Annotated in this window: 113 protein-coding genes, 1 pseudogene and 1 riboswitch; of the genes and pseudogenes, 52 read left to right on the top strand and 62 right to left on the bottom strand. The window is 38.0% G+C overall.

What is annotated here, in order from left to right; genetic code table 11:
- Positions 1-399: 399 nt before the first annotated feature.
- From M028_RS30080 to M028_RS0114460, 3 genes and pseudogenes are all read right to left on the bottom strand, one after another.
- Positions 400-1,083: a DUF4145 domain-containing protein gene (locus M028_RS30080; RefSeq protein ID WP_035424156.1), complete on the bottom strand. Its 684-nt coding sequence runs from the start codon at positions 1,081-1,083 to the stop codon at positions 400-402.
- Between the two features lie 80 nt (positions 1,084-1,163).
- Positions 1,164-1,667 (bottom strand): annotated as a pseudogene (locus M028_RS30075) (sigma factor-like helix-turn-helix DNA-binding protein).
- Between the two features lie 391 nt (positions 1,668-2,058).
- Complete coding sequence (locus M028_RS0114460) at positions 2,059-2,298, bottom strand: hypothetical protein (protein WP_026574493.1); 240 nt, start codon at positions 2,296-2,298, stop codon at positions 2,059-2,061.
- Positions 2,299-2,494: 196 nt separating this feature from the next.
- Here M028_RS0114460 and M028_RS0114455 point away from each other — a divergent pair, with 196 nt between their 5' ends.
- The 5 genes from M028_RS0114455 (at position 2,495) to M028_RS0114440 (ending at position 5,675) form a co-directional block, all read left to right on the top strand.
- Positions 2,495-2,707, top strand: coding sequence for a hypothetical protein (locus M028_RS0114455; RefSeq protein ID WP_026574492.1), 213 nt, complete (start codon positions 2,495-2,497; stop codon positions 2,705-2,707).
- Between the two features lie 330 nt (positions 2,708-3,037).
- On the top strand, positions 3,038-3,262 hold the full coding sequence (locus tag M028_RS33595) for an Arm DNA-binding domain-containing protein (RefSeq protein ID WP_231510859.1): 225 nt from the start codon (positions 3,038-3,040) through the stop codon (positions 3,260-3,262).
- The gene (locus M028_RS30070; protein WP_231510815.1) at positions 3,211-4,065 is read left to right on the top strand and encodes a site-specific integrase; all 855 of its coding nucleotides are present in this window, start codon (positions 3,211-3,213) and stop codon (positions 4,063-4,065) included. Before M028_RS33595 ends, M028_RS30070 begins: the two co-directional genes overlap by 52 nt.
- Before the next feature lie 149 nt (positions 4,066-4,214).
- Positions 4,215-4,706, top strand: a complete 492-nt coding sequence (locus M028_RS0114445; protein WP_026574491.1) for a YajQ family cyclic di-GMP-binding protein — start codon at positions 4,215-4,217, stop codon at positions 4,704-4,706.
- A 99-nt stretch (positions 4,707-4,805) separates the two neighbouring features.
- Positions 4,806-5,675: an SDR family oxidoreductase gene (locus M028_RS0114440; RefSeq protein ID WP_026574490.1), complete on the top strand. Its 870-nt coding sequence runs from the start codon at positions 4,806-4,808 to the stop codon at positions 5,673-5,675.
- 705 nt (positions 5,676-6,380) lie between these two features.
- On the opposite strand, the gene M028_RS0114435 is transcribed toward M028_RS0114440, so the two are convergent.
- A complete protein-coding gene (locus M028_RS0114435) occupies positions 6,381-7,913 on the bottom strand; it encodes an alpha-amylase family glycosyl hydrolase (protein WP_026574489.1) in 1,533 nt (510 codons plus the stop codon).
- 89 nt (positions 7,914-8,002) lie between these two features.
- A complete protein-coding gene (asnB, locus tag M028_RS0114430; RefSeq protein ID WP_026574488.1) occupies positions 8,003-9,850 on the bottom strand; it encodes an asparagine synthase (glutamine-hydrolyzing) in 1,848 nt (615 codons plus the stop codon).
- A gap of 168 nt (positions 9,851-10,018) precedes the next feature.
- Between asnB and M028_RS0114425 the strand changes: the two genes are divergently transcribed.
- Positions 10,019-10,582: a DUF2777 domain-containing protein gene (locus tag M028_RS0114425; protein WP_026574487.1), complete on the top strand. Its 564-nt coding sequence runs from the start codon at positions 10,019-10,021 to the stop codon at positions 10,580-10,582.
- A 27-nt stretch (positions 10,583-10,609) separates the two neighbouring features.
- Here the strand turns inward: M028_RS0114425 and M028_RS0114420 are convergent, their stop codons facing one another.
- The 3 genes from M028_RS0114420 to M028_RS0114405 all read right to left on the bottom strand — a co-directional run bounded on the left by M028_RS0114420 (position 10,610) and on the right by M028_RS0114405 (position 12,998).
- The gene (locus M028_RS0114420; protein ID WP_026574486.1) at positions 10,610-10,969 is read right to left on the bottom strand and encodes a YisL family protein; all 360 of its coding nucleotides are present in this window, start codon (positions 10,967-10,969) and stop codon (positions 10,610-10,612) included.
- 91 nt (positions 10,970-11,060) lie between these two features.
- Positions 11,061-12,152: a CpaF family protein gene (locus tag M028_RS30065; protein WP_051591049.1), complete on the bottom strand. Its 1,092-nt coding sequence runs from the start codon at positions 12,150-12,152 to the stop codon at positions 11,061-11,063.
- Between the two features lie 132 nt (positions 12,153-12,284).
- Positions 12,285-12,370, bottom strand: a riboswitch (cyclic di-GMP riboswitch).
- Between the two features lie 232 nt (positions 12,371-12,602).
- The gene (locus M028_RS0114405; RefSeq protein WP_026574485.1) at positions 12,603-12,998 is read right to left on the bottom strand and encodes a globin domain-containing protein; all 396 of its coding nucleotides are present in this window, start codon (positions 12,996-12,998) and stop codon (positions 12,603-12,605) included.
- Between the two features lie 186 nt (positions 12,999-13,184).
- On the opposite strand from M028_RS0114405, the gene M028_RS0114400 reads away from it, so the two are divergent.
- The 6 genes from M028_RS0114400 to M028_RS0114375 all read left to right on the top strand — a co-directional run bounded on the left by M028_RS0114400 (position 13,185) and on the right by M028_RS0114375 (position 15,214).
- Positions 13,185-13,406 (top strand): spore germination protein, encoded by a 222-nt coding sequence (locus M028_RS0114400; protein ID WP_026574484.1) that lies wholly within the window; start codon positions 13,185-13,187, stop codon positions 13,404-13,406.
- Positions 13,407-13,423: 17 nt separating this feature from the next.
- Positions 13,424-13,669 (top strand): spore germination protein GerPB, encoded by a 246-nt coding sequence (locus M028_RS0114395; RefSeq protein ID WP_026574483.1) that lies wholly within the window; start codon positions 13,424-13,426, stop codon positions 13,667-13,669.
- Positions 13,670-13,759: 90 nt separating this feature from the next.
- On the top strand, positions 13,760-14,377 hold the full coding sequence (gene gerPC / locus M028_RS0114390) for a spore germination protein GerPC (RefSeq protein WP_026574482.1): 618 nt from the start codon (positions 13,760-13,762) through the stop codon (positions 14,375-14,377).
- Positions 14,374-14,580 carry a hypothetical protein gene (locus tag M028_RS0114385; RefSeq protein WP_026574481.1) on the top strand — a complete coding sequence of 69 codons (207 nt, stop codon included), beginning with the start codon at positions 14,374-14,376 and terminating at the stop codon, positions 14,578-14,580. The genes gerPC and M028_RS0114385 overlap by 4 nt, the downstream gene beginning before the upstream one ends.
- Positions 14,561-14,950: a spore germination protein GerPE gene (locus M028_RS0114380; protein WP_026574480.1), complete on the top strand. Its 390-nt coding sequence runs from the start codon at positions 14,561-14,563 to the stop codon at positions 14,948-14,950. Before M028_RS0114385 ends, M028_RS0114380 begins: the two co-directional genes overlap by 20 nt.
- Before the next feature lie 45 nt (positions 14,951-14,995).
- Positions 14,996-15,214 carry a spore germination protein gene (locus tag M028_RS0114375; protein WP_026574479.1) on the top strand — a complete coding sequence of 73 codons (219 nt, stop codon included), beginning with the start codon at positions 14,996-14,998 and terminating at the stop codon, positions 15,212-15,214.
- A gap of 43 nt (positions 15,215-15,257) precedes the next feature.
- On the opposite strand, the gene addA is transcribed toward M028_RS0114375, so the two are convergent.
- The 5 genes from addA to M028_RS0114350 all read right to left on the bottom strand — a co-directional run bounded on the left by addA (position 15,258) and on the right by M028_RS0114350 (position 24,843).
- Positions 15,258-19,043 (bottom strand): helicase-exonuclease AddAB subunit AddA, encoded by a 3,786-nt coding sequence (addA, locus tag M028_RS0114370; RefSeq protein WP_026574478.1) that lies wholly within the window; start codon positions 19,041-19,043, stop codon positions 15,258-15,260.
- Positions 19,036-22,521, bottom strand: a complete 3,486-nt coding sequence (gene addB, locus M028_RS0114365; protein WP_026574477.1) for a helicase-exonuclease AddAB subunit AddB — start codon at positions 22,519-22,521, stop codon at positions 19,036-19,038. Before addB ends, addA begins: the two co-directional genes overlap by 8 nt.
- A 155-nt stretch (positions 22,522-22,676) precedes the next feature.
- Positions 22,677-23,231 carry a signal peptidase I gene (lepB, locus tag M028_RS0114360; RefSeq protein WP_026574476.1) on the bottom strand — a complete coding sequence of 185 codons (555 nt, stop codon included), beginning with the start codon at positions 23,229-23,231 and terminating at the stop codon, positions 22,677-22,679.
- On the bottom strand, positions 23,221-23,877 hold the full coding sequence (locus tag M028_RS0114355; RefSeq protein ID WP_026574475.1) for a TVP38/TMEM64 family protein: 657 nt from the start codon (positions 23,875-23,877) through the stop codon (positions 23,221-23,223). The genes lepB and M028_RS0114355 overlap by 11 nt, the downstream gene beginning before the upstream one ends.
- 33 nt (positions 23,878-23,910) lie before the next feature.
- Positions 23,911-24,843 carry an LCP family protein gene (locus M028_RS0114350; protein ID WP_026574474.1) on the bottom strand — a complete coding sequence of 311 codons (933 nt, stop codon included), beginning with the start codon at positions 24,841-24,843 and terminating at the stop codon, positions 23,911-23,913.
- A gap of 267 nt (positions 24,844-25,110) precedes the next feature.
- Between M028_RS0114350 and M028_RS0114345 the strand changes: the two genes are divergently transcribed.
- Complete coding sequence (locus M028_RS0114345; protein ID WP_026574473.1) at positions 25,111-25,476, top strand: hypothetical protein; 366 nt, start codon at positions 25,111-25,113, stop codon at positions 25,474-25,476.
- 13 nt (positions 25,477-25,489) lie between these two features.
- On the opposite strand, the gene M028_RS30060 is transcribed toward M028_RS0114345, so the two are convergent.
- Positions 25,490-26,059, bottom strand: coding sequence for a competence protein ComK (locus M028_RS30060; protein WP_035424155.1), 570 nt, complete (start codon positions 26,057-26,059; stop codon positions 25,490-25,492).
- A gap of 191 nt (positions 26,060-26,250) precedes the next feature.
- Between M028_RS30060 and M028_RS0114335 the strand changes: the two genes are divergently transcribed.
- Positions 26,251-26,484, top strand: coding sequence for an IDEAL domain-containing protein (locus M028_RS0114335; RefSeq protein WP_026574472.1), 234 nt, complete (start codon positions 26,251-26,253; stop codon positions 26,482-26,484).
- An 89-nt stretch (positions 26,485-26,573) separates the two neighbouring features.
- Here the strand turns inward: M028_RS0114335 and M028_RS0114330 are convergent, their stop codons facing one another.
- Complete coding sequence (locus M028_RS0114330) at positions 26,574-27,848, bottom strand: M48 family metallopeptidase (protein WP_026574471.1); 1,275 nt, start codon at positions 27,846-27,848, stop codon at positions 26,574-26,576.
- Positions 27,849-28,267: 419 nt separating this feature from the next.
- On the opposite strand from M028_RS0114330, the gene M028_RS33360 reads away from it, so the two are divergent.
- The 3 genes from M028_RS33360 (at position 28,268) to M028_RS0114320 (ending at position 31,663) form a co-directional block, all read left to right on the top strand.
- Positions 28,268-28,702, top strand: a complete 435-nt coding sequence (locus M028_RS33360; protein WP_051591048.1) for a hypothetical protein — start codon at positions 28,268-28,270, stop codon at positions 28,700-28,702.
- 84 nt (positions 28,703-28,786) lie between these two features.
- Positions 28,787-29,752: a transposase gene (locus M028_RS30055; RefSeq protein ID WP_051591047.1), complete on the top strand. Its 966-nt coding sequence runs from the start codon at positions 28,787-28,789 to the stop codon at positions 29,750-29,752.
- Between the two features lie 348 nt (positions 29,753-30,100).
- Positions 30,101-31,663, top strand: a complete 1,563-nt coding sequence (locus M028_RS0114320) for a fatty acid--CoA ligase family protein (RefSeq protein WP_026574470.1) — start codon at positions 30,101-30,103, stop codon at positions 31,661-31,663.
- Between the two features lie 49 nt (positions 31,664-31,712).
- Here the strand turns inward: M028_RS0114320 and M028_RS0114315 are convergent, their stop codons facing one another.
- From M028_RS0114315 to hemE, 5 genes are all read right to left on the bottom strand, one after another.
- The gene (locus M028_RS0114315; protein ID WP_026574469.1) at positions 31,713-32,702 is read right to left on the bottom strand and encodes a lipoate--protein ligase; all 990 of its coding nucleotides are present in this window, start codon (positions 32,700-32,702) and stop codon (positions 31,713-31,715) included.
- An 11-nt stretch (positions 32,703-32,713) separates the two neighbouring features.
- Positions 32,714-33,448, bottom strand: coding sequence for an MBL fold metallo-hydrolase (locus tag M028_RS0114310; protein ID WP_026574468.1), 735 nt, complete (start codon positions 33,446-33,448; stop codon positions 32,714-32,716).
- Between the two features lie 120 nt (positions 33,449-33,568).
- Complete coding sequence (gene hemY / locus M028_RS0114305; protein ID WP_026574467.1) at positions 33,569-35,008, bottom strand: protoporphyrinogen oxidase; 1,440 nt, start codon at positions 35,006-35,008, stop codon at positions 33,569-33,571.
- A gap of 31 nt (positions 35,009-35,039) precedes the next feature.
- Complete coding sequence (gene hemH, locus M028_RS0114300; protein ID WP_026574466.1) at positions 35,040-35,972, bottom strand: ferrochelatase; 933 nt, start codon at positions 35,970-35,972, stop codon at positions 35,040-35,042.
- A gap of 91 nt (positions 35,973-36,063) precedes the next feature.
- The gene (hemE, locus tag M028_RS0114295; RefSeq protein WP_026574465.1) at positions 36,064-37,110 is read right to left on the bottom strand and encodes a uroporphyrinogen decarboxylase; all 1,047 of its coding nucleotides are present in this window, start codon (positions 37,108-37,110) and stop codon (positions 36,064-36,066) included.
- Positions 37,111-37,382: 272 nt separating this feature from the next.
- Here hemE and M028_RS0114290 point away from each other — a divergent pair, with 272 nt between their 5' ends.
- The 3 genes from M028_RS0114290 to M028_RS0114280 all read left to right on the top strand — a co-directional run bounded on the left by M028_RS0114290 (position 37,383) and on the right by M028_RS0114280 (position 40,734).
- Positions 37,383-37,883: an antibiotic biosynthesis monooxygenase family protein gene (locus M028_RS0114290; protein ID WP_026574464.1), complete on the top strand. Its 501-nt coding sequence runs from the start codon at positions 37,383-37,385 to the stop codon at positions 37,881-37,883.
- Positions 37,884-38,055: 172 nt separating this feature from the next.
- Positions 38,056-39,453, top strand: coding sequence for a hypothetical protein (locus tag M028_RS0114285; protein WP_026574463.1), 1,398 nt, complete (start codon positions 38,056-38,058; stop codon positions 39,451-39,453).
- Positions 39,454-39,558: 105 nt separating this feature from the next.
- Positions 39,559-40,734 carry a M20 family metallopeptidase gene (locus tag M028_RS0114280; RefSeq protein ID WP_026574462.1) on the top strand — a complete coding sequence of 392 codons (1,176 nt, stop codon included), beginning with the start codon at positions 39,559-39,561 and terminating at the stop codon, positions 40,732-40,734.
- Between the two features lie 24 nt (positions 40,735-40,758).
- On the opposite strand, the gene M028_RS0114275 is transcribed toward M028_RS0114280, so the two are convergent.
- From M028_RS0114275 to M028_RS0114265, 3 genes are all read right to left on the bottom strand, one after another.
- Entirely contained in the window at positions 40,759-41,481 is a 723-nt protein-coding gene (locus M028_RS0114275; RefSeq protein WP_026574461.1) for an EcsC family protein, read from the bottom strand.
- Between the two features lie 261 nt (positions 41,482-41,742).
- Positions 41,743-42,954: an ABC transporter permease gene (locus M028_RS0114270; RefSeq protein ID WP_026574460.1), complete on the bottom strand. Its 1,212-nt coding sequence runs from the start codon at positions 42,952-42,954 to the stop codon at positions 41,743-41,745.
- Positions 42,947-43,687 carry an ABC transporter ATP-binding protein gene (locus M028_RS0114265; RefSeq protein ID WP_026574459.1) on the bottom strand — a complete coding sequence of 247 codons (741 nt, stop codon included), beginning with the start codon at positions 43,685-43,687 and terminating at the stop codon, positions 42,947-42,949. Before M028_RS0114265 ends, M028_RS0114270 begins: the two co-directional genes overlap by 8 nt.
- Before the next feature lie 590 nt (positions 43,688-44,277).
- Between M028_RS0114265 and M028_RS0114260 the strand changes: the two genes are divergently transcribed.
- The 3 genes from M028_RS0114260 to M028_RS0114250 all read left to right on the top strand — a co-directional run bounded on the left by M028_RS0114260 (position 44,278) and on the right by M028_RS0114250 (position 46,281).
- Positions 44,278-44,697: an HIT family protein gene (locus M028_RS0114260; RefSeq protein WP_026574458.1), complete on the top strand. Its 420-nt coding sequence runs from the start codon at positions 44,278-44,280 to the stop codon at positions 44,695-44,697.
- A 136-nt stretch (positions 44,698-44,833) separates the two neighbouring features.
- Positions 44,834-45,364 (top strand): tryptophan transporter, encoded by a 531-nt coding sequence (locus M028_RS0114255; RefSeq protein WP_026574457.1) that lies wholly within the window; start codon positions 44,834-44,836, stop codon positions 45,362-45,364.
- Positions 45,365-45,708: 344 nt separating this feature from the next.
- Positions 45,709-46,281: an HTH-type transcriptional regulator Hpr gene (locus M028_RS0114250; RefSeq protein WP_026574456.1), complete on the top strand. Its 573-nt coding sequence runs from the start codon at positions 45,709-45,711 to the stop codon at positions 46,279-46,281.
- On the opposite strand, the gene M028_RS0114245 is transcribed toward M028_RS0114250, so the two are convergent.
- Positions 46,278-46,661 (bottom strand): DUF1878 family protein, encoded by a 384-nt coding sequence (locus M028_RS0114245; RefSeq protein ID WP_051591046.1) that lies wholly within the window; start codon positions 46,659-46,661, stop codon positions 46,278-46,280. The genes M028_RS0114250 and M028_RS0114245 overlap by 4 nt on opposite strands.
- Positions 46,662-46,842: 181 nt before the next feature.
- On the opposite strand from M028_RS0114245, the gene M028_RS0114240 reads away from it, so the two are divergent.
- Positions 46,843-47,022, top strand: coding sequence for a hypothetical protein (locus tag M028_RS0114240; protein WP_026574454.1), 180 nt, complete (start codon positions 46,843-46,845; stop codon positions 47,020-47,022).
- 87 nt (positions 47,023-47,109) lie between these two features.
- On the opposite strand, the gene M028_RS32120 is transcribed toward M028_RS0114240, so the two are convergent.
- Positions 47,110-47,205 (bottom strand): YjcZ family sporulation protein, encoded by a 96-nt coding sequence (locus tag M028_RS32120; RefSeq protein WP_081810749.1) that lies wholly within the window; start codon positions 47,203-47,205, stop codon positions 47,110-47,112.
- A 194-nt stretch (positions 47,206-47,399) separates the two neighbouring features.
- Here M028_RS32120 and M028_RS0114230 point away from each other — a divergent pair, with 194 nt between their 5' ends.
- Complete coding sequence (locus tag M028_RS0114230; protein WP_026574453.1) at positions 47,400-48,275, top strand: peptidylprolyl isomerase; 876 nt, start codon at positions 47,400-47,402, stop codon at positions 48,273-48,275.
- Positions 48,276-48,330: 55 nt separating this feature from the next.
- Here the strand turns inward: M028_RS0114230 and M028_RS0114225 are convergent, their stop codons facing one another.
- From M028_RS0114225 to M028_RS0114200, 6 genes are all read right to left on the bottom strand, one after another.
- Positions 48,331-48,519 (bottom strand): sporulation YhaL family protein, encoded by a 189-nt coding sequence (locus tag M028_RS0114225; RefSeq protein ID WP_026574452.1) that lies wholly within the window; start codon positions 48,517-48,519, stop codon positions 48,331-48,333.
- Positions 48,520-48,628: 109 nt separating this feature from the next.
- Positions 48,629-49,573, bottom strand: coding sequence for a 3'-5' exoribonuclease YhaM (gene yhaM / locus M028_RS0114220; protein ID WP_026574451.1), 945 nt, complete (start codon positions 49,571-49,573; stop codon positions 48,629-48,631).
- A 54-nt stretch (positions 49,574-49,627) separates the two neighbouring features.
- On the bottom strand, positions 49,628-52,630 hold the full coding sequence (locus tag M028_RS0114215; RefSeq protein ID WP_026574450.1) for an ATP-binding protein: 3,003 nt from the start codon (positions 52,628-52,630) through the stop codon (positions 49,628-49,630).
- An 18-nt stretch (positions 52,631-52,648) separates the two neighbouring features.
- The gene (locus M028_RS0114210; RefSeq protein WP_026574449.1) at positions 52,649-53,869 is read right to left on the bottom strand and encodes a metallophosphoesterase family protein; all 1,221 of its coding nucleotides are present in this window, start codon (positions 53,867-53,869) and stop codon (positions 52,649-52,651) included.
- A gap of 124 nt (positions 53,870-53,993) precedes the next feature.
- Positions 53,994-55,247, bottom strand: coding sequence for an ABC transporter permease (locus M028_RS0114205; protein ID WP_026574448.1), 1,254 nt, complete (start codon positions 55,245-55,247; stop codon positions 53,994-53,996).
- Positions 55,240-56,139, bottom strand: a complete 900-nt coding sequence (locus tag M028_RS0114200) for an ABC transporter ATP-binding protein (RefSeq protein WP_026574447.1) — start codon at positions 56,137-56,139, stop codon at positions 55,240-55,242. Before M028_RS0114200 ends, M028_RS0114205 begins: the two co-directional genes overlap by 8 nt.
- A gap of 125 nt (positions 56,140-56,264) precedes the next feature.
- Here M028_RS0114200 and M028_RS0114195 point away from each other — a divergent pair, with 125 nt between their 5' ends.
- Complete coding sequence (locus tag M028_RS0114195; protein ID WP_026574446.1) at positions 56,265-56,450, top strand: YhzD family protein; 186 nt, start codon at positions 56,265-56,267, stop codon at positions 56,448-56,450.
- A gap of 39 nt (positions 56,451-56,489) precedes the next feature.
- Here M028_RS0114195 and M028_RS0114190 read toward each other — a convergent pair whose 3' ends face one another.
- From M028_RS0114190 to M028_RS0114165, 6 genes are all read right to left on the bottom strand, one after another.
- On the bottom strand, positions 56,490-57,281 hold the full coding sequence (locus M028_RS0114190) for an enoyl-CoA hydratase (RefSeq protein WP_026574445.1): 792 nt from the start codon (positions 57,279-57,281) through the stop codon (positions 56,490-56,492).
- 115 nt (positions 57,282-57,396) lie between these two features.
- Positions 57,397-58,878, bottom strand: coding sequence for a helix-turn-helix domain-containing protein (locus M028_RS0114185; RefSeq protein WP_026574444.1), 1,482 nt, complete (start codon positions 58,876-58,878; stop codon positions 57,397-57,399).
- Between the two features lie 186 nt (positions 58,879-59,064).
- A complete protein-coding gene (locus M028_RS0114180) occupies positions 59,065-60,444 on the bottom strand; it encodes a purine-cytosine permease family protein (protein WP_026574443.1) in 1,380 nt (459 codons plus the stop codon).
- Between the two features lie 352 nt (positions 60,445-60,796).
- Positions 60,797-62,308 carry a coproporphyrinogen III oxidase gene (locus tag M028_RS0114175; RefSeq protein WP_026574442.1) on the bottom strand — a complete coding sequence of 504 codons (1,512 nt, stop codon included), beginning with the start codon at positions 62,306-62,308 and terminating at the stop codon, positions 60,797-60,799.
- Between the two features lie 117 nt (positions 62,309-62,425).
- Entirely contained in the window at positions 62,426-63,295 is an 870-nt protein-coding gene (locus M028_RS0114170) for a Cof-type HAD-IIB family hydrolase (protein WP_026574441.1), read from the bottom strand.
- A 132-nt stretch (positions 63,296-63,427) separates the two neighbouring features.
- Positions 63,428-63,775 (bottom strand): YlbF family regulator, encoded by a 348-nt coding sequence (locus M028_RS0114165; protein WP_026574440.1) that lies wholly within the window; start codon positions 63,773-63,775, stop codon positions 63,428-63,430.
- Between the two features lie 204 nt (positions 63,776-63,979).
- On the opposite strand from M028_RS0114165, the gene M028_RS30050 reads away from it, so the two are divergent.
- The 8 genes from M028_RS30050 (at position 63,980) to M028_RS0114125 (ending at position 71,764) form a co-directional block, all read left to right on the top strand.
- On the top strand, positions 63,980-65,353 hold the full coding sequence (locus tag M028_RS30050) for a YheC/YheD family endospore coat-associated protein (protein WP_035424154.1): 1,374 nt from the start codon (positions 63,980-63,982) through the stop codon (positions 65,351-65,353).
- Between the two features lie 3 nt (positions 65,354-65,356).
- Complete coding sequence (locus tag M028_RS0114155; RefSeq protein ID WP_026574439.1) at positions 65,357-66,460, top strand: YheC/YheD family endospore coat-associated protein; 1,104 nt, start codon at positions 65,357-65,359, stop codon at positions 66,458-66,460.
- Positions 66,438-67,799 (top strand): YheC/YheD family endospore coat-associated protein, encoded by a 1,362-nt coding sequence (locus M028_RS0114150; protein ID WP_026574438.1) that lies wholly within the window; start codon positions 66,438-66,440, stop codon positions 67,797-67,799. The genes M028_RS0114155 and M028_RS0114150 overlap by 23 nt, the downstream gene beginning before the upstream one ends.
- Positions 67,796-68,980, top strand: a complete 1,185-nt coding sequence (locus tag M028_RS0114145) for a YheC/YheD family endospore coat-associated protein (protein WP_035424153.1) — start codon at positions 67,796-67,798, stop codon at positions 68,978-68,980. Before M028_RS0114150 ends, M028_RS0114145 begins: the two co-directional genes overlap by 4 nt.
- Positions 68,981-69,061: 81 nt before the next feature.
- Complete coding sequence (locus M028_RS0114140; RefSeq protein WP_026574436.1) at positions 69,062-69,274, top strand: YheE family protein; 213 nt, start codon at positions 69,062-69,064, stop codon at positions 69,272-69,274.
- 73 nt (positions 69,275-69,347) lie between these two features.
- Positions 69,348-69,539, top strand: a complete 192-nt coding sequence (locus M028_RS0114135; protein WP_026574435.1) for a hypothetical protein — start codon at positions 69,348-69,350, stop codon at positions 69,537-69,539.
- Positions 69,540-69,636: 97 nt separating this feature from the next.
- Positions 69,637-70,542, top strand: a complete 906-nt coding sequence (locus M028_RS30045) for a PucR family transcriptional regulator (RefSeq protein ID WP_051591045.1) — start codon at positions 69,637-69,639, stop codon at positions 70,540-70,542.
- Between the two features lie 109 nt (positions 70,543-70,651).
- Positions 70,652-71,764 (top strand): ABC transporter ATP-binding protein, encoded by a 1,113-nt coding sequence (locus tag M028_RS0114125; protein ID WP_026574434.1) that lies wholly within the window; start codon positions 70,652-70,654, stop codon positions 71,762-71,764.
- 34 nt (positions 71,765-71,798) lie between these two features.
- Here the strand turns inward: M028_RS0114125 and M028_RS34080 are convergent, their stop codons facing one another.
- Complete coding sequence (locus tag M028_RS34080; RefSeq protein WP_026574433.1) at positions 71,799-72,041, bottom strand: hypothetical protein; 243 nt, start codon at positions 72,039-72,041, stop codon at positions 71,799-71,801.
- Between the two features lie 261 nt (positions 72,042-72,302).
- Between M028_RS34080 and M028_RS0114115 the strand changes: the two genes are divergently transcribed.
- Positions 72,303-72,512 carry an alpha/beta-type small acid-soluble spore protein gene (locus M028_RS0114115; RefSeq protein ID WP_026574432.1) on the top strand — a complete coding sequence of 70 codons (210 nt, stop codon included), beginning with the start codon at positions 72,303-72,305 and terminating at the stop codon, positions 72,510-72,512.
- Positions 72,513-72,587: 75 nt separating this feature from the next.
- On the opposite strand, the gene fumC is transcribed toward M028_RS0114115, so the two are convergent.
- The gene (gene fumC, locus M028_RS0114110; protein ID WP_026574431.1) at positions 72,588-73,967 is read right to left on the bottom strand and encodes a class II fumarate hydratase; all 1,380 of its coding nucleotides are present in this window, start codon (positions 73,965-73,967) and stop codon (positions 72,588-72,590) included.
- Between the two features lie 315 nt (positions 73,968-74,282).
- On the opposite strand from fumC, the gene M028_RS0114100 reads away from it, so the two are divergent.
- A complete protein-coding gene (locus tag M028_RS0114100) occupies positions 74,283-74,906 on the top strand; it encodes an NAD(P)-dependent oxidoreductase (RefSeq protein ID WP_026574430.1) in 624 nt (207 codons plus the stop codon).
- 444 nt (positions 74,907-75,350) lie between these two features.
- Here the strand turns inward: M028_RS0114100 and M028_RS0114090 are convergent, their stop codons facing one another.
- From M028_RS0114090 to M028_RS0114050, 8 genes are all read right to left on the bottom strand, one after another.
- A complete protein-coding gene (locus M028_RS0114090) occupies positions 75,351-77,366 on the bottom strand; it encodes an ABC transporter ATP-binding protein (RefSeq protein ID WP_026574429.1) in 2,016 nt (671 codons plus the stop codon).
- Positions 77,363-79,120: an ABC transporter ATP-binding protein gene (locus M028_RS0114085; protein ID WP_026574428.1), complete on the bottom strand. Its 1,758-nt coding sequence runs from the start codon at positions 79,118-79,120 to the stop codon at positions 77,363-77,365. The genes M028_RS0114090 and M028_RS0114085 overlap by 4 nt, the downstream gene beginning before the upstream one ends.
- Before the next feature lie 403 nt (positions 79,121-79,523).
- Positions 79,524-79,844, bottom strand: coding sequence for a YbjQ family protein (locus tag M028_RS0114075; protein ID WP_026574427.1), 321 nt, complete (start codon positions 79,842-79,844; stop codon positions 79,524-79,526).
- Between the two features lie 104 nt (positions 79,845-79,948).
- Positions 79,949-81,973: a transglycosylase domain-containing protein gene (locus M028_RS30040; RefSeq protein WP_035424152.1), complete on the bottom strand. Its 2,025-nt coding sequence runs from the start codon at positions 81,971-81,973 to the stop codon at positions 79,949-79,951.
- Positions 81,974-82,088: 115 nt separating this feature from the next.
- A complete protein-coding gene (locus M028_RS0114065) occupies positions 82,089-82,547 on the bottom strand; it encodes a helix-turn-helix transcriptional regulator (RefSeq protein WP_026574426.1) in 459 nt (152 codons plus the stop codon).
- A 104-nt stretch (positions 82,548-82,651) separates the two neighbouring features.
- Entirely contained in the window at positions 82,652-82,807 is a 156-nt protein-coding gene (locus tag M028_RS0114060; RefSeq protein ID WP_026574425.1) for a FeoB-associated Cys-rich membrane protein, read from the bottom strand.
- A 21-nt stretch (positions 82,808-82,828) separates the two neighbouring features.
- Positions 82,829-84,832: a ferrous iron transport protein B gene (gene feoB, locus M028_RS0114055; RefSeq protein WP_026574424.1), complete on the bottom strand. Its 2,004-nt coding sequence runs from the start codon at positions 84,830-84,832 to the stop codon at positions 82,829-82,831.
- Positions 84,832-85,056 carry a FeoA family protein gene (locus tag M028_RS0114050; RefSeq protein ID WP_026574423.1) on the bottom strand — a complete coding sequence of 75 codons (225 nt, stop codon included), beginning with the start codon at positions 85,054-85,056 and terminating at the stop codon, positions 84,832-84,834. Before M028_RS0114050 ends, feoB begins: the two co-directional genes overlap by 1 nt.
- A 195-nt stretch (positions 85,057-85,251) precedes the next feature.
- Here M028_RS0114050 and M028_RS0114045 point away from each other — a divergent pair, with 195 nt between their 5' ends.
- The 6 genes from M028_RS0114045 (at position 85,252) to M028_RS0114020 (ending at position 90,815) form a co-directional block, all read left to right on the top strand.
- Complete coding sequence (locus M028_RS0114045) at positions 85,252-86,382, top strand: histidine kinase N-terminal domain-containing protein (protein ID WP_026574422.1); 1,131 nt, start codon at positions 85,252-85,254, stop codon at positions 86,380-86,382.
- 101 nt (positions 86,383-86,483) lie between these two features.
- Entirely contained in the window at positions 86,484-87,026 is a 543-nt protein-coding gene (locus M028_RS0114040) for a GNAT family N-acetyltransferase (protein WP_026574421.1), read from the top strand.
- Between the two features lie 182 nt (positions 87,027-87,208).
- Positions 87,209-88,516: a hemolysin family protein gene (locus M028_RS0114035; RefSeq protein WP_026574420.1), complete on the top strand. Its 1,308-nt coding sequence runs from the start codon at positions 87,209-87,211 to the stop codon at positions 88,514-88,516.
- A gap of 158 nt (positions 88,517-88,674) precedes the next feature.
- On the top strand, positions 88,675-89,103 hold the full coding sequence (locus M028_RS30035; RefSeq protein ID WP_051591044.1) for a MerR family transcriptional regulator: 429 nt from the start codon (positions 88,675-88,677) through the stop codon (positions 89,101-89,103).
- Positions 89,104-89,164: 61 nt separating this feature from the next.
- Positions 89,165-90,517, top strand: coding sequence for a hemolysin family protein (locus M028_RS0114025; RefSeq protein WP_026574418.1), 1,353 nt, complete (start codon positions 89,165-89,167; stop codon positions 90,515-90,517).
- Between the two features lie 112 nt (positions 90,518-90,629).
- Positions 90,630-90,815 carry a hypothetical protein gene (locus M028_RS0114020; RefSeq protein ID WP_026574417.1) on the top strand — a complete coding sequence of 62 codons (186 nt, stop codon included), beginning with the start codon at positions 90,630-90,632 and terminating at the stop codon, positions 90,813-90,815.
- A gap of 59 nt (positions 90,816-90,874) precedes the next feature.
- Here the strand turns inward: M028_RS0114020 and M028_RS0114015 are convergent, their stop codons facing one another.
- Both M028_RS0114015 and M028_RS0114010 read right to left on the bottom strand, forming a co-directional pair.
- On the bottom strand, positions 90,875-91,210 hold the full coding sequence (locus tag M028_RS0114015; RefSeq protein ID WP_026574416.1) for a hypothetical protein: 336 nt from the start codon (positions 91,208-91,210) through the stop codon (positions 90,875-90,877).
- An 87-nt stretch (positions 91,211-91,297) separates the two neighbouring features.
- The gene (locus M028_RS0114010) at positions 91,298-91,555 is read right to left on the bottom strand and encodes a CGCGG family putative rSAM-modified RiPP protein (protein ID WP_026574415.1); all 258 of its coding nucleotides are present in this window, start codon (positions 91,553-91,555) and stop codon (positions 91,298-91,300) included.
- A gap of 244 nt (positions 91,556-91,799) precedes the next feature.
- Between M028_RS0114010 and M028_RS0114005 the strand changes: the two genes are divergently transcribed.
- Positions 91,800-92,111, top strand: a complete 312-nt coding sequence (locus M028_RS0114005) for a HesB/YadR/YfhF family protein (RefSeq protein WP_026574414.1) — start codon at positions 91,800-91,802, stop codon at positions 92,109-92,111.
- 53 nt (positions 92,112-92,164) lie between these two features.
- On the opposite strand, the gene M028_RS0114000 is transcribed toward M028_RS0114005, so the two are convergent.
- Positions 92,165-92,851 carry a response regulator transcription factor gene (locus tag M028_RS0114000; protein WP_026574413.1) on the bottom strand — a complete coding sequence of 229 codons (687 nt, stop codon included), beginning with the start codon at positions 92,849-92,851 and terminating at the stop codon, positions 92,165-92,167.
- A 108-nt stretch (positions 92,852-92,959) separates the two neighbouring features.
- On the opposite strand from M028_RS0114000, the gene M028_RS30030 reads away from it, so the two are divergent.
- The 3 genes from M028_RS30030 (at position 92,960) to M028_RS0113980 (ending at position 95,407) form a co-directional block, all read left to right on the top strand.
- Entirely contained in the window at positions 92,960-93,508 is a 549-nt protein-coding gene (locus tag M028_RS30030) for a DUF3939 domain-containing protein (RefSeq protein WP_051591043.1), read from the top strand.
- Between the two features lie 112 nt (positions 93,509-93,620).
- Positions 93,621-94,877 (top strand): DUF445 domain-containing protein, encoded by a 1,257-nt coding sequence (locus M028_RS0113990; RefSeq protein ID WP_026574412.1) that lies wholly within the window; start codon positions 93,621-93,623, stop codon positions 94,875-94,877.
- Positions 94,878-95,041: 164 nt separating this feature from the next.
- Positions 95,042-95,407: a hypothetical protein gene (locus tag M028_RS0113980; protein ID WP_026574411.1), complete on the top strand. Its 366-nt coding sequence runs from the start codon at positions 95,042-95,044 to the stop codon at positions 95,405-95,407.
- A gap of 73 nt (positions 95,408-95,480) precedes the next feature.
- Here M028_RS0113980 and M028_RS30025 read toward each other — a convergent pair whose 3' ends face one another.
- Positions 95,481-95,879 carry a FixH family protein gene (locus tag M028_RS30025; RefSeq protein WP_051591042.1) on the bottom strand — a complete coding sequence of 133 codons (399 nt, stop codon included), beginning with the start codon at positions 95,877-95,879 and terminating at the stop codon, positions 95,481-95,483.
- Positions 95,880-96,024: 145 nt separating this feature from the next.
- A complete protein-coding gene (locus M028_RS0113970; RefSeq protein ID WP_026574410.1) occupies positions 96,025-96,945 on the bottom strand; it encodes a LysR family transcriptional regulator in 921 nt (306 codons plus the stop codon).
- Between the two features lie 150 nt (positions 96,946-97,095).
- On the opposite strand from M028_RS0113970, the gene M028_RS0113965 reads away from it, so the two are divergent.
- A complete protein-coding gene (locus tag M028_RS0113965) occupies positions 97,096-97,608 on the top strand; it encodes a GNAT family N-acetyltransferase (protein WP_026574409.1) in 513 nt (170 codons plus the stop codon).
- 333 nt (positions 97,609-97,941) lie between these two features.
- Here the strand turns inward: M028_RS0113965 and M028_RS0113960 are convergent, their stop codons facing one another.
- A complete protein-coding gene (locus M028_RS0113960) occupies positions 97,942-98,793 on the bottom strand; it encodes an aldo/keto reductase (protein ID WP_026574408.1) in 852 nt (283 codons plus the stop codon).
- Between the two features lie 53 nt (positions 98,794-98,846).
- Positions 98,847-99,131, bottom strand: coding sequence for an aldo/keto reductase (locus M028_RS30020; RefSeq protein WP_269320951.1), 285 nt, complete (start codon positions 99,129-99,131; stop codon positions 98,847-98,849).
- Positions 99,132-99,435: 304 nt separating this feature from the next.
- Between M028_RS30020 and M028_RS0113950 the strand changes: the two genes are divergently transcribed.
- On the top strand, positions 99,436-100,353 hold the full coding sequence (locus M028_RS0113950; RefSeq protein ID WP_026574406.1) for an AraC family transcriptional regulator: 918 nt from the start codon (positions 99,436-99,438) through the stop codon (positions 100,351-100,353).
- Between the two features lie 430 nt (positions 100,354-100,783).
- On the opposite strand, the gene M028_RS0113945 is transcribed toward M028_RS0113950, so the two are convergent.
- The 4 genes from M028_RS0113945 to M028_RS0113930 form a co-directional block, all read right to left on the bottom strand.
- A complete protein-coding gene (locus tag M028_RS0113945) occupies positions 100,784-101,680 on the bottom strand; it encodes a TIGR03943 family putative permease subunit (RefSeq protein ID WP_026574405.1) in 897 nt (298 codons plus the stop codon).
- Between the two features lie 13 nt (positions 101,681-101,693).
- Entirely contained in the window at positions 101,694-102,569 is an 876-nt protein-coding gene (locus M028_RS0113940) for a permease (RefSeq protein ID WP_026574404.1), read from the bottom strand.
- A gap of 140 nt (positions 102,570-102,709) precedes the next feature.
- A complete protein-coding gene (locus M028_RS0113935) occupies positions 102,710-103,528 on the bottom strand; it encodes a 5'-nucleotidase, lipoprotein e(P4) family (RefSeq protein WP_026574403.1) in 819 nt (272 codons plus the stop codon).
- Between the two features lie 117 nt (positions 103,529-103,645).
- Positions 103,646-105,046: an amino acid permease gene (locus tag M028_RS0113930; RefSeq protein ID WP_026574402.1), complete on the bottom strand. Its 1,401-nt coding sequence runs from the start codon at positions 105,044-105,046 to the stop codon at positions 103,646-103,648.
- A 353-nt stretch (positions 105,047-105,399) separates the two neighbouring features.
- Here M028_RS0113930 and M028_RS0113925 point away from each other — a divergent pair, with 353 nt between their 5' ends.
- The 3 genes from M028_RS0113925 (at position 105,400) to M028_RS30015 (ending at position 109,116) form a co-directional block, all read left to right on the top strand.
- Positions 105,400-106,638, top strand: coding sequence for a PucR family transcriptional regulator (locus M028_RS0113925; RefSeq protein ID WP_026574401.1), 1,239 nt, complete (start codon positions 105,400-105,402; stop codon positions 106,636-106,638).
- 116 nt (positions 106,639-106,754) lie between these two features.
- Positions 106,755-107,888, top strand: a complete 1,134-nt coding sequence (gene ald, locus M028_RS0113920; protein ID WP_026574400.1) for an alanine dehydrogenase — start codon at positions 106,755-106,757, stop codon at positions 107,886-107,888.
- Positions 107,889-108,009: 121 nt separating this feature from the next.
- Positions 108,010-109,116 carry a putative glycoside hydrolase gene (locus M028_RS30015; protein WP_035424150.1) on the top strand — a complete coding sequence of 369 codons (1,107 nt, stop codon included), beginning with the start codon at positions 108,010-108,012 and terminating at the stop codon, positions 109,114-109,116.
- Positions 109,117-109,194: 78 nt separating this feature from the next.
- Here M028_RS30015 and M028_RS0113910 read toward each other — a convergent pair whose 3' ends face one another.
- Positions 109,195-110,610 carry a SpoVR family protein gene (locus M028_RS0113910; protein ID WP_026574399.1) on the bottom strand — a complete coding sequence of 472 codons (1,416 nt, stop codon included), beginning with the start codon at positions 110,608-110,610 and terminating at the stop codon, positions 109,195-109,197.
- A gap of 93 nt (positions 110,611-110,703) precedes the next feature.
- Entirely contained in the window at positions 110,704-111,675 is a 972-nt protein-coding gene (locus M028_RS0113905) for a M14 family zinc carboxypeptidase (protein WP_026574398.1), read from the bottom strand.
- A 153-nt stretch (positions 111,676-111,828) separates the two neighbouring features.
- On the opposite strand from M028_RS0113905, the gene M028_RS0113900 reads away from it, so the two are divergent.
- Positions 111,829-112,083, top strand: a complete 255-nt coding sequence (locus tag M028_RS0113900; RefSeq protein ID WP_026574397.1) for a YhdB family protein — start codon at positions 111,829-111,831, stop codon at positions 112,081-112,083.
- A 114-nt stretch (positions 112,084-112,197) separates the two neighbouring features.
- Here M028_RS0113900 and M028_RS0113895 read toward each other — a convergent pair whose 3' ends face one another.
- On the bottom strand, positions 112,198-112,920 hold the full coding sequence (locus M028_RS0113895) for an SDR family oxidoreductase (protein ID WP_026574396.1): 723 nt from the start codon (positions 112,918-112,920) through the stop codon (positions 112,198-112,200).
- Positions 112,921-112,955: 35 nt separating this feature from the next.
- On the bottom strand, positions 112,956-114,701 hold the full coding sequence (locus M028_RS0113890; protein ID WP_026574395.1) for a phospho-sugar mutase: 1,746 nt from the start codon (positions 114,699-114,701) through the stop codon (positions 112,956-112,958).
- Positions 114,702-115,343 lie beyond the last annotated feature (642 nt).

Below are 115,343 nucleotides of genomic sequence, written 5' to 3'. Positions count from 1 at the left end.
GCCGAAGGCCTGTCAGGGTTATCAGCCCTGCCCCTTAGCACAGTTCCTCTGCAGCGGCATCAGCTGCTTTTATATATCAGCCATCTTTACTGCGGTAGATGGCAAACCGTCCCGATCCAACCCTTACACAGCTGGGATCACTGCTACCCAAAAGACTCGGTTATGAGCTATGTTCAGAAGAAAGGCAATCTAACATACCCAGGAGTGGAGTAATAAATTCATGCTGTTTATTGGGGACAGCATTACCCTTTGTAGGGCACTTACTCTAAGTAAATAGCAAAATAGCCGGTTATCGCTATGCGAAGTCCAGCGAAAATAGAAAGACGATACCGCCTAACAGCTAAGAGCCATTGCCAGTATCGCCTTCTTCACTTATAGGTGGCATACGTACGACAAATTTTATGCCTTTTGCTCCACTTTAGGCTCTTTTTCATGACTCTTGATTCTTTCCTGAGCTTTTTTTATTTTTTCAGGAAGAGTATACACAAAATCAAGAATTGTCCTAGTGAATTCAATCATTAAATTAACAGTTTCCTGGTCGAATTCAATATCATCAGCATGTGCAGCTGAGTTTCCCTCTTTCCTTAAAATATAAGAGATATCATTTATTATTTCAGGAAGGATTTTCTTCTCTTGTAAATCTTTCAGCTTGGCAAATAAATCTCTTCCAACTGCTCCCTTGTGCTTACACATTTTTTCAAGCGCTCTTCTTAAAGCTAGAACACAAATAGCCCCATCAAGGTTCCTTACTTTCAAGGCAGCATCAAACGCATCTTTTACTCCTTTAGGCATATAATGCACATTTAGTGAAGTGGCCGGATAAAGAATCTCTTCATTTACTATGGGATTCCCACCTGGTTCGGTTTCCTCACTGCACCACGAATGCTTGTCCAAGGTTACTTCCACGCAAACTGGACAAAGAAAGAGATACCATGTCTTCCCGAATTCAACAATATATTCTGGACCAAATGGATCATTAGGATAATTCCATATTTCATCTTTATCAACAATCCTATGTCTAGCAACTTCCTTCATTGAGGTTTTATTTCCACAATGAAAACAAGTTATAACCTTCTCCTCCATAATGTTTCATTCCTTTCAAAACTCTATATATGTAAATTCGATAATTAGACTGATTTTCCTTGTTAACATAAAAAAATAGCCTATCCTGATAAACAGAATAGACTATTACTAATCCTTGAAGATATTTTGATTTCCGCACGCTCGAGTGTTTTTTATATAGTACTCTTACTTACCCCTAAATATTCCGAAATCTGTTTAAAAGAAAAGCAATGGCCTCTGGACATTAAGTAAATTTCCTTTTCGTTTTCAGTCAGAACAGAAAGAGCATCCTCAATACGTTCTTTATCCATCGGGGATACAACGTCTTCTTGTAGATGATCATCCCATTCGTAAGCATCAAACTCTTTACTTCGAAAGTAACGTTGCATTATTAACGGATCAAACGGCCGCTCTCTTTGGTATGCTGCTAATCGTTCAATTCCTCTTCTATTTCCGGGGCACCTGCCGGTGCTCATCCATTCAATTGCATACTCTAAATCACTGATCATTTCACTAATAATTTTTTTGTCCTTTTCATCTGCTGAACAATGGAGGTTTCGGACAACTTTTAATGATTCTTTATATTCGAGGATTAGTTGCTCCAAAGCCAAGACCTCCTATGATAAGATTGTAGTGCGACATTGCCGGGAGTCATCCTGGCTTTTTTAATTGCCCCACCTGCTATTGGCTCCTTTTTCCCCTCTCCAATTATAATCCTTATGGCCTAATTGGGTGCTGCTTTCGATATTCCTCTAATTGCTCAGTTGTCATTTGCCAAGTAGTTACCTTGCCAATCATCGGGTTTCACTCCCTTTACAATTTCTTCGTAGTATGAGGTTAATGAAATAGTGCCGACCCTAGCACTACACCAAATAAAATCCACAATAGTTGAATGCTATAGTGTTTTATTAGACTCACTTCAGTTCCTCCAATGCTTCCAATGCACTTTTTGAATAAGGTGTTCCTGTTTCCTTTGCAATTTCCTTTAATAATTTTTCATAACGGATAACTTTTTCTTGCAAAAACATACTGGTATTCTTCCATCCCGTTATTTACAAACATTATTTTTGCATCTAATTGCAGTTGTAGTGATTCGGCTTTTTCAGATCGAACGATTAACCATCCTAAGTGTTTCTGAATCAATTCAATCGCTAAATCGGTCTGCTCAAATAAATCCTCTGAATCATAATATTTCTTGATCAATTCATTAATTTTTTCAATTCTATTCTTACTCATTTTCTTTACCTCCTTTTCTCCGGAGTGCGACGTAAATCCTCGAACTGATCTTTAATTTGTTCAGCTAAACAATGCTTTCCTTGCTATTCTTCCAGTGACCTCGTTATAATGAGCTATTACTTCAAGCTATTAAAATAATGGAACTCCCACCGAGGTTGGTTTAGACTATCTAAAAGATTTGCCCATAAATGGGAAGTTGAGAAATCCATTAGAAAAACACTTAGATTATGATATTACAAAAGAACCTTTCTTTTTAGATTTATGGAGTGGGATTGCTTTAAGAAACCATATATCTCATGGAGTTGTTGAAAAGCCAATCTCTAGAAATGAAGCCAAAGATATTTTTAATACAGTTGAAAAAGCTATTAATGCAATTAACATGCATTCCAAGGAAAAAGGAATTGAATAATTCGTTTTTATTTTTTTAAAATTATTAAATCAAAAATAAATTGATATAGCTTTTTTATCCCTTTATTAACTTATTTTTGTTTAAGAAAAAGACTCTTTCTAACCACGGAGTCTTTTTTCAATGGATTAATTTTTTATTTTCTAAGCAGAACATCTGTGCTTTAATAGAGGTGATGCATTCACTTTAATCCCCCTAATGAGCGTCTGTCCACGCAACGAAAGGGAAAAGATTAATGAAAATGCAAAAATCCAAAAAAACAATGATCTATATTATTATTTCAATGCTAAAGGCGAAAAAATGTGGTGCTAACGGTACCGTTATTATGATGCACTGGGTAAACGAAAAGAGAAATCTAAGCAAGGATTTAAGACCGAGAAAGAGGCCTACAGGGCGCTTCTTGAGGTAAAGGCCAGTGTGGTTATTGGAGAAGTCAAACAAGTAGAAAATTCTAATCTGACTGTTTCAGAATGGTTAGATATTTGGTTTGAGACTCATAAGAACGAATGGAAATTACATCGAAGCAACAAAGAGAATCAGCTATACGACTACAGATAAAACCCTTGCTTGGTAAATATAAGTTAACAGCGTTAGACAAAACCACATATAAACGAGTTTTTATTAATGAGCTTTTAAAACATTATGCTCCCGGTTCTGTTCAAATCTTTCATCGAATATATAAAACTGCTATAAACGCAGCTGTAGACGATGAAATCATTTTAAGGAACCGTTTCAAAAAGATCACGATTGAAATGGATAAAAAAGTTGATAATTTTCTCACGGCAGAAGAATTAAAAAAATTCCTCCAGGATGCAAAAAGGTTAGGTACGATAACAACCTATTCCCTAATTTTGCTGCTGGCTTATACCGGTCTCAGGAAAGGTGAAGCACTTGGATTAAAGTGGGAAAACATTGATTTTAAAAATAAAACCCTAACCGTCGAGCGAACCAGGGATAACCACGGAGTCAGAACTCCCAAAACAAAAAATAGCTACCGAACGATCTTGATCGATGACACCTTACTTACTCACTTGGAGTCCTATAAAAAATGGTGTAAGGCCACCATGCTGTTTTTTGGAAAGCATTTTAAAAATGATGATTTTGTTTTTATTTCTTACCAAACCGGAAAACCGATATCTACAATGAATTTAATCGTAAAAAAAACGGGCTGTAAACGAATAACAGTCCATGGATTGCGTCACACACACGCAACTATTTTAATTGGTCAACGCATCCCTGTGAAAGTCATCGCTAACCGATTAGGTAATACCCCACAAATGATTTTAGACATTTATGGGCATTCTTTCAAGGATTTAGAAGAAGAATCCGTTCAAGCTTTTGAACAAGCATTAACCTTGTAATTGGGGGAGGTTTTGGGGGAGGTTTTTCAAAAGATGCCCCCACCCCCTTTAAATTCAAGGGTTTGCAAAGAGGTTGTATTTTACTATAATGTACCCATAAAGGGAAACCATGCAAAAATTGGCGAAATGATAAACAGGAGGATTTTGTTATGTCTAAAGACAGTTCGTTTGATATTGTATCCAAAGTAGACTTTTCTGAAGTCACAAACGCAATCACCCAAACAATGAAAGAAATTCAGACCCGTTACGATTTTAAAGGCAGTAAGAGTGAGGTATCACTCGATAAAGAAGAGCTTGTCCTTATTTCTGATGACGAATATAAGTTAGACCAATTGAAGGATGTCCTCTTAAGCAAACTGATTAAGCGAGGGATCCCGATCAGAAATCTTGATTACGGTAAGATTGAAAAAGCTTCTGGAGGAACCGTAAGGCAAAGGGCGAAACTTGTTCAAGGAATTGATAAAGAAAATGCAAAAAAAATAAACACAATCATTAAAAATAGCGGTGTTAAAGTCAAAAGCCAGGTGCAGGACGACCAGGTACGTGTCAGCGGCAAGAACCGGGATGATCTCCAAAAAATCATTTCATTAGTCCGAGAAGCAGACCTTACTGTAGATGTTCAGTTTATTAATTATCGATAGAAAAAATGGGAAACGGTTTGAAAAACCTTTTCCCTTTTTTCATATTCTTTGGTTTTTATCGAAGACTAACAGGTGTAATTAACACTTGGAGGTAACAATATGAGCAGCCAAAAGCAACCAAAAGCAGTTTTTCCGCCACAACACCAAAATCATCAGCCTGGCGTAGAAAGTGAAATGAACCCTCTACCCATTTCGATTGATCCAAATTATAAATCCAGCGGAAAATTATCCGGAAAAACGGCGATTATTACTGGTGGTGACAGTGGGATTGGTAAATCGGTGGCCATTTATTTTGCCAAGGAAGGCGCGGATGTAGCCATTGTTTATTTAGAAGAACATCAGGATGCGGAAGAAACAAAACAGTTAATAGAAGAAGAAGGAATGCGCTGCCTGCTCTTTTCCGGTGATATAGGCAGTGAAGACTATTGTAAGGATGTCGTGAACAAAACCATCGAAGAATTCGGTAAGATTGATATACTTGTAAACAATGCGGCGGAACAGCATCCGCAAAAAAGCTTATTGAATATTACAGCTGCCCAGCTTGAAAAGACATTTCGCACCAATATTTTTTCCTATTTTCATATGTCAAAAATGGTCCTGCCACATCTAAAAAAAGGAGCATCGATTATTAATACAGCATCCATTACTGCCTACAAGGGAAATGAACAGCTGCTGGATTACTCTGCCACAAAAGGGGCAATTGTTTCTTTCACTCGCTCGCTTGCCCTATCGCTTGCATCGCAGGGAATAAGAGTGAACGGGGTTGCACCCGGCCCAATATGGACCCCGCTCATACCATCTACCTTTCCAGAGGATCAAGTAGCTGTATTCGGATCGACCACTCCATTAGGAAGAGCAGGGCAGCCGCATGAGCTTGCTCCAAGCTATGTTTTTTTAGCATCCGATGATTCCTCCTATATTAGCGGCCAAATGTTCCATGTAAACGGCGGGGAAGTCATAAATGGATAAAAAAATGCACCGAGGATCTTTTTAAAGGGTTCCGTTAAGGGGAGCATTCTTATTATAAGGCACAAGAATTGACGTATGAATTGGCATACGTCTTTTTTTTATTTATCAGGGTTCTACGAAATTTCATTACCTTTGACATAGCAATTGACATCATTATTATGATGGACAATAAGTATTGTACCATTAAAAAATAAGGTCAAAACTTCTTTCATTTGTAGCACCGTTTATAGGTTGGGGGATTAGGTTAAGCACCCGATCAGATAAATAGACGGAAAAATTTCGCTTAATTAGAAATTTTCATACAAAAAGCTTTGAATAAACGAAGATTTTTCGCCTATTGACTCGAAAAACGTGAAAATGGGAGATTTTCCTTTGCATAATCGGAAAATCCTCCCTTATTTCCCCCGAAATGAGCTACATTCTACATTTAACCGAAAAATCTTCGCTTACTTTTGCTGGTTACTAGATTAGGACGAGACATCTTTTTTAAAAGGAGTGAGTTTTACCCAAAAATCCAAAAGAACCTCAATCTAATGCATTACGGTAAGATTTTTTTGTATTCCTAATAAAGAAACTCGCCAACTAGGGCAAGTTTTACTTTTTTATATACCAATAACGTTACCAATACGACTGTCATTTCGGCACGTAATTTAAGAAAAGCACCTCAAAACGGAACCCTTTAAGGACCTTTTCCGGTGCGTTTTCTTAATTCATTTCTCTCCTGCTTCTCTTAATAACCAAAAACAAAAATAAACAAGCTAAAATAATGACGATCATAATCGCTGAAACAAACGGTATGTTTATCCCCGTCTTCTCTGCCAAAACATAAATTTCGGATTTGTCCCGGTCGAGAATAATCGTATATTTATCCCCTTCACTCTTTACCGTATCACCGTTAAGTAAACCGCGAAGCTCTTTTCCCGCATCTAATTGCTTCTCCTTTAACGTGATACTTTGTGATTTTCTCGTATTATTAATTGCAATGACCGAGGTTTCACCTTTATATTCACGCTTATAAATGACCATTCCGTTTTTTTCATATAACACTTCGAGATTTCCTCTAGTCAAAGATGGAAGCTGATTTCTAAGCTCTCCGATTTTTGTGATAAAATCAATTAAATCTTTTTCTGCTCTGAAGCTCATCTGCCGGCGATTATCCGGAATATCACCGCCATTCAAAGCAATTTCCGTTCCATAATAAATTACGGGTATTCCTGGAATCGTATATAAATAGGTCAACGCCGTCTCCCAACGGGAACCGGGGAACTGTCTATTTTTTACAATATCTTGGGTGAATCTTGTTGTATATTCATTATCGAAATAATTTGCCATGTTGGCTGACGCGACAAATGGTTTGTTTCCCTTGTCCAATTCAGAAAAAACAGGTTGAATGGATTGGTTAGTAGTGGCAAAGGCATCCCTTAAATCCGCACTAACGGGCCCATTAAAAAGACTATCAATCCCTGCTTTTTCATACTCTAGTTCATTGGATGGTGATTTTACTGCCGGAATTCCCATTAGAAAAAAGTTTTGCTTCACACCTTTAACTGACATTGAAAAATCATGCCAAAAGCTAACAGGCACCATGTTTACTTCGGGTAAACTATATCCGTCAATATCTGTTTTCTGAATCCACCATTTAGCAGCCTTTATTAAATAGTTTTTTACCTCAGGGTTATCCTGATTCAGGTCCGGCAACCCATCTGCCCAGCCATTTTCAACCTCTTGGGCGTTGTTCCAGTCCTGGATATCCTGTTTTTTATGAAACCAATCCTGCTTATTTGGGTCTGTCACCCACATATGATCTGCTGCCACATTATTTACAGGAAAATCAATTAATACTTTCATTTTGCGTTTATGAGCTTCGTTAACCAGCTTTTGAAAGGTCTTAATTGAGCCAAAATGCTCGTCCGTTTTATAAAAATCTTTCACCCAAAAGCCATGATATCCTTTGTCGGCATTATCAAAAATCGGATTAAGCCGAATAGCGGTAAAACCCATATCATGTATGTAGTCAAGTTTATCGATGATTCCTTGAAAATCGCCGCCGTTATAGACATTAGGATCTTTTGTATTTACATTGTAATTGATACTTGTGTCTCCATCATTAAAGCGGTCCACCATAATTGAATAGATGGACTCATCCTGCCATAACCGCTTATCTTTTTTTACTGCAGCATTTGCAGGAACGGAAGACATCAGAAAAACTGAAATTAAAATGAGTATGATTCTTTTCATATATTGTTCCTCCCTTAAAAAGGGAAGAGGTTCTCCCTCTTCCCTAAACCAATTTTAATCGAATTATGGTTTGAAATCCAAATTTTAACTCAATTTACTATGTTAATATTATAGTCTTTAAACCATGTGTGTAATTGAACAAAATAAGCTAACAGCTGCGGCCCTGTCATCAGCTGACCAAACCATGGTTCTTTAAAGGATTCTCCCCCGGAATCAACAATACTTTGTAATAAGGTCTTATCAAAAAATTCATGAAGAGCTGATGATTTATCCTTTAAAATCTCTACCATTCGTTTTTGGATCATAGCAGTATATTCCGGATTATGTGTTTTGGGATAAGGACTTTTCTTTCGATAAAGAACTTCTTCGGGTAATATCCCTTCAAATGCCTTACGGAGAATCCCTTTTTCCCTTCCTCGGTACATCTTCACATCCCATGGAATATTCCAGACATATTCAACAAGACGATGATCGGCAAAAGGAACTCTGACCTCAAGGCTGGCCCCCATACTCATTCGGTCCTTGCGGTCAAGCAAGGTGGTCATGAACCAAGTCATATTAATATAAAATAGCTCCCGTCGTTTTGCCTCTTCCACGCTTTCTCCCGGTAAGCTCGGTGTTTCCTTTACCGCTTGCTGATACTTTTCCATTACATATTCAGATAGTTTTAATTTTCCCCGCCAGTTTTGGTTCAATAAATTTTCCCTTTCAAAAACGGAACGCATCCATGGAAACCCCGCACGTTCAAGGTCTTGTTTCCGATGAAACCATGGGTAGCCGCCAAAAATTTCATCTGCACATTCTCCTGAAAGACTAACAACGAAATCCTTTTTGATTTCCTTGCAGAACCAGAGCAAGGAGGAGTCTACATCCGCCATTCCAGGGCAATCCCTGACATGAACCGCTTCGATCAAATCGTCTGCTAGTTTTTGCTGTGAAATCATTTTGTTATGATGTGAGGTATTAAATTTGTCGATAATCATTTGGATGTACTTTCCATCTGCATCCGGCTGGAATTCATTTGCGGCAAAATGGAGATCATTGCCCTCATAGTCAATTGAGTACGTATGGAGCTGCCCTTTCCCTTGGTCTTGAAAGCCTTTCGCTGCAATCGCCGTTATAATGCTCGAGTCAAGCCCGCCTGATAAAAATGTGGATAATGGAACATCTGAAACAAGCTGTCTCGTCACTGCATCTGTTACTAGATAACGTACCTTTTCTGCTGTTTCCTCCACCGAATCTTTATGTTCTTCACTTTTCACGTTCCAATAACGCCAAGTTTTTAGGCCATCTTTTGAAAAGGTCAATGCATGTGCCGGCCGCAGCTCTTTCATTCCCTTAAAAATCCCTGAACCTGGTGACCTTGATGGTCCCGTACCAAGAATCTCGGCCAGCCCTTCACGGTCGAGTTCTGTTTTGATTTCGGGGTGCGTAAGGATTGCTTTTAATTCTGATGCAAAAAGTAACCCTTTTTTGTGTTCCATGAAAAAGAGTGGTTTTACCCCTAATCTGTCCCGTCCAATAAATAGCTGTTCCTTTTTACTGTCCCAAACAGCAAACGCATAAATTCCGTTTAAATAATTTACGCACTCTTCCGCCCATTCTATATAGGCAGTTAACAGAACTTCTGTATCAGAATGACCCCTAAAAGAATATCCTTTAGTAAGGAGAATTTTACGTAAATCTTCTGTGTTGTATAATTCTCCGTTGTAGCAAATGGTATACACAATGCCTTCTTTTTGTTTTGACATTGGCTGTCTTCCCCCTTCTGGGTCGACAACAATGAGTCTCTTATGTCCAAAACCAACATGTGTATTTGTCCAGATGTTCGTTTCATCAGGGCCTCTTTTTGCAAGTGTATTGGCCATTTTTGCTATTGTTTCTGTTTCATTTTTTAATAATTTTTCAAAATCTACCCATCCAGATATCCCGCACACGGTAGTTGGCTCCTTTCTACTACTGTAACTCCATTTTCAATTACATGTTTTAGTGTATTCAGCCCAAAGCAATTGGTTAATTGTCCAAATAAAATGGTATACCAAGTTATAAATTTGCAAGAAGATGTCAACAAAGAAGATGAAAGCATTTGGCACGGAGGTTTAAACATGAATCGACAGCAGCGAAATAAACTTTATGATAATCAACAGAGAGCCTTTAACGAGGGAACTGTTGAGCAAATAAATGATCAATGGATTTTCTTTGATGAAGAAACGGAAGAAGCAAACATGCTTGAAGATTTTCATCAGCAAGAAATGGAAATCTTCCGGATGAATCGCTGGAGAAGAGGGATTTTATTTGAGTCAGGAAAAATCCGTTTGGGAAACGAAGTCATTATGCTTCGTGACCATGATCAGGTAAGAATCAGGAAGCATTTGGTGTATTCACTGGAGAGATTGCTTGAAGGGATTAATGATGATGCCTTTTTTCAATTTGTCACTACCCTCAACTCATTAGGTTTTTCTATTTATGATTGTATCTACTGCTATAACCATTTATCTTTCTTATCAGAGGAACAGCGTAAGGATGGGGTAAATTTTATTGTTTTTGATAATCAGGAACAAATTTGCAATGTACAGCACCATTTTTTCTATTTTGAAAAGGTCAATGATCGATTTGAATTTACATTGAATACAGGGAAAAGGTTAATCATTGAGAAAATGATTTCATAAAAAAACTGCCAATAAAGGCAGTTTTTTTTATGGATGTAGGAAAGACATTGGCAGTACGGCAAATCCTAAATATAAAGCAAGGGCGAAAGCTACAACAAACTGAATCCAAAAAACGGAAGTCCTACGATCATTTTTTACCCGTGATAAAATCATTTCAAAGGTTCCGATTACCCATAGTCCAGCTACTGCTTTTAAAATATATTTCCAGTCAATAATAGATACCTGCGACAGCAGACCAACACCAGTTGCAATAATCAATAGGTAAAATAATCTTAAAATCATTTGGACAATTTTCACACCTTTTGTTTTGCCACTTTTATGTAAAGAAAGCGCAACAAAAAATAAAATAAGTGCTACAATCCATGTCGTAATATGTGCGTGAATCATGTAAATTTGCCTCCTTATGTATAGTCCAAACTATCATATCACAGGCAAATTAAAATTACTAAAAATTAGGGCTTAAATCCTGACAATATTGTTAATGAAATAAAGAAGTCGGCATGGATATACCTGTTGCTTCAAGCTGCTTATAAAATTTTGGCCTTACGCCAGTCGGTACCAAACGACCGATAATTTTCCCTTCGCGATTGATTCCTTCTTGTTTAAAGGTAAAAATCTCCTGTAATAAGATTCTATCACCTTCCACACCTAAAACCTCTGCAATACTGATTATTTTTCTAGATCCATCCGTTAAACGGGTCTGATGAATAATCACATCAAGTGCTTTTGCGATTAGGTTTCGAGTAGCCCTTACCTCTAAATCCACCCTTGCTATATGCACCATCGTTTCCAAACGAGTAATCATATCCCTTGGGCAATTGGAATGTCCTGCGGCCAGAGCCCCAGTGTTACATGTATTCAGAGCCTGAAGTAAATCAAAGGCTTCCTCACCGCGAATCTCATCAACCATAATATGGTCAGTCGCTGCCTTTTCTTTTTCCTCAATCGCTATCAAGCGTTCACCCTTCGGAATAAAACTCTTTAGAGCATTGAGAGTAGTCGTTTTACCTGAACCTGTCCCACCGCTGAGAAACAGATTAAGCCTGGCTTTTACGCATGCGTTCAAGAAAACTGCAATATCCTCTGTTACTGTACCAAAATTAATTAAATCATTCATTTTATAAGATTCCTTTGAAATCTTTCGAATCGTAATAGCCGGTCCATTAATTGCTAATGGAGGAATAATTGCATTCACATGCGACCCATCTGGAAGCGTTGCATCCACCATTGGTGAACTCTCGTCAATTCTTCGCCCAAGCGGGGCAATCATTTTTTCTATTAATCTAATAACATGTTTATTATCGTGAAATTGGATGGATGTTAAAATCAGTTTCCCTTTCCGTTCACAGTATACCTGATTAGGACCATTCACCATTACTTCCGAAACGTCATTATCTAATAGAAGTTGTTTAAGCTGGCAGAAATCTGCCAAATCGAATAGTAATTCTTGATTACAACTTGCTTTGTGATTCGCAAAATTGGGAGAGGATGAATTGAGTTTAACAAAAGATGCCTTTTTAGCTGCCTCACCGCCACTTTGGTTTCTTTTATTTTGATTTATTAAACCCATGAATACACCCTGCCTTTCCCCAAAAAAAATAACCCCGCCTTTACCTAAAGGGGGGGTTGTAGACACAATACTCTTCAGAACATAGAATGCCTATGCTTTCTAAAAAATACTTGTGATAAAACACCCTGATCTTTCGGTAACTGGCTGGCATCGTGCGTAGCACCTTAGCCCCTGTAGCTTTGCGTCACTGATTTTCATCAGCTTTGCCTTTATCGAGTTCAGTGTCTTTCTTATACCGACTGATCTCTTAATCCCATCATAGAACGTTTTCCTCTTGGAGAATACCCGACCTTTTTCTTATTTACTACCAAAAATGATAGTCCCTTTGAACTATTTATTCTTTTTAACGCATAACTATTGATTATTTTTGCAGGAAATTGGACTTTCATCCTATATCACTAAAATGAAAAATCCCCCTGCCTGAATCAGCAAGAGGAATTAAACCTATAATTATTCATCCGAATCTGGACTGTTAACCATGATTCCGGCAACTTGTGTTAAACGGTCATAAAAAGCTAATCCGGCCGGATTTTGATCCAGGCCAATTTCCTGAAATGCCTCCCACATACAACGGAGCCAAGCCCTTGCCCTTTTAGGTGTCACTTCAAAAGGCAGATGCCGATCGCGCATCGCCGGTGGTCCAAATTCCTGGCTGTATAGCGCTGGCCCCCCTAAGAACTGTGGCAAAAACATGCGCTGTTTTCTCATAATTTCACTCATATCGCCCTCAAATAATGGCCTTAAATCTTTATCATCATATACACGTGGATAAAAGGCATTAACAAGCTGATCAATTGTTTCTTGTCCGCCAATTTCATTATAAAGTGTCTTAAATTGATAATTCATTTTCTTCACCCACTTTAATATTTACTATTTTTATAATTATAAACTTAAATTAAGAATAGTTTTGTGATCCATATCACACAAAATGGCCTGTAATTTTTAGAGCCCAAATTTTTTGGGCGAATGAATCACATTATATCCGCCTATACATATGATAAGTTAAGAAACCTATAAAAAAGGGTGTTGATTATGCCGGCCATTGTTGGAGTTGCCCAGGTTATTACACTGGGAAACAGTTCAGTTTTTCACATTGGAGATGTTTATAAAATTATGCCCTTTGCCGCAGCAAAAACATTCTCTGGAGCAGGTTCCTTTAATACGGGGGAACGTTTAAACGTCCATAACAATTTAAGTTCCACTAATACAACGGATCCAGACATGATTGATCAAGCAAATGCCTTTAATATGTAATGAATGGGTGATCTAGAATGAATTTTTACATCCAGCAGTCCATTCAAATTAATTTTATCAAAATTGGCGGGATTACCAATTCCTCTGTATTGCAAATTGGCAGTGCTGGTATCATTAAACCGGCCGCTTATTTGTATAACACTGGCGGGTTTACGGGACCGGCACCGCAAGCCATCAAGCCCGGTGAAGTCCCTATAGCACAGTCCTCACAAATCTTGGCACCGGCTGTTCCATTGCAGGCACCGGTAAGAACGGATGAGTAAAATCCTGTTATCAAAATAATTGGCATGTCTTGGGTCGTTCCGCATATACATTTATTTAGGGTAGGGAGACGACTAGACGGGGTGATTTAAATGTATCAGGATTTTTACCAATACATCCAGTGGCTGCTATCATGCATTCAAACACAAGAAAAAAGGATTGCAGCATTAGAACAGGCATTGCAAAAAATGCAGAACGACCTAAAGCAAATAGGGGAAAAACCAACGATTCATGTAGATACAATTGAATATAAATTTGATCAGTTGAAGGTTGAAACCCTTGAAGGCACGCTTTCGATTGGCCTTAATCCTAATGACTTATCCGGAATTGAAGATTTTGCCATCCAAGGTCAATCTTTGAATACCCCAATATCTCCAAAGGCTCAAATGCAGCGGTCCATGAAAATTGAAGAGGCGATTTATCGATATTTGGAAACAGATCTACCTCTAATAATTGAGGATACCGAAAAACAATTAAGGCTCCAGCCAAATGAGTCCTATTTATCTTTCATAAAACAGGATATAATAAAGCAGCTTCCCAATCGAATTGAGTATCACTTAAAATCGATTCCTGTTAATGAGCAATCAGACGAAAATAAAGCATTAGTGGAAAATCGGATTATTGAATTACTAAAACAGGAAATTCAGAATGGTGTTTATACCTTTTTCAATAATTTACCGGATAATGTGAAAGGAATGAATATCGAATGAACCTTGAAGTTTATAACCGCGAGCTCGTTGTTGGAAACATACAAATTACTGGTGTTGCCAGTTCCTCCTTAGTCCTTGTGGGTGATACCCAAACGATTCAATTAGCATCCGCATTTGATACTCCTGCTGAATCCTTGATTATCGGACCATTTGTTCCGCTTGAACCGGATGTGACCCCTGGTTATGCTACAACGAACGTCTAATGTTGACCAATTAAATGTAATGGTCCTATCCTACTCCTCAATTATTCAGCTTGGGGATTCCTGTATCGTTAATGGATTCTCCCGCGCTATTGCGGTTCAAAGGGAAGCTGAAAGATTTTATGGAAATGAGGGAAATTTCTCAACCTATACCGTTTTTAAAAAAACTATTCCATTACCGCCTATCAACGAAGCCATTTCATTCATACCTCACAATCCAAAACCAATGATTAAAGTAAAAAATATTGATATTATTGGTATTTCATCATCATCGATTTTACATGTAGGTAACAGTAGAAATATTTCAATGGAGGCTAGAGTAAAACATATCCGGCAAGAACTCCCCTTTGGGCATGAACAAGATATGCAATAGCCGCATATGTAACCTTAGACATTTTTATGGTAAAGGATGTTTTTGATGCCAGCAATTATTGGTCCTGTACAAATCGTTACGGTGAGTGGAGGAATTGTTCAATTTGGTGATACGGTTTATATTTCACCAAAGAGCACTGCAAAGACTTACGGTGGCTCCGGAGGATTTAATACAGGAGGAATCATCGTTGCGAACAATGGTATTAGCGGTACAAATGTGCTTGATACCGATCTTATTGATCAGCCTACAGTCGGAAACAATTAAAAAACGACATAAACCTCTGAACTGGTTTATGTCGTTTTTTAGTTTATTGCTTATTGTCCAGATTTAGAATATGGGCACCATCAAAGAAAAACAAATAGCGTTCATTCACTTTTCTTTTCCAAATTTGCTCAATTGCCTTAGTATATAAATTTATTTGCACTTTATAACGTTCATGTAGGATCGGTTTTGCCTGCTCAAATCCGCCTTTATATCGGTCCGTTATTCCATCTGATTTATAATCAATCAGTACCAGCCCTTGGTCATCTTCAAATATACAATCAATAATCCCTTGAACAAAGATTGATTCCGTTTCGTCTTTCCAATTCATATATACCTCTTCTGCAGGGAGTGATATGGTAAAAGGAACTTCACGGTTAATCTCTTTCGCAGCGCACAGCCTTTCCCCCAATTCCGATGTAAAGAATGGAACAATTAACTGGGGATCGATTACCTGTGCTTGTTCAGCGGTTAATAATTCATTAACGACCATATTATTTATTTGTGCTTGGATCGACTCAACACTGACTGGTTTTGTTAAATCAACATGCTGCATCACCATATGAAGAGCTGTACCACGCTCCGCAGGAGTCAATTGTTTTTCTTGCATAAACTTCGGCCGCTTTAAAATCGGCTTGTGAAATCTTCGAATAAGGTCGGAACCACTCTGTTCATCCGAAATTTCCCTTTGCCGTTTCATTTCTGAAACGGATTGTTTCGAACGATTGGCCACAGCATCCCGGTGGATATATTCCCATGTCAATCGATCCTGTATTTCTCCAGCATAGGGTGAATCAACTAATACGGATTTAGACAATCTTACTAAATCTAAATTATCATCTTGCTCACTCTCATCGCCTATTTCTTGATTTTTAAGATTTTCACTCGTCAAAATAGAAATCTCCCATGCCGAAGGATGGCACATAATTTCATTGGAAGTTTGCAAATCCTTATTTTCTGAGACTCTTAAATCTGCACAATCCTGATGCCGAACCAGCGCTGGCCCAATCCAATCCATATAACAGGAGGCAGATGCCCTTTCATAGTCCCTTAAGAGCCATTCCTGATTTCCCGCCCCATCATTCCATTGGTCTATTTTTTTACCGGCATCATTTACTGTTCCAAGTAAATATAGTTTTTCCTTTGCCCGCGTTAAAGCAACATACAAGACACGCATTTCCTCCGCAAGCATTTCCATTTTCTTTTTTCTCTTAAAAGCCATTTGCGGCAAGGACGGGAAGGTAATTCTTTTTTCTACATTTACATATTTGGCAGCAAATCCATACTCCTTATCAAGCATATACGAATTTCGAATATCCGACATATTAAAATTGCGGGACATGCCTGCAACAAATACAACCGGAAATTCAAGACCTTTACTGCTATGGATGGTCATAACCCGAACAACATCTTCCTGCTCTCCAAGTGCTCTTGCCGCCCCCAGGTCATCTCCCCGTTCAATCATCCTTTCGATAAAGCGCAAAAACCTGAATAATCCTCTGAAGGAGGTTTGTTCGTACTGCCGGGCCCGATCATATAAGGCGTTCAAGTTCGCCTGACGCTGTTTGCCGCCTGGTAATCCTCCTACAAAGTCATAAAAATGGGTATCCCGGTAAAGCTGCCAGATCAGTTCTGAAAGTGCTCCTTTTCTGGCTATCGCCCGCCATTCATTCAAAAACTCAGAAAAACGACGGACTTTTTCAAAAAACACTTCGGTATTTTCGGCCTCCGTACTCCTTGAGAACGCATGAACTGCATCCCAAAAAGACCCTCTTTTTTTATGAATTCGAATTTTGGCAAGTTCTTCTTCATTTAGCCCGACAATGGGAGAACGAAGAACAGACGCCAAAGGGATATCCTGATAGGGATTGTCGATTACACGAAGCAATGACAGCATGATCCTGATTTCGGTTGCTTCAAAGTAACCTGTTGATAAATTTGCATAAATGGGTATTCCCTGCTGCTTGAACTCTTCAAGAATTTGCGGCGCCCATGTCATCGACCTGAGCAAGATGACAATATCACGATACATAAGAGGACGGCTGGCTTTTGTTTTTGTTTGATATACCTGTCTTCCACTAGAGACTAATTCCTTAATTTTTGATGCCATCACTCTTGCTTCAAGCTGTGATTTTTCTAAATCAACCGCATCAAACTCAGCCTCCGAGGTATCGCCTTCATCCTCTATACCCTGGGTTTCTTTACGCTCTTTATTTAAATCTACGAGCAATAGCTCTACCGGATAAGGCTCCTCCTCAGGATAAGGAGCACCATTACGGAGTTCAGCCGCTTCATCATATTCAATTTCCCCAACCTTAACTCCCATGATTTGTTTGAATAAAAAATTCGTTCCATCTAAAACTTCTTTTCGGCTTCTGAAATTTCGGGCTAGGTCAATTTTCAGACCCGATAATTCTCCATCATGGCGAAATCGATTATATTTTCCTAAGAATAAATTAGGTTCCGCAAGTCGAAACCGATAAATGGACTGTTTGACATCCCCAACCATGAACAAATTGCCGTTTAGTTCATTTTCGTTTGCCACCAGCTTTAAGATCGTTTCCTGAACCATATTCGTATCCTGGTATTCATCGACAAATATTTCTTTAAAATGCTTTTTGTAGGCTAAAGCAGCACTTGACGGGAGAAATTCTCCTTCATTAGTAATTTCCCCAGTGAGAATCTGCAGACAATTATGCTCTAAATCCGCATAATCTACGAGCCCTTTTTCCTTTTTCTCTTTCTCGAAGCGTTCTGAAAAGTCACTTACCAAACGAACAAGTGTCTCAATCAGCGGATACATTTCCTCCATATCACGCAAGAAGCTTTCAGGCTTTCTGAAAAAAAGTTCGTCCTTTAAATCAGTCAACTTTTTCTTCGCTTTGTCCCGCAGTTTTTGGGCTTTCTCGGTTAAATCTTTATTATATTCGTCCCCTTTGACTGGCTTCGCTCTGGAAAAAGACCAGGCCTGCATGGCGTTGTAAAGCGTTTGCCATGAATCTCGCTTCGCAGATATAAGCGTATCAATAACATTTAAATCATCTAAAAAGTTTTCAGACCTAGGGTGTGGACCGCCTGGCTGTTTTGCGATTTCCAAACAGCTCATAATCATTTCCTTAGCCGCCTCCAGCTGCAATTCAATATCATAAAGGAGTGCCCCAATAAATGGTAAATTCTCAATCTTCGTTATCGATGTGACATCGTACATTTTAAGAATCGATTCCAAATACTTCTCCGGTTCTGGGTTTGATCGGGCAAAATCATAAATGGAGCGGACAATATCCATTAAGGCCGCGTCGTTCCGATCGTTCGTAAACGAATCAACCAGGGTAAAAAATGCCTCATTTTCCGGCCTTCCATATTGTTCTTCAAACAATTCATCCATGACTTCATCTCTAATTAATTGAGCTTCAGTCTCATCCGCAATCCGGAACCCTGGGTCAACATCGATTAAATAATAATACTTGCGGATTACTTCCATACAAAAGGAGTGGAGCGTAGAAATAGACGCTTTATTTAATAAACTAAGCTGTTTTCTTAAATGTCTTGATTCCGGATCTTGGTCAATAGCCTTTTCTAATGCTTCACCAATACGATGGCGCATTTCTGCCGCTGAAGCATTTGTGAAAGTAACCACCAGCAATTCATCCACATCGATTGGGTCATCTGTCGAAAGGATCTTTTGAATGATTCGCTCAACAAGGACTGCCGTTTTCCCCGAGCCAGCTGCTGCCGCAACAAGTATATCCTTATTTTTCGCCATGATAGCCTTCCATTGGTCTTCTGTCCAGGTTGCCCCTTCCGGCATAGGCGGGATCATCAATTTACTCATTCTGGTTACTCTCCTTTCCAACCAACTCAAGAACATCCTCTTTCGAGTGCGGAGCTAGAATCCGGTACCTGTTATCTTCGATTGCTTCGTCAAATTGGCAAACTGATTTAAAGGCACAAAATGTACAGGGGGTTTTATCTTTTAGCTTATATGGTGCAATCTGAACCGCCCCATCAATAATCGAATTTCCCGTTTTTTGATAGAGATTTCGAACGTAATGCCGTAAATTTTCAAATTCATTTATGCTGGCTACTTTGGACTTTTTAGATAAATTCCCGTCCTTTTTGATTCCTGCAGAAATAATTTGTGAATCACCGGATTCAAGTGTTTGATCCATCAAACGAATGACATTTTGATCACTCAGCATTAACCCGTTCATTTTAAACTTTTTCATAATTTCCTTTTCGATCTCATCGATGGTTAACATTTTTTTCGTATTAATAAACGGGTTGTGAACATGGAAATAAAGAACACCTGCAGGAGTCGCTTCCATTTCTACCAGCTCTTTTGAATGGGTAATAACGATATCGAGATAGGTCAGCATTTGCAATGCAAGCCCATAATAAACTTCGCCTAAATTAACATCTTTTTCACTGGATTTGTAGTCAATTACCCGCAAAAAGACACTTCCGTTTTCATCTTTTGCTTGATCCACACGGTCAATCCGGCCCGCAAGCTCCATTTTCTTTCCATTTTTTAAAGAAAAGCTTAATGGAGGAAGTTCTCCTTTTGAGCCAAACCCTAACTCTAAGCCAATCGGTGAAAAACCGCTAACCTTGGCATGTTCACTTAAAACTAGAGAGGCACGGGTAATAATTTGCTCCAATTTTCTTTTAATATAATGATGGCGTTCAGAGCTCAGTAAAATTTCATTTTGCAGCTTAGGAGCTAAAGTATTAACCGCTTCTTTTGATAAAACTTCACATTGCTGCCTCGTTAAATTACTCCAAGAAATCCTTTGTTCATTTACGGTATCTGATATATGCTTTAGTGCTGCATGGAATAATTCCCCAATATCAGGTGCTTCTAACCGGAAGATTTGTCGTTCCCTTAGTTTGAGACCATGCTGGGCAAAATGAGAAAAAGCGCATCCATTGAATAATTCCATTCTCGAAACACTTGCCTGAATGGTCTCTCCGTACAATTCATCTGCTACATCCTTTGAAAGGTTCACCGTTTGATTTGTGTAAAAAAGGCTGGATAAAACTTTTTCAGCCTGGGCTTTACCTACGCCTTCTATATAAAAGTTATATACATTCCACCAAAGAGGAGAAATCGAATAATTCCTCTTCTTTAATTGAAGTTGAGCTGTTAAATAAGATAGTGTGGAAGTTGGATTTGAAACAAAGCTAAGCTGATCTTCCTCCACCAGCTCCACTGGGTCGTTTACAAAAACATGTTCAACTAATTCTGGGAACATATCTTTTACTCTTTTAATATAAGAGGAAGGAATAAGTGCTTTTCCCTCATTATTAGCAAGCGGATAGGTAACATAAAGCAAATCTGATGGGATTGTCAGTGCTTTATAGGCTAAAAAGTTTTCATCAAGAAGGCGTGTCCTGCTGCTTGGTGCAACCTTGATACCGGCAATCATCAACATTTCCCGGTCATCATCTGCCAATATCCCTTCATCCGTTAGTTTTGCAGGCAATACCCCTTCATTAACACCGACCACGAATGCGACCTTGATTTCTGTTAATCTTGATTTCTCCAAGTCTCCAATTAAAACTTGGTCGATTGCCGGAGGAATAAGAGAAAAACGCAGGGATTCAAATCCTGCTTCTAAAATAGCCGTATACGCTTTTAATGAAATCGGTTCGTCCCCTAGGATTTCTACGTATTGATCTAAAAGTTCTATCACTGCATTCCAGACCTGTTCATGTTCCCGCATTTTAACAAGATTGCCTTGTTCCTCTTCAGCCAATTTCCACTTTTCAAGCTTTGCAGGTACCTCTAATTCTTCTAAATATAAGTAAAGGGCTTCACAAAGCTTTCGTCCGGTACCTGCTTTTTTCAAACGTCTAGATAATCGTAAGATAGGGGCAGATACCATAAGTTTCAATTCATTTAATTCCTGTTCAATTTCCTTTTCAGCATCCGTTTGAACTGTCTCTAACTCCAAACCGTAGGAACGGCGGTAACTCCACCGCTCTTTTTTCGTCCACTTACTCCCTTTTATACCGTAAGCTAGGCAATAGTTTTCGAGTCGGTCCATTTTTTCACGCATTTTACCGGGATTCTCCTGAAGCGGGTAAAGCAATTCCGTTTTAATTACCCTAAATATTGGCTCATAGCGCCAATACGTTTGAATAACCTCCAGGCTTGAACGAAGGAATTCAATAAGAGGATGATTTAACATCGTTCTTTTTTGGTCGATAAAATAAGGAATTTGATGGTCATCAAAGACTGGGACCAAAAGATCATGATAGTCCCCTCCGTTACGAATTAGTAAGGCCATATCGCGGTAGCGGTACCCTTTCGTCCGGACTAATTCACGTATTTCTCTCGCAATTCCTTCTATTTCGGCCCGCCTGCTGACTGCTTGACCAATATGAATTGCAGTTGGCCCTCCATATGGGACAACAGGCCTCTCATCGAACATTTCCTCAAGATGGCGTAAGGAAGGATGATTCCACTTTTGTTGGTTTTTTAGCAGAATCGGCTCTTCCACCTCTATACCTTCCGCACTCGCTATTTCAAAAATAGAATGGCAAGCATCAGAAGACAACCTGAATAAATCAAGTTCATCAGGTGCTGCATGAACAGATACCTGATCTGTCGTCATCGCAATGGTAACGCTTCGACAATTCTTCATGAGTTCCTTTATGACAAGATATTCCTGTGGTGTAAAGTTGTAAAATCCATCAATATAGATTTCTGCTTCCCTTAGATATCGGGAAGATGCCACTTTTTCTGAAAGGAGGTGAAAATAGTCTTCAGAGTCAATGTATTTTCCAAAAACCTCATCTTCAAAATGTTTATAGATAATTTCTAAATCATGCAATTTATCTTGAAGTGCCTTAGCGGATTCATTGCCGAGTTTTACTGACCCTTCGATCAGTTCTTCAGGTCGAACACAATACCGCTTAAATTCAATAATCATCTGCTCTAATTGTTGAATAAAGCCTTGTTTATCTGCAGCACGCTCGAACAAATTTAATTGTTCCTTTTGTTCTTCGATGATTTTACGAATCAGCATACTCATACCGACATTGCTTAAATGGTATCGGCTGATTCCGCCCGTTTCTTGTAAAATTCTCCATGCCAGCCGCGGAAAACTATAAACCTGGGCTCGAATCGTGCCGCCAATTTGCGGATCTCTTGCTAAATGATACTCCGATAAAAACGTCATTTGCTCGGGAACAATGTAAATAATTGGTTTACCCATTGGATTTTCCATTAAGCGATCTCGTATTTCGTTTAAACACAGCGTTGTTTTTCCGCTTCCAGACCGCCCGATGATCATTCTTACTGACATGTATGGACCCCCATTCCCTAATCTCTCTGTTTTTCATTTTATCACGAAATGGGCACAAACGTTTGGAATTACGTCCGTTTTATGCAACCAAAAATGGTAAAAAATTCGCAGCAAAAAAAGAGCATGCTAACATGCTCCCTGCTTAAAGTTTTATTTTAAAAATGGACATCCATTTCGTTTAATGGCCAGTAGCGTAGATCCACTTTGCCAACCACTTGATTGACTGAGATAAAGCCAAAATGGCGGCTGTCCCAGCTGCCTAATCGATTATCGCCAAGAACGAATAGCTTACCGGCAGGCACTGTATTTTCCCCGGTAATTTCTTTTAATGTAAAATCACCTGTTAATTTTACTCCTGGTTTTTTTTGTTTATAAATATCTAAAAATGACTCCTTATACATTTTTCCATTTACATATAAATGATCATCACGATAAACAATTTTATCCCCTGGCAATCCAATGATACGTTTGACGAAATCTTCCTTTTGATTGGCATGAAAGACAATCACGTCAAATCGGTTTAGATCTCCAATCTGGTAACCAAGCTTATTCACGACAAGTTTGTTCCCGTTCTGAAGAGTTGGCATCATTGATTCCCCTTCAACTATGTAGTTTGAAAAGAAAAATGTCCGAATAAAAGCAAAAATAATGATTCCAATTGCAAAAGCCTTAATCCATTCCACGCCTTCCTTTTTCCATTCAATCTTCATTGAAACTCCTCCATCTATCCAATCCCTGTTTTTCCCCATTATGGTCATTTTCAATCCTTCTATTCAATCTTACTTCAATTCTTTTTCCAACATACCAAAGAATGAAAATTACGCCCACTACAATAATCGTTCGGTAAGGCTTCGTAATGAGTGAATGGAGATCATAGCCAACAAAACTAATGGTAAAAATCATCACCATTTTCCCAATAAAAACGGCTAGCATATATTGATACATACTAATTTTAGAAAGACCGGCAACAATATTTACCACGGCCGATGGTGTAAAGGGGAAACAAAGAAGTATAAATAGCGGGCCAAATCCATGACGGTCTACCCAATCCATTAATTTGCGAACTTTTGGATGTTTTGGTAGAAAAGATAATAAACGCCTTTGCCCAAATCTCCTGATAATGAAAAAAAGCAGTAATGCACCAACACAAGCACCAAGCCAAGAAAATAAAAATCCCCACCATAATCCAAAAGCACTTGCATTGGCCATCACAAATAAAAAAAGCGGCAAGAATGGCAAAAAGGCTTCAAGCATTGGAAGCAATATCCCCGGCAACGGGCCAAGTGAACGATATTGCTTTATTAAATCCATGATATTATCGAGTGAAAACCACTCCTTTATCATCTCAAAATCCATCATACCTCTCCTCTTTGCCGAACCTTGCTAATTCTATTTTGTAATAAATTGGTGAAGGGCCTCCCGATTTTTAGCAACATCAATGGCTAATACCGCTCCTTCTCCATAAATCCGCTGATTGGTATAACTATTGTCCACGGGAATCCTTAAGGTCTCAACAGGACCTTCCCTTTTGGAGAAATAATTGGTTGACATAAATATTATATCGGATGTTTTCATGTTTGTATTGATATATGGTGTAATTACACCAATTAATTTTGGTATTTTCGGAATTGTGTTTATGCTTGTCAGCTGATCTCCAATTGCTTTCACTGCCTGCTGTTGCCGTTTTACGCGTCCAAAATCTCCAATCGCATCATGGCGAAAACGAACATAGCCAAGCATTTCCTTTCCGTTTAGTCTCTGAACCCCCGGTTTAAGCGATACTCCAATATTTTTTGACATAGCCTTTTCAACATCAATCTTTACACCATCTGGAAACGCCTCATCAATTAATTGAACAAAGCCTTGAAAATGGACGATTGCATAGTATTGTAGATCAATATCGAAATTTTCTTTAATCGTTTTCCTCATCAAATCAGGGCCGCCACGAGCAAATGCAGAGTTAATTTTATGCTTACCATGGCCCGGAATATCTACATAACTATCCCTCATAATGGAAGTAAGTTTATATGTTCCTTTATTTTCATTATAATGGGCAATCATGATGGTATCAGCTCTTGATACTTCATTCCCTCTTGCATCACTGCCCAGCATGAGAATGTTTGTATCCCCGTATTGGTCCTTTTTTCCATCAAAAGTATAAACTACTTTATCTGTTTTGCTTACTTTTTTTAATGATTGGTTCACTCCTTGTTTATATTGGTAATAAGAATAGCCTGTACCGGCTATCAGCAATACAAGGATTACCATCAGAACAGAACGCCATTTTCCTTTTTTCCTTTTCTGATTTTGTTCATATCTCATTCATCCATCACCCATCCAAGTTAAATTTTCCCACCTATATAGACGCTTGCACCAAAACACAAGTTTCTTCTATCTTCATTTTCCCCTACTCGATACCCTTCTATAAAAAACTTTCTTAAAGATTTCCTAACGGCATAAAACCGCATATGAAAACGAAGCGGTTGTAAGTACATGCATCCTTAGAGAGCCTATTGCCTTTTCATATCTTTTTTTATAAAATATAAGAACAAATGTTCGAACAAAATAACAGGAAGGAGCTTAAATCAAATGACAAGAATTCCTGAAGAAGATCGTAATATTATGGAGAAAGCCATTTACTTACCAATGGTTTTAATTATCCTAAACCGGGATTTAAGCGTAGTAGAAAAGAGTCCTTTTAAATTAAAAAAACCTTATTTGGGATTGATTGAGGAAACGATGAAAGAGGTCCAAAGAGAATTGGCAGAGGCTAAACATTATATGAAAAAGAATAAACTCCAAGTAACCGAAACAAAACGGGACGATGCCTTTACGATGTATCTGTTCTTATATAAGGGCTATGAAGAAAGCCATAGTTACTTTAATCCAAGAATCCGAAATAAAGTTCAAGAGTTAATCGAGCTCTATTTTTTAAAAAAGCACTCGGCCCGTTAGATTTGCGCTATGTTTAATTTTTTGTAAAAAGATCTTCACCATATTTTCGGGTGTTTTCTGAGGCCTCCATCGAAACTGGTTTTTGCATTAAATAAAATGATTTTCTATCATTAAATTCAATTCTTTGCATTAACTTTGTTCTTAAAAAAGATGTTCTTAATAATTGATTGTCAATTGTGCTATAAGGAACTGGAAATAAGTGTGTCTGTTTATTGCGAAAGGTAATGAGTGTTTGCTGATTGGAAATACGGCGATGTTCCTTTACATGATCATGTGAAATCCAAATGCATTCAGAACGGGTCGGTGATGTAGTTGGGAAAAAATAGAGGCGGTTGGACGGTTCAATCGCGATTGGAATTTTATGCGTAATCCCAATGAGTTGTCTTGTCCCTTTCTTCCGGCTTTCGTAATCACAGCCAAAATAATCACAGCTTTTTTTGATTATATCCAAAGGCTTAAATGGAGAAAGAAACTCATCCTCTTCCTCAAAAATTTGTGAATATATTTTACTGCCATACTCTACAGGCCGAATAAACATGGTACCAGAATTAATTTCATATTCTTCAATCTGATTTTGCTTCAATACCGCCAACTCCCCATTATTCTATTTTTTCCATCATATCATGTTCATTTGCCAATATCTTGATTTTTCCGAATCGTTACCAAATTGGTCACAAATAATGTCAAGAAGATTATTTCCGAAAATTATAAATATTTGTTTGATTTTATCTAAAAAAATCCATATAATAAAAAAAAGCATCAGGGGTGATTTTCATGAATGAAAAATCCTACACGGAATTAATGAAAATTGGTGCCATGAAACGTCAAAAGAAAGAAAATTACGTTCAGGATTTGTACATTGAGATGCTCCTAGCAGAAGTCCAATTAAACATTGAAAAGGAAAAGCTGTTAAAAAAAATTGACTGTGCCATTGATCATCGGGACAAAAAGGCATTTTTCTTATTATCCGGCCAACTTAGAGAGCTTAATAAGCGATTTGGAACTTAAATTTTTTAAGAGCCGTCCAAAAATGGACGGCTCTTTTTTGTTCCAAGAATGAAAAGGACTGAAGAAACACATCAGTCCTTAACCAATTTTTATTTTATCTGCTTCCGATGTTTGATTTCATATTCTTCGAGCATTGAAATCCGATCTAGCATGGACGGATGATCATAGCGGAATATTTTTACCAAGAGTGGTGGATTTACCTGGCTTAAGCCTGACTTGGTTAATTCTTGGAAGGAGGTAATGGCGGCCTCCGGATCTTTGGTCATATGAATCGCATAATTGTCCGCACGTGACTCTTCATAACGGGAAATAAGGTTTGTAAATGGGCTTGCTGCAAACATTAGGAATGAAATAATCATTAAAAACAACGGCAATGAGCGTATATCTCTCTTTTCCGGTATCTTCAGTTCAGTTCCCCAACGTTTAATCGCCCAATCCATTATTCGATTGGCTAAATACAATCCCAGCAGTGAAAGCAGCAAATAACCTGCTATTCCAAAATAAATATGTTTCTCCACATAGTGGCACATTTCATGTGCCATGATAAATAAAATTTGTCGATCCGATAGTTGATTTAAGGTTGTATCCCAAAGGACAATCCGTGCATTGGAACCAATCCCCGTTACATATGCATTCATTGAATTTGTTTTTTCCGCCATATTCACTTCAAAAACATGTTTTGCCGGTATGTGAGCTTTATCAGCCATCGTTAATATTTTTGTTTCAAGTTCCTTATTTTTTAAGGGATAGAAGTCATTATACAATGGGTCAATCACAACTGGCTGCAAGAACATCATAAATAATGTAAAAGGAATGGATAACAGCCAAGCGTAGAACCACCAGCGCTTGCTTTTTTTCATCAGCCAATAAATGACTGGAACAATAATCAGCCATGTCCCATAATTAATCCAAAAGTCAATTAATTCATCCTTCATCCACGATGGGAAGGTTTGCGTCGAAATGTGATAAGTTTTTGATAAGGAATAGCTTATATAGCTTAACGGGAAGGTTGCCACATAAGCAAAGAATGATAACCAAATCAGATAAATCGCCGTTTGAAGCAGTTGATACTTAGAAGTGCTTTCCGCCCAGCGTTTGAAGGCCCTTGAAAAGCCAAATAATAAAATGACAAAGTAGAAAAGCCATTCGAATGGGGTGGATAAGAAAAATAAAAGATTTCTTATCTTCGAATACTCTTCACTCAGCATTAGTTCCCTTCCATTTAGGAAAGTGGCAGGGTCGGCTTTTGACCCTTGATATTCAAAGGGCAGTTTTGTATCGGCAAAATAGAATAAGTACCAATAAAAAAACAACCCATATATCACATAGGCCAGAACCGCATATATCCCCATTTTCCGTACCATGAATTGTCCTCCTTTTTGTACAACCTCTCTATACTTAGTTTAGTTAAAAAGCGCTTTTTTAGAACTGAACATAAAAAAAAGCCTGTTTTTGCCGACTTACATGTGGTAGGAGTATACTGCCAGAACGGCAATCGACTCTAGATCAACAATTATGACGGACGAGAAAGCCCATGCAGGGCGTTAGCCCGTCTTTGACATGGGATGATAGTGAGGTCAAATGCGGAGTACTACTTTAACCGAAAGGTTTGTGGAACTTCAAGCATTTGAAAGTATCACTGTCTTTTTATTGAAAGAAGGGGAACGTATGTGCTATAATAGACTTATAAGTTGTTTTAAAAATTAAAGATATGGTGTTCTAGTAGGCATAAAGCAATACGTTGAAAATCAGAAAAAGCGGAACTAGAAAGGAGCTGAAACCTATGGCAAGAAAGTGTACACCAACCTATTCAATCGAATTTTCGTTAAACATCCTAGCCTGGCAAAAACATAGAATAGAGAAGAAATTCAAGATTGCTCGCACAGTCTACAATTCTTGTCTAGGCGAAGCTCTCAAACGTCATAAATCTGTGAAAGCTACTAAGGAATATCATACGTTGCTGAAAGGGCCGAAGTCCAAAGAACGCGATCATCGACTTTCCGAGATCCGTTTAGCTAACGGCTTTTCTGAATATGGTCTCCACGATTTTGTGAAACTAGTTCAACACAAATTTAAGGGGAATATCGGAAGCTTAGAAGCACAAAAACTGGCGACAAGAGCGTTCCAAACAGTAGAGAAACTACATTTTGGCAAGGCTCGAAAAGTACACTTCAAAAAGTTTGATGATGATATTTCTGTTGAAAACAAATCAAACTAAACTGGATTGCGATACGAAGACGGCAATATTCTTTGGGGAGATAGGCCAACAAAGAAACATCCAAACCCTAAAAATTGGTTGTGTTTGCCAATTGCACCGAAAGCCAATGATGAATACGCACACCTAGCCTTAATGGATAAGACAAAGTATGTGCGTATGTTGAAACGTGAAATACGTGGAAAAGCTCGCTATTTTGTGCAACTTATTCAAGAAGGTTATCCACCAAAAAAACGGAATAGAAAAGTTGCGAATGATGAAACCAAACGTGTAGGAATCGATATTGGTTCATCTACAATTGCTTTTTGTAGTGAAAATACCGTTGAACTTCGTGAGCTTGCGCCAGAATGCAATGCTGATTTTCCTAAATTAAGACGTATTCAGCGTGCCATGGATCGGTCTAAACGGTCAACGAATACCCACAACTTCAATAAAGATGGCACTTTTAAGAAAGGTCGCTTGGAATGGAACTACTCCAATACATACAAAAAGCTTCGAAAGAAAAGAAAGGAATTGTATCGGAAAATAGCTGTACAGCGGAAAATATCACATGAAAAGTTAGCGAACGATATTCTTGCTCTTGGTTCTGATATTCGGGTAGAAACCATGAGGTTTCAGTCGCTTCAAAAGCGGACAAAGAAAACAACTCGCAATAGGAACAATGGCAAGATTAACTCCAAGAAACGGTTTGGCAAATCAATTGCAAACCATGCCCCTGCAATGCTTCTAACAATTATCGACCGTAAACTTAGCTATCAAGGGCGATCCCTTAAGAAAATTGATACCTACGCTACAAAAGCAAGTCAATTCAACCATAAAACTGGAAAATACACCAAGAAACAGATCACGGAACGTTGGAATGATTTTGAAAAACATCTTATCCAACGTGATTTATATAGTGCTTTTTTGATTGGAAATACGAATGAAACTCTTAACTCCGTTGATGTTGATTTATGTAATGCAAAATGGTATAACTTCGTTCAATTGCATAATCGTGAGATTGCACGATTAAAACAATCACCAAGCAAAATATTGCGTTGGTTTGTCGCATAAACTCAACCTGATTGGTCGTGATAACGCCCAAGAGAAGTCGGAACGAAAAACACACAAGGAGTCCTAAGGGGCTTGCTTGGCGAAGTGTCTTGCTATACGCAATACGTCCGTTAATGTTCTAGGAGAACGTACACCAGTACTTCGATAGAAACTCCTTCCGCAAGGAAAGATAAGGGTATCGTTGAGAAGTGTACTAGGCAGTTAGCCACTATATCTTAGAACCCCACTGCTTTAGCTGTGGGAGTTGTCAGATTCTACTTGAATACTTAAATTTCTTGCAATATAATATATTTAGAAAATTAAAAGAATTAAATGAATGAGTATTCATTCATAAAAGGAGGGAACTAAATGAATTTATCGTCACAGCTTCATGAAACTGCAAAAGCTTCGGCCAATAAACCTGCCTATTATTTTTTAGACAAGGTCACTACATATGCCGAACTGGATGGAGCGATTACAAGGTTTGCATCAGGTCTTGAAAAATTAGGGGTTAAAAAAGGTGATCATATTGCCCTATTGCTTGGGAACTCACCGCATTTTGTCATCAGCTTATACGGTGCATTACGACTAGGCGCAACGGTCATCCCCATTAATCCAGTTTATACAGCAGACGAAATTGGCTATATTCTAACCAATGGTGATGTGAAAACAGTGATCGCGCTAGACTTGGCAATTCCTTTAGCAGAAGAAATGCACAAGCATCTTCCAAAGGTTGAGCATTATGTATTTTGTGAAACAGGATTAAGTGACTTTGAACAAACAAATTTAGAAAACCTCTCAGTATTTTCAAAATTGAAATCGTTTACAAATGTAGTAGCCTCCGGTGATCTAAGCTTTCAAGATCCCAAACTTGATGATGATGAGGTTGCCTTGATTCTCTACACCTCGGGGACAACCGGAAAACCAAAAGGGGCGATGTTGACCCATAAGAATTTGTACAGCAATGCAATGGATGTCGGTGATTATTTAAAGATGAGTAATAATGACCGCGTCATTACAGCATTGCCAATGTTTCATGTATTCTGTTTAACAGTGGCTTTAAATGCTCCATTATTAAGCGGAGCAACCATGCTGATTGTTCCAAAATTCAGCCCAAAGGAAGTCTTCCGTCTTACCAAAGAATATAAAGCGACTGTTTTTGCCGGAGTTCCAACCATGTATAATTTTCTATTTCAATATCATGAAGGAAATCCTGACGATCTCCAAACCTTGCGATTATGTATTTCCGGGGGAGCTTCCATGCCAGTAGCGCTTCTTAAAAATTTCGAAAAGAAATTTAATGTGATAGTCTCAGAAGGATATGGTTTATCGGAGGCGTCACCGGTCACCTGTTTCAACCCGCTCGACCGTCCGAGAAAGCCCGGATCGATTGGAACATCCATCCTGAATGTACAAAATAAAATAGTCAATGAGCTTGGTGAAAAGCTTTCTGCCGGTGAAGTAGGAGAACTGATTGTCCAAGGTCCAAATGTAATGAAGGGCTATTATAAAATGCCAGAAGAAACTCAAGCATCGATTCGAAATGGATGGCTTTATACGGGTGATTTAGCGCGTACAGATGAAGAAGGCTATTTTTATATCGTAGACCGAAAAAAGGATTTAATTATTGTCGGGGGATATAACGTTTACCCTCGTGAAGTTGAGGAGGTTTTTTACAACCATCCGGATATTGTGGAAGTCGCGGTGCTTGGTGTTCCGGATCCAAATCAGGGCGAGGCTGTTAAAAGCTATGTGGTTAGTAAAAACCCAAATCTAACAGAAAATCAACTTCTTGAATACTGTAAGGAGCATCTCGCAAAATATAAAATTCCATCGTCGATTGAGTTTTTGGACGAACTTCCGAAGAATACTACCGGTAAAATATTAAGAAGGACGCTAAAATCCCAAATAAATCAAAAGGTCAATCAATAAACTTGATCTAAAAAGGCAGGTTTTCAGCCTGCCTTTTTAGTGAAATGAATCAATAGACTAGCTGAATAAATTCCTCTTTCGTTACATTTCCAAAATAATGGGCGACATCTACATCAGCTAGCACCTTTTCAATTTCTGATTTTTCATAACGAATATTCTTGAGTTTGTCTTCAATCTCACTTACATCTCCGACACCGAAAAAATCCCCATAGATTTTACAATTCTCAATCATCCCTTTATTTACCTCTAAACGAACATCAATTGAGCCCACAGGGAAGCGGTGAGAATTTTGCAAATTGAATTTCGGAGATTTTCCGTAATTCCACTCCCAGTTTTGATAGCGATCCTTGGACAACTGGTGAATCTTTTCCCAATCCGCATCGGTAAGGACGTATTCGTTAATCTTCTCTTCCCCACCAAAAATATAATTTAGAAGCAGCGAACGAAACTCCTCAATACTAATCTTTTCAGTAAGAAAATCAGAGATATTCGCTACCCGGCTGCGGATGGACTTAATACCCTTCGACTCAATTTTTTCCTTCTTAACCTTTAAAGCTGAAACGACATTATCCATTTCTGAATTAAATAATAGCGTTCCGTGGCTAAACATTCTCCCTCGTGTTGAAAATTGAGCATTACCGGAAATTTTTCTGCCTTCTGCAAGGAGGTCATTTCGACCGCTAAGTTCCGCATTTACTCCAAGCTTTTTAAGCGCCTCGACTACCGGTTCGGTGAATTTTCGGAAGTTATGAAAACTTTCGCCATCGTCCTTTGTAATAAAGCTAAAATTTAAATTACCGAGATCATGATAGACGGCACCCCCGCCGGACAATCTCCGAACGACAATGATCCCATTCTTTTCTACATACTCTGTATTAATTTCCTCAATCGTGTTTTGGTTTTTTCCAATAATGATGGATGGCTGATTTATGTAAAATAATAAATAGGTTTCATTGATATCAAGATTTTTAAGGGCATACTCTTCGATTGCAAGATTCATTTGCGGGTCTGTTATCCCTTTATTATCAATAAATAACATATGCCTTCCTCCTAGAGTAAAATCGTTTGAAATTCTTCAGCAAGCCTTATTATACCAGTAAATTCCGCAGAAGCCTCGTGAACTAAATCACTTAAATTTCCGTAATGCGGAAGGTGAGTAAGAATTAATTGTTTCACGGCAGCCTCTTTGGCAAATTTCCCCGCCTCTATACTTGTCATATGACCTGCAGACTTGCCGTTTTGATTTCCATATAAATTGCATTCACATAACAATAGGTCAGCCTCTTTACTAAACGCAATAAACTCTTCCTTAAAAGAACTATCCGCAGTATAGACCAAAACCTTACCGTCTGCTTCAATCCGCATGGCATAGCACGGAACAGGATGACTGGTCTTTAAAAAGGACACCTGAAAAGGTCCCACTGTAAGAACCCCATTGGGATCATAGGCAATTCCCTTGGTAATTTCCTTATAGGTTAATTTGAAAAATTCATGTTGATCGAAATGATGTCCATAAATAGGGAGGGTGGGGATTTCTTTTCCCAAAAACCCCTGGATTAATCTTGCATGCTGAAGTACACCAATGTCGGCAATATGATCCGGGTGGTAGTGGGAAATCAACACCGCATCCAATTCTTCCGGCTCAAGTTTATTTTGCAGCTTGGCTAAAACCCCGCTGCCACAGTCAATTAAAAGATGATAGCCTTCATGCTCAAGTAAGTAACCAGAGCTTGCCGCATTCTTTTTCGGATATCCGCCCCAATGTCCAATAACTGTAAGTTCCATGGATTTACCCCCTCTTATTTTAGCTAATTGTTGATTTCCGCTCCAGTTGCTCCGCTCCAATCAACATTGTCAAAAATCAACATTTTCCTTTTACACAGCCAATTGTTAAAAAAGAAGCTGTTATGGCTGAACAGCTTCTTTTTGTATCTTTTCTTGTAAATATTCAAAAACAGCCTTAACAGCGGCTTCCCCTTGGTCAATACAATCGGGGACACCTACACCTTCATAGGAAGCTCCAGCCAAGAATACTCCAGGTAATTCTTCTTTTATATGTTTCTTAATGGTTTCAAGCCTTTGTTTATGACCTACCGTATACTGCGGCATAGCATTTTTCCAGCGAGAAACAACGGCAAAATCAGGTTCCATTGAAATATCCATTGTTTTGTTCAAATCATCTAGAACAAACTTAATGATTTGATCATCTGAGAGTTCAACAATGGTCTCATCTCCCGCTCTTCCCACATAACACCGGAGCAAAACTTTTCCTTTAGGAGTGGAATGCTCCCATTTTTTATGTGTCCATGTACAGGCAGTAATCGAATAATCACTATTTCGAGAAACGACAAACCCTGTCCCGTCAATATCCCTTTTAATTGCCTCTTTCGGAAAAGCTAAGGCAACCGTTGCGACTGATGTTGATGGAACCGATTTAAACGGGTCAAAAAATTTATAGTGCGAGAACATGGACTGTGTCACCTTATGAGGTGTTGCTGCTATGATACCATCAGCTTCCAATGTTTCTCCATTGTTCAAAAAGATTTCATATCCTTTGTTTACCTTCGTGATTTTATCCACACGATGCCCTTTTAAAATCGAATGAGGGTCTAATTTCGCTTCGATGGCTTCTCCGAACGACTGAAGTCCTGATTTAAAGGTCAAAAAGCCGCCCTTTCCCTTTTGAGTGTTGACCGGTTTTTTCGGCTGGGCTGGGGCAGATTTTTTCATCCCAATAATCAAGCTGCGATACTTCTGCTCGACCTCATAAAATTGCGGGAAGGTTGACATCAAACTTAAATGATCAATATCACCCGCATAGATTCCTGATAAGAGTGGCTCAATTAAATTCTCCACTACTTCATTACCCAATCTTCTTCGAAAAAAGTCGCCCAAGGATTGGTCCTGTCCACTTTGAGATTTCGGCAAAATAAAATCGGCAGCAGCTCTAATTTTACCAGGAAGAGAAAATAACTTCGTCGTAATAAACGGACCAATCTCAGTTGGAATTCCCATGATGGATCCGCCTGGCATCGAATGCAGTTCCTCATTGACCATGACATATGATTTACCGGTTGAATTTGGAACCAATTGATGATCCATGCCTACTTCCTTGGCCAGGCGAATAATGCTCGTTTTCCGTGCCAAAAAGGAATCCGGGCCCCTTTCAATCGTGAAGCCGTCCCTCACAACGGTTTGCATTTTTCCTCCGAGACGGTGGGAAGCTTCAATTAACATGACCTCGATTGGCAATTGATTTTCTCTTATTGTTTTTTGAAGATAGAAGGCTGCCGCGAGTCCGGCAATTCCACCCCCAATGATGGCAACCTTTTGTTTTTCCGCCACGGATGTCACCTTCTTCCTACTTGAATTCCCTTCAATCCGTTAACGTTTTTAAAATTACGCCAGCTAAGCAATCAATAAATTCTTCTTTGGCATTCGGCATTTCTGGGCGATAGTATGTTGCCCCCACCTCATCCGTAACTCTTTTACATTCAATATCATTATCATAAAGAACTTCAAGATGATCACAAACAAACCCGACAGGTGCATAAACAAATGCCTTATAGTGATGTTCATCGAATAAATCTCTTGTTAGATCTTGAACATCGGGGCCTAACCATGGTTCTGGAGTGTTCCCCGCACTCTGCCAGCCAATTTCATATTTGTTAATGCCTGCTTCGGAAGCAATTAAATCTGCTGTTTCTTGAAGCTGTTTAGGATATGGGTCTCCAAATTGGAGGATTTTTTCCGGCAGGCTATGGGCTGACACAATTAAAACAGCCTTTTCCTTTTCATCCTCCGGCATTTGTTGATAAATCCCCTTAAGCTTCTCTGCCCAATAATCAATGAATTTAGGTTCTTGATACCAGCTTTCAATCGACGTAATCTTCGGTCCTCCTAATTTTTCCGCTTCTTCAACCGCTCTCCCATTATAGGATTTAACACTAAAAGTTGAAAAATGAGGAGCAAGTACAATACTAATAGCTTCTTCTATTCCATCTTCATGCATTTGTTTAACAGCATCTTCAATAAATGGTTCAATATGCTTTAATCCAAGATACATTTTAAATTCCACTTGATCCTGGATTTTATTTAAATGCTCTTCAAGTTTTTCTGCCTGTTCGAGAGTAATTTTGGCAAGCGGGGAAATACCGCCAATTGCTTCATAACGATTACGAAGGTCTTCGAGCATTTCATCTGTCGGCCTCCGTCCATGACGAATATGTGTATAATACCGTTCAAGATCTTCTATTTGATATGGGGTACCGTATGCCATTACAAGCAGACCCATTTTTCTTTTTGTCATGTTTTGCACCTCTTTTTAAGTCTCTATTGACAACTCACTATATTGTGCCAAAAAAATAATCATCTTACCAATTTTAACACTTCATTGGTAATTATCGGCTTAATTTCGATGCAGAATAATCATGGATGAAAGCAGTTAGTCTTTTCAATGTATCTGGGTTAACAGAAGGGAAGACTCCATGTCCAAGATTAAAAATATATCCATCCTGTGCCATACCTTGGTCTAAAATGTCTTTTGCTCTTTCTTCAATAACCTCCCAAGGAGCGAGCAAAATGGCAGGGTCTAAATTCCCTTGAACCGTTTTACGAATCCCCATTTCTCTCGCCTGCCGAATCGGCATACGCCAATCCAATCCAACTACATCGAGCGGAAGGTCATTCCATTCCAATGCTAGATGGCTTGCGCCCACACCAAACATAATAAGCGGCACATTTTCTTCCTTAAGGGAGGCGAAAATTCGGTTCATGATTGGCTTTATAAAGGTTCGGTAATCTTCAACATTGAGGGCTCCAACCCATGAGTCAAAAATTTGAATCGCTCTTGCCCCTGCATTAATTTGAGCTTTTACGTATGTAACAATCATATCGCCAAGCTTTTCCATTAAGGCAAACCATGCCTTTGGTTCTGCATACATGAAGGCTTTGGTTTTGTTATAATTTTTTGAAGGACCCCCTTCAATCATATAACTGGCGAGTGTAAATGGTGCACCAGAAAAGCCAATTAACGGAACACTTAACTGTTCCTGTGTTAATAGTTTAATGGTTTCTAATACATAGGGAACATCGTCCTCCGGACAGATTTCCCCTAGTTTTTCGACATCCGCTAAGGATTGAATGGGATTTGAGATGACCGGACCAATTCCGCCTTTGATCTCAACCTCCACTCCTAATGCTGGCAGCGGCGTCATAATGTCTTTATAAAGAATCGCGGCATCCACATTATAATTCTCAACAGGAAGGCGAGTCACATAAGCACATAGCTCCGGTTGATGGGTAATCTCAAATAAGGAGTATTTCTCTTTAATTTCTCTATACTCAGGCTGTGAGCGTCCGGCTTGTCTCATATACCAAACTGGAACATAATCCGTCTTCTCTCCTCTTGCAGCTTTTAAAAATGTCTCATTGATCACTTTTGACATTTACGAAAATCCCCTTTCAAAACATGTCTGTTTTCCATTGTAATATATAAAGCAGTAAAATAAAACTTCACTGCAGTGCAGTCTTGTAATGATCACACTCTTCACTATATCCATTATTCCTATTGGTGTATAGATAACTAGTATAAGTGTCAAAAAATAGTCGTTTTTACGTTTCGCAAGTGGGTTCATGGGGTAGTAGAAATATGTAAGCATGCAAAAAATGATTTTAGTATAAACTAATCCGTAATGAAACTTAAGCTGGAGTGATGTAAATGAACATTTATATGACAGTTGGCACATATGATTTTTTAAAAAGTATTGAAAAAAAGTATCCCAGTGAATCCATGATTACGATGACAGGTGGAAATGGTGCCTTATTACTCCATGAAACAAATGGAAAAACTGTTTTTCAGGAACCAAGAATTTATGAGGTGTTTGAATCAGCCGGGGATATTCAAAATGGGAGCATGGTCATCCTAAGCAATTATCCGGTAACGGATGAAGGGCGCCCATTATTTGAGCATTATTTTAAGAAGAAAGCGCAATCGATTGAAAACGAACAAGGATTTATCGCGATTCGTGCCCTTCGACCGAAAGGCTCCAATACATATGCAATTTTAACTGTTTGGGAAAACGAAATGTCCTTTCATAGCATGCAGAATACCTTATCCATTTCCACGCAGGAAGGAGAAGCGGTGGAAAATGGAATCGATACCCTTCCGCATATATTTGATAGTGAACCATATATTAGTCAATATTCAATCCCAAAATAGGAACATTTGGAATGGAGCACGTCTCCATTCCATTTCTTTTGTTAAAAAGCTTAATCCCTAAAATTTTTCTTTCACCCTCCTCTCACCACTTTGGTGTTTTTTCATATTCTGTAATACATCTAAGGGCGAATGACCCTATTCGCCTTTGGGTGAATGAAAGGAGGTTAGTACTATGCTAGTTGAGCTCACGGCTCTCCATTGGATATATGTTGTCTTTATTGCTTTGATCATTGGTTTTATGGTGATGAGAAGAGATACCACACTTGTCTGTATCGCCGGGATTTTCTTAATTGCGATTACGGCCACCGGATCATTAAGTGCTTCTGTCAGCAGTATTTTTAACAGTTTTGCTTATGCCATAACAGAGCTTTTATCTACTATTTTAGTTATTTCGATAATAGTTGGAATGAGTAAGACCTTAACAGACACCGGAATTAACGATGTTATGATTTCCCCTTTTACAAAATTAATCCGAAACCCTACTCTTGCTTATTGGACTATTGGTATTTTGATGATGATTATTTCATGGTTTTTCTGGCCTTCTCCGGCTGTCGCTTTGTTAGGAGCTGTCCTCCTTCCTGTTGCGATTCGGGCCGGACTTCCAGCGCTTGCCGTTGCGATGGCAATGAACCTGTTTGGTCATGGGATTGCTCTATCAGGAGACTTTGTTATTCAAGCTGCACCGAAATTAACCTCTGATGCCGCCGGACTACCCATTCAAGATGTAATTGATGCAAGTATCCCATTAGTATTTGTCATGGGGCTTGTAACAACCTTAACGGCTTTCTACTTTATTAAAAGAGATATGAAACGAGGCACACTTACACTCAACTCTTCCGTTGTAGATGAATCCGAAACGGAAACCTCTGAAAAACCAACGCTTTTATCCACTGCCCAAAAACGCTTTTTTGCCATCTTAGTTCCCCTTCTTTTTGCAGCTGACGTGGCAGCTATGTCACTCCTTAAATTGCAGGGCGGTGATGCAACCGCTTTAATTGGCGGTACCTCCATCCTTATCTTGCTATTAATCACAATGACAGGTCATAAAGGCAAGGGTTTGGAACAAACAACACAATATTTAATAGAAGGATTTCAGTTTGGCTTTAAGGTGTTTGGACCGGTAATCCCAATCGCAGCTTTCTTCTATTTGGGCGACGCTGGATTTACCAAAATCATCGGGGACTTTTTACCAAAAGGCTCGCAGGGTATTGTCAATGATCTTGGTGTAGCATTAGCCAATATCGTGCCGTTAAGTAAAGCTGTTGGCGCTGTTACCTTGACAACCGTGGGTGCAATCACAGGATTGGATGGTTCTGGATTCTCAGGAATTTCCCTTGCCGGCTCTGTTGCCCATCTGTTTGCAATCGCAATTGGCAAAGGTGCAGCGACGCTTACTGCTCTTGGGCAAATTGCGGCCATTTGGGTAGGGGGCGGAACCCTTGTCCCGTGGGCGCTAATCCCTGCTGCTGCCATTTGTAATGTTGACCCTTTCGAACTCGCAAGACGAAACCTTGTCCCTGTGTTAGTAGGTTTAGTTGTCACAACAATAGTAGCTATGTTTTTGATTTAAGAATGAAAGAGGCCGGCTGAACCGGCCTCTTTTTCAATTATTCTACATATTTATGAAAGAGTGGTAAAATAGTATAAAAATAGGTATTAATCTTGGAGGGATTTCATGCTTAATAAACTTTTCGCTAAATTGGAAGGTTCCTATGATGATATGGTTTCAGTTCGCCGCTATTTGCATCAACATCCTGAATTATCCTTTAAAGAGTATCAAACAGCAAAATTCATTCAAGATTTTTATGAAAAATTGGGTATTGAGGTAAAAGGAAAGATCGGTGGCAATGGAGTGGTCGCCAAGGTTTATGGAAAAAATCCAGGAAAGACCGTTGCATTAAGGGCAGATTTTGATGCCTTGCCAATCCAAGATGAAAAGGATGTTCCCTATAAATCAACCGTTCCTGGAGTTATGCATGCATGCGGACATGATGGTCATACAGCAACACTGTTATTTCTCGCAAAAGCTTTAAATGAACTTCGGGATGAATTAGCCGGTAATTATGTTTTCATTCATCAGCATGCAGAAGAATACGCACCGGGCGGGGCTATTTCGATGATTGAAGATGGCTGCTTAGAGGGTGTAGATGTTATTTTTGGCACTCATTTATGGGCTAGTGAGCCTACTGGTAAAATTCAATATCGAACAGGCCCATTCATGGCTGCCGCCGATCGGTTTGAAATTGATATCCAAGGTCAGGGCGGCCATGGTGCCCAGCCGCACAAAACAAAGGATGCAATTGTTACCGCATCCCAGCTCGTCATAAATCTTCAGCAAATTGTCAGCAGAAAAGTAAATCCGGTAGATTCTGCCGTGGTGACGGTTGGTTCTTTTACTGCCCAAAACGCCTTTAATGTCATAGCGGATAAAGCAAAGCTTGTCGGTACGGTGAGGACATTTAACGAAGATGTTCGATCGTTTATTGAAAAAGAGATGGATCGAATCATTCATGGAACGTGTTACCTGGCTGATAGCAGTTACGAATTCTTGTATGAAAGAGGCTATCCGGCTGTTGTGAACCATGCAAAGGAAACAGATTTTCTTATTACCTGTGCTGAAGAGGTTCCGGAGGTCCAAATGATTGAGGAAACGGAACCGCAAATGGGTGGTGAAGATTTTTCCTATTATTTGGAAATGGTACCGGGTACGTTCTTTTTCACCGGGGCAAAACCGGAAGGAGTCGAAAAACCGGCTCCGCACCATCATCCTAAATTTGATATTGATGAAAAAGCAATGCTCATTGCTGCTAAAACACTAGGTACAGTGGCTATTCGAATTCATAGCCAATAGTAATAGTTAACCCCTGAACATTTTTTATAGTTCAGGGGCTTTTTTTAATATTCGCAACCTATAGGCATTCATTGCTGTTTCACCTAAATGCTTGAGGAGATTATTATTGGCATAGGCACCGACAAAAGCACCAATCCCCGGTACGAGCTGCAGCATTTTGGCAAAATCGATGTAATCGCGATATTCCTGCTGAAACTTGCGCCAATCCATTTCGATGAGAACCTGCTTTCGCTCCTCCCAATTTTCGATATTCTTAAGGGTTTCCCTTCGGACCTCATCACTTGAAAATGCCAGCTGAAAAACATGAAGAATAAACAGCCTTTCTTCATACTCATTTGTGTTAAAGCCATAAATTGAAGCAGCCTCAAATAGAAATTTCATTTTGATTGTAAGCAGCAATGGAAAGTCAGCAAGTCCTAGTAAGATTCCGCCCGCACCAGTTCCCGCCCCCTCAATCAGTGCTGTTTTTTGAAAGGCTGCTGTTTTTTTACGCATTAATTCATCTCGTTCCTCCAGATTTAATCCGACTGCTTGATTTTTATTGGTGGTCATTTGGGAACCAAACAATGTGGTTTTCACCATTGCTTTAATGCTTTCTGTCATGACTTGATGAACCTTTTCCGGAATCAATCCGTTAACTTTCTCTTGTGCCTTTTTTGAAAATCTGCTTACCATACCCGAGCGTTTCGTGATTTTATATTTCCAATCCGTTACCTCATCATAAATCTTTAATTCGTAATCATTCATGAAAACACAACCTTTAATAAGCCTTTAAAGTATTTTACGAAATTCTCATTAAAAAGGTTTCAATTCTTGGGTTGACGGTTGACGGTAGACACGATCCTTAAATTTTCCTGTAAAGGACAATTTCGAGTTAAAACGCCAGGCATTTGCCTGGCGCAGGTAATTTTCAATTCATTTTTATGGAATTTCCTTGATTTAAGATATCCCTTTCCGACTCTACTTTCCACTTTGCTCCAGATACTTTCCACTACATCCCATCACCTATCAAGCCTTTACCCGCTTCCTACTATAAAGGTAAACAAACAAGTATGAAAACACTAGTCCTGCTGCGAGTTCAAGCATTGCGATTACAATTTCCCCTTTTAGTAAAATAAATAAAGCAAATAGGAAGGCCTGTAGCACCAGAATAACCATCAATAACGACTGAAAAGCATTTGTCTTGTCTTGCGCTGCAACCGGATAAAGATCCACCCAGAGTTTGTTTTGATGATGATTCCAAAGCGGCAGAAGCTGAAACCCGGTTAAATATAAGAATAAAACGGCCAATCCAATTTGACCAAAACCAAACGAAATAAAATACAACGCAAGAGCTCCAATGACTGTTAAGCGAATAAACAGACCTAGGTAATCTGAGGAACGCAAAAACGTCCGTGAAAATAGAAATAAATAAGTATTTTTTTGAATAAAACTGATTCTCTTCAAGAAAAGATCGAGCCATTTCCTTCTTTTTACCGTATCCTTTAACTTCGGAACATCTGTGAACAGATTTGCAAGCCGGTAAAAAGCAGCCATTCTCTTCTCTTCCTGTTCAATCAGCAAGTCCCATTTCAACCCGAGCTTTCTTGTCCGTGCCTGAAACGACCAATAGTAGAATCCCATCACCAACACCATAACTAATAGGATCACAAAATTAGCTTGTTTAAATAGCAGGAAGGTAAAAACAGCATTGATAAAATAGCGCACAACCATGTCCCAACGGTAAATCGAGGGCTGAACAAAATAGTGAATTTTCCAGCTTACCACTAAGTTCCATGCTTTAATAATCAATAGCACTGCATAAAACAGTAAAAAAGAATGAAAACCATTAGGACTTACATGGGCATACATGGGCATCAGAACAGCTTGAACCATTAGGAGAATATATCCTTGAAAAACAAGGCTGACAATCCCCGACCGCAAAAAATAATCCCGAAGACGCGTTTCAAGAGGCAGCAGGAAAACCCGGTCTGCTTCCAGCAAAAAATTATAAACAGGACTATAGGTTAAAAAAAGCCCAATTATTACAGCGATAATCAGCTCGGCGGGGAAACCGGCCGACAGCTTCTCAATCCATTTCTGATAATAAAAAGCGGCCCCCCCTGCTAAAAATACCAAGACAATTACAAGATGACCATTAAAAATATAGCGCAGATAACTTCCTAAATCCTTAAGCCTGTGTCCAAAACGCTGATTCCAAAGACTTTTTTCATCAAACATATTTTTCTTCCTTTGTTAATTGAATATACAAATCATCTAAAGACGCATCCGGCATTGAAAATTCCTTACGTAAATCAGCCAAGGTCCCCTTTGCCCTGATTTTCCCCTCATGGAGGATGACAAACCGGTCGCAATATTTCTCAGCGGTGGCAAGGATATGGGTCGACATGAGAATTCCTGCCCCGTTTTCTTTCATTTTTTTCATCATATCCAATAGTGATTGGATACCAAGCGGATCCAAGCCCACAAATGGTTCATCGACAATATAAAGTGCGGGCTGAACTAAAAAGGCACACATAATCATAACTTTCTGCTTCATTCCTTTTGAAAAATGGGCTGGAAACCAATTTAGACGTTTTTCCATTCGATATTCAGAAAGCAATGGTGCCACCCTCGACTTATACTCTGTTTCATTAAGACCATAAGCCATAGCGGTTAACCGCAAATGTTCATCCAATGTAAGTTCTTCATATAATATGGGGGTTTCCGGAACAAAGGTGAACAATTTTCGATATGCTTCTTTATTGTCCGTAAAAATTTGACCCTTAATTTTTATTTCACCGCTTCTCGGTTCCATTAATCCAATAATATGTTTAATCGTGGTACTTTTTCCGGCACCGTTTAAGCCAATAAGTCCAACGATTTCTTTTTCCTTTACTTCAAATGAAACATCTTTTAGAACGGGGTTTTTTGTATATCCCCCGACAAGGTGTTCAATCGTTAATAAAGACATGTACAACGCCCTTCCATTGCATGATATTTCCTTTCATTTTAACAAATTGGCCACGATAAAAATAGAAATTCAATTTTTTTATCTTTTTTTGTATAGAAGTCATCAAACTGGTTATCATAATATTCGAAGGGGAAACAACTTACTTCGATGAAGAAATTCATCAAAACTTGAAATGAGGTGTCTGTTAAAGACAATTTCCTTTCAAACAAGTGAGCTTCTATTCGTTTCAAATAAGGGGATGGTTGTTTTGTACAATGTGCATGTAACCATTTTGAGTTCATAACACCAAGGTTTATTCACAAATAAACTAACAAATGAGGTGTTTACCGCAGATCGCTTCCTGTTTTTATAAGTTGGGAAAACATATAAAAACAACATAGGGGATGGTCAGCTTGAACAATGATGATTCTTTATAAAAACACTCTAAGGACAAATGAGGTGTTTATCAAAGAACACTCCTAAATGAACGTTCCAATTGAAGCAATTCCCCTTCGAGAGGGCGGAATCCTATACGGATTCTGCTCTTTTCTTTTGTATTGCCCCCCACCATGGTAAAATAAGACAAACATATTGGAAAGGTTGTGCGAAAAATGAGCGATTGTATTTTTTGCAAAATTGTTAATGGTGAAATCCCGTCCGCGAAAGTATTTGAGAATGAACATGTATTGGCTTTTTTAGATATTAGCCAAGTCACAAAGGGTCATACTCTCATAATACCGAAAATACATAAAGAAAATGTATTCGAGTTAACACCTGAAATTGCCCGAAACCTCTTTGAAGTTGTCCCGGAAATTGCTAGGGCCTTAAAGCAGGAATTTGAACCTGTTGGGTTAAATACGGTGAATAATAATGGCGAACAAGCAGGACAAACAGTATTCCACTATCATATGCATTTAATTCCGCGTTATGGCAAAGGTGATGGTTTTGGTGCGGTATGGAAAAATAACCAGAGTGATTACACACCTGCGATCCTGCAGGAAATGGCGTCTGGAATCAAAAATCACCTTTGATTTTTTAATTCTCTGAAAATTATTTCTTTATCATTTTAATGATAATGTGGTATAATGATTTCAAGTTTTTCGCTGCAGGCAATGAGTGCACTGCAGGAGAAACCAATAGCAGAGATTAGAAGAGGAGAGTTGAGAAATGAATACAAAGAATCTGGTTGCTTTAGCTTTACTAGTAGGGATAGGGGCTGTTTTACACGCGGTGATTCCGCCAATATTTTTAGGCATGAAGCCGGACATGATGTTATTAATGATGTTTTTAGGAATTATTTTATTTCCTGAGTTCAAGAATGTATTACTTTTAGCCATTGTTACTGGAATTATTTCTGCATTAACAACTGGGTTCCCTGGAGGTCAAATTCCAAATATCATTGACAAACTTGTCACTGCTTCTGTGTTCTTTGGCTTATTTACAGCTTTAAAGCAATTCCGAAATTCCGTTATTAGTGCTGCTGTTTTAACAGCTCTTGGTACATTAGTATCTGGAACTGTCTTTTTATCGTCTGCTTTAGTAATTGTTGGATTACCTGGACCTTTTGTTGGACTTTTTGCTGCAGTTGTTTTACCCGCAACTGTTGTAAATACTGTTGCTATGGTGATCTTATTCCCAGTTGCTCAATCAGTAGTAAAAAGAACAAAATTGGCATCACCGTCTGTTATTCAAAAATAATTTTTTGATTACGAAATAGAAAAGAACCCTAAGGGTTCTTTTCTTTATATAATATTTATGGTTCACGCTATGATCTGTCAATTGTATTGTCCTTTCTAGCTACATAGTAATCAACCTACTGGAAAAATTTTTTAAGAAATAGAATATTCAAAAGGTTGGAATTAATCCACAAAACACGTAAAATAGGAATAAGAATTATTTCGTACACTTTTTTTAAAGAAAGTTATCAAAAAATTAGAAACATTGTTGTAATTTCTAAAGATTTTGTAAATTTATATCTTTATTAATTTTTATTTTATTGGCATAATGATAATAGAGAAATATAAAAGTAGGTGAAATTGGGGATGTCAGAGAAACAATATTCTATGAAAGAAGCGATGCTTTTTAGCCAGCGGATTGCTCAATTAAGTAAAGCTTTGTGGAAGTCAATTGAGAAGGATTGGCAACAGTGGATAAAACCTTTTGATTTAAATATTAATGAACATCATATTCTTTGGATTGCCTATCATCTAAACGGTGCCTCCATTTCCGATGTGGCAAAATTCGGAGTTATGCATGTCTCCACAGCGTTTAATTTTTCAAAGAAGTTAGAAGAAAGAGGATTACTCAAATTCTCAAAAAAGGAAAACGACAAACGGAATACCTATATTCAGCTAACGGCTGAAGGGGAAAAGATCTTGCTTCAATTGATGGAGACATATGAACCGAACAGCAATGCCGTATATACAGGTGCCTTACCGCTTCGTGATTTGTATGGGAAATTTCCCGATATTATTGAAATGATGGCAATTGTTCGAAATATTTACGGGGATGATTTCATGGAAATTTTCGAACGCTCTTTCCATAATATTGAAAGTGAATTTACGGAGCAAGATGGCAAACTAAGAAAAGCAAAATCAGAACAAGAACTTGTCTAATCAGAGTATATGTATTTATTCAATTCCTTCATAAGCGGTAAATAAAGTCCCTGGGAAGAGCAAGCCCGAATTACATCTTTACTATCTAATTTTTCAGGTAATAAATATAAAAACTCAGTAAAAAGCGGTTGAAAATAAATAAATCCTTCCGCTTTTTGTTTTTCCATTTTTATGCTCAATTCGTCACAAATTTGCATGAATTCCCTTACTTCTTGCTCTGAAAGGCCATTTTCAATGATCATCCTGTAAAAATCCTGTTTAGGATTGTTGATTAATGTTAGAAGAATTCTTTGATGATATTCAAGCAACTGAATTTTATTTAGTAATTCGTGATTCTCCACTGGATTTACCTCATTCCAAATCAATACTTTTATGTTCATTATTTACCTTTTCTGCAAGAAGGTAAACAATTTTTTATTTTATGGCTTTACAGCATTTTAGCTTATTTATGTTTCAAATATCAAAGGCTTTTTTTCTTTCACTCTTTTAGACTATCTTTTTCTAACTTTTTTTGATATTGTAGTAAGAGTATACTGATGAACAACAAGGAGGGAATCGTTGATGATCTCCATTTTTATTGTCTTTGCTATCTTTATCCTGTTTTATGTAAATAAAATGACTAATTCCCTTTGTATTCAAAAGGAAATTCCAGAAGATCGGCAGCATAAGGTATTTCGGACCATAAATGTCCTCATTACCATTTTACTTGTATCGTCATACGTGGAGATTTTGTATACATAATACTCTTTTATCTCCTGCATGACGAGTAAGTAAATTCGTCATAAACAATAAAGCGATGAGATCCCTCATCGCTTTTAATTTTGGCTTTTAATAAACCCAAGCCGCTCCAATGATAATTAATAAGATGAAAAGGACAACAATTAACGCAAATCCTCCACCGTATCCTCCAGCTGCACCTGTCATACGTTTCCCTCCTTCATGCCGATTACGATATCCTATTCAAGCAATGCTCAATTCGCCTAGGCTCGATGAAAATTTCTGATAAAAGCCCAACTTCCATGGCTTAAATTTTTGCTGTTATTCCCTTTTATGTTATAGTATAGGTTGTGGTCAAGTTATGAGTGCCACAAGAATTTACTGTTTAGGAGAGGTTCATCGTGAAAAAATGGTTATTAGCCCTTACGTTAGCCGGCGGGGTTATTGCATTAAGTGCATGTAATCAATCGGGTTCATCTGATACCGTAGCAAAAAGCAAGGTCGGAGACGTAACAAAAGAAGAGCTTTATCAAGCCATGAAAGACAAGATTGGGAATCAAGCTCTGCAGCAGTTAGTTTATGAAAAAGTTCTTGCAAAGAAATACAACGTGACAAACAAAGAATTGGACGCCAAAGTTGCACAATTAAAAGAACAGCTTGGGTCTAATTTTGAGGCTGCACTTGCACAATATGGATATAAAAGTGAAGCTGACTTAAAGAAAACCATGAAGGTTGGCATGATGCAGGAAAAGGCGGCCATGAAAGACGTCAAAGTCACTGACAAAGAATTAAAAGATGCCTACGCCAAATATCAGCCTGAAATTAAAGCACGTCATATCCTTGTGAACGATGAAAAAACCGCAAAAGAGGTTAAGAAAAAATTAGATGCCGGCGAAAAATTCGAAGACCTGGCTAAGAAATACTCACAAGACCCAGGTTCCGCTCAAAACGGCGGCGATTTAGGCTGGTTTGGCACCGGAAAAATGGATCCTGCCTTTGAAAAAGCAGCATATGCCCTAAAGATTAATGAAATTAGTGACCCGGTTAAATCACAGTTTGGCTATCATATTATCCAAGTTACAGACAAGAAAAAGAAAAAATCATTTGATCAAATGAAGAAAGAACTTGAATATCAAGTAAAATCCTCAAAATTAACAAATGATGACATTAATAAAGCAATGCAGAATGAATTAAAAGCTGCAGATGTAACTGTTAGTGACAAAGACCTTAAAGACGCTCTTAAACCGCAAACAACAACTGCTGCACCACAACAATAATATTAAATGATATTAAAGAAGAGTGACTCCGTTTGTGAGTCACTCTTCCCTTTTCTTATACTCCTGCAGCTTTTTCTCCTTCACGCCGTTCCCTTTCCTTTTCTAGGCGGTCTAGATAGATTTCCCCTTCCTTTTCAATACTCTCCATTTCCAGCTGGCGTTCCTCCCTGCCGGTCTTAATAGCCATTAAAGCGCTAATTACGATTCCTGCTACCACTGCAAATACCCAAATAGGAATAGACATATTTAATACTCCCTCCACGATTGGTTGTCCATGATTTTAATACAATGTATTCGGATTTCCAGAATTTATTCTTATCCAAATAAAAAAGATAACCCAATTGGGCTATCTTTTATTTATGAAACACTGGCTTATAAAAAGAGCGGTTATCCAAGGCAAAAATTCGCTCTGTAAATTCCCCGGGCTTCACTCTTTCAAGCGCACGGTCAAGCATGTTCATTTTTGCATCCAAATTATCGATATAATGAAGAATCTCTGCTTCTTTAATGAGCGGAGGTTTCGGGCTGCCCCATTCAGCTTTTCCATGATGACTAAGAACAAGATGCTGAAGGATTAATACTTCCTCCCCGGAAATTCCTAATTCTTCGGCAGCCTTGCCAATTTCATTCACCATGATGGTAATATGGCCGAGGAGATTTCCTTCAATCGTATACATCGTTGAGATTGGTCCAGAAAGTTCTAAAACTTTCCCCATATCGTGTAAAATAACCCCTGCATAAAGAAGGTCCCGATCAAGACTAGGATACAAGGAGGAAATAGCCTTGGCCAAATCGAGCATACTGACAACATGGTAGGCCAGACCGGAAACAAACTCGTGATGATTTTTTGTTGCCGCCGGATAGACTAAAAAAGCTTCCTGGTGCTTTTTAATTAAATGTCTTGTTATTCTTTGGATATTAGGATTTTTCATATCAAAAATATATTGAGTCAGTTTGCTAGACATTTCATCTTGACTTAGTGGTGCAGCCTCAAGAAAGTCATCAAGCTTAACACGATCATTTGGTCCTGATTTGCGAATTTGTCTAATTTTTAACTGACTTTTACCACGATAATTTTGAAGTTCCCCAATTATTTTTACGATATTTTGAGGTGCATAGTTTTTCTCATCTTCTTCACCAGCATCCCAAAGTTTAGCCTCAATTTCCCCGCTTTGGTCTTGCAATATAAGCGTCAAAAAAGGCTTGCCATTACTAGCCGTCCCTTTCGTGGCGCTTTTAATCAGTAAAAACAATTCAACCTGGTCACCGACATTATAATATAGAATTCCTTTACCCATTGTATTCCAACGCCCCTTTCTATGAAACCTAGTATAACATATTGGTCTATCACCCTATGAAGGAATCTCTACAATCCCTTTATTTAGCAAAAGAATATTTTCATGTGAGAAATTCTGAAGCAAATGTGTATGGCAGGTAAAAAATAAAATTTGATTTTGTTTTAAACTCTTTAATAGTTCGATGATTTTTTGTGTTCTTCTGGCATCAAAATTTACAAAGCTATCATCAATGATGATCGGAAAACGATATTTTTCATATAGTGTGGTGGCCAAGGCAAGCCTTATCGAAACATAGACTTGTTCGGTAGTCGCTTGGCTAAGTTCATTTGCCTCAAAAATCGTGTAATCCTTCCTTTCAATTAAAAAGCCAGTCCCCGACTTTTGAAGATGAATTCGATGGTATCTCCCCTCTGTTAAAAAAAACAAATACTCCTCCGCTTTAGACAGCATTCTTGGCAGGTATGTATTTTTATACTTTTCAACCGTCTTTGCCAGAATATCTTGAGCAAGGCAATAAACAGACCATTCCTTTGCCATTTCTTCCAGCTCATATTTTTTCTGCTTAAATTGGTGAAGAAGCTCAGAATAAATACCACCCTCTTCGAGGACCTGAATTTCATATTTTATAGACGCATCTTCCTCTTGCAGTGCTGTCAGTCTATCTTTTAAACGGATTGCTTCTTTTTGCTGTTCCACTACCTTTTCTTCAATATTATGAAGGTGTAAAAAGCTCTTCCGCTCGGGTTCAGTAATGATTGAAAACTGAAGCTGCTTTTGAATATCCTTTAATCGATCTTTAAACTTCGCTTGTTTTTCAGCTTTTACCCCCAGTTCGTAGTATTGCTGGTCATTGCTGGCCTCAGCTTCATTATAAAGCTTTTTAATTTCTTCTTTTAAGTGCGACTGTTCCCGTTTCTTTTGTGTTAATTCATTCTCTAAATCCAGGAGTTTTGCTAGTCTCTCTTGACTCATTATCTTTTTCTCGTGCTCAACCTTTAATTTCTCCCTGAGCGCATAGCCTTTTTTATGCAGGTCCATATGAACTTCCGATAAATAACGATTTGCAAATAATTCAAGACTATTTTCTATGGATAGCTGTTTTTCCTTGATTTGTGTAATACGCTCTTGCAGATAGCTCTTTTCTCTCCATAGCGTTTTATATTGTTCAATAAGCCCGAAAGCCTCACGTAAATGGGTCATGGCGATATATTCAGGAAGTTGCAGTTGGCTAGCAAGGGTAAAAAGACTTTCCTTATATTTTGCCGATTCAATTTCCCAGGCTTCAAATTTGGAGATTACCTTATCATATTGGTCATTCTGCTGTTCAAGTCGCATTTGCAACCCTTGTAACTGTTCCTTCCGTCGATTATCCAGAAGTAATTGCTCCTGAAGTTTCATAAAGTTTGCATATTCTGCTGACCCTAGCTTTTGGATTACTTGTTTCTCTTTTTCCTTCAAAGAATCTAAAGTTGGATTGGAATCTTGTCCTTTTGGTCGATTGAAGCTTTTTACCATTAAAACTCCTGTCAATAAAGCGGCAAGAACACCGATAAATACTAATCCCGATTGCTTCGTAAAAATTCCGTAGAATACTAGTCCAAGTAAAATGATTTCAAACAGAAGAAATTGAAGCTTCTTTTGCTTCTGAAGTCTTTTCCATTCATTTTGTTCACGTTCATTGGCAAGACGATAGAATTCAATTTGGTCTTTAATTGAATTTAGTTCATTTTCTAAACTTTTTTTGTCCTCTCTATTTAGTTTTTCCTCAAGCAGGACTCTTTCTTTATGGGGAAGTACCTGGCTTTCCGCTGAATTCACCTCTATCTCAAGCTTTTCAAGAGCAGCTTTTTCTTCCTGAAACCTCTCCTCCAATTCCAGTTTCATTTCATTAAGCCTTTTGCCACGGCTTGATACTACTTCCACTTCATTCTTTACGTAGATATTTGTATTAATGGCTAGAAGTTCCTCTTCCTTTACCGGCAAATGAAGGCGGTCAAGTGTTTCAGAAAGTCTACCTTGATAATCTTGAAGCTTTAAAAGATACTGCTGTTGCTCCAGTTCTAACTGGTCAAATAGAGGGATTTGATCCAATATTGTCATTAAAGTGGATTCTTGTTCAAGGAATAAATCGTCTGGCCGAATAGCTGCCAATTCCTTTTTCAAGACTTCAATTCTCTCAAGCAGGCTTTTGATTTGAGCATTATATGGGTAAAGCAACTGATTTAATCTCTCAAACCTTTCGATCCCTTGGGCAGGGAATTGAATTTCTCCTAGATCAGCGAGCTCATTTTTCGTCCATAATTCTTCTTTGACAAGTGAATGTATTTTCTTCCACTCATTCAATTTTTCATTGCTTTCTTGCATTTCTGACAACTGGTAGTGAATGCCTGCCATTTCCTCTTGAATGGATTCCTGTTTTTTAATGAAAGAATCATATTCATCATTTTTAGCTAAAGCCTTTTTCAACTCTCCATTTAGTGCATGGAGCTCTTGTAATTTTTCATTTAACAATGGCTTTTTCCCGCTTGGCTTAAAGCGTGTTTCCAGTTCTTTTTGCAGGACTGTTTCCGCTTCTGAAAGGCGTTCTGTTCCTAATGTACCAGCGGAAAATAAAAACTTTCCAATCTCTTCACCTTTCATTTGATGAATGTTCTGTAACCCATTTAGGTTAAATGAAAAAATCGCTTGAAATAAGCCTTTATCAAAATTCCCCAATAATTCCTTAAGAAGCTCTTCTCCACCTAATCTGCCGTCTTCCAATGATACCTTTACATCTCCAGTGGATTTCCCTTTGACCCGTTCAATGACAGCAAAACCAAAATCATCATGAAAGATTCTAATTTTCCCGCCATATTTATCATTATGTTTGGGCTCATAGCGCAGTTCAGAAGATTGCTGTTTAGTCGGAAAACCAAATAAAATTCCATGAACAAAGGCCATGATGGTAGATTTACCCGCTTCATTTTCCCCAAAGAATACTTGAAAATCAGCTAAGTCTTTGATTTGCATATTCTCCAATTGACCATACCCATATATATGAATCTCAATAATTTTCAAATCAACTCACTCCTTTCTCTATGCTTGATAAAGTAAGCTAATTAAAAGCTTTTCTGCTTGTTCAACTATTTCTTTCTGGTTGAGATTCGTCAAATTCTCGAGATATTTTCTCCCTAAACGATGGTCATACAAGGGTGCTAATGTTTCCTCAATGTCTGTATGGTCATCCAAGGTTTTAAACATTTCCGCATAAAAATTCGCTTCGGCCATTAAATGCTCCCGGTCCACTTGGGCACTTTCAGCTATGCCCAATTCTACGATCCATACAAACTCCTTCTCCTCTCTTTCGTCCTCGAGAAGGAGTTCTAGCAGTTCGTTGTTTAAACTCTTTTTTTCCTTTGCATTTTCTAAATGGACATTTTCTAAATATAAAGTTAAAAGAGTTCCTAATTTTTTTTTTCTTAGATTATTTATAGCCATTTGGCATAAGTGTAAAATTTGATGAAAGTTCTCTGCTGAAGAGGCATCAACGACTGCTTCCTGCCAAACAATATCGGAGGTCTCTACAAATTCAAGATTAGCCTCTGAATCCTTTAGGGTTACATGGTAAAAGCCTTTGGGCCCCTTTTCTTTTTTATTTCGCCCCTGCAGATTCCCAGGATAAAGAATTGGCGGATTTTCAGAAAGAAAAGCCCGTTTATGGATATGCCCCAACGCCCAGTAATCAAAGTTTTTCTCGAATAGATCCTTAATGGAAAAGGGTGCGTAGTTACCATGCTCCTCACGGCCGCTTTCATTTCCATGAAGAATGCCGATATGAAAATCAGCCCCGTCAATTTTTTGATAATCATCAATTTTCTTTTCAAATACATGGCGTTCGGGGTAACTAAAGCCGTATAGATGAATTCGGGTTCCGCTCTTGGTTTCGAGGGGCTTCATTTCAACCTCATGGCTAAAGATATGTACATTTTCAGGCATGTCTAGATGTACCCAAGTTCCGTTTAAATGATCGTGATTGCCATGAACCACATAAACAGGAATATCATGTTCAGCAAGCTTCAGCATTTCTGTTCGAAACCGGGATTGCGCTCGCAAGCTGCGGTCTTCTCCATCAAATAGATCTCCGGCAAAAATGACAAAATCGACTTTACGAAGAATTGCTTCGGCAGTTAGTCTTTTTAGAGCTGTGAACGTACTTTCCTTAACTCTAGTTAAAATGTCAGCGGGCAAATATTTCAAGCCGACCATCGGACTATCTAAGTGAAGATCAGCAGCATGAATAAAGGATAGTTGTTTCATAAAATTTTCCTTTCACGTTCTTTTCTTTATTTTAACATCTCCAAAAACCGAATGCACGTTCTGCATTAATTTTTTTAAAAAAGAGTACCCTCCAATAATAAATGGCCGATACTCTTTTTTGGGATTATTTATTTTTTGTTAATTGCAGTGCTTTTTTAATATCTTTATAGGAATTGGATTTCCCATACATTAAAACGCCGCCTTTATAAACACGTGCTCCAAATATCGCTAATGCGATGATGGTTGCGACAAGGATGCCGATTCCAATGAACGACTCAATGAAGGAAATATTTAGCATTCCAACCCGTAAAAACATAATCATCGGGGTAAAGAATGGAATATAAGATGTAACCGTGATAAAGGTTGAATCCGGCTTCCCGAGCCCAAACATCGCAATCATAAAGCCTCCGACCACAAGCAGGGTCATCGGCGTAATCATCTGCTGCACATCCTCAATCCGGCTAACAAGCGACCCTAAAAAGGCTGCAAGTGTTGCATAAAGAAAATAGCCAAGTATGAAGAAAATAACCGCATAAGTAATCGTTTCAACAGGGATATCTCCAAAACCATAAACACCGAAAAATCCTTCCTTCAAGGATTCCATATTTTGTTTTAATGAGACATAACCGACTGACAGAAAAATAGCAAGCTGGGTAAGGCTTAAAAGACCAATCCCAATAATTTTTGCAAACATCTGCTTGATTGGCGAAACACTTGAAATTAAAATTTCCATGACCCTTGATGATTTTTCGACGGCCACTTCCATGGCAATCATATTCGCATACATAATGACTGAAAAATAAATGATGAAAAGCAGTACATACACTAGTCCTCTTGCTTGATTTAATTCCTCTTCTGTTTTCGCATTTTTCTCGAGGGCGACCTTTTTAAACGATACAGGTTCATAAAGCTTTTGCAGCTGAGCAGGTGTTAACTGAATCTTCGAAGCAGCGAGCATGGTTTTAACCTGCTGAAGACTTGTTTGCAGATCGGTAAAAAGGGCGGAGTCAGCAATACTCATTGCCTTAAAGGAAGCCTCCGGCAATTTTTCCTCATTATAACGCAGCTGAATAATGGCGCTGTAATCCCCTTTTTCAACTGCTTTTTCTGCTTTTTCTAGACTGCCTTTATAAAGGGTAAGCGTAATGTCTTTATTAATTATGCCAACTTGCTTCTTTAAAGGATCATATAGCTGTCCGGTTTCATCTAATACAGCAACCTTCTCTTTTCCATCGTTTTTATCAAATGCATGAATGATATTTTGAATGTTTGTTAAGGCGAGAACTATTACAACCGTTAACAATGTGGTGAAAAAAAAGGATTTTGTTTTTAATTTATTTACATAGGTATGGAATAATATAATCCAAAAACTATTCATAGGAATCCCCTACCTTCTCTATAAAAATATCATTTAAGGAAGGCTCCTCAAGTTCAAATTTACGTATAAATCCTTTGCCGACAATTTCCTTCAAAATCTGTTCAGCTACCATTTCCCCTTCAATCTGAAGATGAATTCCTTGGGCAGTCGCTTTTGCCTTTAACACCCCAGAATGATTTTTTAAAAAGTCCAGTGAAAAATCGGCATGAATGACCAGATTCTTTTTGCCAAACGTGCGTTTAATTTCCTTCAATGAACCATGAACAACAGGGCTGCCCTTGTGCAAAATACATAGATGTTCACACATTTCCTCAACATGCTCCATTCGATGGCTGGAAAACACAATGGTTGCACCGTTTTCCTTTAAGGAGACAACTGCCTCCTTTAAAAGTTCTACATTTACGGGATCAAGGCCACTGAAGGGCTCATCGAGAATTAACAGCTTTGGTTTATGTATAACCGCAGCAATAAATTGAATTTTTTGCTGATTACCTTTTGAAAGCTCTTCAATTTTTTTATTCTCATATTCCGGGATTTTAAAGCGTTCTAGCCAAGTATGTAATTCCTTTACGGCTTCTGCCTTTTGCATCCCTCTAAGACGAGCTAAATAAACTATTTGCTCTCGAACCTTTAGTTTTGGATACAAGCCTCTTTCTTCCGGAAGGTAGCCGACCAAGTGGCTTGTTGAATAATCAATCGCTTTACCATCCCAGGTTATCTTCCCATCAGTTGGTTCAAGCAATCCTAATATCATTCGGAAAGTGGTTGTTTTGCCTGCACCATTAGCCCCTAAAAAACCAAACATCTCTTTTTCCGGTATCATTAGCGATAAATCATTTACTGCAGTAAACCGCCCAAACCGCTTTGACACATTTTTAAGCTGAAGTACCAATTTTCCATCACTCCTTTATCATTAGTACGAAAAAAACGGTGGAATAGTTTCTTTTTTTATTTTGCTAAATTTCAAGAATTATGCAAAAATAATAGTAGCAATCTATTAAATAGGGGGATTTCAGGATGAAAACGTATAAACTAACTGCATTTGAACCAAATGGGGAAAAGATTTTAGATGAAGCCTTCCAAGCGGACCATGATGATGCAGCAAAAGAATTAGGTGCTAAACTATTATCAGAAAAAAACTTACTGGAAAAAACCCATCGTGTCATCTCTCCAAGCGGTAAACTCTTACTATTTCATTCTTAAATCATAACAAAAAAGAAGCCCAAAGGCTTCTTTTTTACATTATTTTCCGATAAAGTTTGGTTGTCTTTTTTCGATAAATGCTTGAATACCTTCTTGATGGTCGTGTGTTTGCCGCATTTTTATTTGCCCATATTTCTCTAATTCTAAAATTTTAAGCAACTGTGGGCGGTTTTTTTCAGCTAAAATCTTTTTCGTTTTAATCATCGCCTGTACAGGGCGGCTTAACCAATCTGAAATTCTCGCTTCCAATGTATTGTCGATATTACCTTCTGCTACCTCTTGAATTAAGCCGAGTGCTAAGGCCTCGTCCGGTTTCATAATTTTACCATCCCAAATAATCTGCTTAGCCTTTACTTCTCCTACCCTTTTCTCTAAAAAGAAATGAGCTCCACCATCAGGGATTAAGCCAATTCCGATGAAATTCATCGCTAATTTGCTAGACTGGTCTGCAATAATATGGTCTGTGGCTAATGCCAAACTAAATCCTAAGCCTGCTGCTGCTCCGGAGACCGCACTAATGGTTAGTTTTGGCATACTGTACAAGGTTACAATTAGTTCGCTAATTGAATCCATGAAAGAGAAAAATTCATTCTCATAGATATTCGATTGCATCATTTTAATATCCCCGCCTGCCGAAAAGGCTCTGCCTTTCCCAGTTAACACGACAATATCAATGTCATCAGAGTCACTGATTTCTTTTAATTTAAAGACTAAGCACTTAATTAAATCGATATCCATTGCATTTAATGTTTCCGGTCTATTTAACTCGACAGTTGCTACCCGGCCATTGACAATTACATTTACTTTTTCAGTTACAAAATGATTCGACAACCTAAAAGCGCCCCCCATTGTTTTCTCAATACGATTATATCGGAAAATGAACAGAATAAAAATAAATTTTCATAATATATGGAATTTTCCTCTTACCTGATTATCTTTATTCTTTTTATTTTTTCGTTTTCCATAATCTCGGGGAACAACCCGTATTCTCTTTAAATAACCGACTAAAATAGTTCGGATCATCGTACCCAATTGCAAAGGCAATTTCACGAACAGTCAACGATGTAGTTGATAATAAATTTTTCGCCTTTTTAATACGAACTTCCGCCAAATATTGGCGAAAAGTTTGTTGTCTTCTCTCGGATAAAATATGGCTAAAATAACTTGGGCTCCTTTGGACAAAGTTGGCTACTTCCTCCAGGCTCAAATCAGAACGACAATAATTTTCATCAATAAAGCGTAGACCTCTTTCTATAAAATCACCTGATGCATTCCCTCTTTGGTTCTGTACTTGCTGAAAAATATCATAAGTAAAAAGAAGCAATTCCTGGACAATTCTAAATAAAACCGGTTCATGTAATATAGTTTGAAAAATCTGCTGATAGTGAATTTCCATCTGATGTTTCTTTTCCAGCTGATATGTTTTCATGAAGCGCCGTAATTGTGCAAGTATACTGGTCAATCGAATACGCAGCAATTCCGGATCAGGATATCCATCTGGAAATTCGGTAAACTTTCCGTACAACCAACGTTTAATCCCTAGCTTGTCTCCTTTTTCAAGCATTTCCATCCATTCCCGTTGCTCGTTTGATGTTAAAAAAGGATCGATATCAAGATACACAGGAGTATTTTTAACTTTTACAATTTGTTGATACCCTACAAAGAATATTGTTTTTAAAGACTGCAATGCTTTTTCATAACTGGCGTGTATCGTTATTGAAGAAAAATTAATCGAAGAAACGACTATAAATAATTTACTACTGTTTCTTCTAATGGCTTCCCTAAATATTCGTTTTCCTTCATCGTAGACCATTTCACCAGTATAATCGGGGAGAAGACAAACAATATGATCTCGTAAAGGCAAAACGTACCTATGGTGAGAGGAGATAGAATCCTGCAGCCATTCTGAAAGCTCTCTTATTTCACTTTTGTCTTCCGGTTGCAAAACCAAAATACCAATAAGATTAGCTCTAAAATCACCTACCTCGAAAAATAAGGAATTATAATATCTTGGCAAAATTTCTTTATCTGTCCATATATCTAGTTCTGATATTTTTTTATTTTTCTTATTGTTTATGACCTTAGAAATCACTAGTCTAACTCGTTCAGGTGATAATGGCTTTAAAAGCAAACCCGATGATTGAATTTGTATTGCTTGCCATGCCCTTTCAAAAACTGCTTCTGTAGTTATGGCGATGATCGCCCCATCAAATTTTTCAATTTTATGCAAAAAGATTTCCCAACCTGTAGAAGGGATCATCTCCAGTTCTACAAGGAGTAAATCCGGTTTAAACTCCTCCAACTCTTTTAATAATGACACCATATCCGAACTTTGATGGATATCCGAAATTCTCATTGAATAGGATTTGACTAGCCATTCAATACCATTCCGTTCCGTTGAATCTCTATCAGCTATTAACAAACGCATTTAATCAACCTTCCACATCAAAGTTTATAATCGATATGTTCATACATATACCATCTATAAAAGAAATTATACTCTGCAAAGTGAATTTCACAAGGAGCTTTGTATGTATCCACTTTTTGGAACAAAACTAGAAAAAGGCCCCCCCCAAAGGTCAGCCTTCCAATTAATGTAGTTTGGTACTACGTCTTACATTTCTTTTTGATTGTTAGTTATGATAGGATTGCTTAAATTAATTTTTTTTCTCATTGGATAATAATAAAGAACCAACGGAACGGCTAGACCCACAATCCAGGCAATATCAGTTCCATCCAATGCTTTGGAAACTGGACCAACATACATGGATGTATTAACGAATGGAACTTCTAGAATGAATGAAATCAAATATGCGATAATGGCAATCCAATTAAATTTCCCATACTGCCCATTTACATCAAAAACATCCCAAACATTGTATTCACCGCGTCGTAAAAGGTAATAATCGATTAAGTTAATGGCCGTCCATGGAACCATAAAATAAGAAAGTAAAAGGATAAAATTCTCAAAATTCGATAAAAAGTTTCCATTTCCCCATATAGCTAATACTGTTCCAATAATGGCTGTAGCAAAAACTAGCCAAAAACGGACATTAGTAGTTGCTTTTAATTTTGTAAATGCCTCCAATGTTGTCGTAATTGACATGAATGCTCCGTAAAGGTTAAGCACATTGACTGCTAAAACCCCCAGCACAATCACCACGTACATAATAACAGCTAATTGCGGTCCGACAAGTTTTGCAAGCCCTAAGCTAGAATTGTCTAGAAATTTTGGAATAAGTGCTGTAAGAATAACTCCTAACGACATCATCCACACTGTTCCGATTACAGTACCGGCATAGGTATAACCAAATGTTTTGGATGAAGGGGTATTACTTGGTAGATATCTTGAATAATCAGCTACATACGGTGCATAGGTTAATTGCCATGTTGCTGCAATACTAACCATTAATAAGAATGTACCTCCTGAAAAATGACCTGGTGCCCATATATGTGCCGGCATTTCAAGTCGAAAAGCCTCAACAGTAACAAAAATAAAAACAATAGCAAAAATGATTGCAAAATATTTCTCCAACTTATGGATTAAATCATAACCAATAAGAGTAATAACAAGTGAGATTATGCTCACTAACACAATGCCCCAGTTAACAGGGATGGAAAATGCACTGCTGATTGCTTGGGCACCGAGCACACCGCTGCTGGCAAAAAAGCCAATATACATCAGAATAACTACAAAAAGTGGAATAACAGCACCAACTACCCCGAATTGGGCACGACTTTGAATCATTTGAGGAATTCCAAGTTTTGGCCCTTGTACAGAATGGGAAGCCATAAAAATCGCCCCAAGCAGGTTTCCCAAAATAACTGCAATAAGTCCCCAAAAAATGCTTAATCCGAATTCAATCGCAAGGGCTCCGGTAACTAGAGTTGTTACCTGCATATTCGCACTGAACCAAATGGTAAATAAATTACGGACACTGCCATGTCTTTCTGATTCAGGAATAAATTCTATCGTACGTTTTTCAATATTCATTTGCTACCCCTCCTAATCACGTTATGGTTATTGAAAAAAAGAAACCAGAATTTTAAGCCTACCCCCTTACTAAGATTCAGTTTAAATGGGAGCGTTTTCAACTCCGTTTTTGGAAATGATTTAAAGCTTTAACCTAATCACAATTTCTTTATATTTATTTTATCTACGATTAGTAAGGTTATATAGAGGATTGTTTTTCAAAAACAATAAAAATTCCGAATACTGCCTTCCATATTATTCTATCCTTTTGATTATTTTCTGGATTTATCTTCGATTTTGTGGATTATTTTTTGATTTTAAAAATAAAGTATAAAATATTGCATCTTTTAAAAGAAAAAGGCCCTTGCAAGTTTTATGCAGGGGACCCTTTTTCCGTGAATATCTCATTTAAGATTTTAATCTTATCTTCTGTATAGGCTTCAAAACTGTCATTATAGGTCTTCGGATCTTTTGGATTAGCAAAGTGAGTGATTTTCCCTGTAACAGGATCCACAAATTTACTAGCAGCACCGCAGCCAAGCCCGATAATCGTCTGCTGCTCCTCCATGATCATAATATTGTAGATGCTTTCCTGATTAGGGAATGAATATCCTACGTTTTCGAGATTGCCGAGAATATTCTTCTGACGGTATAAATAATACGGGACATAGCCATGATCCTCTGTCCAAACTTGCGCAAGCTCCATCATTTTCTCGACTTCAGCGCGTTCGGCAACCTTGTATTTTTCCCGATTCTGAGTCATTTCAGAAGCACGTTTAAAAGATAGAGTATGAACCGTTAAAGATTCCGGCATCAATTTTTCTGTTTCAGCGAGTGAATGGGTAAATTCCGGGAGCCCCTCTCCAGGTAGTCCAATAATCAAATCCATGTTAATATTATTCATCCCCATTTCACGCGCTAAATGAAATTTATCAATGGTTTCTGTTACAGTGTGGTGCCGGCCAATTGCTTTTAAGGTTTCCTGCGTGTATGACTGAGGATTAATGCTAATTCTGTCAATCTTCCACTTTTTCAATACCTCTAACTTCTCCAACGTTATCGTATCAGGGCGTCCCGCTTCGACCGTGATCTCACGAATTTTTTCAATATCAGGGAATGAATCATGCATTTCTTCATAAAGCATGTCCATTTCTTCTGCTGTAATACTCGTAGGCGTCCCTCCGCCATAATATACGGTTGTAATTCGAATTCCTTTATCCTTTAGCCATTGGCCGATTTTTTTCATTTCATAATGAAGCCCACCCAGGAAGGAATCTACTGAACCCTGGCGACCATTGATGGCATAGGCTGGGAAGGTACAGTAAGCACATTTTGTCGGACAAAACGGTATCCCAATATAAATACTGACTTCCTTTTGCAGAGTATATAAATCTGGTACGACTGACAGCTGCCTATCAACAATCTGCTGCATTAAGTTTATCTTTTCATCGGTAATCAGATAATCATCCTTTAACTGCTGATGGGCAAGCTCCTTTGGGATCCCCTCTTGAACTTTACGATGGAGCAGTTTTGTTGGCCTGACACCGGTCAAGATTCCCCATTTTTGAATCATTCCGGTAAAATCCTGCAGCACTGTTAAATATACATGGGCAACAGCATTTTTTATTTGTTTAAAGGTTTCTTTATCTGAAACACCCAGTAGCAGTTCTTTTGCGTATTCTGCCGTCACTTTTTTTCCGGAAAGGCTGATTAATTCAGCCGAGACTGTCACAAATTCGTTTATTTGCATCGAAAACTTTATGCTTATATCTGCTTGTTCATCATATTGTTTTAGAATTAATGATTCTTCAAAAAACAAATTGGCAATCAACTGAAGCGGCCGATCAAATCTTGTATCCTCTAACCCAATAATAGATATTTTCAAAAACAATCACCTCAAATTAAACTTCCTTAAGTGTACAAAATCACTAATTCAAGGTCAATATAATGGAAATCATTGCACAGAAAGATACCAAAGTTATAACCTTGGTACCTTCAAAAATTATTTTTTGATAATATTCATTTTCCTTAAAAATTCAATTGGCTGCTGCTTTCTGAAATGCTCTTTGACCATGTAGGCTACCCCATTCTCATTTTGAGAACGTGTTACCCAGTCCGCAGCTCTCTTTACTTCGTAGCTTGCATTCCACATTGCTACTCCGAGACCCACTTCTTCAATGAGTGGAATATCATCCATTCCTTCGCCGATCACAACCATTTCTTTTTTACTAATCCCTAGTTGTTGACCAAGATAAGTCAATCCACTTAATTTCGAAACTCCTGCAGGAACGATATCTAAACGAAGGGAATCCAGTTCAATCATATCAATTTCTGTGTACATTTTCTCCAGTGCTATTTTTGCATCTTTCAAGTCAGTTTCGGTTTCAAAATAAACTTCAATTTTTGGCGGTGTTACTGGTTGATCATGCAAATATTCGCTTAATGACGGCACAAATTGCTGAGAATAGAAAACAGGATCACCAGAAGTAAAAACTGTTTTTGCTAATAAATTATTGTGCAGCTTTAATTTATTGGCTAATGAAAATTGTTCATGGACAAGCCGAATCTGACATGGGACCGTTTCTAGCAAACGTACAGTGTCATAGGTAATGTCTTCGGTGATTCTTTTCACGTAAATAGGCTTATCTAGTACACTAGATATAAAGGCGCCTTGATGGGTAATTAATGGTGTTTTTATTTTTAAAGCCCTAGCAACTTTACGTGCCGAGGGAAAGCTTCTTGAGGTCACAAGTGTTACATAGATCCCTTTTTGCCCGACATATTCAATGGCTTCCTTTGTTGATTTTTGAATCTTCCCATTTGATTGAAGAAGTGTGCCATCAATATTTAATGCAAGCAAGCGATAAATCATTATGTTGCCCCCTGTTCTTTGGTGAAATTACCCTTATATCACATTTATGTTTTTTTACCAATTTATAGAACAAGGCAGATATTCAAAATAAAAAAGCTTTTGGATTTCTCATCCAAAAGCTCTTTTCTTCCACTACATTTTGCCGTAGAGTTCTTCTAACGGTTTCATAATTAATTGGTTTAATTCCCCGATAATCATACTCATTCTTTGTTCAGCCTGCATGAGACGTGCGATTTTTTCATTTTGCTGTACATGAGCTACCGTTGCTTGGGCCTGTTGTACCTCAGCTTCAGAAATATTTTGTCCCATCATTTGCTTTTGCTGAAGATTCATTTGAATCTCCCGAAATTGATTAAACATTTGTTTCGCTGCCGGGTCAGCATTTACTTCTTTATACATTTGTTTTAATTGTACAAATTCATCACTTTGACGAATGGATGTTTCTAATGCATATGCTGCATCATATAAATTAACAGCCACTTTTTTCCACTCCTTTACCATTCAACAATTACATTCAACTATACCAAATTATGACGGGTAAAGCGAGAATGTCACTAACTCCTATGTCCTTTCTTAGTAAAATCACAATTTGGATTGTATTTACATAGGATACTATATCAGCTAATGCCTATTTCCCCCGTGAAGTTTTACTTTAACCGATTCTTCAGTAAATGAGGAGTGATCATGTCCCTAATCCTAACCAAAATCACCATTACCCCCAGGAAACCCGCCTGCGAGGACGACAATCATATCTATTTGTCGAATCAATTATTTAAAAAATTACATTTACAAAGAGAGCGGGAATTAAATTTATCATTAGGGAAACAAACCATTAAGACAAAAATTCAAACGACCGAAATGGCGGTAAATGAAATATCTCTTTCGGAAGTTTTCATAGAAGATTTTTGCCTACCAGTAAAACATTATAACTTCCAAGCAAAATTTGATGTAGATACTCACACTTTGTTTCTTGGACCGATTATTGGGCTTTTAACCGATTTTAATTTTAAAAACCAGGAAGAACCTAATTTTCGTTCAATCCATACATTTTGTGAGGAGCTTCATCATGGTATTTCGGAAGTGGGCGGATTTTTTTATGTTTTTTCCGATGATGAATTCTCGAATCAAGGTTATTACCTAGAAGAAGGAAAATGGGTTCGAAACAAGCTTCCCTTACCAGATGTGGTCTACAATCGAATTCACTCACGCAAGCGAGAAAAATCAAGCCAATTTGGACGTTTTCGTGAAAAACTTGACCAATTAAAGATCCCCATCTTTAACGACCGATTTCTTTCCAAATGGGATGTATATGAGCAATTAATCCAGAAAAATTCCCTGCATTCCTATATCCCGGAGACACAAATCTTCACGAAGGAAAATCTTGAAGAATTCGTACAAAAATATGATATGGTCTTTATCAAGCCCATCCATGGGAGTCAAGGAAAAAATATTTTCAGATTAACACACGATGAAAACGGATATAGTTTGAAAACTTCTATAAAGGCAGTGTCCAATAAAATTTTAGCTAATGACTCCATCGAAAATATTTATAAACAAATAAAAATGATTCAAGATAATAGAATTTATATTATCCAACAAGGAATTCATCTTATGATGAGAGAATCCTGTCCCATGGACTTTAGAGCCTTATGCCATAAAAATATCGAGAATAATTGGTCTGTTACGTCCCTTGTAGCACGAATTTCTCATGAAGAAGAGTTTGTATCCAATATTGCCAAAGGCGGAAGAATTATGAAGCCACTTCAGGCCTTAAGTAACGGAAATGAAAAGGAAAAGGCCGCTAAGATTATTTTGCAGATGAAAAAACTTTCGATTGATACAGCCACAACCATCAGCCAGTATTCCCCTGGAATTACAGGTGAACTAGGAATCGATATAGGAGTGGACAATGATGGAAAGCTTTGGCTTATTGAAGTGAATTCCAAGCCGTCGAAAAACTTTGAGGATGGGAACAAGAAAATTCGCCCTTCTGCAAAAGCAATTATCCGTTTTTGCACAAAACTTACCTTTGAGCCCCCGCTTAAAAAGGAGGAATAATCTTTGATTGCATTAGGTATTATGACATTGAATATAGATAGTGAGACTTCCTATCTTGATGGAATTGCAGCACAAGCACACTCTTGCGGTATAGAATGTTTCCGCTTTATCCCTTCCCACATCCATCCCCATAGCCTTCAAGTAAAAGGAAAAAAATTCGATTCAGAGATAAACCGTTGGGTAGAATGTGAATTCCCAATCCCAGCCATATTATATGATCGCTGCTTTTACGGGGAGGATGAGCATTCGAGGCAATGTTTGCCTATTGTATCCTGGTTAAAGAGCAGGGATGATATTACCTTCTTAGGATATGGTCTGCCTAATAAATTAGACCTTTACGAAGCATTACGCAGTTCAATTTTATCCGCATATCTACCAAAATCATACCCGTTAGATGATATTACAGGATTGTTAAAAGAACTGAATAAAACAAAGAAAATCATTTTAAAGCCAATTAATGGCTCACAAGGCTATGGCATTTATTATCTTAAAAAGAATGATAAAACCTTCCATGTTAAAACAGAAAAAAATAAAAAAATTATTTCACGTATTTTTCCAAATGATGCCAAATTAATGGCCTGGTTAAAGACCCTCTTGAAGCAGCACAAATACCTATATCAACCATATTTAGAGCTATATAATGATGATTTTCAGCCCTTTGATATCCGCATTTTTATCCAAAAAGACGAAAATGGGATATGGGTTGAACGCGGGAAAGGAGTTCGAGTCGGAACAACCGGCGGAATCCTATCAAACTTAAGTGCCGGCGGTTCAGCCATTGACTTTACTACATGGCTCTCTACCTTACCTGGCCACAATAAAGACTTTATTTGCAGTGAGTTGGAATATATTATTACACATCTTCCCCCCTTACTTGAAAAAGAGTTTTTACCTTTATTTGAAATTGGTGTCGATATTGGACTTGCGAAAAACGGTTCACTATGGATTCTTGATATGAATTCAAAACCCGGAAGAAAGGTCCTCTTACAGACCCGGAAAGACTTAAAAGAAACTCTCGACCTTGCGCCGCTTCTCTATGGAAAATACCTTTCTCAGTCTGATTTACAAGAAAGGAAGAACTTATATGAGAAAACACTATCGAATTGAAATTGCTCCAAACAACCAACAGATTGTTTTCTGTCCCCCTTCCATCTTGAAGGGAGAAGCAATTAATAAAATCGCATTCGGTTCCAAATCAAACGAGGTTCATTTTTTCCCGCATCCTGATAAGAGTGATCGGATTGTTCTTAGTAAGGCCATACAGGAAGCTCTCTCTTTACCTGACCTGGCTGTTCCAATGCATGTCTTTTTAGATAAGCAAACTCTCCATATCGGTCCACTGATTGGGATTTTCACCGCTGGCTTCACCTCTTTTCCTGCACAGCCAATGGGAGAGAGAACACAGCTATTTACAAAGCTTCTATCGGTTAAAAATTCAGGGGCCCTGCCTTTTGTGTTTGGTGAACAACATATAGATTGGGAGCAGGGACTCATTAAGGGGTATTTTTACCATAAAAATGCATGGCAGAACTTTGATGTTCCATTCCCTAATGTCATTTATGACCGTCTTCCCAATCGTAAGAGCGAAAGAAACCCTAAATTAATTAAAGTGAAAGAAAAGCTTCAAAAGGATTATCTAATTCCCTGGTATAATCCGGGTTTTTTCAATAAACTTGATGTGTATGAAAGACTCCAGCAGGATGGTTTAGCAACAAACTTTTTACCCGAAACCATCCCGTTTACATCCTTTTCCTTAATTGAAACGATGCTGGCCAAATATGGCCACGTTTATATCAAGCCAAAAAATGGGAGTCTTGGGTTGGGTGTCCATCAAATTATTTACGATAAACATACGGGCGAGTATTATTGCCGCTATCAGGATGAGGACTTCGTAAATCGACTACGGAAATTCTCAAGTCTTGAAAAATTATTTCCTAATGTTTTTGCCACTCAACGTTTAGATAAAATGCTGGTACAACAGGGAATTCATTTGCTTCGTCACGAGAAACGGCCGGTTGATTTTCGCGTCCACACCAATAAGGATGAAGAAGGAAAATGGCAGGTAACAGCAATTGCTGCAAAAATTGCTGGCCTCGGCAGTGTAACAACCCATAAGAGGAGCGGTGGGGATATTAAAACACTCGAGGAAATTTTCCTTGGGGAAGAAAGTGCACTCTATACCGAAAAACTCTCCCATGCAGCCCTAATGTTAAGTGAAGCCCTGGAACAAAATATCGAAGGTATTATTGGGGAAATTGGCTTCGATTTAGGAATTGACCGGAATGGGGACGTTTGGCTTTTTGAAGCCAATTCAAAACCAGGAAGATCAATCTTCAATCATCCCGATTTAGAGGAATTTGACTTATTAACCCGGAAACTCACCCTTGCATTTGCGATCTTTATTACCGAACAATCCATTTTACATCCTGAGGAATTATTCAAATGAAAATTTACTTTGACCCAGTTACGACACAATGGTATCAAAGTGAGATAGACGGGACCGTCACACTTGGCGGAGAGAAACAGCCGATTTGCTTCAAACAAGCCGCTTCAGATCATTTGAGCTTTGAGTTGGGGATAAAAAATAATCATCTAGGGCCGCTTATTGGGATCATGACAGCTAAAAAAAGAAATGGGTCAATTACCGGAAATGGGCCCCTCTTTATAGAACTCCAAAAAAAGCTTATTTCACACGCTGGAATAAGCTTTATCTTTACATCCGAAGGAGTTCACGATGATTCTATTGAAGGATTTACATTCCTTCCCGCACAGGAGAATTGGATTAAAATTAATGTCCCCTTTCCTGACCTTGTCTATAATCGAATACCTTTTCGAAAAGCTGAACAGGCTGATCAGAGTCAACATGTTTTCCAAATCCTGAAGGAAAAAAACATCCCATTCTTCAACCCATGCTTTATCGACAAATCTGAACTTTATTTCCTCTTTAAAAATCATCCGATTCTCCAAAATTTTTTGCCTGAAACGATTTTAGCATTTCCAAAAAAAGACCTGTTTTTATTTCTTCAAAAACATCGAAATATTTATTTAAAACCTGCTCAATCAGCAAAAGGAAAAGGAATTTACCGATTAAAACTAATTGAAAATAATGAAATCTTCCTTCAGGGCCTAAAAAAAAATGAAAACTTCCCCACTTTTCAAGCCTTTTGGGAGCACTGGGAGCAGGATTTAACCTCAAAGCATTATTTGGCACAAGAAGAGATTGACTCCGCACAATTTGAAGGGAATCGCTTTGATTTTCGAATTCTCGTCCATGCAGTGCAAAATGATTATCAAATTACAGGGATTGGAATTCGCCAATCGTATCATCAAGATCTCACTACCCATGTTCCGCTAGGCGGGAAACTTCTCCCTTATCAGCTCCTCCAAACGAATGAACACGATGAATTTATTCAGACAATCGTCAAGCATGCTGGAAAAGTTCTATCGGATGAGCTTGGGTTTTTTGGCGAATTTTCCATTGATGCGTGCGTCAGCCATTCCGGGAATTATTATCTTTATGAAATCAATTCAAAACCAATGAGTTTTGACGAAACAGAAATAGAAACTAGGAAAATTGAAAAGCTTTGCAGCTTGTTTTACCAAATCACTAATTTTCAACTTTTTTAATATTTCCATAAATTCAGTATTTCCTTCCTCACATGAACAAGGTAAGCTAAAAGGGACAACTTACCTGAGGGGATGATTACCTTGCTCATGCATTTTCAGTTTAAGCCGCTCTTTAAAAATCAAAATATTCCCGGCTGGAGTTTTTCCTTTTACTATAAGAAACAAAGATATACGGGCATTTATAATCAAACAGGAAAAATCGAATGGACTGTTGTACCCCCATTACAAGAAGAGGTTGAATGGTTAACTAGTCAGGTTCACGAGCTTATGCTTTATCATGTTTATGATCACTAATCTTTTCTTTTACGTATGAAAATGAGACCTTTCCACAAACTAATTAGGAGAAAATGGAAAGGGAGCGATAGTCTTGAAAAAGGAAAAAGATAATGCAGCTCAGCAAGATTTGGAATACGAAGGACGTGACCAGGTTTTTCTTGATATCGACCGAATGATGAATGAGGGAATGTCCGGCGGATCTGTTCATGCTCGTTATGATTCCACCAATATTGAAGAAGCCCGTGACCTAAAAGAAGAAGAACCCCCATATGAGGTTGAATAATCTTGGCTGAGCCGTTTTTCGGTTCAGCCTTTTTTTAGCTTTAAACTGTTATAATGAAATAAGGAACTGACAAAAATTTGATACGGGGAAAATAACAATGTTAAATAAATTATTAGCTTTGTATGATGGAGCAGTTTTATTTTCTAAAAAACCTGACCGTCCATCAGAATTATTTCATGTCTTCTATAACCAGCTTGAAAAGGAATGGATTGGTATTCCAAAAGGATGCATAACGGATCAAGAATTCATGCTGCTAAAAACTCTTTATGAATGGATTGAATTCCCTATTATCCCGTCAAGTGATCTTTCAAAACGATGGTATGAATTTTTATTTACAAATGGACAACCTCCATCTTCTAATCATGATATCCAAATCCGATTTATCCATTTCCACTTTAAAGGAAATGACTTGGACCAAACCGAGATTGAATCTGCATTAAAGGGATTTTTTTCGGATGATGTAATCATCATTTGGGAAACTGGTAACAGTGGCATTTTGGTAGAAGAAAAGAACCAAATGTCCCTTCCGGAGAAAGATTTATTTACGATGTCCGAAACCCTTGAAAGTGACTTTTACGCAAAATCATTCTTTTATATTGGGAAATTCACCCCATATACGAAAGACCTTTCATCGCAATTTTTGCGGGAAAAGGAATACTTTACATTCGGGCAAAATCATCTGACAGAAAGCAGCTTTTTTACCTTTCAACGTATTTTTCCAGCCTTTCTAACCGTTCAGCTGCCAAATACACTCCGGGAGATGATTCATCAAGAATTGTCAGGAGTGTTTAATGAAGATCCTGAAATGTATATAACGATTAAAACCTTTCTAGAAAATAACTTAAATGCCAGCTTGACCGCAAAAAAATTATATATTCATCGAAACACGCTTCAATATCGAATCGATAAATTTATCGAAAAAACAGGGATTCAATTAAAGGATTTTTTCGGTGCCTTTACTGTCTTTCTAGCCTGTTTACTCTTCGAACATCAGCCAAAGTAACATACTGCCCAATAAAGCGTTTTCATTTTTTGTGCAACCTGTCTATATCGAATTTTTCCCTTTCTCTGTAAACTGAGATTAGAATAAATCGATTAGGGGAGGCAGTTAAATGGCTGAGTTAAAATTAGACCATATTTATAAAATTTATGATAATAAGGTTACTGCAGTTGAAGACTTTAACCTTCATATTGATGATAAAGAGTTTATCGTTTTCGTAGGTCCTTCCGGCTGTGGGAAATCAACAACGCTTCGTATGATTGCTGGTTTAGAAGAAATTTCAAAGGGAGATTTTTTCATTGATGGCAAGCGAGTGAATGATGTCGCTCCAAAAGATCGTGATATTGCCATGGTATTCCAAAACTATGCATTATATCCGCATATGACCGTTTATGATAATATGGCGTTTGGTTTGAAACTTCGTAAGTTTCCAAAGGATGAGATTGACCGCCGTGTAAAAGAAGCAGCCAAAATCCTAGGTTTGGAGCCTTATTTAACTCGTAAACCAAAAGCACTCTCCGGTGGTCAGCGTCAACGGGTTGCATTAGGTCGTGCAATTGTTCGTGATGCAAAGGTATTCTTAATGGACGAGCCATTATCAAACCTTGATGCTAAGCTTCGTGTTCAAATGCGTGCAGAGATTGCAAAGCTTCATCGTCGACTTAACACCACAACGATTTACGTAACCCATGACCAAACCGAGGCTATGACAATGGCGACTCGCCTTGTCGTCATGAAAGACGGTATTATCCAACAAGTTGGTTCACCAAAGGAAGTTTATGAAAAACCGGAAAATGTTTTTGTTGGCGGTTTTATCGGTTCTCCAGCCATGAACTTCTTAAGTGGGAAGCTTGAGGATGGAAAATTTGTCATTGGCAAAAACTCCATTGCCGTTCCGGAAGGTAAAATGAAATACCTTCGCGAGCAAGGCTATGTCGGAAAATCCATCATTCTAGGGGTCCGTCCGGAAGATATTCATGATGAGCCAGTATTTATTGAAGCTTCTATCGGTACAAAAATTTCTGCAAAAGTGGATGTAGCTGAATTAACTGGTGCGGAATTAATGGTTTATTCATCCATTGGCGAACAGGATTTTGTTGCCAGACTGGATTCACGCGCTGATGTTAAACCAGGAGATACCATTGAACTTGCATTTGATTTAAATAAAGCACATTTCTTTGATGTCGACAACGAATTCCGAATTCGCCCAAACAATGAAAAATAGGTTCTTCTTTGGAATAAGCCCGTTTTATACGGGCTTATTCTTTTATAAATACAACTGTATCAGCTAAACAGGATGGGCATCGATATAGATGAGGGCATTTATTCTCTGAATATGTTTCCGGATACCCATCTTCCATTTTCATTAAATCAATCTCCATATAAGGACTGTAGTCATCATAAAAATCCATCAGTCTTCCACTTTCCAACATAGGAACTCCGCAATTCGTGCATAGTAAGTATACTTCCCGTAATCCATTACATACTGGGCACACCGACATAGCTCTCACCCTTTAAGTTATAAGATGAAATTAGTTTGCTCGTTTTGGAAAACAAAAATGGTGGAATAAACTACCAATCAATCAGTCGCATAAGCTTCTCTTTTTTAAACATAATAGAGAATACAAAGCAACACAGAAACACAAACACACAGAAACACAGAAACATTTCAACGATGGGTTAGGCCGAGGAGGCAATGGTTCAACCATTATGGTTCAATTCCATACTGACCCCAAATTTATTAAGAGGAGTGTTATTCAACTATGGCAAGTAACAACAACTCTAATCAACTTTTAGTACCAGGCGTTCAACAGGCACTTGATCAAATGAAGTATGAAATTGCATCAGAGTTTGGCGTAAATCTTGGAGCAGATACTACTTCTCGTGCAAATGGATCTGTTGGAGGAGAAATCACAAAGCGTCTTGTTGCAATGGCTGAATCTCAACTTGGCGGCGGCGCATTCAACCGTTAATCAAAAGGTAATTTGGTAAATAAAAAAAATAAATAATATGGCTAAGCCCCCTCTTTCGAAGAGGGGGCTTTCATTTTAGACCATTTTTTCTGGTTTAATCCATTCATCAAATTGATCTGGCGAAACATAACCTGTTTTTTCAGCAGCTTCTTTGAGCGTAGTGTTTTCTTTAAATGCCAGTTTAGCTATTTCTGCAGCTTTTTCATAACCGATATGCGGATTTAATGCTGTGACCAGCATTAACGAATTTTCTACATGCTGCCTGATTATCTCCACATTTGCCTCTATTCCTTTTGCACAGTTTTCGTTAAAGGAGCGCATACCGTCAGAAAGTAATGTGATCGACTGAATTAAATCAAAGATAATCATTGGTTTGAACACATTTAATTCAAAGTTCCCCTGACTTGCAGCAAAGCCGATAGCAGCATCATTCCCAAAAATCTGGCAAGCAACCATTGTTAAGGCTTCACTTTGAGTAGGATTTACCTTCCCTGGCATAATCGAACTTCCCGGCTCATTAGCAGGAATAGTGATTTCACCGATACCGCTTCTTGGACCGCTGGCAAGCCATCTTACATCATTGGCTATTTTCATTAAATCGGCTGCAAGAGCTTTTAAAGAGCCGTGAACAAAAACAATTTCATCATGACTGGTTAAAGCCTGAAATTTATTTTGCGAGGAGCGAAAGGGATGCCCCGTCAGCTCTGAAAGTTTTTCAGCCATTTCAGCTCCAAACTCGGGATGTGCGTTGATACCGGTTCCTACTGCTGTACCGCCAATCGCCAGGTCAAGTAAATAATGGCAGGCATCCATGATCATTTTCTCATTTTTTTCAAGCATAGCTCTCCAGCCGCTGATTTCCTGGCCTAATGTTAATGGAGTTGCATCCTGAAGATGAGTCCTCCCAATTTTAACCAATCGCTTAAAGGCATTCTCTTTTTCCTCTAGTGTGTTTTTTAGATCTTGAAGCGAAGGGATTAAGTGCTCAATTAATTTCTTATAAGCGGCAATATGCATCGCGGTTGGGAAGGTATCATTCGAACTTTGTGACATGTTTACATCATCATTAGGATGTATTTTCTCGGCTTTACCCTCCCCATTGAGCTCTTCATTTGCACGATTCGCAATCACTTCATTTACATTCATATTCGTTTGAGTCCCACTTCCTGTCTGCCAGACTGCCAGAGGAAAATGCTCATCATACTTCCCGTTAAGGATGTCATCACATACGCTCTTGATGGCCTCCATTTTTGTTTCATTCAACTTTCCAAGTTGCCCATTTACCATTGAGGCTGCTTTTTTTATGTAGGTTAAAGCATAAACCATTTCTAATGGAATTTTTTCTATTCCAATTTTAAAATTTTCCTTACTGCGCTGTGTTTGTGCCCCCCAGAACTTATCCGCAGGCACATGAACCTCTCCTAGTGTATCCTTTTCAATTCTAAAATTCTCCAAAAAACCCACCTCACTTATTTTTTCCTCTACATATATATTCCCATTCTTATCCATTTTATTTATAAAAGTGTTGGAGGGGGCTAGTGTTAAATTAAAAAACTGCAGACAATTTGTCTGCAGCCTTATGCTTTCACGATGGTATATATAATATAATAGGATAGGATTAAAAAACTTCCGATTGTCAGCACTACAGAATACTCAGACATACACATGTCCCTCCTTATAAATATACTTAAACAATTTTAAGTTATCATAGGAAGCAGCGTAATCCTGTGATAAATATCAACAACTTTATCGTTAGGAAGTGAACTTTTTGTGAACATTTGCCTTTTTGGAGCAACAGGGAGAGTGGGTTCGATTATTTTAGCTAACGCCCTTTCCGACCAACATGATGTACAAGCACTTGTAAGAAATCCAGAAAAACTATCCTTAAAGAAGGATTCCCGGCTATCGATGATCGAGGGGAATGCTTTAGAAGAGAGTAAAATTGCTCAGGTGATCAAAGGGGCGGATGTAGTAGTTAGTGCCTTGAATACGGATGGCATGACTACACTTACTGATTCCATGCCACTGATTATAAAAAATATGAAGAGCGAAGGGATTAAAAGAATCGTAACGATTGGTACTGCCGGAATTCTACAAGTCCGTTCATCACCTCAGCTTTATCGTTTTCAATCAACGGAATCAAAACGAAAAACGACCCGCGATGCTGAGGAACATTTACGTGCTTATTTAATTTTGGAAGAATCAGGCCTTGATTGGACGATTGTCTGCCCAACGTATTTACCGCTTGGTGAAAGAATCGGGCAATACCGCTATGAAAAAGATGTTCTTCCGGAAAATTCGTCGTCAATTTCTGTTTATGATACAGGTGATTTTGCCTATCAGCAATTGTTTCGTGATGAATTTGTTGGCTTTCGAGTTGGGTTAACTTATTAGTTTTTCGTTTGAAGACAAGATCTGGTAAGATTATATGAAAAGTGTCGCCTAAAGGCACTATTGGCGACACTTCCTACTGTTTTTTTAACCAAACTGTCGCTAATATTCCCTATAGGAGACAAAATCTATTGACTTCCCATCTAAACTGTCGCTTAAAACCACAATAGGCGACAAAATTAATCGATTTTCCATACAAACTGTCGCCTATCCCTTATAGCCGACAATATCTTTCGACTTCCATACAAACTGTCGCCTATACCCCTTATAGCCGACAATATCTTTCGACTTTCCATACAAACTGTCGCCTATACCCCTTAAAGCCGACAATATCTTTCGACTTCCATCCATACTGTCACCTACAACCTCCATTGGCGACAAATTTCATTGAAATCCTAACTAAATTGACACCATAAAAAAGGGAACCAACTTGGTCCCCTTTAAATCCTATCCAGCAAGCCCCTCTCCACCCTGCTGGAGCTGGTACATTTGATAGTATTTTCCTTTTAAAGCCATTAAATCATCATGAGAGCCCTGCTCGACAATTTCTCCCCGATCTAAAACAAGAATCTGATTCGCATTTCGGATCGTTGAGAGTCGGTGGGCAATGATAAAAGTGGTCCTCCCCTTTTTCAGAACGTCCATCGCTTCTTGAATCACTGCTTCCGTCTCCGTGTCAATACTGGATGTTGCCTCATCTAAGATCAAAATTGCAGGATTAAAGACAAGTGCCCGGGCAAAGGAAATTAACTGACGCTGGCCACTTGATAACGTACTGCCCTTCTCAATGACGGGTTCATCATAGCCTTTTTCTAAATTCTTAAACACCATTTCAGCGCCTACATCCTTTAAGGCTTTCTCCACTTTTTCCCGCGAAATCCCCGGGTCATCCAGACTTACATTTGAGGCAATCGTTCCCGTAAATAAATACGGATCCTGCAGAACAATCCCCATATGATTTCGAATCGTTTGCCGTGGAATACTTTCAATATCCTTTCCATCTATGGTGATTTTCCCCTTTTGGCAATCGTAAAAACGAAACAGCAAATTCATAATCGAACTCTTTCCTGACCCCGTATGGCCAACGAGCGCTACCGTTTCTCCGTGATTCGCTTCAAAAGTAATATTCTTAAGGACGTATTCCCCTTCTTTATAACCGAAGGAAATGTGATCAAACTTAACGTTTCCTTTGAACCTTGGGATTCGTTCTGCGCTGACATTTTCCCCCGGCTCATCCATGAGCTTGAATACGCGTTCACCTGCAACCAATGCTTGCTCTAAATTCGCCAATTGGTTCACGATTCCTTGAACAGGCTGGAACAGCCGATTCACATAGTCAACAAACGCATATAGCATACCAAGGGAGATGACCGTAGAAGGTGTCAGTGACTGGCCGCCAAAGTACCAAATAAAAGCGACAAACACAAGATTTCGTAAAATCCCCACAAGATTATGGGAAGTGAGTGAATTTAAACTTAACAATTTGTTTTGAAATTTAAAATGCTCCTGATTTAATTTTTCAAAATCAGCTTGCGTATCGTTTTCCCGGTTAAACGCTTGAATAATATTCATTCCCTGAATCGATTCATTAACCATTGCATTAATATCACTATTTCTTGAGCGAATAACCCGATTATATTTCGAGGCATATTTCCGATACACCAACATCCAGGCATATAGAATCGGTAATAATAACAGACAAATTGCAGCAAGCTTTACATTTAAGATAAACAGGGCAATATAGATGCCTGTAATATAAATAGCACTTGTAAAAAAGGTTGCCAATACCGTTACATATAGCTCACGGATGGCTTCTGTATCATTGGTAATTCGGGCCACCACTTTTCCCGCTGGAAGGTTATCAAAATATTGAATGGGCAGCCGCTGAATATGACCATACACATCCTCACGCATTTTTTGGATAATGCGGTTGGCTGACTTTTGCAAGAAAAGTTTTTCACCATATTGAAAAAGGGCCGATACCACCAATAATCCGAAATAAATAAGGATTAATTGAAAAATCCCCGGAATTTCGGGCTGATAAAAGGCAAGTAATTCACGGCCTTTAATCGTTTCTGCCTTGTATTCTGCTTTTTCATTCCCTTTTTTAATGGTTAAGAGTTCATTCTTAAAACTTCTTTTTCCATCAAAATCAATCTTTTGTTCGGTAAATACAAATTTTGAACCGATTTGAAGTATACGGACGTGTTTCCCTTTTTGTTCACCAGCCGAAAAATACTTCTCCCGTTTATAATATTTTTCGTGATAATTTACTGCCATTTTCCCTTTAGTGGTTTCATACCAATTTGATTCGATCCCCAATATATGCTGATCAATAATCGTCTTTGCAATAAACGGACCTGCCAAATCTGCCGCGACAGAAATCGTCAGCATCAACAGGGCAGCAATAATGATTTTTTTATACGCAAGCGCATATTGGATTAATCTTCTACCTGTAGTCATGCTGACACCTCCTCTTCGGCTTTGTTTTCAACTTGCTGGCGAATGAATTGTTCCTTATACCAGCCGTTTTGCTGCATGAGTTGTTCGTGTGTCCCTTCTTCTACGATGCTGCCTTCAGCAAGGACAATGATATGATCCGCATGCTGGACAGCTGACATTCGGTGGGTTGTAATAATCGTGGTTTTATCCTGCCTAACTTTGCGGATATTCTCAATAATTTTTTTCTCCGTCTTGGCATCCACAGCTGATAAGGAATCGTCCAGAATAAGGATTTCCGGTTTTTTAATCAGGGCTCTGGCAATCGAAATTCTTTGCTTCTGCCCTCCTGAAAGAGCAACCCCTTTTTCGCCAACAAGTGTATTTAACCCATCTGGCAGCATTTGCAAATCCTTTCGGAAAGCCGCAAGCTCAATCGCTTCCTCTAAATCCAAATCATTTGCCTCTTTATTTCCGAATAGAATATTCTCTTTTACACTTCTAGAAAATAGAATATGATCCTGTGGCACATACCCAATCCAATTACGAACCTGAGCTAAGCTCAATTCTTCTATAGATGTCCCGGAAATGAATAAATCACCTGTCCCGAGCGGGTATTGCCTTAAAAGCTGTTTAATAAAGGTCGTTTTGCCACTGCCGGTCTTTCCGACAATTCCAAGGGTTTGACCTTGGAGCAATTGAAGAGTGATATTTTGCAGGTTATTAAATTTCGAAGAAGGATAACGAAAGTTTACCTCCTTATATTGAAGTGAGTCGGTTGAAAGAATCTCCTTTGGCTGTAGAGGATTTCCTACCTCTTCACGATAAGAAAGTGTTTCATTTACACGGTCAAGTGAAGCATTTCCCCTTTGCATCACATTAATTAACTCTCCGATGGCGAACATCGGCCAAATCAGCATTCCAAGATATACATTAAAAGATACAAGGTCCCCCAATGTAATGGCCTGATGGAACACTAAATAGGTGCCATACCCAATTCCTATTAAATAACTGATCCCAACTAAAACCTTGATGGTTGGGTCGAATAAGGAATCAATCTTTGCTACTTTAATATTTTTATAAAAAACATCTTCGGTTAATTGATGGAATCTTGCTGCATCAGCTTTTTCCTGTACATATGCACGAATAACCCGGACTCCGGCAACAGATTCAAGGACGCGGTCGTTTAACTCTCCAAAGGCATCCTGAGCTTCCATAAAACGGGTGTGTATCCTTTTTCCATAAATCTGCATCAGCACTGCCATAACTGGTAGAGGAATAATTGCAGCCAAGGTTAATTCCCAGCTGATGAAAAAGCCCATCGTCAGGAGGAGGGTCAGCATCCAGGCACTGGAATCCACCAAAGTAAGAATCCCGAAACCCGCTGTTATGGAAATGGCCTTTAGGTCATTCGTTGCCCGGGCCATCAGGTCTCCTGTGCGATTTTTCTCATAAAATGCCGGAGTCATTTTTAAAAGATGCCTCATAAACTTGGATCGTAGTTTTCTTTCTACCAGGAAGGCACCGCCGAATAATTGATACTGCCAAACATAGGTAATTCCATAGGATGAAACCATAATCACTAATAGAATTCCTAGGTATTGTAAAATTTTATTTTTACTCATTTCACCAAAATGAATATCATCTATCGCCATTCCAATTAATTTGGGTGGGAGTACATCCAATATACCGACGAAAATTAATAGAAAGATTGCTATAGTATACCTTTTCCTGTTTTCTTTAAAAAACCAGCTTAATTTTTTTAACACCGAAAACATTGATGTATTCCTCCTTTTATTGTTTAACTAACCACCATCTAGCTCACCTTTGTCATCTGCAAGTCTAACTCCTCCAAATATAATCATTCCAATTTCCTCCTATCTTTTTAATAAAAATAAAAAGAGGCATACCGCTGTTGTGCAGTATGCCTCTGATTAAAAAAAGAGACAAAAAAACACACATTACGCATCGGAAAAGAAACGTAACCTGTGTTGTTCGTAAAAAATTCAATCAAAGGAAAGGATTATTTAGTGATCCTACTTGGACAGGTTACATTAAAATATTCAATTTTTACTGACATTTGATTTAATCCAATCATGTTCATTTTGTAACCCTCCTTTTCCTTTTTTTTCTTCCTCTGTTAGATTATCACCAGTTTATTCCAAAGTCAATTCCCATTTTTTAGAATGTTTCAGCCCAGACAGCGGTTCCATAGGCAATAATTTCAGAGGCCCCCTGCATAACAGAACAGGTTTCCAGTCTCATCGCAATAATCGCATTTGCGCCCATTTCTTCTGCTTCTATAATCATTCTTTCAATCGCTTTTTGCCTTGCCTCATTTAACATGTCTGTATACTCTTTGATTTCGCCACCAACAATTGTTTTTAATCCTGCCATTAAATCCTTTCCAATATGCTTGGACTGTACGGTACTTCCCTTTACCAACCCTAATAATTCCTTTATTTCCCAACCAGGTAAGGTATCCGATGTTACAACCATCATCCTAATCACCCCTATCATACTTCTATTTTTATTCACCTTCATAACAGGATATTTTCATCATACATCCAGAAAAATAAAAGGTACGGATTGTACCGTACCTTTTATTAATAGCCCCAGCCATTACCATGGTGGTTATTCCATTTCTTTTTCCACTTTTCCCTTTGTTGATTCCATTTTTCTTCCCACTTATTTACCTCATTATTAAACTGATGGAAAAAGTTATTTTCTTCCCGTTTTCTCTCTTCAATATAAGTAGAGATATGCGGAACATGAAAACTTTCTGCAGGTGAATTTTTTAGGGCGTCTTTCATGACTTCACGGAAAACAATCGCCGCACCCGTACCGCTTGTTGTAGTTAAATAGTGGCTTTTATCTGTTCTATCATAGCCCACCCAAATGGCCCCCACGAGTTGCGGAGTATAGCCAACAAACCATTGGTCCTTGACCCCCGAGATTCCTTCAAGCGGAACTTGAGTAGAACCTGTCTTACCAGCAACTTCCCTTCCCAGTATTTGCGCACCGCGGCCCGAACCTTGTTCCACAACACCAAGAAGCATCGTTGTCATCTGGTCTGTGACCGATTTGGTTGTCACCCTTATCTTTTTTTCTTTCCATCGGCCAACAACTTTTCCATCCGCATTGACGATTTTTTTAATGACATGTGTTTTTTCCCGGTATCCATAATTGGCAAAGGTCGTATAGGCTTCCGCCATATTCATTGGGGAAACCCCTCTTTCCAATCCCCCGAGAGCGATGGCAAGACTGCGGTCATTTTTTTCTAGTGGAAGCCCAAACCTTTTAATCGAATCAATCCCCTTATCAATCCCGATCTCATTTAATAACCAAACGGCCGGGACATTTTTAGAGTCTTTAACCGCATCATACATCGGAACCTCACCGGCATATTGGAAATCATAATTATTTGGCTCATATTCACCGAACTTCATTGGCTCATCTTTCAACATATCCGTAACCTTCCAGCCTTCTTCAAGTGCCGGGGTATAAACCACAATTGGCTTAATTGAAGAACCGGGCTGTGCCTTTAATTGGGTTGCACGGTTATAGCCCCGAAGTGTATGCTCCCGTCTTCCGCCAACGAGAGCCCTGACACCACCCGTCTTAGGATCGACAAGGACTCCTCCGCTTTGCAAGAGTGGATCATGACCATTCGGAAATAAAGCATCATTTTGATAGGCTTTTTCCATTGCCATTTGCATAGAGGGGTCAAGTTCTGTATAAATTCGATATCCTTCTGTTAATAATTCATCCTGCGAAAGGCCATAAAGGTTAATTGCTTCATCTAAAACCTGATCCACATAGTAAGGATATTTTCCTCGGAAAGGATCGCTGCCCTTATCATTCAAAACAACCTTTTCTGTTTTCGCTTGCACAAATTGTCGATTTGAAAGATATCCCTGTTTTTTCATTTCATATAAAACAAGATTTCGTCTTTTTATTGCTTTTTCCATATGTTCATAGGGGTTTAATGCGGAAGGGGCTCGAATTAATCCCGCAAGTAAGGCAGATTCGCTAATGGTAAGATCCTTTACATCCTTAGCAAAATATTTAGCCGCCGCCTGTTTAATTCCCCACGCTCCATCTCCAAAATAAATTTTGTTTAAGTACATTTGAAGGATTTCCTGTTTAGAGTATTCTCTCTCAATCTTAAGCGCTAAGAAAACTTCCTCTATTTTTCGCTTTAATGTTTTTTGTGAGGTGAGCAACGTATTTTTTGTTAATTGCTGGGTGATGGTACTGCCGCCTTCTACTAGCCCGCCCGCTTTTACATCACGGACCAATGCTCTTGAAGTACCGATAAAATCAACGCCATGATGCTGATAGAATCGATGGTCCTCTATGGCCACTACTGCGTTTTTCATCGATTCGGGAATTTGCTTAATTGAAATCCCTTCATTTTTATTGGCCGATATTTTACTTGCTACCTGGTTACTTTGATCATAAAAAACAGTTGGTTGAGGAAGTTCATCCTTCAGTGCCGATATATCAACATCCTTTGCATAAAAATGTAAGAATCCAAAAAAACCTAGGACAATCGTAGAAACCGATAAAACTGTCACCTGGCTCATATGCCATCTCTTCCAATTATTCCAAATATCTCGAATTTTCATTATGGGCTCCTTGATATAAAAAATACCAAAATAGGCATCAGTTTCTTTTACCCAGATAGTAAGAAAATTACTCATTGAATTAAAAAAGACGGGGGATCCCGTCTTTAAATTTGTCTTATTTATCGTTTTTTGTTAGTTCCTTAAAACGTTTTCTTGAGAGCTTTTCATCAAAACTGCTAAAGATTCGATAATTCTTTGAATCCAATATTCGAAAGTGCTTACTAAGAATATTTTGCTGCAGAATAAATTCATTTTTCTTTGTAACGACCCGCCACCAAATACGGCCGCCTAAAGTTTTCATTTTTCGGTAATCAATTCCTTCTCGCGCAACCGTCTCAAGAACCTCAAGCGGTTCGTTCCCGAATAAAAATTGAACTGTTTCAGTTTCCCTAAATAGTGCGCAGATGGCTACTACTGTTGACCAGTTGGCTAGAACTCTCCCTTTTTCAATTTGTACCAGTGTTTTCTTGGACACACCAATTATTTCAGCCATTTTGTCCTGAGTATAACCCGCTTCCGTACGGATCAAACGGAGTTTTTCAGAAACTAATTTTATAATATCTTCCCTGGTCACTTGAAACCCTTCCTTCGGTGGATTCTAGTGTAATTTTACACAAGATTTCTTACTTTTAAAAGTAAAAAACTGCTATCATTTTTGATAACAGTTTTTAAATAGGATTATTTTGTTTCTGGCGGGATTCCGCATCCACTCGTGCAGGATTTACGAAGTTCACATGCAGCGCATTTTCCCTTTTTAGACTTGTTAATGAATTTAACTACTGTAAAAGATGCATATCCAAATATTGCTGCACCAATGACAATACTCGCAATCATATTTTTCATCCCCTATAAAGTTTATCCAAGCCCGATTAATTTTCCACCTTGATAAACGATTAAAGCTAAGACATAAGCAATCGTTAATGCATAAACCATTGAAAAAGCGGTCCATTTCTTTGAACCTGTTTCTTTAAAAATTGTAGCTACAGTTGCTAAACATGGGATATACAACAAGATGAACACCATAAAACTGTAAGCGGAAAGCGGTGTGAAATAATTGGCCAACAGCCCTTGTAAAGTGGCATTCTCAGGAACAAAATAGATAATATTCATCGTTGAGATAATCGCTTCTTTTGCCAGGAATCCTGTGATTAATGAGGCTGCTGCCTGCCATGTTCCAAATCCAATTGGATGTAAAATAGGAGCAATCACATTCCCGATGGCTGCTAAAAAGCTATGGTCCATATCAACTTTTAAACCGCTTGGCCCTGCATACGATAAAAGCCAGATAAATACAGATCCTCCAAAAATAAAGGTCCCTGCTTTCCGAACAAATCCCTTCCCTTTATCCCATGTACTCCTCCATAAGGATTGAAATTGTGGAAGTCGATAAGGCGGAAGCTCAATCACAAACAACGATGTTTCAGATTTTAATATGGTAGTAGAAAACAATTTCGCTAAAATTAATGCCACGACAATTCCAAGTACATAGAGGCTAAGAACAATCAATGCCTTATTCCCAACAAAAAAGCCGCCGACAAATAAAGCATAAACAGGTAAACGAGCCGAGCAGGACATTAACGGTGTCAGCAAAATGGTTAAAAGTCTTTCCCGTGGTGTTTCAATCGTCCTTGCTGCCATGATTCCCGGTACATTGCAGCCAAATCCAATCATCATCGGGATAAACGCTTTACCGTTTAATCCAACAGACTCCATAATCCTGTCCATAACTAGAGCAACACGCGCCATATACCCGGAGTCTTCTAACAAGGATATAAAGAAAAATAGAATAAAAATTTGCGGAACAAACACAAGAACTCCGCCAACACCGGCCACTAACCCTTGCAAAATCAAATCCTGAATAAAAGTGGATGCATGAATAAGGTTTAATACCTTTTCAATTCCGACCGTAACCGGTCCTGTTATCAAGGCATCCAGCCCATCCGATAAAGGTGTACCGAGCCAATCAAACGTCAACATAAACATGCAGTACATAAGCAGTAAAAAGATTGGCATTCCAAAAAAACGATTAGTGACAATCAGGTCGATTTTTTCTGATAATGGAACATGCGCCTCATTTTTATTTACTGAAGTTAAAATAATATTATCAATTACTTCTTTTCTTTTAATATAAATATAGTTTGGAAGTGATTTTACATCTTGATCTTTTAGGAGCTGTGATTCCACATTGGTTAAAATCTCCTGCAGTCTCTCAGTACTTACCAGCTGTGATATATAAGCTTTTACATATTCATTTCCTTCCAACCATTGCAAAGCAACCCATCGTGGTGAATGTTCTGTTTTACCTGTAATTTCAGCAGTCAGCTCATGTATAGCTTTTTCGATTACATTCCCGTAAAAGACCAGATCTTTTTGCTTCGATTGAAACGATTCTGTACCAATTACTTCAATCAGCCGGTCGCAGCCTTTCCCAGTTCTTGCTACAACAGGTATAACAGGTACGCCAAGAATTTCTGAAAGCTTGTGTACATCAATTTGAATTCCGCGATTCCTTGCGACATCAATCATGTTTAAACCAATTAATGCAGGTTTTTCATATTCAAGCAGTTGCAGCGTTAAATGTAAATTTCTTTCTAACTGAGAGGCATCTAAAATATTAAGCAAACGATCAACATTTTCATTTAAAAAGAAAGAAGTAACAACCCCTTCATCCTTTGAAAGAGGGTTTAAAGTATAAACACCAGGTAAATCTATTAATCTGCCAATATTATTTTTAAAAACCCCAACTTTTTTTTCAACCGTTACACCGCTCCAGTTCCCTACATACTCATAGGATCCTGTTAGATTATTAAACAATGAGGTCTTCCCAGTATTGGGGTTACCGATAAGAGCGATTTCCATTATAATTTTTCCACCTCAATCTGATTGGCTTCCTTGCGGCGAATCCCAATACACTGTCCGCAAGATTCAATCATTATAGGTCCACCGAACGGCATTACACATTTGACACAAACTTCAGAACCTTCTGTAATGCCTAAGTCAAGCAAGCGTCTTTGAACAAGGTGACCAACATGTGATACATCAACAATTTTTCCTCTATCCCCTGCTTTTAACAATCCAAACATGTTTATTCACCCTTATATATGTTAATTGAGAATGATTATCTTTATATATAAGATTATTTTATCACTAAAATTAGCCCATCTGCATTAAAAAAATGTGACAAAAGTTCGAAAAAAATTTTCAGTCTTTTTCAAAAAGGAATTTCTCCCTTTATCAGCGAATTAAATGGTATTAAGACCTTAGGGGGAAAATTCAGCATGTTATCTGAAGTAAAGTCAGATTTACTCGCTTTTTTTGTAAAAAATAAAGATTGTTTGATAGAAGAATGGGAAAAGTTAATTATTATTTCAAATGGGGACCCCTATAAAATGAAAATTCGTGCCAATGGGGAAGCACTGTTTAATGTAATTATTAATATAAACGAATTGACTGAAGATGAGCTTATCGAAAAAATCCATAAGCTGGCCATTGAAGTTTCTGAGGAAAGAGTAAATGCAGATGTCAACATTGGAGATTTTGTCTATAATGTAAATCTTGGCCGATCTGTTTTATATAGTTATTTAGGAAAAACAGGCTTGGAATGGCCGGATTTACAGGAATCCATCAATAAGATCAATTTTTGCTTCGATAAGTTTATATTTTTTGCCGCGTCCCATTATTCAGAGGCAAAAAATCAAATTATCGAAGAAAAGACAAGGTTTATTGATTCCACCCACCAAGACCGTTTGACCCTCCTTGGACAAATGACATCCAGCTTTATTCACGAATTTCGAAACCCGCTTACATCCATTCAAGGGTTTATTCAATTATTAAAGGCTGATTTTCCAAATATGCGTTATTTAGATATTATCTCCAGCGAGTTAGATCAGCTTAATTTCCGAATTTCCCAATTCCTACTTTTATCGAAAAAGGAGATTATCGGGAAAGATAAGGAATATTTCAAGCTAAATAAATTAATTGAGGATGTTTTAAATTTTCTTTATCCAAGTATTCTCGACAGTAAAGTCAAAATTAAAAATGGATTACGAGAGGATTTAACCCTTATTGGATATTCGGACGAAATTAGGCAGGTTTTCATCAATATTATCTTTAATGCGATTGATGTCCTCAATCATCATCGTCATTCTCAGCCAACGATTTCCATCAGTAGTTCAGTAGAAGATCAACAGTTTGTTAAAGTGACCATCTCCAATAACGGACCCATGATACCGGCTGAACTGCAAAAGACCATATTTGAACCTTTCTTTACCACTAAAACGCTTGGAACAGGACTTGGTCTATTTGTTTGTAAAGAAATCATTGAGAAACATAAAGGAAGCCTGGCTTGTTATTCCTCACCTGACATAACGACCTTTTCCATTACCTTGCCTATTAATGTAGAAAATTAAACGAACAAGCGTGTTAAATCCCAGTTTGTGCACTGGGATTTTTTTATATCCCAATTTTTCTTCCCTGCATATGATGTACTAAAAAATCAGGAGAAGAAGACATGTTTACATTAAAAGTAGATCATGAAATTGAGCTTCAATTATTTCAGCCTCATCATTCATTAAAGCTGTATCAGTTAGTGGAAGAAAACCGAGAACATTTAAGGGAATGGCTGCCGTGGGTGGACAGCATGACATCTCCCATTCAATTCGAACAGATCATCCCCATCTGGCTCCAGCAATTTGCTGAAAATAATGGCCTATATGCCGGAATTCTCTATAAAGGTGAACTGGTTGGCTCTATTGGTCTACAGCAAATCGATTGGCATAATCGTTTTACAAGCATTGGATATTATTTATCTAAAAACGCAGAAGGATATGGCATCATGACTCGCACAGTCCGTGCAATCTTAAATTATGCTTTTTTTCAATTAGGTTTAAATCGGGTTGAAATCCGCTGCGGCATAAAAAACACTAAAAGCCGCGCGATTCCTGAAAAGCTTGGATTTGTAAAAGAAGGAATTATCAGAGATGGAGAGCAATTATATGGACGTTTCCATGATCTCTTTGTTTATAGTAAGCTTGCCCGTGAATGGGCGGGATAAATTTTGAAAAACAGCTGTCTAAATAGGCAGTTGTTCTTTTATTTGCCCTTAAAACCCTTTTTTGAAATAATATAGTTAAGGTTTCTTGACCATTGTCAAGTAGAAAATGTAATTAGAGGATATAATGTATACACAGAGTAAATTGTAAGTGAGGTGGCTGCCTTACCAATGTAAGGTGTTCAATGGTTTGGATAAATGTATTGGTTATAGCAATGCTCATTGCATTCACAGCATTTTTTGTTTCTTCGGAATTTGCCATGATTAATGTTCGGACTACAAGAATCGACCAACTGATATCTGAGGGAAAAAAAGAAGCAGAACTTGCTAAAAAGGTGATTACAAATTTGGATGGTTATTTATCTGCAACCCAAGTTGGAATCACCATCACATCACTAATCTTAGGCTGGCTGGGGGAGCCAACCATTCGAAAAATTTTAGATCCCATTTTTGATCGGATTGAATTACCTTTTTCCTTTAAACAGGTCATATCTTTTATTATCGCCTTTCTCATCATTACTTTTTTTAATGTAGTGATTGGTGAATTGGCACCAAAAACAATTGCCATTCAAAAATCTGAAGATATTATATTACTTTTTGCTCCCCTTCTCATTTGGTTTTACCGACTGATGTATCCTTTTATTTGGATACTAAATCGTTCCGCACGTTTGGTAAGCGGACTCTTTGGGATAAAACCTGTATCTGAGAATGACATGGTACTTTCAGAAGAGGAACTACGGATGATTCTTTCACAGAGCTATGAAAGCGGTGAAATTAATCAGTCGGAATATCGGTATGTAAATAAAATTTTTGAATTTGACAATCGAATTGCGAAAGAAATCATGGTTCCGCGAACAGAGATTATCGCACTGTCAAAGGATGCATCGATGAAAGAGATTATTGAGACGGTAAGGGAAGAAAAATATACCCGTTATCCCGTAATTGACGGAGATAAGGACAATATCTACGGGATTGTGAATATTAAAGAGGTTTTGGTGGATTGCATCCAACAAAAATGCAATGAACAGGAACCCTTAAAGACCTTTTTAAAACCTGTTATTCATGTGATTGAAACCATTCCCATCCAAGAGTTATTAGTGAAACTGCAAAAAAGTCAATCCCACATGGCGATTTTATCGGATGAATATGGAGGAACAGCAGGTATTGTGACGGTTGAAGATATCCTTGAAGAAATTGTTGGAGAGATTCGCGATGAATTCGATATCGATGAACTTCCTTTGGTCCAGAAAAAAGCCGAAGATCATTATATTTTAGATGGAAAGGTACTTATTAGTGAAGTAAATGATTTATTTGGGACAACGCTTGAAGAAGAGGATGTTGATACCATCGGCGGCTGGTTTTTAACCCAAAAGTTTGATGTACATAAAGGAGATTCCATTGAAAAGGATGGATACATTTTCAAAATAGATGAAATCGAGGGTCATCATATCCTTTATATTGATGTAACGAAGACAAAAGCGCCTTCTGAGTAGGAAGGCGTAATCGCGCCAAAAATTATTTGAATATTTTGATTAAACTATTCATATATTCGACACTTTACCATAAAATGAGTATATCAACCCGTTTCGCAACCGAAACGTTTGACTGTATGGTTTAATTTATTTATAATTATTGTTAATTTTAAAAATAATTGAGGTGGTATGATGGGGCTGTCTATCGTATCGGGGAACTAGCTGAAAGAGCGAATGTATCTAAAAGAACAATTGACTATTATACGTCGATTGGCCTTTTAAGTGCTCAACGTTCTAAGTCCAATTACCGTATATATACCGAAGATTCCTTACAGGATTTACAGTTTATCGAGGAATGTAAGAGTTTGTATTATCCATTAGACGAGATTAGAAGAAAGCTAGATATTAAGAAAGAGAAAATCATTGATTCAGAAGTTGAGAAATACGTAAAGTCTGTCACACAGCAAATGAAACAACTTCACAATGATTTATTTGACCTTCTTCCGCTCTTGGAAAAATTGGATGACGGACAAAGAGAAAAATTAACCAATCATCTTAGTTTATTAAGAACAACATTATTAAAATCTCTTTTGAATGTAACAAATTAATTTTTGTATAAAATTGGGAGGTGACTCCTTACTCGTCTAAAAACGAGCTAAGGGAACTTATTTGGACATATTTAACTTGGTTATTATAGCCATTTTAATTGCTTTGACAGCTTTTTTTGTAGCTTCGGAGTTTGCGATTGTTAAAATTCGAAGTACAAGAATCGATCAGTTGATAGAAGAAGGTAATTCAAGGGCAATTTCAGCCAAAAAGGTAATATCAAATCTTGATGAATATTTATCTGCATGCCAATTGGGTATTACCATTACTGCCCTCGGTTTAGGATGGCTTGGGGAATCAACGATTGAAAGAATACTGCGCCCATTATTCCTGGGATTGCATGTTCCTGAAAGCGTCACCCATGTACTGTCAATCGGTATTGCATTTGCAGCTATTACCTTTTTACATGTTGTAATTGGAGAGCTTGCACCGAAAACATTAGCGATCCAAAAAGCTGAAATGATTACGCTGGTTACATCACGACCGCTTATCTTATTTTATAAGGTGATGTTTCCTGTCATTTGGGCCTTAAATGGATCGGCTCGAGTTACAGCTCGACTTTTCGGTTTAAAGCCTGTCTCTGAAACTGAGATTGCCCACACGGAGGAAGAGCTCCGAATTATCTTATCTGAAAGCTACAAAAGTGGTGAAATTAACCAATCTGAGTTTAAGTATGTAAATAAAATTTTTGAATTTGATAATCGGATTGCAAAGGAAATTATGGTTCCGAGGACTGAAATTGTTTCTTTGTCCAAGGATGATACATTAGAAACGTTTCTACAGGTCTTACGGGAAGAAAAATTCACCAGATATCCAATTATTGATGGGGATAAAGACCATATTATTGGACTTGTGAATATTAAAGAAATGACAACAGATTTGATTGGAAATGAAACACCTGCCTCTCAAACATTGGAACACTTTATTCGCCCGATCATTCGAGTAATCGAGACCATTCCTATTCATGATTTACTTGTAAAAATGCAAAAAGACCGGATGCATATGGCCATTCTAATGGATGAATACGGTGGAACCTCCGGACTTGTGACCGTTGAAGATATCCTCGAAGAAATTGTTGGCGAAATTCGCGATGAAACAGATATGGACGAAATTCCGATGATCCGTAAAATTAATGAGAATCATTATATTATAGATTCAAAGGTGTTGGTCAGCGAGGTAAATGACTTGCTAGGTGTCGAAATCGTGGATGAAGATGTAGATACCATTGGCGGCTGGATTCTCACTGAAAACTACGACGCAAAAGAGGGCGACATCATCCTTCATGAATCCTATACCTTTAAAATCCTTGATATGGAAGAACATCATATTAAATATGTTGAAGTAACGAAAAATGCGAGTGAAGGCGCACAGACTGCTCAAAAAATCGCATTATCCAAATCTGAAGTACTATCTTAGAAAACCTGCCAAACAGACCATAGTTCAAATGGTCTGTTTTTTTGTTTATGTGTATTCAACTAGTCCCCCTTTTTGAACTCAAGCATATTCTATTCATAAGGAGGGGATGAAAATGAAGGATTTAGCAATTTTATTTTTAGTTTCTATTTTAGCTGGTTATGCGTTGGTTCATTTACCAGCCGTATCATTCTTAGCTGGCCTTACACCGTTCTTTGATATCGTTGGGGCTCTTGCTATGCTGGTATTTGCTCTCGCAATCCTATATTTAGGTGTAAAAGCATTATTTAAAAAAATGTAACCGAATACACCAAACAGAAAGGAAAAAGATCAGATTAACTTCAATCTGATCTTTTTTCTTTATTTATCTTTTAACATAATAATTTCTTCCTCAGCTTTCGCAATTTTAATCAGATGCGAATCCAGCCGGCGGTTAATGTAATGAATTTCTTCCGTGTTTTCGTGTTTTTTCTCCACTTTTTCTATTACTGTACCTTGTAACTCTTCAATGCGCTGAAGAGAGTCCTTTATATCTGAAAGGTCAATTTGGTTTACCGCTACCCGATGTTCTATGCTGTCTACCTTTTCTAATCTTGATAGTCTCTGTTCAATATTTTCTAATGTTGTATTAAATGTATGGATTAATGTTTTAATATCGTTCATGTTTTCCGTTAATTTCTCAAGCTTTTGTTCCATTGTCAAAAACCCCTTTTATTAAAGTAACCCCATTTTATCATCATTTTTACTATTAATATGTTACAATAACAGCAACAATCAACAAGTTTAAATTTTCCATACCCTAAGTACATATCCCCCGCATCCACATTGGTCAATAAATTTTATTTTCACTTTATTGGTGTACATCTTTTCTAAGAGAGGCTGCAAATAATCAACAGGGTTCCCAAACGCTTCAGACGTAACAAGATTAACAAAACAGCCATCCTTTGTATCCTCCACTGCCTGTAAGGCATCTTTGAGAATCAGATCAATATCCTGCTCATATTCATCATGCTCAAGGTCCTTCGTCCAATCTTTATCCATATTCAAAACCTCCATTAAAAAAATTGATATCTTATTTTAATTAAAACAGTTAATTAAAACAGAGTTGTTGCTCTATTTCACATATTTGAACTTTTTAAAACAAAAATTTGAACATTTTTTTAAAAATATCCAGTAAAACAATGTACGTGCCTAATATCACAGGCAATATTTTAAAAAAATTATATTCTTTCAATAGAGGTTAAAAAAAAAGATCTATAAACTAAGAAAAGGTTGGTGCATAAATATGTTCATAACAATTGATGAAAAAGCTGCCGCTTGGTTTACAAAGGAATTTAAGATGAACATACCATTCAGTATTCGGATGTTTCCTCAATATGCCGGCTTTGGTCAGAAGCATAAAGGCTATAGCCTTGCCTTTTCAGCTGAAATACCGGCAAATGCGGGATATTCAAAAGAGGTTAATGGAATTACATTTTTTGTCGAAGGAAATGACGTTTGGTTTTTTGAGGATACCAAGACCCTTTTATCTGTAGATGACCGTCTAGAAGAGCTGCAGGTAAGCTACAGCGAACAGGAAAATTTGATTGTGAATTAATCTTTCTTATCGAAAAGGTATCCATGAATTCTCACGGATACCTTTTGTGTAAACTAATTAGTGTTTTCATCAAACTTATAGCCAACACCCCAAATGGTGTGAATAAACGGCTGTTCCTCTGTGCCAATTTTCTTTCTTAATCGTTTCACATGAACATCTACCGTACGTTCATCCCCATAATATTGGTAGCCCCAGACTTTATCTAATAATTGTTCACGCGAAAAAACCTGGCGGGGATTTTGAATAAAGAAAAATAATAAATCAAATTCTTTCGGTGTTAGACTTGTAATTTTTTCGCCATTTAAGAATGCTTCTCTTGTTTCCTTACTTATTTTGAAATGCTCAGTTTCTAGGTACAAGCTTTCATGGATGCTAATATCCTGTTTGAACCTTCTAGAGACTGCTTTTATTCTTGCCATTAATGTAAGCGGACTAAAAGGTTTAGTAACATAATCATCTGCCCCCATTTCCAATCCCAATACCTGATCAGATTCCGTATCCTTTGCCGTTAAAAGGATGATTGGGACATTGCTTACCTCTCTAATTTTCTTGCAAAGACTTACCCCATCCATTCCCGGGAGCATCCAATCAAGAATGAGTAAATCCCAATCGCCCGCGCGGAAACGGTCGTACCCTTCCAGACCATTATTCACAAATTCCCCTTGATAGCCTTCCTTCATAAAAAACATCTCAATCATAGTGCATACACTCTCGTTATCTTCTACCACTAGTATCTTCATTTGAAATCACCTGCCTTAAAAAAAATCGCTTATCTCCAATTTACTGAAAAATTCATTTGAAGGCTATAACAATTTTTAAACTATAATATACTATAGAGGGGTGATAAGATGAAATTTTTAATATTTATTGTCGGAATCCTTATATTGATCGGGCTTATTCGATTTATTAGGAGTTTAACCGGCAAAAAACAGGCGAAAACTCTAAGTGATGATGATATTACCCAATTCCCATCTATTGATGTAACGCTTGAGGAAATCCGTCATGCTGTGAGAACGTTCTCTGATCAATTACCGAAAGGTGTTTACCGGACCATACTTGTGCGGGATGACCACAGTATCGATCATAAACACATCGCCCCTATTTTGGGAGGTACTCCTTCAAGAAATGTTTATATGTCAAAGGAAACCTATGATTTATTCGAAGAAAGCGAAAAACATATCCCACCAGTAATGGACCTTGTTCAAAAAGCTGTTGATCAATTTGTAAAGGAACATAAAGAATATCCAATGCTAAAGTTTGACGCTGAGCGACGGGTTAATTATTATCAATTACTTGAGCACCACTATCTGAAAGAAATTCCGGACATACAATTCTACATCACGAAACTGGACGGCTTAATTACACATGTAAAACCGGAATCAGGCAGCTCCTCTTAATGGGAAGAGGAGTTTTTTTCGGCCTGTTCAGGTTTGAAAATTGCATTTTACAGCTTTCTTGAGATAATAGCTTTAGAAGAATATATAAGGTTAAAGATGAAGGAGTTAGAAAATGTTCACACGTAAGAAAAAATCACAGCGGCTAGCAACCATTTCACTTATTATAATGGCAGTTGGTTTTGTGGCGACCATTCCATTACAATCTTCGATTTGGGGCATGTTGCTCCAAGGCGGCTTCGAAGCGGGATTAGTGGGCGGGCTTGCCGACTGGTTTGCTGTTACCGCCCTGTTTCGGCACCCATTAGGGATTCCGATTCCACATACAGCCTTACTGCCGAAAAATAGGAAAAGAATTATTGCCGCAATTATCTCCATGCTTGAAAATGACTGGCTGACAAAAGAAAGCATTCGTAAAAAAGTTGCAGTCATCCCTTTCATGGAAAAACTAGTAGGCATTGCTGAAAGGGAACTAGAAACAGCTTCAGCTCGAAAGAATATTATTAATGGGATTCACTACTTAATTGAAAAAGTTAAGGTCGAAAAAATAGCCCCTCTGGTAGAAAGAGAAGTTAAACTGCTGATTAATCGTTTGGATATGGGAGTCTATCTTCCCGTTATCATCGATGAATTAACAAAACGAAATTATGATGAAAAAGCTCTTGATTATCTTTTAAATGAAGTAGATGAATGGGCCGGAAAAGATACCACTAAGGACCGCTTGGGGAGAATGGCAGTTGAGGCAATCGAAAATATTAAAGCCGATGGTTTTATGCAATTTGCATTAAAGTCATTTAGTAATCTAGTTAATGAAGAAAAGTTGGGTAATATCATTCAAAACCTCATTCAAAAAGGTGTAGATAGTTTTCGGGATCCTTATAATCAAAATCGAGTCACGCTCCTAATGTCATTAAACGATAAACTACAAAATATCAAGAGTGATGAAAATTTGATCGTTGAACTAAACAGCTTGAGGGAAAAACTAGTCACGGATTGGGAACCGGAAGAAAAGATTGTTTCTTTTCTTCAACAATTTAAGCAAAAGGCAATCGATTTTATTCAGGTTCCTGCCTTCTTGAATACGTACCTTTTACCGTTCTTAACCCATTTATTAAACGATTTTAAATCAAATGAAGCAAAAATCGCACAGGCTGAAAACTGGATTAAGAAACAGATTTCCATCTTTGTTGATAAAAATCATTCAAAAGTTGGAAAATTGGTCGAAGAAAACCTCGAAAAATTAGATGATAAAACGCTGATTAACATGATTGAAACGAATGTAGGAAAAGACCTGCAATGGATTCGTGTAAATGGAGCGGTTTGCGGATTTTTAATTGGGCTTATTTTAGTTAGCTTGAGAATGCTTTTTTAATTTGAAATGCTGCCTTGAACCAAAAGGCAGCTTTTTTTATTTTGGGATATATTCTACCTATAAAAAAATCAGTTTTGTCCATGACATTTGTCAGTTCTTTTTCGAATTTCCAAGTCATATTTACTACTGTAGTCATTATTTTCAAGTAAAAAGGGGGATGAAGAATGGGGATTAAGTTTATCAAAATCTCTGTAGTGTATTTTGTCATTGGGGTTTGCATTGGAATGTATATGTCCATGACGGAAAAGTTTGACTTCACACCTGTTCACGTCCACATTAATTTACTCGGATGGATGTCAATGGCATTGGCGGGTCTTATTTATGTTGCCTTTCCAGCTGCAGCAGAAACGACATTGGCAAAGGTCCACTTTTGGCTTCATAATATCAGCCTGCCGATTATGATGATTGGTCTTGCCTTCTTGGTTTCTGGCACAGCAGCAGCGGCTCCTGCAGTAGCAACCGGGGGTACGCTAATGGTATTAGGGATTATCCTCTTCGCCATCAATATTTTAAAAAATCTTAGAAAGTAATAGTGAACTAATTTAATTTTCTTGATTATAAAAAAGGGCTCCGGTTTCAATTTACCGGCAGCCCTTTTGAAATTTATTTTTTAACTGTGAATTTTTGATTTGGCATGGTATGCATATCTCTTGCCGTAACATGAGCAGTAACATAGTATTGGCCCTCGTCTTTGAAGGTTTTCGTTATCGAGTAGATCCCTTTCCCTTCATTCTTCGCCTTCAGCATGTCGTGCTTGTCCTGACCTGACTTCCAAATCTCAAATTTTACTTCATCCGCATCTGATACTTTATCTTTTCCTTGTGTGACAACCGCCTCTATTTTTGCTTTTTCATGTGTAGTTATATTTTCCGGAACAAACTTGATAGCAACCTCTACCACTTGCGGTGGCTCGCTACTGTTATTGGTATTAGACCCACTTTGATTCGAACAGCCCGCGAGCAGCCCTAACAATACCGCTAATCCAATGATCATTTTTTTCATGTTAATCTCCCTTTTTAAAACATTTTCCTAACCCCTAAAAGCTTACCATTATTTCGGCATGAAACAAAACGATTTATCTCTCTTTAATTGAACCTATCCTATAAGAAAGTATTAACAACCTCAGAGTGCCAAACCTACGCTTACTTTACATTTCCTTCGGCATAGATTTTTCCAAAGTTAATTTTAAAAAATCAATATACACTAGAACTTCTTCTGGCAAAAACACATCGTTTCGTTTCACCAAGCCCACTTGAATCAGATTGCCTCCTTCTAATGGAATAGAGATAATATTGGAGTTCATGTAATTATTCACGATACAGCCTGTTCCCAAATTGTAGCTATCTGTATTTGATAAGAGATTATTCATTGCCCCTCTATCCTTGAGATAGACTAGTTTCCCGATATTGTCTACATTCAGGGCTTCTTCCGCAAAATGTTGCAACATATCGTCCTGCTGATAGGTCAGAAAAGGATAGTCCCTTAACTGTTCCAAGGTAATGCTTTTGAGATGTGCCAGAGAGTGCTCTTTTCGTAGAAAGACATGCTGTGTCAATGAAGCAAGGGGAGTAAACGTTAGTAACTTTGAAGTGAAATAACGCTCAAAAAAATGCTTGTTTAAATCGTTCAGAGATAGGATTCCAAGAATACTCCTGCTTGCATAAACATCATCAATCACATCAGTCGTCTTACCCTCTCGAATCGCCAGCTCATAATTCCGCTCGGCAAAATAATCCATTAAATTTGCAACAGCCTCTACAGCGAAACCATAATGTTGAGATGAAATAGAAAACTTAGTTAAGTTTATTATTTTCTCTTTGTTAAAATGATGGACAACAGTCTCCATTTGTTCTAGAAGCTTTTTTGCGTAAAATAATAACTCTGTGCCCTCTTTTGTGAAGACAACGCCTTTATTCGTTCTATCGAGAATAGTAATCCCTAACTCTGTTTCGAGTTCACGCACTGCTTTGCTAATACTTGGCTGTGTTACGAAAAGTGCAGAAGCAGCTTGACTAATAGAATTATGCTTGGCAATCTCCACTATGTATCGAAGTTGTTGGGGTGACATATACTCACCTTACCTTAACTGATTTTTTTGGATCGTTTGCTATAACTTTATCCTATAGCAAACGGTTAAAAAGTTCAATTTTACGTTTTGTATGGAACAATCTACAATCAGATATAGGAAGAAAAATTTATTTTTGAAAGGAAGAAAAAAATGATAAGGGAAGCAACTCAAAAAGATTTGGTGGACATTTTAAATATCTATAATGATGCCATTCTTTATACTACTGCTGTTTACTCATATAAACCCCAAACGCTTGAAAGCAGACAAATTTGGTTTGAACAAAAGATGGATGAAAGTTTTCCAATATTAGTATGTGAACAAGATAATAAAGTGGTTGGATTTGCGACATTCGGTCCTTTTAGAGCATGGCCCGCTTATAAATATTCAATTGAACATTCTGTTTATGTTGATAAGGAATACAGAAAAAAGGGCATTGGGACTTCTTTAATGAAAGAATTAATCGCTGTTGCCAGGGAAAGAGAGTATATGACTATAATTGCTGGAATTGATGCTGCGAATGAAAAAAGCATTACCATGCATAAAAACTTTGGCTTTGTTCATTCAGGTACAATAAGTAAGGCGGGTTTTAAATTCAATAGATGGCTCGACTTAGCTTTTTATCAATTAGAACTTAACGGACCTAAAGAACCTGTGGAAGAATAAGAAAATATGCTTTACGAAGCTTAAAATTTGGGGTAATACTGAAAACAAAAAAATGAGGAAAGATATGATTATGTTTTCCAGCAAGTAAAATAAGGATAAAAGCTATCTTTTCATTAAGGGAAAGATAGCTTTTATAATGTGCTGAGTATATAAAATACGCTTACTGCCCGTTGCTTCAACAAGGAAGACATTAATCCATCCTCGAATAAAGCTCATGGTCACTTTAAGTTCAAAATTTCGCAAACTTCACTTAATTTTTTGTAAGTAATATTAGAAACGGTTTATTAAATAGAAAATGACAATCAAAGATATTGATTAGCACTCTATTAAGCATTAAATATCAAGCTTACGCGTCCCGATCCATTTCACCATTTCAGGATCTTGATGTGAAAAGAACAAGCTTTGTTTCGTATCTAAGGTAGCAATTTTCTCCATATCATCTTGGCTTAATTCAAAGTCAAAGATATTGAAGTTTTCGATGATTCTTTCTTTACGAACAGACTTTGGAATCACAACCACGCCTCGTTGTGTTAACCAACGTAAAACCACCTGGGCAACGGATTTATTAAGCTTTTCGGCTATTGATACTAGAATTTCGTTTTGGAACATGTTATTTTTTCCTTCAGCAAACGGTCCCCAAGACTCGATTTGAACTTTGTTCTCTTTCATCAATTTAGCACTTTCTATTTGTTGGTTGAAAGGATGCGTTTCAACCTGGTTTACCGCAGGAACAACTTCATTATGAATAATGAAATCAGTCAGACGATCCGGATAGAAGTTGCTAACTCCAATTGCTCTAATCTTACCTTCGCGGTACAATTCCTCCATCGCATGCCATGAACCGTAAACATCGCCAAATGGCTGATGAATTAAATACAAATCTAAATAATCCAATTGCAGTCTTTCCAGCGATTTTTCAAATGCTTTCTTTGTCTTCTCATAACCAGTATCCTGAACCCAAAGTTTGGTTGTTATAAACAATTCCTCTCTCGGTACACCACTGCGCTTGATGGCTCTGCCGACTGCTTTTTCATTAAGATAAGAAGCAGCTGTGTCAATCAAACGATAGCCTGCCATAATCGCGTCATAAACCGCTTGTTCACATTCTTTATCATCTTGAATTTGAAAAACACCAAAACCGATTATCGGCATTTCAACACCATTGTTTAAAATAACTTTTTGCATAAATAATTCCTCCTGTTTATTTTGAGTGTCTTTTATTTACCCACTCTATTTGCCTATTCTGCCGGGTACCGTTCTCCCCAAATTTCAATCTTTGATAGTGTGTCGTTCAAATCATGTAGTTCTTCTGCTGTCAGCTCAACTTCTGCAGCGCCAAGATTTTCTTCCAGACGATCCAGTTTCCTTGTACCGGGAATCGGAACAATCCATGCCTTCTGAGCAAGTACCCATGCTAATGCGATTTGAGCTGGCGTTGCATTTTTACCCACTGCAATCTTCTTTATCAGTTCAACCAATATCTGATTAGCTTCGATATTTTCCGGTTTGAAGCGAGAAACAATACTGCGAAAATCGGAGCTAACGAATGTTACATTTTTATCAATTTTTCCGGTAAGGTATAGCAGAAACTTCTAAGCCGCTATTTCCTAACATACGTTTTTGCATATTTTATCTTCCTTTCTTTTTTATTAAAGGTTGAAAATAAAGATGTGCATTAACTTGCATCCTCATTATGCAACAAATGAAAATACGACTGGTATCACAATCCTGTCAAATGATTGCATAATCCTCTCACAACCATTTACTCAAAAAGTAAATTAGCCTTATAATGGGACCAATGAATGAAGAAAAACAAAGGAGGATTTTATGTTTGAACAATTATATAGACAAAGAGTTGAACTCGCCAAAATCATAGAGATTCATACGGGACAGGATGGTACTCAAATGACTGTTATTCCGTTTTTATTTTTCTCCCGTTACTCTAATGAAACTGGACCAAATTACGGAGTTCACAAGCCTTCCCTATGCATTGTCGTTCAAGGGATGAAGGAGGTAGTGCTTTCACAGGAGCGCTTCAGGTACGGTCCTGCCGATTACCTTGTTGCATCAGTTAATCTGCCAATTACCGGACAAGTTGCGGAAGCCTCTTCTGAAGTTCCTTATCTGGCTCTCAAACTTGAATTCACACCGAGTGAAATATTGGAGGTGTTACGTGAATTTCAAATGGGAGTTGAAAAGAAAGAAAATGCTAAACGAGGTATGTATGTAAGCAAAATAGAACCATCTTTGCTAGACGCAGTAACAAGATTAGCTCGTTTGTTAGATACTCCGAAAGATATCAAGGTACTTGCTCCTCTAATTAGGAAAGAAATCATCTATAGAGTTCTACAAGGAGAACATGGAGGAATGTTAAAACAAATTGCAATAGAAGGAAGTTCCACAAATCAAATCAGTGACGTGATTCAACATATCATGAATAACTATGAAAAGTCTTTTAAGATTGAGGAATTAGCGGAAATAGCAAATATGAGTGTTTCTTCACTACATCGGCACTTTAAAGAGGTAACAGCAATGAGCCCCATTCAATTCCAAAAACAACTGAGACTACAAGAAGCTCGGAGCCTGTTATTATCCGAATCAGCGGATGCAGCAGATGTTGCATTCCAGGTTGGCTATGAAAGTCCCTCACAATTTAGCCGTGAATACTCGCGCATGTTTGGCTTACCACCTAAAGAAGATATAAAGCAGTTGAGAGAGAACCAAGACAAAACGATAAACCTATGAATCCCCTTCCTGATGGTTGGGGTCTTTTGTGTAAAGGAAAGAAGCACCCGAGCGGATAAATAGACGAAATAATTTCGCTTATTTGGTAATTATTATTAAAAAAGGCTTATATAGACGAAGAAATTCCGCCTATTGACTCGAAAAATTCAAAAATGGGAGATTTTGCTTTGCATAATCGGAAAATCCTCCCTTATTTACCCCGAAACGAGCTCCATTCTGCATTTAACCGAAAAATCTTCGCTTATTTTACTTTTGCTGGTTACTCGATTATGGACAAGACATCTTATTTAATAGGGAGTGAGTTTTATCTTAAAATCCTAGAGAACCTCATTTTGATGGATACGGTGAACCGTATCTGTGAGGTTTTACATAAATAAGGCCTTTTTCATCATACAAAAAAAGACCCCAAAAGGGCCTAGAACTATTCTTCCTAATTCAAACTGTTTCTGTAAACGTAAGGATCATTTGGTTTTGGAATGATTTTATAGCTCGTCACTTTTAATACAGGAATTTTCATTTTCATCGGTTGATAAAAAACGGTATCCATGGTTCCTGTTACCTGATACCATTGGTCATTTGGAATGTGCATGTTTTTAGGGAATTGAATCATCATTCCGAAGGCTCCGGAATCTGCCACACAGTGAATGATCCCAAACCGCAGTAAGAAAAGTTGATTCAATTGTAATCCAGGGCCATTATAGGAAAATCCTTTCATTGTGATCGTTTTTCCAGCAAAAGTCCCAGGAAAATTATAAATAACTTCTAATCCGACTAAAAAGTCTTTATCTGTTAAAGCAATATTATTTTTTCCAACATAGGATTTAGACTCCTTGTGAACTAAATCTTGAAAGTCGCCTTGATTCATGAATTTACTCATATCAGGATTCAGAACTTGGTGGGTCCCGTATTTATCATTTCCGTCCTCTAATGCAGGGAATGAAAATCCCTTTGCGTCCACTAGCTGGGAGTCAAGAGTTGCAACGGGCAAAACAACCCCTGATATAGCAGGTATTAATACAAAAGTGTACCCCAAGATTTTCTTGAATTTTTTCTTAGTGGACTTTTTCTCGGTGCCCTCTCCGTGTCCATGATGGTGATGATGGTCATGTTCATGATGACAATCACAATTATGTTGATGTTCTGTCTCATTTTTCTTACTTGCAAAATACCAACGAATACCTTCCACAATGGTCAAGAAAAATAAAACGTAGATCATACTATATGAAAGAAAAGAATATTTTTGGTTTATATATTTTGAGATGTTTCCCGTTGAGTGCAACATAAAAAAAAGGTTTGTGAAAAGCAGTAAAATGACAACCCGAAACATTATTAACCCTCCTTTACAAAAGAAGTGAACCAACGAATACAAATACTGTAATTAATGAAACTAAAATAACAATTAGGCGTTTTTGAAAATATCCAGTCATCATCAAGACATTCTTAATATCTAACATTGCCCCAAATACTAGAAAAGCCACTATAGAGCTTTGAGCCTGTGCAAAACTGTTCCTAAATGATGAAGCAACAAAGGCATCTGCTTCTGAACAAATCGATAAGATAAACGCCAGAGCCATCATTACAAGAGTTGCTGTCACCCTTGTACCACCTAAAGTAAGCAAAATCTTTGTAGGCACATAAACCTGCATAGACGCTGCAATCAATGCACCCATGACAAGAAATTTACCAACACTCAAAAATTCATCGATAGTATGGGTCAATACACTTATCAACTTTTGTTTGACGTTTTGGTTAGAATGATCGTGTATATGCACTTCAATATTCTCTTTTAATGGATTTCCTTTTATTGCAAACGATAGAACTATACCAACCAAAATGGAAACACCTAAAGCTAATCCTGAACGATACCAAACCATTGTCCAACTGTCACCAAAGGCAATATATGTGGCAAATAAAACAATTGGGTTAATAATAGGTGCAGCGAGCATAAAGGATATAGCGGCATGAGGGGCTACCCCTTTCTTTATCAAACGTGCTGCAATTGGGACAATTCCACATTCACATCCAGGGAATAATACACCTATTAAACTAGCAGTTATAACAGATAAAAATCGATTTTTAGGCATTATTCGAATAATTGTATTCTCAGAAACAAAAACCTCAATCAGTGCAGAAACCAAAGCCCCAACTACTATAAATGGGATAGCTTCAATAACAATACTGATAAAAATCGTATTTAATTGCAATAATCGATCCATGAAAGGCCTCCTTGAACATTTAACAAGTAGGTTATTTAAAACTCATGGAAACTACTATACTCTCATTAATAAATTACGTCCAACGAAAAAAACTGGAATCACAAAATAATACAGCCAACTAATCGTTGGCTGCGGTTTATTTATGGCTGGTATGGGACAAGTCCTTCTTTTCTTAGCTTCGCTTTCTCCACATCTGATTTACTGAAATCATAGTTGTAAATCGCTCCTTCCCAGTCTCCGTACATTGGATTAGGGAAAACAATCAACTTCTTACCAAATTCGTTACGACGGTTGTCTACTGCCTTGAGTCTTTCAGGAACCGATAAATCATCGAAACCGCTAAAGTCCCCCAAGTTATCACCAAATAATAAAACAATATCATGTGTTTTCGCTACTTGCTTGCGGCGCGTCTCTTTCCCTTTTTCCCCAGGCTGCTTTAACAATACATGTGCTGCATCAGCTTGAGGCGCACCAACCTTTTGTAAATTTTTAATTGTTGCAGCCTTTTGGGCTTCGGTCCGGTTTGATATGTAGTATATTTCTACACCCTTTGAATTTGCATACTTCAGGAAATTGATCGCCCCTGGAAGTGGTTTAGCCTGTGCACTATTGATCCACTCATTCCAATTTAATGGATAGGCTTTTCCCGAAACAACGTTCCATGCCTGGTAAGGGCTGTTATCTAAAATGGTTTCATCAATATCTAGTACAACAGCTCGCTTTGAAGCCTTTTTCTTTGGCTTTTTCTTCAGGATTTCAGCTAACCTCATTTTTCCAACATTATACCCTTGATAATACAATGCTTTTGCTTCACCGGCTTTTTGAAACCACAGGACGGACATCGTATTTTGGGCTTGCAGGGCAACGGTAGGGTCCGCAACATTTTGTGCTTTAGCATTGGTACTAAATACCGAAATGGAAAGGGCTGCCGTTGCAACGAATGCAGTAAATTTTTTCACGCTATTCCCTCCTTTATATAATCAAAATTAGTATGTGACAAATCTGTGGAAGGATTCATTCCTTTTTGAAGAAGAAAAAATGGAGTCCGATTGCCGGACTCCATTTTCATAATTTATTTAACTTGCTTGATTTTTTGATTTTGACGAAGAAGAATTTCTTTTATGAAAACCTTTAAAATAATAATATCCAGTAAGAGCTAATATAAAGATTGGTCCAACGATTACTGCTATTCTTTGATCAGGATTAATCGCCATAATCACCACAACAAAAACAAGAAATGCGAGTGAAAGATAGGAAGATAGCGGATATAAAGGCAGTTTATACTTTAACTGCTGAACCTCGTTAGATTTCATATCTTTACGATGGCGTAGCTGGGATAAAAGGATAACCCCCCAAGTCCAAATTGCAGAGAATGTTGCAATACTTGTAACCATCGTAAATACTTTTGCTGGTACAACATAGTTTAAAACTACTCCAATTAATAATACTGCTGCTGAGGCAATAATTGCAAGACCCGGAACACCAGTCCTCGTAACCTTACCAAATTTCTCCGGAGCCTCACCATGCTTCGCTAGGTCAAACAACATTCTTGCCGTACTAAAGATTCCACTATTACAAGAAGAAAGGGCTGCCGTTAGTACAACAAAGTTAATAATTCCAGCTGCACCCTTAATGCCAATTTGTTCGAAAGTTAATACGAACGGGCTGCCCTTTGTTCCGATTTCCTGCCAAGGATAAATGGACATAATAACAAACAGTGCACCTACATAGAAAATCAAGATACGCCAGAAAACAGAATCAATCGCTCTTGCAATCGTCTTTTCCGGGTTCTTAACCTCTCCTGCTGTAACCCCGATCATTTCAATTCCTAAGTAAGCAAACATGACCATTTGTAATGACATTAGGATTCCTTTGAAACCATGTGGGAAAAATCCACCATGATTCCATAAATTGTTTATTCCTGTGGCAATCCCACCATTACCTATACCAAAGAAAATCATTCCTAATCCAACAACAATCATTAAGCAAATGGTGACAATTTTAATCAGTGCAAACCAGAATTCCAGTTCGCCATAGGCTTTTACCGCAAGGAAATTGACAGTTGCCATGATAACTAGTGCAGCTAATGCCCAAATCCAACCCGGAGTCCCCGGAAACCAATATTTCATATAAACTCCGACAGCTGTAATTTCTGCCATACAGGTTACAACCCATAAGAACCAATAATTCCAGCCGGTTATGTATCCTGCCAGCGGTCCCAAGTAATCTCGTGCATACTTACTAAATGATCCTGCTACAGGTTTTTGTATGGCCATTTCCCCTAAAGCACGCATGATAAAAAACATGATTAATCCACTAAAACCATATCCAAGAATAATTCCAGGCCCCGCCATTTTTATAGCTGTTGCTGAACCGAGGAATAATCCTACTCCGATTGCAGCTCCTAGGGACATTAAATTAATATGCCTTTCTTCCAATCCACGATGAAGATCTTTTCCTTGAGGGTTTTTACTCATAAATTCATCTCCTCTTTTTAATCATTTCCAAAAGCATGTAATTCTTTTGATAGATTTTAAACAATCTTTACTAGAGGTTATCTTTATTAATATAGTAATAATATTATATAATTTCTATGCTTCAAAAGAAAAAATTCGTTCTCAGTAAATGTAGTCACCCCCATCCCTAGTAGTGTTAACGCTTACATTTTACAATTATACAAATATTTTTTATTTTTGCAAATACCTAAAATTATTTTAACATTATTACTATTTATTTCTTTTGTGTAAAAACTAGAATTTTTGGTTGTCATTTTGTATATTTAAACAAAATACATCTATTAAATTGTTTCTACCATATGGGGGGAAATCTCTTGAATTCTTTATTAAATGATCCTTTTAGGGCTGAATTTGATAGTTTAGATGAGTTTGCCGATCTAATCAGTCAGGTGCTTCAATGCCCAATTACAATTGAAGATTCCAACCATCGGCTGCTTGCCTATAGCACTCATGATGAAAGAACGGATCCGGCAAGAATTTCTACAATTATTGGAAGAAGAGTTCCCGAAAAAGTAATTAATCAATTATGGAAAGAAGGAACCATCCCCGCTCTGTTAAAAACCGATCAACCAATACGTGTGAAAAGTATGGACGATATTGGACTCAGTGACAGGGTAGCCATTTCAATCTGGAAACAAGAAGAAGTACTTGGCTTTATTTGGGCGATTGAAATTGATAAGACCTTGACCGACAAGGATTTTGGCTTGCTCAAAAAGGCTGCTGATGCTGTAAAAAATAAATTACTGCAATTACAGACGAGAAAAAATAAAAAGGGCGAGCATTTTCAAGAATTCTTCTGGAGATTATTAACGGGTCATTTAACGGTTAAAGAAGAAATCATTCAGAATTTCCAAACCTTAAAAATTACTCCTTCCCCTTCCTACGCTGTCCTTGTTTTTCAATTTCAGAACAATATTACCCGAAAAGAGGAGCAATCCATTTCTTATCTGCTGAAAACAAGCCAGCGCTTAACCATTATGCTATATACAATTGATTGTAACCAGCTCATACTGCTTGTATCCGCATCAAAAAACGAACGGCCGCTGGAGGAAATAAACCATTTTGCGCAATCATTTGTGTGGAAAATGAATGAACGTTATAACATTCAGAATATTACTCCTGCTTTCAGCAGTATCAATGATGACTATGGCAAGATAGGGAAAACCTATCAAGAAACATTAAAGGTTTTATCGATCAAAAAAAAATTTCCATTTGAAACCAAAAATATCTTTCATTATCAACAACTGGGGGTTTACCAATTTTTCGATGTCCTTTTAGAGAAGAGAAAAAAAGAGGAATATGAAAACCACTCGTTAAAATCCCTTCATAAGTATGACCAAAAGCACAACAGCAATCTAGTGGAAACCCTAGAGGTTTTTCTAAATAACGACACGAATATTGCGGATGCTGCAAAGGAATTAAATGTTCACGCAAATACATTAAATTATCGATTGAAGCGGATTGCCGAAATTGGAGAGGTTAATTTTAAAGATCCCAATCAGAAAATGCTCATATTTATAGATTTAAAATTAGAAAAATATCACCGTTTGTGAAAATCAACAAAAAGGAGAAAAATATTTCTCCTTTCTTCACAAAGAAAAAATCCATCAAACATTCTATACTATAACCAGAGCAAAAATAACCTAAGTTTTTAAGGGGGATTTATAGAATGTTTATTGGAGTACCTAAGGAAATTAAAAACAATGAAAACAGGGTTGCGCTTACACCAGCTGGGGTTGTTTCCTTTTTAAATGCAGGTCATACTGTATTGGTTGAAAAAGACGCTGGAATTGGAAGCGGTTTCTCCAATGAAGATTATGCAAAAGCCGGTGCTGAAATTATTGATAGCGCTGACCAAGTTTGGGAAAAAGCACAAATGATCATGAAGGTTAAAGAGCCTTTATCAAGTGAATATAAATACTTCCGTCAAGGTTTAATTCTTTTCACCTATTTACACTTAGCTGCTGAGCCGCCATTGGCAAAAGCACTTAAAGATAGCGGCGTCATTGCAATCGCCTATGAAACAGTAGAAGTTAACAGAACTCTTCCACTTCTTACACCAATGAGTGAAGTTGCAGGACGTATGGCTGCACAAATCGGTGCACAATTCTTACAAAAATTCTACGGTGGCCAAGGTATCCTTCTTGCAGGTGTGCCTGGGGTTAACCGCGGCAAGGTTACCATCATTGGCGGAGGAGTTGTTGGAATCAATGCAGCTAAAATGGCTGTTGGTTTAGGGGCAGATGTAACCATCATTGATTTAAGTGCAGACCGCTTACGTCAATTAGATGATATCTTTGGAAACCAAGTAAAAACTTTAATGTCTAATCCATTTAATATTGCTGAAGCAGTAGCCGAAGCAGACCTTCTAATTGGAGCAGTATTAATCCCTGGTGCGAAGGCTCCTAAGCTTGTTACTGAGGAAATGGTAAAAGCCATGAAGCCTGGTTCTGTCATCGTTGATGTTGCGATTGACCAAGGTGGTATTGTTGAAACTAGCGACCATGTAACAACACATGACAATCCTACTTTTGTTAAGCACGGTGTGGTTCATTATTCTGTAGCAAATATGCCTGGTGCAGTTCCTAGAACTTCAACTATTGCTTTAACAAATGTTACAGTCCCATATGCCCTTCAAATTGCCAACAAAGGTGTATTCAAAGCTATTGTTGAAAATCATGCCTTAAAGCTTGGCGTAAACGTTGCAAACGGTGAAATTACGTACGAAGCAGTTGCAAAAGATCTTGGGTATGACTTCGTAACAGTAGAAGATGCATTAGAAAAAGAACTAGCATCTATTTAATAAAATGATCTCAGGTCCCTACAAGTTTCTTGCTTGTGGGGATTTTTAATAGTTCCACTTAGAATGAATATGGTTACAACGGAGAACGATAAAAGCAAGATGATTGAGGAGGAGTGATCCGATGCAAAGAATTTTGCTTACTATTATCGTTTTATTTACCCTTTCGCTATATCCCGTCCCAAACCAAATTTCCGCCAAGGAATCTGCTGTAAATCCACTAGGCTCACAGCAGCCGATTCGCGGGATTTATGTAAAGGCTGAAAATACAGGCGGCCAAAGGTTTCATAAACTACTTTCATTCGTTAACCAAACAGAGTTAAATGCCATGGTCATTGATGTAAAAGATGATTACGGTAATATGACCTTTCTCCCATCAAAAAACTCACCCTATTTTTCTATTAGCAAGCCTTATATTAAAAACCCTAAAGAATTAATGGATACATTAAAAACAAACGGAATTTATCCAATTGCGCGGATTGTTGTCTTTAAAGACACTATATTAGCAAAAAAATCACCGAGCCTCACCTATAGAACGTCAAATGGGATTTGGAAAAACACGCGGGGAGATTCCTTCACCAATCCATTTTTGAAAGAGGTTTGGGACTATAATATTGGGGTTGCCATCCTAGCCGCCAACATGGGGTTTAAAGAAATTCAATTTGACTATGTCCGTTTTCCAGAGAAGTTTGAAACCTTTGAAAAACAGCTTAGCTTCGAACAGGGTAGCTTTCCTTCCAAGAATGGACAAAATCGAATTGCGGCGGTATCAAGTTTTGTTAAGTATGCTTCAGAAAAGTTAAAACCTTATCATGTTAAAGTATCTGTAGATGTTTTCGGAAACGCTACTGTTATTCCGGAAGCACCAGGTATTGGGCAAAATTTCTCTAAAATTGCCGAAAATGTGGATGTTATTTCCGCCATGATCTATCCAAGTCATTGGACAGGGATTTTTGGAATAAAGAAACCTGATTTGCATCCCTATCATCTTGTCAAAGAATACGCGAAGGTAGAAAAGGGGCGGTTAGAAGAATTAAGTAACCCTCCTATTTCCAGGCCATGGCTACAAGATTTTACTGCAGCTTGGCTTGGTAGTGGCAATTTTAAAGTATATGGTAAGAAAGAAATTGAAGACCAAATTCGTGGGCTGCACTCCCAAGGAATTCATGAATTCCTGCTCTGGAATGCCAGCAACAAATACACGCCAAACGTTGATTATACACCGTACTAAAAGGAATCCGAATTCGCAGAACGAGAAAAACCAAGGCACCGAGCACATGCCTTGGTTTTTGTTTGCTTTAATCATCCACTAGATATATTTCCTGTGAACTCCCTTCCCATCGTAGGTGAATAACATTTTTCTGTCTTCAACATTTGTTTCCATATGGACTGGTCTTCCCCAAAGCTGTTGAATATAAGGTAAAACTTTTTCGAGGTATTTTACGTCCAGTTCTACCCCCTCATACCAATGCTTCAAATACAGTTCTCCATTTTTCAAATAATCTCCATCATTTACAGTAATGTATGGGAATCCACCATTTACACGCATATTTACAAGCTGGTCGCGAATATGCTCCCACTGCTTGTCGACAACTTTGTAGTCCCTGCCTTGTTTTTGGAAAAGATACATATCCTCACGCATCACAAGGTCCTTATTTAAGTAATTTCGCAGGAAGGAAATATCAGATTCTACCTCACGGACCTCAAACATTTTTTCCCTCCCGGAGCCTGGTTGAACGCCTCTGCGTTTCATTTCTTCTGTTGGATTATTATAACGTTCTTCAATATCCTCAAAAATCTTGATACCAAGATAGTATGGGTTAATACCTGTTTTTGATGGCTGGACGACGCCGGCATTTAATTTAGCAAATTCAATCGCCTCATCACTGGTTAGGTCCATCTCTCTTAAGATTCGCTGATGCCAATAGGATGCCCAGCCTTCATTCATGATTTTCGTTTCAAGTTGCGGCCAGAAATACAGCATTTCTTCACGCATCATTGTTAAAATATCCCTCTGCCAGTCCTCTAGCTCTCTGCTGTATGTTTCAATAAATAACAATAAATCCTTTTCAGGCTTTGGTGGAAACTTCTTTTTTGTCGGCTTTTTTTCAACCTTTTTATCTTTATCATCCAATGACCAAAGATCATCATATGGAGAAGGGCTGCGGTGTTCACCGCTCTCTTCTTCCTCCAAATCATCCATTGACCATGCTAATTTTGGTCTCATCAAGGATGGATCAATATGTTCGTCAATGGCTAATACAGCATCTAAAAATGTCTCTACTTCCTTTTTCCCGTATTGTATTTCGTATTTTCGAATTCTTTCTGCCGTTGCAGCCATACTTTCCACCATGTCCCGCTTCGTATTTTGGAAACGAACATTATTCTTAAAGAAATCACAGTGGGCAAGTACGTGAGCTACAATTAGTTTATTTTGAATTAATGCGTTAGAGTCCAACAAGAAGGCATAACATGGGTTTGAATTGATAACAAGCTCGTATATTTTACTTAATCCCAAGTCATAGTGAAGCTTCATCTTATGAAATTGTTTGCCAAAGCTCCAGTGTGAAAACCGGGTTGGCATGCCATATGCACCAAATGTATAAATGATTTCCGCTGGACAAATTTCATAACGCATCGGATAAAAATCTAGGCCAAAGCCGCTTGCGATTTCTGTAATCTCGCTAATGGCATATTCCAGTGCTTTGCGCTCTTCCGCATTCATGAGCCATTCCCCCTTTTCCTCTTACCACAATGTATGAAGAAAAGGCAGGAATGATGAAACAAGATAGAAAAAACATAGACAAAAGACTAGATATTACTTTATTTTTTTTGCTTCTTTTGCAAGCATCAAGCCCACCTTCTTGTTCCGTTTCCATTCCTTTTTAAATACGGATAATGGGGGGTTGGTTTCTCCAACAAGATAGCTGATCTCAATCGTGAGAGCCGGTCGGTGATAAGTAGTAATAAACCAATCCGTAAAACCTCCACCCACTGCCTCTCGATCGGGTCTACCTAATTTGTAGCCAGTTAGTTTGGAGATTTTTTTCGCAATTTTTCGGTCACGTTTAAGATGTTTGCCGTTTTTATACTTCCAAAAGATTTCTCTGCCGGCGGTATGATAGGCAACAGCCGCTATTGGCTGCATATGATGAATAAACTTTGTTAAGGCGATTACCTCTTCTGCCTCTAAAGGGGCTTTCCCCTTATAAGACTTATACGATGGTCCCTTCGGTTCATTCTTTAATGCTTCCCATCCTGCAGGATATTGGCGGTTCAAATCGATTCCAATACCATTTGCTTTCCATCTGTCAAATTGCTCTAAACCTTCGTTCATTTTCACTAAACTAATTTTTTGGCTGCGGGATAGCTTGGCAAAATGATTTTGTTGAATCATGACACCATCTGGATTCAACATCGGAATAAACCAAATCGAAACTTCGTTTAAAATATTAGTTGACCTTTTTCCCTTTTCATATGCATCAGCATACGTTTCGAGCATTTTCATCAGCACCATGCTAGTCAACCATTCCCGTCCATGATGACTGCCAATCAGAACAATATTTTTTTTACCTGACCCAAGTCTGACGGCCCAAATATTCTTTTCAAAATAAGTGGTTCCAATAGATTTAATCTCAACTACTGATTTATATTTTTTTTGAATCTTTGAAAGGTCCTGTTTTAAAATTTCGTACGTATACGGTTTTTTAACTTCAACTAATTTTTCTCCAAAGGCATCGTCAGGCTGAAGTGTAAATAAAATCATGAAGCACAAGAAGTACTTGAACATTTCCTCCCCCTAAAGTAGTGGCTTACCACTTAAAATTTTATACAGGTAAAAGTTGAAAAACGCGTCAATTAAGGGTGTCCAACATTTTCTGTGAAAGTTTTCGGCAAAAAATCATAAAATAAACTCAACTCCTAACAAGGAGGAGACAACTACATGAATAAAGTGGATTATGACCGTGCGTTGTATTATACGCATCGGTCCGAGTGGGATAACTTATTAATTTTAATGGTTCGAACAAAAGACCAATTTTTATCAAAGAAAATAGAACAATTCCTGCATGCCTACCATTTCGAACATGATTACTCAGTATTAGAAAAAAAATTGTATGCCTTGCTTCGATACATCGACCATGCAAACGAAGCGGCAGAAACCGACCCAAATGAGATTCCGATGTATAGTCTTTCCTGAAACAGCAAGTGAATACAGTTTTGTGTGAGAAAAATATTTACAACCGGGCTAAAGAATTCCACCACAAAAAAACGGCACCTCATTAAGGGGCCGTTTTTCAAGTTTATTTCATTTCTATGCGATTGGGTATTGTTGAATTAACGGATGAAGGACAATTTCATCAATTAGCATATATTTCGGTGCGGACGCCATATAGACAACAGCATTCGCAATATCTTCGACCTTCAGCCAATCTTTTTTCTCTGGCAGGCCTTGGGTTGACTCGGCAAAATAGGTATCCACCATCCCCGGATTGATCGTTCCAACCCGGATTCCATATTCACGTACTTCCTGAGCAACAGAACCGGAAAAGCCTTGGACGGCATATTTCGTGGCAGTGTAAGCTGCTCCATTCGGAATCGTGTATCTTCCAACATCGGAAGAAATGGTAATGATTGTGCCTGATTTTCGTTCTTTCATATGCGGCAAAACCGCTTTAATTCCAAGAAATACCCCTTGCACATTTACTTCAAATACTTTTTTCCATTCTTCGACAGTCACTTCTTCGGTTAATTTAAAAAAGCCAACTCCTGCATTATTAACGAGGAGGTCAATGTGACCATATTCTTCAATGGTTTTTCTTACAACCTCTTGCATATCACTCTCATTTGAAACGTCAGCCTGAATCGGAAGGACATAAGAAAAACCTTTATTCTTCAGCTCTTCTGCCGTTTGGTTAACCTGCTCGGAGCTGCCGACTAATGCTAATTTCACACCTGTTTCAGCCAATTTTAGAGCAATTTCCTTTCCAATTCCTCTGGATGCACCTGTCACAATGGCAATTTGATTTTTTAACATTTTGAAACTCCCTTTCATATGGTGGTTCTATGCTGTTAATGTGTTTCAGATACTAAATTTATTTTTTCATCGACAAGCGCCATAAAATCTTTTTCAATTTTTTCAAGCTTGCTTTTACTTTCTTCTAAGCTTCCACTATTTACACCAAAATAGAATTTCACTTTCGGTTCCGTTCCAGATGGTCTTAGGCAAACCCATGAACCATCCTCAAACGTATATTTCAAAACATTGGATTTTGGCAAATCAATTCTTTCCTCGCCATTTTTCGATAAACGGACTCCAGTTAAATAATCCTCTGAAGTCAAAGTTTTTACGGAACCAAGATTTGTTAATGGTTCAGAACGGAAAGATGCCAAAATTCGCTGAATCATTTCCGCTCCATCTTTTCCTTTCAATGTTAAAGAGCGCAATCCTTCCTGATAAAAACCATATTTTTCAAATACCTGCATTAGCCCTTCATAAAGGGTCATTCCTTGTCTTTTATAATAAGCACAAACCTCTGTTGCCAAAAGCGCTGCTTGAACAGCATCTTTATCGCGGGCGAAGTCTCCAATTAAATACCCATAGCTTTCTTCATACCCAAATAAGAAGGTATGTCCACCTGTATTTTCATATTCATTGATTTTCTCCGCAATAAATTTGAAGCCTGTTAATACATCAATGGTTTTCAATTGATAGGATTCTGCAATTTTTCTGCCGATTTCAGAGGTTACAATCGTTTTTAAAACGACTCCGTTTTGAGGAAGGGTACCCTTTTCCATTTTCTGTGTAAGCAAATAGTCAAGCAGCAATGCACCGGTTTGGTTTCCAGTCAGGACAACATATTCTCCCTCGGGATTTAGAACCGCTATTCCTAATCGATCCGCATCTGGGTCTGTGGCAATTAAAATATCGGCATCAATCCGTTTACCGTCCCGAATGGCTAACTCAAATGCTGCATGTTCCTCTGGATTCGGACTTTTCACAGTTGAAAACTCGGAATCTGGCAGCTCCTGTTCCTTTACAACGGTGACATTTTTATACCCAAAAGCAGCAAGTGCGTTCCGTACAGGTTTATTAGCTGTTCCGTGTAAAGGAGTAAAAACGATTCGAATATCCGATTCTTCTGCAAGAGTTGGATTTTCCGAGATGGTTTTCAATTTTTCTAAATAGGCGTTATCAATTTCGGAACCGATAATTTTAATGAGTCCTGCATCTCGAAGGTTCTCTTCTGAATCCACCTCAATTAACAGCTCGTTTTCGATTTCATTGACCCTTGCAATCACCTGATCAGCACTTTCAGGCGGAAGCTGGCCGCCATCATGCCCGTAAACCTTGTACCCGTTATATTCCGGAGGGTTATGGCTTGCAGTAACGACAATCCCGGAAAATGCATTTAAATATCTTAATGCAAAGGAAAGTTCCGGTGTTGGTCTTAATTCATCAAACACATAGGTTTGTATACCTTTTGTTGCTAATGTTTTCGCGGCTTCCATTGCAAATTCGGGAGACTTATGCCGGGAATCATAGGCAATAACCACTCCGCGTTTTTTTGCTTCAAGACCATTTTCTTCTATGTATGCAGCTAATCCGGCAGAAGCTTTTCTAACTGTATAGAGGTTCATCCGGTTTGTACCAACACCAATTTCCCCTCTCATGCCGCCGGTACCAAATTCTAAATTCTTATAAAAAGCTTCCTCCAGCTGTTTATCCTCTTTCTTTAGTTCTGATAATTGATTTTTTAACTCTGAATCTAATCCCTCAAAGTTGATCCATCTTGTTGCATTTTCTTTCCAGTCCATTTTATCTCCTCCTGATTCTTTCTACTCTATATTGTTTCGAAGTTCAAGATTGTTACTCCTTTTAAAATTGCTGGAATTATTCCGACATTTTTCGCAGTAGAATAAATTTTAACGAATTTTTACCATTACTATTTTAAATTTTCTTCATATTAAGCACAAGGAAATAATTGAATAAAAAATAAAGCACATGCTGTGCAAGTGCTTAGATTGTTTGAGAATGTTACCAATTGTATTGATGTCTTTGCAAAAAGGTCCTGTTGATTTCCGCTCCGGTCACTCGCTTTCCGCGGGGAGGTCCTGGAGCCTCCTCGGCGCGCTTGCGCCTGTGGGGTCTCCAGTGACCTCTCCATCCCGCAGGAGTCGAGTGCCCTCCGCTCCAATCAACAGGTGTGCAAATAATTATTTAATTCCTCAAAATATTCGCCAGTCTCTACCTCTACATTTTTCAAGGCTGTTTTCGTAAGATTGTTGTTTGTCGTACAGAATTAATATTAAGCTTTTCACTCTAGGGCTTCCAAATCGGACACGATATCTTTTGGTTCATCAAAGCTGTCCAAATCCTCCCCTGAATCAGACACGATTGCCCTATTGCTTCACCAAAGCTGTCCGAATGATACCCTGATTCAGACACAATTACCCTTG

Origin of the sequence: Bacillus sp. UNC438CL73TsuS30 (genome assembly GCF_000482325.1) — a bacterium.
GTDB lineage: Bacteria > Bacillota > Bacilli > Bacillales > Cytobacillaceae > Neobacillus.
The sequence above is the reverse complement of the archived record's forward strand: the minus strand, read 5'-3'. Positions and strand labels throughout refer to the sequence as shown.

Excerpts from the sequence above, each read along its gene's own strand:
- M028_RS30080 (WP_035424156.1), bottom strand. The coding sequence starts at position 1,083 with ATGGAGGAGAAGGTTATAACTTGTTTTCATTGTGGAAATAAAACCTCA.
- M028_RS0114460 (WP_026574493.1), bottom strand. The coding sequence starts at position 2,298 with ATGAGTAAGAATAGAATTGAAAAAATTAATGAATTGATCAAGAAATAT.
- M028_RS30070 (WP_231510815.1), top strand. The coding sequence starts at position 3,211 with ATGGAAATTACATCGAAGCAACAAAGAGAATCAGCTATACGACTACAG.
- M028_RS0114445 (WP_026574491.1), top strand. The coding sequence starts at position 4,215 with ATGTCTAAAGACAGTTCGTTTGATATTGTATCCAAAGTAGACTTTTCT.
- M028_RS0114440 (WP_026574490.1), top strand. The coding sequence starts at position 4,806 with ATGAGCAGCCAAAAGCAACCAAAAGCAGTTTTTCCGCCACAACACCAA.
- M028_RS0114435 (WP_026574489.1), bottom strand. The coding sequence starts at position 7,913 with ATGAAAAGAATCATACTCATTTTAATTTCAGTTTTTCTGATGTCTTCC.
- M028_RS0114425 (WP_026574487.1), top strand. The coding sequence starts at position 10,019 with ATGAATCGACAGCAGCGAAATAAACTTTATGATAATCAACAGAGAGCC.
- M028_RS0114420 (WP_026574486.1), bottom strand. The coding sequence starts at position 10,969 with ATGATTCACGCACATATTACGACATGGATTGTAGCACTTATTTTATTT.
- M028_RS30065 (WP_051591049.1), bottom strand. The coding sequence starts at position 12,152 with ATGGGTTTAATAAATCAAAATAAAAGAAACCAAAGTGGCGGTGAGGCA.
- M028_RS0114405 (WP_026574485.1), bottom strand. The coding sequence starts at position 12,998 with ATGAATTATCAATTTAAGACACTTTATAATGAAATTGGCGGACAAGAA.
- M028_RS0114400 (WP_026574484.1), top strand. The coding sequence starts at position 13,185 with ATGCCGGCCATTGTTGGAGTTGCCCAGGTTATTACACTGGGAAACAGT.
- M028_RS0114395 (WP_026574483.1), top strand. The coding sequence starts at position 13,424 with ATGAATTTTTACATCCAGCAGTCCATTCAAATTAATTTTATCAAAATT.
- gerPC (WP_026574482.1), top strand. The coding sequence starts at position 13,760 with ATGTATCAGGATTTTTACCAATACATCCAGTGGCTGCTATCATGCATT.
- M028_RS0114385 (WP_026574481.1), top strand. The coding sequence starts at position 14,374 with ATGAACCTTGAAGTTTATAACCGCGAGCTCGTTGTTGGAAACATACAA.
- M028_RS0114380 (WP_026574480.1), top strand. The coding sequence starts at position 14,561 with ATGCTACAACGAACGTCTAATGTTGACCAATTAAATGTAATGGTCCTA.
- M028_RS0114375 (WP_026574479.1), top strand. The coding sequence starts at position 14,996 with ATGCCAGCAATTATTGGTCCTGTACAAATCGTTACGGTGAGTGGAGGA.
- addA (WP_026574478.1), bottom strand. The coding sequence starts at position 19,043 with ATGAGTAAATTGATGATCCCGCCTATGCCGGAAGGGGCAACCTGGACA.
- addB (WP_026574477.1), bottom strand. The coding sequence starts at position 22,521 with ATGTCAGTAAGAATGATCATCGGGCGGTCTGGAAGCGGAAAAACAACG.
- lepB (WP_026574476.1), bottom strand. The coding sequence starts at position 23,231 with ATGAAGATTGAATGGAAAAAGGAAGGCGTGGAATGGATTAAGGCTTTT.
- M028_RS0114355 (WP_026574475.1), bottom strand. The coding sequence starts at position 23,877 with ATGGATTTTGAGATGATAAAGGAGTGGTTTTCACTCGATAATATCATG.
- M028_RS0114350 (WP_026574474.1), bottom strand. The coding sequence starts at position 24,843 with ATGAGATATGAACAAAATCAGAAAAGGAAAAAAGGAAAATGGCGTTCT.
- M028_RS0114345 (WP_026574473.1), top strand. The coding sequence starts at position 25,111 with ATGACAAGAATTCCTGAAGAAGATCGTAATATTATGGAGAAAGCCATT.
- M028_RS0114335 (WP_026574472.1), top strand. The coding sequence starts at position 26,251 with ATGAATGAAAAATCCTACACGGAATTAATGAAAATTGGTGCCATGAAA.
- M028_RS0114330 (WP_026574471.1), bottom strand. The coding sequence starts at position 27,848 with ATGGTACGGAAAATGGGGATATATGCGGTTCTGGCCTATGTGATATAT.
- M028_RS33360 (WP_051591048.1), top strand. The coding sequence starts at position 28,268 with ATGGCAAGAAAGTGTACACCAACCTATTCAATCGAATTTTCGTTAAAC.
- M028_RS0114320 (WP_026574470.1), top strand. The coding sequence starts at position 30,101 with ATGAATTTATCGTCACAGCTTCATGAAACTGCAAAAGCTTCGGCCAAT.
- M028_RS0114315 (WP_026574469.1), bottom strand. The coding sequence starts at position 32,702 with ATGTTATTTATTGATAATAAAGGGATAACAGACCCGCAAATGAATCTT.
- M028_RS0114310 (WP_026574468.1), bottom strand. The coding sequence starts at position 33,448 with ATGGAACTTACAGTTATTGGACATTGGGGCGGATATCCGAAAAAGAAT.
- hemH (WP_026574466.1), bottom strand. The coding sequence starts at position 35,972 with ATGACAAAAAGAAAAATGGGTCTGCTTGTAATGGCATACGGTACCCCA.
- hemE (WP_026574465.1), bottom strand. The coding sequence starts at position 37,110 with ATGTCAAAAGTGATCAATGAGACATTTTTAAAAGCTGCAAGAGGAGAG.
- M028_RS0114290 (WP_026574464.1), top strand. The coding sequence starts at position 37,383 with ATGAACATTTATATGACAGTTGGCACATATGATTTTTTAAAAAGTATT.
- M028_RS0114285 (WP_026574463.1), top strand. The coding sequence starts at position 38,056 with ATGCTAGTTGAGCTCACGGCTCTCCATTGGATATATGTTGTCTTTATT.
- M028_RS0114280 (WP_026574462.1), top strand. The coding sequence starts at position 39,559 with ATGCTTAATAAACTTTTCGCTAAATTGGAAGGTTCCTATGATGATATG.
- M028_RS0114275 (WP_026574461.1), bottom strand. The coding sequence starts at position 41,481 with ATGAATGATTACGAATTAAAGATTTATGATGAGGTAACGGATTGGAAA.
- M028_RS0114270 (WP_026574460.1), bottom strand. The coding sequence starts at position 42,954 with ATGTTTGATGAAAAAAGTCTTTGGAATCAGCGTTTTGGACACAGGCTT.
- M028_RS0114265 (WP_026574459.1), bottom strand. The coding sequence starts at position 43,687 with ATGTCTTTATTAACGATTGAACACCTTGTCGGGGGATATACAAAAAAC.
- M028_RS0114260 (WP_026574458.1), top strand. The coding sequence starts at position 44,278 with ATGAGCGATTGTATTTTTTGCAAAATTGTTAATGGTGAAATCCCGTCC.
- M028_RS0114255 (WP_026574457.1), top strand. The coding sequence starts at position 44,834 with ATGAATACAAAGAATCTGGTTGCTTTAGCTTTACTAGTAGGGATAGGG.
- M028_RS0114250 (WP_026574456.1), top strand. The coding sequence starts at position 45,709 with ATGTCAGAGAAACAATATTCTATGAAAGAAGCGATGCTTTTTAGCCAG.
- M028_RS0114245 (WP_051591046.1), bottom strand. The coding sequence starts at position 46,661 with ATGAACATAAAAGTATTGATTTGGAATGAGGTAAATCCAGTGGAGAAT.
- M028_RS0114240 (WP_026574454.1), top strand. The coding sequence starts at position 46,843 with ATGATCTCCATTTTTATTGTCTTTGCTATCTTTATCCTGTTTTATGTA.
- M028_RS32120 (WP_081810749.1), bottom strand. The coding sequence starts at position 47,205 with ATGACAGGTGCAGCTGGAGGATACGGTGGAGGATTTGCGTTAATTGTT.
- M028_RS0114225 (WP_026574452.1), bottom strand. The coding sequence starts at position 48,519 with ATGTCTATTCCTATTTGGGTATTTGCAGTGGTAGCAGGAATCGTAATT.
- yhaM (WP_026574451.1), bottom strand. The coding sequence starts at position 49,573 with ATGGGTAAAGGAATTCTATATTATAATGTCGGTGACCAGGTTGAATTG.
- M028_RS0114210 (WP_026574449.1), bottom strand. The coding sequence starts at position 53,869 with ATGAAACAACTATCCTTTATTCATGCTGCTGATCTTCACTTAGATAGT.
- M028_RS0114205 (WP_026574448.1), bottom strand. The coding sequence starts at position 55,247 with ATGAATAGTTTTTGGATTATATTATTCCATACCTATGTAAATAAATTA.
- M028_RS0114195 (WP_026574446.1), top strand. The coding sequence starts at position 56,265 with ATGAAAACGTATAAACTAACTGCATTTGAACCAAATGGGGAAAAGATT.
- M028_RS0114185 (WP_026574444.1), bottom strand. The coding sequence starts at position 58,878 with ATGCGTTTGTTAATAGCTGATAGAGATTCAACGGAACGGAATGGTATT.
- M028_RS0114180 (WP_026574443.1), bottom strand. The coding sequence starts at position 60,444 with ATGAATATTGAAAAACGTACGATAGAATTTATTCCTGAATCAGAAAGA.
- M028_RS0114170 (WP_026574441.1), bottom strand. The coding sequence starts at position 63,295 with ATGATTTATCGCTTGCTTGCATTAAATATTGATGGCACACTTCTTCAA.
- M028_RS30050 (WP_035424154.1), top strand. The coding sequence starts at position 63,980 with ATGTCCCTAATCCTAACCAAAATCACCATTACCCCCAGGAAACCCGCC.
- M028_RS0114150 (WP_026574438.1), top strand. The coding sequence starts at position 66,438 with ATGAGAAAACACTATCGAATTGAAATTGCTCCAAACAACCAACAGATT.
- M028_RS0114145 (WP_035424153.1), top strand. The coding sequence starts at position 67,796 with ATGAAAATTTACTTTGACCCAGTTACGACACAATGGTATCAAAGTGAG.
- M028_RS30045 (WP_051591045.1), top strand. The coding sequence starts at position 69,637 with ATGTTAAATAAATTATTAGCTTTGTATGATGGAGCAGTTTTATTTTCT.
- M028_RS0114125 (WP_026574434.1), top strand. The coding sequence starts at position 70,652 with ATGGCTGAGTTAAAATTAGACCATATTTATAAAATTTATGATAATAAG.
- M028_RS34080 (WP_026574433.1), bottom strand. The coding sequence starts at position 72,041 with ATGTCGGTGTGCCCAGTATGTAATGGATTACGGGAAGTATACTTACTA.
- M028_RS0114115 (WP_026574432.1), top strand. The coding sequence starts at position 72,303 with ATGGCAAGTAACAACAACTCTAATCAACTTTTAGTACCAGGCGTTCAA.
- M028_RS0114090 (WP_026574429.1), bottom strand. The coding sequence starts at position 77,366 with ATGACTACAGGTAGAAGATTAATCCAATATGCGCTTGCGTATAAAAAA.
- M028_RS0114085 (WP_026574428.1), bottom strand. The coding sequence starts at position 79,120 with ATGTTTTCGGTGTTAAAAAAATTAAGCTGGTTTTTTAAAGAAAACAGG.
- M028_RS0114075 (WP_026574427.1), bottom strand. The coding sequence starts at position 79,844 with ATGATGGTTGTAACATCGGATACCTTACCTGGTTGGGAAATAAAGGAA.
- M028_RS30040 (WP_035424152.1), bottom strand. The coding sequence starts at position 81,973 with ATGAAAATTCGAGATATTTGGAATAATTGGAAGAGATGGCATATGAGC.
- M028_RS0114060 (WP_026574425.1), bottom strand. The coding sequence starts at position 82,807 with ATGATTGCGAGTATTGTCATTGGTGCAGCAATATTTGGATATGCATCT.
- feoB (WP_026574424.1), bottom strand. The coding sequence starts at position 84,832 with ATGGAAATCGCTCTTATCGGTAACCCCAATACTGGGAAGACCTCATTG.
- M028_RS0114050 (WP_026574423.1), bottom strand. The coding sequence starts at position 85,056 with ATGTTTGGATTGTTAAAAGCAGGGGATAGAGGAAAAATTGTTGATGTA.
- M028_RS0114045 (WP_026574422.1), top strand. The coding sequence starts at position 85,252 with ATGTTATCTGAAGTAAAGTCAGATTTACTCGCTTTTTTTGTAAAAAAT.
- M028_RS0114040 (WP_026574421.1), top strand. The coding sequence starts at position 86,484 with ATGTTTACATTAAAAGTAGATCATGAAATTGAGCTTCAATTATTTCAG.
- M028_RS0114035 (WP_026574420.1), top strand. The coding sequence starts at position 87,209 with ATGGTTTGGATAAATGTATTGGTTATAGCAATGCTCATTGCATTCACA.
- M028_RS0114020 (WP_026574417.1), top strand. The coding sequence starts at position 90,630 with ATGAAGGATTTAGCAATTTTATTTTTAGTTTCTATTTTAGCTGGTTAT.
- M028_RS0114015 (WP_026574416.1), bottom strand. The coding sequence starts at position 91,210 with ATGGAACAAAAGCTTGAGAAATTAACGGAAAACATGAACGATATTAAA.
- M028_RS0114010 (WP_026574415.1), bottom strand. The coding sequence starts at position 91,555 with ATGGATAAAGATTGGACGAAGGACCTTGAGCATGATGAATATGAGCAG.
- M028_RS0114005 (WP_026574414.1), top strand. The coding sequence starts at position 91,800 with ATGTTCATAACAATTGATGAAAAAGCTGCCGCTTGGTTTACAAAGGAA.
- M028_RS0114000 (WP_026574413.1), bottom strand. The coding sequence starts at position 92,851 with ATGAAGATACTAGTGGTAGAAGATAACGAGAGTGTATGCACTATGATT.
- M028_RS30030 (WP_051591043.1), top strand. The coding sequence starts at position 92,960 with ATGAAATTTTTAATATTTATTGTCGGAATCCTTATATTGATCGGGCTT.
- M028_RS0113990 (WP_026574412.1), top strand. The coding sequence starts at position 93,621 with ATGTTCACACGTAAGAAAAAATCACAGCGGCTAGCAACCATTTCACTT.
- M028_RS0113980 (WP_026574411.1), top strand. The coding sequence starts at position 95,042 with ATGGGGATTAAGTTTATCAAAATCTCTGTAGTGTATTTTGTCATTGGG.
- M028_RS30025 (WP_051591042.1), bottom strand. The coding sequence starts at position 95,879 with ATGAAAAAAATGATCATTGGATTAGCGGTATTGTTAGGGCTGCTCGCG.
- M028_RS0113970 (WP_026574410.1), bottom strand. The coding sequence starts at position 96,945 with ATGTCACCCCAACAACTTCGATACATAGTGGAGATTGCCAAGCATAAT.
- M028_RS0113965 (WP_026574409.1), top strand. The coding sequence starts at position 97,096 with ATGATAAGGGAAGCAACTCAAAAAGATTTGGTGGACATTTTAAATATC.
- M028_RS0113960 (WP_026574408.1), bottom strand. The coding sequence starts at position 98,793 with ATGCAAAAAGTTATTTTAAACAATGGTGTTGAAATGCCGATAATCGGT.
- M028_RS0113950 (WP_026574406.1), top strand. The coding sequence starts at position 99,436 with ATGTTTGAACAATTATATAGACAAAGAGTTGAACTCGCCAAAATCATA.
- M028_RS0113945 (WP_026574405.1), bottom strand. The coding sequence starts at position 101,680 with ATGTTTCGGGTTGTCATTTTACTGCTTTTCACAAACCTTTTTTTTATG.
- M028_RS0113940 (WP_026574404.1), bottom strand. The coding sequence starts at position 102,569 with ATGGATCGATTATTGCAATTAAATACGATTTTTATCAGTATTGTTATT.
- M028_RS0113930 (WP_026574402.1), bottom strand. The coding sequence starts at position 105,046 with ATGAGTAAAAACCCTCAAGGAAAAGATCTTCATCGTGGATTGGAAGAA.
- ald (WP_026574400.1), top strand. The coding sequence starts at position 106,755 with ATGTTTATTGGAGTACCTAAGGAAATTAAAAACAATGAAAACAGGGTT.
- M028_RS30015 (WP_035424150.1), top strand. The coding sequence starts at position 108,010 with ATGCAAAGAATTTTGCTTACTATTATCGTTTTATTTACCCTTTCGCTA.
- M028_RS0113910 (WP_026574399.1), bottom strand. The coding sequence starts at position 110,610 with ATGAATGCGGAAGAGCGCAAAGCACTGGAATATGCCATTAGCGAGATT.
- M028_RS0113905 (WP_026574398.1), bottom strand. The coding sequence starts at position 111,675 with ATGTTCAAGTACTTCTTGTGCTTCATGATTTTATTTACACTTCAGCCT.
- M028_RS0113900 (WP_026574397.1), top strand. The coding sequence starts at position 111,829 with ATGAATAAAGTGGATTATGACCGTGCGTTGTATTATACGCATCGGTCC.
- M028_RS0113895 (WP_026574396.1), bottom strand. The coding sequence starts at position 112,920 with ATGTTAAAAAATCAAATTGCCATTGTGACAGGTGCATCCAGAGGAATT.
- M028_RS0113890 (WP_026574395.1), bottom strand. The coding sequence starts at position 114,701 with ATGGACTGGAAAGAAAATGCAACAAGATGGATCAACTTTGAGGGATTA.